Raw genomic sequence first — 92,874 nt, forward strand, 5'->3', positions numbered from 1 at the left:
ACCCAGTGGGGCATCTACGGCCGCAACTACCGGGTCAAGAACATCGACAGCAGTGGCTCGGCCGCGCGCCTGACCCACATCAACTATGCGTTCGGCAACGTGCGCAACAACCGCTGCGAAGTGGGCATCACCCAGCCGTCGGATCCGAACAGCGGTGCCGGTGGCGATGCCTTCGCCGATTACACCAAGGCATTCAGTGCCGCCGAGAGTGTCAGCGGCAGCGCCGATACCTGGGACCAGCCGCTGCGCGGCAACTGGAACCAGCTCAAGCAGCTCAAGGCCAAGTATCCGGGCATGAAGGTGCTGATCTCGCTGGGTGGCTGGACCTGGTCGCGCGGCTTCTCCAGCGCGGCCCGCCCGGAAAACCGCCAGGCCTTCGTCGCCTCGTGCATCGATGCCTACATCAAGGGCAACCTGCCGGTGACCGACGGTGCCGGTGGTGCCGGAGCCGCGCTGGGCGTGTTCGACGGCATCGACATCGACTGGGAATACCCGGTGGCCTGTGGCATCGAATGCGGCAAGCCGGAAGACAACGCCAACTTCACCGCACTGATGGCCGAGTTCCGCCGCCAGCTCGATGCGGTGCGTCCGGGCCTGTTGCTGACGGTGGCAGTGGGTGCGGGCATCGACAAGATCCGCGTCACCGATCCAGCCGCGTACCATCCGTACCTGGACTACATCAACGTGATGACCTACGACTTCCACGGCGCGTGGGATGCGAAGACCAATCACCAGTCGGCGCTGTTCGATTCGCCGAATGATCCGTCCACCGGCGACCAGAAGCTGTACAACAGCAACGATGCCATCGAGGCCTTCATCAGCCGCGGCGTGCCCGCTGCAAAGCTCAACCTGGGCATCGGCTACTACGGGCGTGGCTGGACCGGCGTGGCCAACGCCAACAACGGCTTGTACCAGACCGCAACCGGCGCCGCACCGGGGACCTACGAGGCCGGCATCGAAGACTGGAAGGTGCTGAAGAACCTGGCGTGGCCGGGCTACACCGACAACACCGCCGGTGCCACCTGGATCTATAACGGCAGCACGTTGTGGAGCTTCGACACCCCGGCCAACATCACCCGCAAGATGGGTTACGTGAAGACCCAGGGCCTGGGCGGCGCGTTCGTCTGGGAGTTCAGTGGTGACGATGCACAGGGCACGCTGACCAAGGCGGTCAGTGATGGCCTGAAGTAAGGAAAAAGCCGGGGGCGCATTGTGCGCCCCCGGCCCCTGATCTGTAGCGCCGAGCCATGCTCGGCTGTCACATGTGGAACCGCAGTCGAGCATGGCTCGACGCTGCAGTTCCGCGTCAGCGCTTGGCCGACAGCTTTTCCAGCGCTGCGCGCAGCTGTGCCGGCGGCAGGTAGCCACCCAGCTGGGTGCCATCGGGCGCGAAGATCGCCGGCGTGCCGTTCACGCCCAGCTGCTGGCCCAGCGCGTACTGCATGGCCACCGGGTTGGTGCAGTTCTTGGCAGGCACGCTGCCACCGCGCTTGGCATTGGTCAGCGCCTGGCGACGATCGGCCGCACACCAGACCGAGATCATGTCGGTGTAATCCTTGCTGCCCAGGCCCATGCGCGGGAACGCCAGGTACTCGACGCTGATGCCGTTGCGGTTCAGTTCGGCAATGTCCTGGTGCAGCTTGCGGCAGTAACCGCATTCGATATCGGTGAACACGCTGATGGTGTACTTCGCGTTCGGCGCGGCAAACACGATGCGGTCACCATGGTTGGCCTTGGCCAGCAGGTCGCGGCGGTAGCCGAGCAGGCCTTCGCTGTTGGCCGGGCCCTTGGCACGGGTGTCGTAGGGCTGCGACTGGAACAGGTAACGGCCATCGTCGGAGACGTACAGCAGCTGGCCGGAAACGACGACCTCGCGGAAGCCCGGGAACGGCGCAGCACCGATGTAGTCCACCTGGAAGCCCGGATTGAGCGCGGTCAGCGCCGCACGCACGGCCTGGTCGGCCGACGCATTGGCGACCGGACCGGCCTTGGCCGCCGCGGCGGCAGCAGGTGCCTTGGCGGCCGGCGGGGCCGGCTGGGCGCAGGCGGTCAGGCTGAGCGCACCGAGCACGGCGGCGATGGCAAATCGAAGCATGGAGCGGTCCGCGACAGAAGAAGACCCCGGATTCTGACACAGCCGCCCGCAGCGGGCCGCGACGCCGCGCACGGCCCGGGGCCGGGATTCAGCCGCCGGCTCAGCCGCGCGGGTGATGGCGGGCGTGCAGCTTCTGCAGGTGTTCGCGGGCCACCAGGGTGTATATCTGGGTGGTCGACAGCGAACTGTGGCCCAGCAGCATCTGCAGCGCGCGCAGGTCGGCGCCGCGATTGAGCAGATGGGTGGCGAAGCTGTGGCGCAGGCCATGCGGACTGATCCGCGCCGGATCGATCCCCGCGACCTGGGCGTGGCGCTTGACCAGATGCCAGAACGCCTGCCGGGTCAGTGCGTGCAGCGTCGGCTCGATGAACAACGGCGTCTGCCCATCGGCCAGGGCGTGCACCCTGCCCTTGCCGACCAGCTGCGGCCGCGACTGCTGCAGGTAGCGCTCCAGCCAGTGCTGCGATTCCTCGCCCAGTGGCACCAGGCGTTCCTTGCTGCCCTTGCCGGTGACCCGCAGCACGCCCTGGCGCAGGTTGACCGCGGTGGCCGGCAGCAGCACCAGTTCGCTCACGCGCAGCCCTGCGGCATACATCAGTTCGAGCATGGCCCGGTCGCGCAGGCCCAGTGCGCTGTCGATGTCCGGCGCCGCCAGCAGTGCATCGATCTGGCTTTCGGCCAGCGCCTTGGGCAGCAGACGTGGCAGTTTCGGTGGGTCCAGCAACGCGCTGGGGTCTTCACCGCGTTCGCCACGGCGTACGCCATCGGCGAAGAACGCACGCAGCGCCGACAGCAGGCGCGCATTGCTGCGCGGCGACCAGCCATGGTGGGTGCGCCAGGCCAGGTAGTCGAACAGCCCGGGACGCTCGATGCCGGCCAGGCCACCGTCGCGCCCATCCATCCAGCGCGCCAGCCCTTCCAGATCGCGCCGATAGCTGTCGAGGGTGGCGCGGGCCAGGCCGTTCTCGGCCCAGATGGCATCGAGGAAGCGCTGGATGCGCGCGCTGTCGTCACCGCGCAGCTCGGGCAGCTGCTGGACCAGCTGGCGGCGTTCGGCAGGAGTGGAAACAAGGGCCATGGGTGAAGGATACGAGGGTGCCAGCGGATGCGGCCAGCATTGCGTATGCTCGGCGCATGTCCCGCCCCGCCACCGACACGGCCCCTGCGGCCGCTACTGGAATGCCGCGCCCGCGCGCCCTGCTGGTCTGGCGCGGGCTGGCCATGGTCTACGACGCACTGCCGGTGCTGGCACTGTGGATGCTGGCAGGCACGCTGTTCACCCTGGCCTACACCCTCAGCGGCCACGCGCAGCGCGAGAACATCGCCCCGTTCAGTGCCTGGCAGTGGCTGCTGTGGGCGGTGTGCTGGGCTGTGACGGGCGGGTATGCAACGGCCAGCTGGCGCCGCGGTGGCCAGACGCTGGGCATGCGGCCATGGCGGTTGAAGCTTGAATCGAGCGATGGCACGCCGCTGCGGCGTGCGCAGCTGTGGCTGCGCTTCGCGGTGGGCACGCTGTCACTGCTGCTGGCTGGGCTGGGCTTCTGGTGGGCATGGGTCGACCCCCAGCGGCTGACCTGGCACGACCGCGCCAGTGGCACCCGGCTGGTGCGGATGCCCAAGCGCTGACCCGCGTTCTGTTGCGTCGAGCCATGCTCGACTCACGCCACGCGCGGGCCGCGGAAAACCGCGAGGCCGCGCCCGGCGCTGCAGCACTCAGCCGGATTTGCGCCGGAACAGCAAACCGGACACCGCCAGCATCACGATCGGCGGCAGCGCATAGGCGATGCGGTAATCGAACTTCAACGCGCCGGCCATGCGGCCGAAGAACAGCTGCAGCAGCCAGAAGCCCAGTGCGAACAGGATGCCCAGGAACAGGCGTTTGCCCATGCCGCCGCTGCGCAGCGAACCGAACGCGAACGGCACCGCGGCCAGGCACAGCGCCAGCACGTTCAACGGGTAGAACCAGCGGCTCCAGTAGATATCCTCGAAATCACGGGCATCCAGGCCGTTGCGCTCGCGGTACTCGATGCTGGCCCGCAACTCGGCGATCCTCAGGTTGCGCGGCTTGGCGATGCCCGCGGCCAGCGCGCCGGCATCCAGGCGGGAATTCCACGGCTCCCGTGCCACTTCCTGGCGCGTGGCCGAGCGCTCGCCAAACGTATCGCGGCGGACGCCGGTCAGCACCCAGCCGTCGCGGTCATGTTCGGCAGTGGCGGCATGGGTGATCGAGGCGATCCGTCCGTCTTCGGCGATGCGATACAGGCGCACGTCACGCAGGATCAGCCGTGTTCCCTTGTCGCCGACCAGCTGTTCCTCGCCACCGGCAGCGCTGAGGAAGGTATCGCCCTCGCGCGCCCACAGGCCCGAATAACGGGTGGTGGCAATGTCCCGGCCCCACTTCGCGCTCGCCTTCAGCGCATCGGCGCGGTCCTGGCCCCACGGTCCCAGCGTCTCGGCGCTGAATACCATCACGGCAGTCAGCAATGACAGCGCGATCGCCACCGACACGCTCAATCGCCTGCGCGACAGGCCCAGCGCGCGCAGCGCGGTCAGTTCCGAGGTCGCGGCCAGCTGGCCCAATCCCATCAGCGCGCCGATCACCGCAGCCGTGGGGAACATCGTGTAGGCCCGGCGCGGCACGGTGTACAGCACCCAGGCCGCCGCGTGCCCCAGCGTGTAGCCATTCTTGCCGATGTCCTTGAACTCGCCGGAGAAGGCCATCACCACATCCAGGCCCACCAGCACCGCCCAGGTCAGCAGCACCGTGGTGAACACCGTCCGGCCCAGGTACAGGTCGAAACGCATCGGGCGCAGCCTCATGCGCGGGCTCCCTTCGGTCGGCCCAGGCGGCCATCACGTGCATACATCCAGATCGACAGCGCCAGCAGCGGCAGGGTCAACCACCACAGGCCGATCGCGGCCGGTATCTTGCCGGTGGCGATCCAGCCACTGCCGATGAACATCAGGTTGGTCCCCACCATGTAGGCCATCAGGGCCAGCATCATCCTTCCGTAGCGCTGCTGGCGCGGCGAGCTGCGGCCCAGCGGTACGGTCAGCAGGGCAAAAGCCAGTGCGATCAGCGGTGGCGCCAGGCGGCGGTGCAGCTGGGCCTGCGCCTGCGGGCGCCCATCGCCGATCAGCTGCAGGGTCGGCATCAGTTCCGGATCATCCTCGGTCCGGGTCTGCGCGCCATCAGGCAGGGCAACGTCGTTGCGGGCGAAGGTCGCCAGGCGGTAATCCAGCCCGCCTGCGGCCGGCCCTTCCACCTGGTGCCCATCGTCCAGCTCGAGGAAGCGCTGGCGGGCGCCTTCAAAGAACATCCGGCCACCTGCGGCGGACACCACCTCGATGCGGTCATCCTTCTGCCGCTGCATGAACACCTTGCCCAGCTGGGTGCCGTCGGGCGAGATCGACGACAGGTAGACCACGCCGCCATTGGGCAGCGGGGTGAACCGGCCCGGCTCCAGGCCGGCCATCAGCACGCTGCGGTTGGCCTCAATGATCATCTGCTCGGCCACCCGGCCGGCCCACGGGCCCAGCCACAGCGAGCAGGCACCGACCACCAGCACCACCGGCACCACCAGCATCAGCAGCGGCCGCAGCAGGCGCTTGGGGCCGACGCCGATGGCGGTGATCACCGCCATTTCCGAGTCGCGGTACAGGCGGGCGATGGCCAGCAGCAGGCCCAGCATCAGTGCCAGCGGCAGGATCAGCGGCAGGTAGGCGATGAACTGCAGGCCCAGCTGGGAGAACAGCAGCTTGGCCGGCAGGCGTCCGTCGGCAATGTTGCCGAGGATGTCCACCAGGACGCCGCCCACGCTGACCACGAGCAGGACGATCAGGGTAGCGAGGAAACTCTGGACGAAATCGCCCAGCAGGTATCGGTCGAGCTTCAACATGGGGCGGTGGTTTAAACTCTGGGGTTCGTTCGCGGTGCCGCCCAGTCTACTGTCTGGGCGTAAACGGTCCGCGATTGTACGGACTTGCCAATGGAATCTGCTCAATGGCCCTCGAATTCACCCTGAACCACGTTGCTCCGGCCGCCGCCACCGTTGATTGCCTGGTGGTCGGCGCGTATGCCGACCATACCCTGACTCCGGCCGCAAAGGCACTGGACGCCGCCAGCGGCGGTCGCCTGGCCGCCCTGGCCCAGCGCGGCGACCTGTCCGGCAAGACCGGCGCCACCACCCTGCTGCACGACCTGCCGGGGGTGTCGGCCCCGCGCGTGCTGGTGGTCGGCCTCGGTGAGGCCGCCCGTTTCGGCGTGCCCCAGTACCTGAAGGCCGTCGGCGACGCCGTGCGCGCGCTGAAGGCCGGTGCCACCCGCAGTGCACTGTTCACCCTCTCCGAGGTGGCGGTGAAGGACCGCGACGCCGCCTGGGCGATCCGCCAGGCCGTGATCGCCTCCGATCACGCTGCTTACCGCTACACCGCCACCCTGGGCAAGAAGAAGGCCGACGATGCCGGCCTGGCGCAGCTGGCCATTGCCGGTGACGACGCCCAGGCCCTGGCCCAGGGCCAGGCCATCGCCGCCGGTGTCGAGTTCGCCCGCGAACTGGGCAACCTGCCGCCGAACTACTGCACCCCGGCCTACCTGGCCGAAGTGGGCGTGAAGTTTGCCGGCGAGCACGACGGCGCCGAGGCCGAGATCCTGGATGAGACCCAGATGGAAGCGCTGGGCATGGGCTCGCTGCTGGCCGTGGCCCGTGGTTCGGCCAACCGCCCGCGCCTGGTCGTGCTGAAGTGGACCGGTGCCGGCGACGCCAAGCCCTACGTGCTGGTCGGCAAGGGCATCACCTTCGATACCGGTGGCGTCAACCTGAAGACCCAGGGCGGCATCGAGGAGATGAAGTACGACATGTGCGGTGGCGCCAACGTCATCGGCACCTTCGTCGCCGCGGTCAAGGCCAAGCTGCCGCTGAACCTGGTGGTGGTGGTCCCGGCGGTGGAAAACGCCATCGACGGCAACGCCTACCGTCCGTCCGACGTGATCACCTCGATGTCGGGCAAGACCATCGAAGTCGGCAACACCGACGCCGAAGGCCGCCTGATCCTGTGCGACGCGCTGACCTATGCGCAGCGATTCGAGCCGGCCGCGCTGGTCGACGTCGCCACCCTGACCGGTGCCTGCATGGTCGCCCTGGGCCACCAGACCGCTGGCCTGATGAGCAAGCACGACGACCTGGCCAACGAGCTGCTGGCCGCCGGCGAACACGTGTTCGACCGCGCCTGGCGCCTGCCGCTGTGGGACGAGTACCAGCCGATGCTGGATTCGACCTTCGCCGACGTCTACAACATCGGCGGCCGCTGGGCCGGTGCGATCACCGCCGGCTGCTTCCTGTCGCGCTTCGCCGAAGGCCAGCGCTGGGCACACCTGGACATCGCCGGCGTGGCCAGCGATGAAGGCAAGCGTGGCATGGCCACCGGCCGCCCGGTCGGCCTGCTGAGCCAGTGGCTGCTGGACCAGGTCGCCCGCGCCTGATGCCGTACCCGACCCTGGCCGGCCACCGCCGGCCAGGGCCTCGCCCGGCAACGCCGGGCCCCTGCCTGACCCGGACCCTGCCATGCCCCGCGCCGACTTCTACCTGATCGCCAAGCCCCGCTTCCTGACCGAGCCGCTGCGCCTGGTCTGCGAGCTGGCGCGCAAGGCCAACGACGCCGGGTTGTTCACCCTGGTGCTGGCCCGTGACCAGGCCCAGGCCGAGGAACTGGACGAACTGCTGTGGGCGTTCGATGACGACGCCTACATCCCGCACCAGATCGCCGGCGAGGACATGGACGAGGAAGAAGCCCTGGTGCTGATCGCGGTGCCCGGCACCGAGGCCCCGGCCCGCCCGCTGGTGATCAACCTGCGCGACGATCCCTGGCTGGGCCAGTGCGAGCGCGTGCTGGAGGTGGTCCCGGCCGACCCGGAAGCGCGCGAACCGCTGCGCGAACGCTGGCGCCAGTACAAGGCCGCCGGTTACGACCTGAACAAGCACGACATGTAAGCACGCGCCGGCCCCCTTGATGGGCCGCCGCCGTGCCCTGATCCTTCAACGATTGCCTCCTGGTTCCCCCGCATGACCCAACTCGCCTCCAGCTACGACCCGAAGTCCTTCGAGACCGACCTCTACGAGGCCTGGGAGAAGGCCGGCCACTTCAAGCCGTCCGGCACGGGCGAGCCGTACACCATCCTGCTGCCGCCGCCGAACGTGACCGGCACCCTGCACATGGGCCATGCCTTCCAGCAGACCCTGATGGACGCGCTGGTGCGCTACCACCGCATGCGCGGCTACGACACGCTGTGGCAGGTCGGTACCGACCATGCCGGCATCGCCACCGAAATGGTGGTCAGCCGCAACCTGACGCTGGAAGGCAAGGGCGAGACCCGCGATTCGCTGGGCCGCGAAGGCTTCATCGGCAAGGTCTGGGAGTGGAAGCAGCAGTCCGGCGACACCATCGAGCGCCAGATGCGCCGCCTCGGCACCTCCGCCGACTGGTCGCGCAGCACCTTCACCATGGACCCGCAGCCGTCGGCCGCGGTCAACGAAGCCTTCGTGCGCTGGTACGAGCAGGGCCTGATCTACCGTGGCCAGCGCCTGGTCAACTGGGACCCGGTGCTGAAGACCGCGATTTCCGACCTGGAAGTGGAGAGCGCCGAGGAAGACGGCTTCCTGTGGTCGATCGCCTACACGCTGGATGAAGGCCTGAGCTACGAGCACGTCGAGCGCGATGCCGACGGCGTGGAAACCCTGCGCGAGACCCGCGACTACCTGGTGGTCGCCACCACCCGCCCGGAAACCCTGCTGGGTGATACCGCGGTGATGGTGCACCCGGAAGACGAGCGCTATGCGCACCTGATCGGCAAGAGCGTGGTGCTGCCGCTGACCGGCCGCCGCGTGCCGGTGATCGCCGACGACTACGTCGACCGTGCGTTCGGCACCGGCGTGGTCAAGGTCACCCCGGCGCACGACTTCAACGATTACGACGTCGGCGTGCGCCACAGCCTGCCGATGATCAACCTGTTCACCCCGGTGGCGGCGCTGAATGAGAATGCGCCGGAACGCTTCCAGGGCCTGGACCGCTACGAAGCGCGCAAGGCCGTGCTGGCCGAACTGGAAGACCTTGGCATCCTGGTCGAGACCAGGGCGCACAAGCTGCAGGTGCCGCGCGGCGACCGTACCGGCCAGGTGATCGAGCCGTACCTGACTGACCAGTGGTTCGTGAAGATGGACGACCTGGCCAAGCGTGGCCTGGAACTGGTCGAGGACGGCAGCATTTCCTTCGTGCCGCCGAACTGGATCAACACCTACCGCCACTGGATGAACAACATCCAGGACTGGTGCATCAGCCGCCAGCTGTGGTGGGGCCACCGCATTCCGGCCTGGTTCGATGCCGCCACCGGCAGCTGCTACGTCGGCCGCAGCGAAGAAGAAGTGCGCGCGAAGCACAACCTCGGCAGCGATGTGGTGCTGAACCAGGAAAGCGACGTGCTGGAGACCTGGTTCTCCTCGCAGCTGTGGCCGTTCTCCACCCTGGGCTGGCCGAACGAGCAGGCCATGGCCGAGCGTGGCTTCGACCGCTACCTGCCGTCGTCGGTGCTGATCACCGGTTTCGACATCATCTTCTTCTGGGTGGCGCGCATGATCATGGCCACCGACAACCTGGTCGGGAAGATCCCGTTCAAGGACGTCTACTTCACCGGCCTGATCCGCGACGGCCAGGGCCAGAAGATGTCCAAGAGCAAGGGCAACGTGCTCGATCCGCTGGACATCATCGACGGCATCACCATCGACGACCTGGTCGCCAAGCGTACCGGCGGCCTGATGCAGCCGAAGATGGTGGAGAAGATCGAGAAGGCCACCCGCAAGGAATTCCCGGACGGCATCGCCGCCCACGGTGCCGACGCGCTGCGCTTCACCATCGCCGCGCTGGCCACCCACGGCCGCGACATCAAGTTCGACATGAACCGCGCCGAGGGCTACAAGAACTTCTGCAACAAGCTGTGGAACGCCAGCCGCTTCGCCCTGATGAACACCGAGGGCGCGGCGTTCAGCGGTGTGCCCAGGCCGCGCACCGATGCCGAGCGCTGGATCCTGGCGCGCCTGGCCGCCACCACCGCCGAAGCGCAGGGCCATTTCGCCGCCTACCGCTTCGACCTGCTGGCACAGTGCCTGTACGAGTTCGCCTGGAACGCGTTCTGCGACTGGTTCCTGGAACTGAGCAAGCCGGCAATGAACGGTGGTGACGCCGCCGACGCCGAGAGCACCCGCCACACCCTGCTGTACGTGCTGGAAGCGCTGCTGCGCCTGCTGCACCCGCTGACCCCGTTCATCACCGAACAGCTGTGGCAGCAGCTGGCCCCGCGCCTGGGCCTGGCCGAGACCACGCTGTCGCTGCGCCCGTACCCGACCGCGGCCGAGTTCGAAGGCGATTTCGCCCAGGCCGAGGCCGACGTGGAATGGCTGAAGGCGGTGATCAGTGCGGTGCGTCGCGTGCGCAGTGAACTGAATGTCGCGCCGTCCAAGCTGGTGCCGCTGCGCCTGCAGGCCGGGCTGGAGCAGGACCGCGTGCGCATCGAACGCTTCAGTGCCTCGCTGTCGTTCCTGCTGAAGCTGGACAGCATCCAGTGGCTGGCCGAAGGCGAAGGCGCACCGGCTGCCGCCGCCGCGATCGTCGGCGAGCTGAAGCTGCTGGTGCCGCTGGAAGGCCTGGTTGATCTGGATGCCGAGCGCACGCGCCTGGACAAGGAGATCAAGCGCGTGGAAAGCGAGAAGGAAAAGAGCGAGGCCAAGCTGGCCAAGTTCACCGACAAGGTGCCGCCGGCCGTGGTCGAGCAGGAGCGCGTGCGCCTGGTCGACTGGAACACCCAGCTGGCCGGCCTGCAGGAACAGCGCGCGAAGCTGTAACCGCTGCGCTCTGGTGCGTGCCAACCAAGGTTGGCACCTACCACGGCGGGAAAGGTTGGCACCCACCGAAGTGGAATCGGAAACGCCGGGCGATGCCCGGCGTTTCCATTTGCCCCGCATGGCATCATCGGCGGATGCCGCTTTCCATCTTCCTGCTGGTCCTCGCTGCCGCAGCACTGCATGCCAGCTGGAATGCGATCGTCAAGCGCGGGCCGGACAAGTTCCTCGGCACCGTGCTGGTCACCGGCAGCGCCGCGCTGCTGTCGGCCACCGCGTTGCCGTTCCTGCCCTTCCCTGCCGCGCACAGCTGGCCGTGGCTGGGTGCCTCGGTGTTGCTGCAGGTGACTTACTACGGCCTGGTCGCACGCTGTTATCAGCAGGTCGACATGAGCCTGGCCTATCCGCTGATGCGTGGCAGTGCGCCGATCCTGGTCGCACTGGCCGGCACCCTGCTGGGTGAACGGCTGCCACCTGCGGGCTGGCTCGGCGTGGTGCTGGTCAGCACCGGCATCCTGTGCATGGCACTGGGTGCACGAGGCGGCCAGCTTCGGCTGCCACTGCTGACTGCCGCAATGATCGCCACTTACACGCTGGTCGATGCGCAGGGTGCGCGCCAATCCGGCAGCGCGCTCAGTTACACCCTGTGGTTGTTCCTGCTGTCGGGCATTCCATTGCCGCTGTGGGCGCTGTACACCCGGCGGGGTGCGGTGCTGGCCTATGCGCGCCAGCACTGGCCGCTGGGCATGGCCGGCGGCGTCGGCACCACCGCCTCGTATGCGATGGCGCTGTGGGCGATGACCCAGGCGCCGGTGGCGATGATTTCGGCGCTGCGCGAATCCTCGATCCTGTTCGCGCTGCTGATCTCGGTATTCGTACTGCGCGAACGCGTGCCGCGGGTGCGCTGGCTGGCCGCGTCGCTCATCGTGGGCGGCGTGCTTGCACTGCGGATGGCGTGAGGAAAGCGTGCCAACCAAGGTTGGCACCTACCACGGCAGGCGATGTGTCGATCACAGCGGAGACCCATCGGTAGTGCCGGCCGCTGGCCGGCAACCCTTCTCCGCTACAGCGGTGGCATCGCCTGCAGGTCGCCGTCGACCAGTTCGATCGCCATCACCAGCGCGTCTTCGCGGCCCTGCGCGGCGGGGTAGTAGCGCGGGCGACGGCCGATCTCGTTGAAGCCTTCGCTGTGGTACAGCGCCAGCGCGGGCGCATTGGACGGCCGCACTTCCAGGAACACGCGCTGCGCGCCGCGGTCTCCGGCCAGCTGCACCAGCGCACGCAGCAACTGGCGGCCGAGCCCCCGCGACTGCGTCGACGGATCGATGCAGACGTTCAGGACATGCGCCTCATCGGCGGCGATGCTGAGCACGCCGTAGCCGATCAGCAGGCCATCGCGCTCCATCGCCAGGCCCGGGTAACCCGCGCGCAGGCAGTCAACGAAGATGCCGCGGGTCCATGGAAACGGATAGCCGCGCACTTCAATCGCCATCACCGCATTGAGATCGCTCTCGCGCAACGCGCGCAGGCTGACCGGGCCGGGCTGGCTGACCGCACTCATGGCGCGCCCCGCTTGCGCAGCGCACGCAGCTGCGGCCACAGCGCGCGCTTGGCGGCCGGGTCGTGGCGCAGCTGGTCCAGGGGCCAACTGTCCATCAGCGCCTGCGTCGCCGGATCATTGGGATTGCAGCCGGACGCACGCAGCAGCGCGATCTGCAGGCGATCCGGCAGGCGCACCACGGGCTGCCGGGCATTGCCGGCCGGCAGCGGACGCGCCGATGCCGGCGCGGTATCGGGTGCGTTGACCGGGGTTTCGCGGCGGGGCGGCGCCGGGCGTTGCAGACCGGGCGACGGCAGAGCCTCGGCGCGGCGTTCGCCCGACGAAGATGCCGCGCTTGCCCGTGCCGGCTGCGTCGGCGGCACGGCGGCCGCCTCGGCTTCGGCCACGTTCAGCTGCAGCGCGGCATCCAGCTCGGCGGCCAGCTGGCCGTCGTGGTAGACGGTGTAGCCCATGGCCTGCAGCCAGGCCTGCTGGGCCGGAGACCACAGCACGGGCAGGTCCTGGCTCACGCCGCCTCGGGCTTCTTGCGCAGGCGCTGCACGGCCCACATCACCGGGCCGGACAAGGCGTACAGGATGCCTACCGCGAACAGCACGCGCGGCAGATCGATGACCGCGATCGCAATGGCCACCGGCACCAGCGCCAGCACCAGGAACGGGACGCGATCGGAGCGGGTGCCCTTGGCGGCACCGCCCTTGAAGCTCCAGAAACGGATGCGGCTGACCATCAGCAGCGCCGCGATGATCGTCACGGCCAGCGCCACATAGCGCAGCTGGTTGCCGTCCCAGCCCAGGTTGCCATCGGCGAAGGCCCAGACGAAGGACATCATCAGGCCGGCCGCAGCCGGGCTGGCCAGGCCGACGAACCAGCGCTTGTCGACCACCGCCACCTGGGTGTTGAAGCGGGCCAGGCGCAGCGCCGCGCAGGCGGCATACAGGAAGGCCACGGCCCAGCCGACGCGGCCGAGCAGCGGGTCATCGAACTTCAGCCACGACAGCGACCAGTGGTACATCACCAGCGCCGGGGCCATGCCGAAGCTGACCAGGTCGGCCAGTGAGTCGTACTGCACGCCGAACTCGCTGCTGGTGCCGGTCAGGCGCGCCACGCGCCCGTCCAGGCCATCCATCACCGCCGCCACGAACACGGCAATGCTGGCGTTGACGAAATCCCCGTTGGCCGCGGCGATGATCGCGTAGAAGCCAGCGAACAGCCCGGCGGTGGTGAACAGGTTGGGCAGCAGGTAAATCGTGCGCGAACGCGGCGGCGGTGTGATCGGGTCCATGGAATCCAGTTTAATCGACTTGCCAGTGCTCGGTGCCAATGCTGCAATCGGCGTTCTACGCCCATTCTGCGGAGTCTGCCATGCGTGCCCTGTCCTGCCTTGGATGCCTGCTGCTGTTGGCCAGTGCCCACGCCGTGGCCGGTCCGGTCTACAAGTGGAAGGACGCCAATGGCGTGACCCAGTACTCGGAGACCCCGCCCGCGGGCAAGAAATTCGAGACCCGCGAGCAGGCCCGCAGCCCACAGGCCACGGCCGGTACCGAGACCCCGGCCGCGCCGGTGCCGGAGCAGTGCAGCACCGCCCGCGCCAACCTGGCCCTGCTGGAGGGGTCCGGCCAGGTGATGCAGGACACCAATGGCGACGGCAAGCCCGATACCGCGCTGACCCCGGAGCAGCGCACGGCGCAGAAGGGGCTGGCCGACGCGGCCATCAAGGCCTACTGCCCAACACAGTGAGGGTATCGGCAGGGCTGCGCCCTGCACCTGCCGAAGCAAGGTCAACGTCAAATGCGGCATTCCGTGGGATGGCGGGGCACTGTGGGTTTGCGGGGACGCCGTAAACCCGTCCATGGGGGCTTGGTCGCCGCATCCATGCGGCTCACACCCCGCAAACCCACAGTGCCCCGCCTTCGACAGTTGGCCGGTCGCCAGTAGATCCACGCCATGCGTGGATGAATCTCCATGGAAATCGAATATTTCGAGAATTGATCGAACAGCAGCCGAGCATGGCTCGGCTCTACAAAAGGGGGGCAGATCGCGGGAAACTGTCGAAGGCGGGGTGGGTCCGGTTGCGGGAGTGTCCGCGGCATGGATGCCGCGACCAAGCCCCCATGGACGGGTTTACGGCGTCCCCTGCCACCGGACCCACCCCGCCATCCCACAGGAAGCCCGCTGTTGCTGTTGACGTTGTTTCAGGCGGGTGCAGGGCGCAGCCCTGCCAGTACCCCCCACCCCGGCCGGGCTGGCAGAATAGGCGTCTCTGCCGTTATCCGAAGCCGACGATGCGCCTCTCCCAGTTCCACCTGCACACCACCAAGGAAACCCCCAGCGACGCCGAGCTGACCAGCCACCGGCTGATGCTGCGTGCGGGCATGATCCGCAAGCTGGCATCGGGCCTGTACACCTGGTCGCCGCTGGGCCTGCGCGTGCTGCGCAAGGTTGAACGCATCGTCCGCGAGGAAATGGACCGCGCCGGCGCCGTGGAATTCCAGATCCCGACCATCCAGCCGAAGGAACTGTGGGAGCAGACCGGGCGCTGGCAGAAGTTCGGCCCGCAGCTGCTGAAGATCAAGGATCGCAAGGACCAGGTGTTCTGCTACAGCCCGACCGCCGAAGAAGCCGCCTGCGACTTCGCGCGCAGCGAGCTGTCCAGCTACAAGCAGCTGCCGGTCAACTTCTACCAGGTGCAGACCAAGTTCCGCGACGAGATCCGTCCGCGCTTCGGCGTGATGCGTTCGCGCGAGTTCCTGATGAAGGATGCCTATTCGTTCCACCTGCATGACGAATGCCTGGTGCGCGAGTACGAGAACATGAAGTCGGCCTACAGCCGCATCTTCACCCGCCTCGGCCTGGATTTCCGCATGGTGCAGGCCGACTCCGGCGCCATCGGCGGTGATGCCTCGCAGGAATTCCACGTGATCGCCGATTCCGGCGAGGACGCGCTGGTGTTCTCCACCGGTTCGGACTACGCAGCAAACATGGAAGCGGCGATCGCTGCCGATCCGGCGCCGCGTGCGGCCGCCGGCGAAGCCCTGCGCAAGGTCGATACGCCCACCCAGAAGACCTGCGAGGACGTTGCAGCCCTGCTTGGCATCGACCTGCAGCGCACCGTGAAGTCGGTGGCGCTGATCGCCGGCGAAGGCGAAGCGCAGCAGTTCGTGCTGGCGCTGGTGCGCGGCGATCATGAGGTCAACGAGATCAAGCTGGCCAAGGTTGCCGGCCTGGCTGAGCAGCGTTTCGCCAGCGAGGCGGAAATCGCCGAGCACCTCGGCAGCGTGCCGGGCTTCCTTGGCCCGGTCGCGCCGGCCAAGGCCATCCGCGTGGTCGCCGATCGCGAAGTTGCGGCAATGTCCGACTTCGTCGTCGGTGCCAACGAAGCCGGCTTCCACCTGGCCGGCGTCAACTGGGGCCGTGACCTGGCGGAGCCGGAAGTGGCCGACATCCGCAACGTGCGTGCCGGTGACCGTGCGCTGGACGGCGGCGAACTGAAGATCGCCCGCGGCATCGAAGTCGGCCACGTGTTCCAGCTCGGCCGCACGTATGCCAAGGCGCTGGACGCCACCGTGCTTGACGAGAACGGCAAGGCGGCGGTGATGGCGATGGGCTGCTATGGCATCGGCATCTCGCGCGTGGTCGCTGCCGCGATCGAACAGAACCATGACGAGGCCGGCATCATCTGGCCGGATGCGATGGCGCCGTGGCAGGTGGTGGTGTGCGTGATCAACCCGAAGGGCGACGCCGCCGTCGCCGACGCCGCTGCCAGCCTGCTGCAGGAGCTGCGCGATGCAGGCCTGGATGCGGCGCTCGACGACCGCGGCCTGCGACCGGGCGCGATGTTCGCCGACATGGAACTGATTGGTATCCCGCACCGCGTGGTGGTGAGCGAACGCGGCCTGGCCGCTGGTACCTACGAGTACCGCTCGCGTCGCGCCAGCGAAGCGGAAAGCCTCGACAAGGCCACCCTGCTGCAGCGCCTGCAGGGTTGATCAGGAGAAGACCGGGGCATGCCCCGGTCTTTTCTTGCCGCCCGAACCACCGCCTGATACTGCAACATACATAATCCGGTCAAAATCGACGCCATGCAGCCTGCATGCCGCCAAGCCCTGACCCGCCTGCATTTGTGCTTGGATTAATTCATCTTTATTCTGTCCCGCGACGCCATGGACTGGCTCGTCCCGTCCACACATTAGTTTCCGGAGTAACCGTAAATGAGCATTGACCTGACCGGCCTGTCGGCACGAGAGCTGGGCGCCCTGATCCGCACCGCGAAGAAGCAGCAGACCATCGTCGCCAAGCGCCGGCCGATCACCAAGGTCCGGGCCCAGCTGAGCAAGCTGGCCAAGACCGAGGGTTACACCATCGAGGAACTGTTCGGCGGCGCCCCCGCTCCGCGCGCCCGCAAGGTCGCCACGGCGACCAAGGCGCCGTCCAAGACGGCTGGCCGCAAGCTGGGCAAGGTTGCCCCGAAGTACCGCAACCCGGCCAACCCGAAGGAAACCTGGACCGGCCGTGGCAAGCAGCCGCGCTGGATGGCCGAGCTGACCGCCAAGGGCAGCAAGAAGCCGGAAGATTTCCTGATCAAGAAGGCCTGAGGCCAGATCGGGAAGCAATGAAAAACGCCGGCGAACGCCGGCGTTTTTCATTTCCCGGGGAGGCGTGCGGAGCAACGGCCCACATCCACAGCAAGCAGCCTAGAGAGCGATTACAGGGTTTTGCGCGCGGGCATCAGCAGGTTGCCGAACAGCAGGCCGGCGACCAGCGCCATCACCACGTTGAGCACGGTGAGGAACACGCTCTGGCCGGCACCCACGTCCTGCTGCTGGACCAGGGTCAGCACGCCACGCAGGCTGGTGCTGCCGGGCACCATCATGATGATGCCCGGCAGGCGGATGATCGCGCCGGGGCGACCGACCAGGCGGCCGAACAGATTGCCGCCCGCGGTCAACAGCATCGCCGACAGGAAGATGCCCGCCGGTGCCCCCCAGGCATGGCCACCGAACTTGGAAATCGCATAACCGGCCACCGACGCCGCGATCACCCACGGGTAATCGCGGCGGTTGGCCTTGAACAGCATCGCGAACGCGAACGCGGCGGTCAGCAGCGAGCCCCACTCCACCCACGGCCCCTGGGGCCGCGCCGCGCGGATCACCGGGTCCAGCCCAAGCACATCGGCCAGGGTCACCGCGATCATCGCGCCGACGCTGAGCTTCATGATGGTGGTCAGTGCACCGGCGAAACGCGCGGTGCCCGATACCCAGTGCTGGCTGGCCAGTTCATTGACTGCATTGGTCAGCGACATGCCCGGCAGCAGCACCACCAGCGAGGCGATGATCACCGTGTTGAGGTTGAGCGCGCCGACGAACGACGCGACCAGGGTGGCGACCAGGCCCGCCAGCAGTGCGGCCAGTGCTTCGGCCGCCTCGCGGGTGGCCGGGCGACGGTCGGTGACCATGCCGAGCAGGCCGATCATCAGGCCGATGACACCGGCGGTGGCGATGTCCAGCCACGGCAGCTTCCACATGCCGGCCACGCCGGCCGCGCCGAGGCTGAACGACAGGATGGTGCGCAGCTTGCCGCGACGGCCCGGATCCTTGTCCAGCTGGCGCAGTGCAGTGTGGCCCTGGGCGATGCTCATCCGCCCGTTGGACACTTCCTCGGCGATATGGTCGGCGACGCTGAGCTTGTGAAGGTCGTTCTCGCCGGGCGCCAGCCGGATCACACGGGTGATGTCACTGGAGCCGATCGCCTGCGCCGGGTCGCTGAAGCTGAGGATGATGCCGGTGGGATTCGACCACGGTTCACAATCCAGATCGAGCTGGCGGGCCAGTGCCACGACTGCCGTTTCCAGGCGCTGGGCCGTGGTGCCGTAGCTGTGCAGGCGTCCGGCGATCTCGGAAACGAAGGCCACGCGCTGCGCGTAGGTGGCCTGGGGCGTGGGGATCGTGTGAGCGTCTGCGGACATGCGACGTAGTATTACCTAGGCCGGGCCTTACCGGAGAAATTCATCCGAGTTCGACGCGATGCCCAATACAGACCGGTTATGCTGCGACCCGAATGGCCCAAGTGACCCCGAACCTCGCCCCCCAGCTCGAACAGGACGCCCATGACCCGGGCCTGATCCGCCTGTCCGGCACCTGGACCCTGAAAACCGCGCTGGCCGCGGCCGAAGTCCTGCGTGGCGTTCCCGAAAAGCTGACCGGCATCGATGCCACCGGCATCGAGCAGATGGATTCGGCCGGCGTGCTGCAGGTACTGCGCGTGGCCCACCGCGCCGACCTCGGCGAAGACGCGCTGCAGTTCCGTCAGGACCATCAGGCGCTGGTCTGCACCATCGAAGAGGTCGCCGACGACCGGCCCAAGCCCAAGCGCGACTTCGGCGTGCTGGCGGCACTGGAGCGACTGGGTGTCAGCGTCCATGCCACCGGCCACAACATCAAGGCGCTGTGCAGTTTCCTCGGCGAGAACCTGGTCAAGGCCGCCCGCCTGGTCAAGGAACCCCGACGCTTCCGCCTGACCGCCACCGTGCACCAGATGGAACAGGTGGGGCTGGATGCGGTACCGCTGGTGGCGCTGCTGTCCTATCTGGTCGGCGCGGTGATCGCCTTCCTCGGCTCGACCATCCTTCGCGATTTCGGCGCCGAGATCTACGTCGTCGAGCTGGTCAACATCGCCTTCCTGCGCGAGTTCGCCGTGCTGCTGACCGCCATCGTGCTGGCCGGCCGCACCGCCAGTGCCTTCACCGCGCAGATTGGCGCGATGAAGGCCCGCGAGGAGATCGATGCGATGCGCACGCTGGGGCTGGACCCGGTCGACCTGCTGGTGCTGCCCCGCTTGCTGGCGCTGCTGGTGACCCTGCCGCTGCTGACCTTCATTGCCATGGTTGCCGGCCTCGCCGGCGGCATCACCGTCGGCGCATTCGACCTGGACATCCCGCCACAGATGTACATCGCGCGCATGCACGAGACGATGGAAGTGCGGCACATGCTGGTCGGCCTGTCGAAGGCGCCGGTGTTCGCGCTGGTGATCGGCCTGATCGGCTGCCTGGAAGGACTGAAGGTGGAAGGCACCGCGCAGTCGGTCGGCGAACGCACCACCTCCAGCGTGGTGCAGACGATCTCGCTGGTGATCATCATCGACGCCTTCGCGGCGTTGTGGTTCATGCACATGGACTGGTGACATGAGCACATCCGCCCGCCCCGAAATCCTCGACATGCGTGACGACCAGGGCCATGAACTGGCGATCCGCGTGCGCGGCCTGGTCAACCGCTTCGGCAGCCAGACCGTGCATGAGGACCTGGACCTGGACGTGCGCCGCGGCGAGATCCTGGGCGTGGTCGGCGGCTCCGGTACCGGCAAGTCGGTGCTGATGCGCTCGATCCTCGGCCTGCGCACGCCCGACGAAGGCCAGATCGAAGTGCTGGGCCGCGACGCACGTGCCGACGATCCCGAAAGCCGCCTGCACATCGAGCGCAACACCGGCGTGCTGTTCCAGGACGGCGCCCTGTTCTCCTCGCTGACCGTGGGCGAGAACGTGCAGGTACCGCTGAAGGAGCACCATCGTGAGCTGCCCGAGCGCTGGCACTACGAACTGGCACTGCTGAAGGTGAAGCTGGCCGGCCTGCCCGCCGACGCGATCAACAAGCTGCCTTCGCAGCTGTCCGGCGGCATGCGCAAGCGCGCCGGCCTGGCCCGCGCGCTGGCGCTGGATCCACCGCTGCTGTTCCTGGACGAACCCACCGCCGGCCTCGACCCGATCGGCGCGGCCGCGTTCGACCGCCTGATCAGGACCCTGCAGGAAGCGCTGGGGCTGACCGTGTTCCTGATCACCCACGACCTGGACACGCTGTACGCCATCTGCGACCGCGTTGCCGTGCTGGCCGACCGCAAGGTGGTGGCCAATGCACCGTTGCCGGAAATCGAGAAACTGGATCATCCGTGGATCCAGGAATACTTCCACGGACCGCGTGCGCGTGCCGCGCGCGGCGAACAGATCGAGAGTGCCTGAGCCATGGAAACCAAAGCCAACTACGTGCTGATCGGCGCGTTCACCCTGATCACCGGCCTGGCCCTGCTGGCCTTCGGCCTGTGGGCCGCCAAGTACTCCTCCGACCGTACCTGGCAGGAATACCGCGTGGTGTTCCGCGAGGCGGTGACCGGCCTGTCGGTGGGCAGCCCGGTGCAGTACAACGGCATCGCGGTCGGTTCGATCACCGAACTGAACCTGGTGCCGGACGATCCGCGCCAGGTGGTCGCACGCATCCGCCTGAACTCGACCACGCCGGTCAAGACCGATACCCGCGCCAAGCTGGCGATCACCAGCCTCACCGGCCCGTCGATCATCCAGCTCAGCGGCGGTACGCCGCAGTCGCCGGCGTTGACCACGGTCAACAAGGACCCGGCACCGATCATCCCGACCACGCCTTCGGCGCTGCAGAACATCACCGACGTGGCCAACCGCATCGTCGAACGCATGGACCAGATCCTCAGCGACCGCAACGTCGCTTCGATCAACGCGACGCTGGCCAATCTTGAAACGATCAGTGGTGGCCTGGCCGACCGTGACCAGGGCACCCAGGCACTGCTGCTCAGCGCGCGCGATGCCGCACGCAGCCTGGACACCACGCTGAAGACCACCAACGGCACCATCGAGCGCCTGGACAAGAACCTGGTGCAGCAGCTGCCGGGCATCATCGACAAGCTCGACGCCACGCTGGGCAAGCTCGATTCGGCCGCCGGCAATGCCGATTCGATCCTGGGCGAGAACCGTGCGGCGATCAACAGCTTCGCCAACGACGGCCTCGGCCAGCTCGGCCCGACGCTGACCGAGCTGCGTGGCCTGATCCGCGACCTGCGCCGGGTCAGCGACCGCCTCGAGAACAACCCCGCGCGCTACCTGCTGGGCCGCGACGCACCGAAGGAGTTCGAACCCAAATGAGCACGACCACCCTTCCGCGCCTGCTGCTGGCCGCCTCGTTGGTCACCCTGCTGGGCGGCTGCTCCATCCTTGGCAGCAGCGAGAAAACCGCAGTGACCCTGTACTCGCCTGCCGTGCAGGTGAAGGCGGATCCGGCATGGCCGCAGGCCAGCTGGCAGCTGGTACTGGCCAAGCCCAGCGCCGCGCGCATGGTCGACAGCCCGCGCATCAACGTGCGCCCGACGCCGTCGCAGATGGAGATCTACAAGGGCGCCAGCTGGGCACAGCCGGCCACCGACATGATCGAGGACACCCTGCTGCGTGGTTTCGAGGACTCCGGCCGCATCCGCGGCGTGGCGCGCAGCAGCGCGGGCATCCGGGCCGACTACAAGCTGTCCACCGACGTGCGCCGCTTCGAATCGGATTACCAGGGCCAGGCCACGCCGACCGTGATCATCGAGGTCAACGCCAAGCTGATCCACGTCGCTGACCAGCGCGTGGTCGCCGACCGCACCTTCCGCCAGGCGCAGCCGGTCGGCAGCACCGACGTTCCGGCGGTCACTGCCGCGTTCGAACGCGGCCTGCAGCAGCTGGCCCAGGACGTGGTCGGCTGGACGCTGGTGAGCGGACAGGCCGACCAGCCGGGCGGCTTGCGCTGACCCCAAGCCCCGGTAGCGCCGGGCCATGCCCGGCGGCCGCCCATCAGCGCGGCGCAATCCAGCGGAACGTCAGGTTGATGCGCTCTGTCTGCACCCGTGCCATCTTCGGTAGTGCGTGCTGGTAGAACCGCTGGGTCTGTCCGGCCATCAGCAACAGATCGCCATGGCCAAGCAGGAACTCGGCCTTGCGCGTCGTGTCATCTCGCCGCCGCAGCAGGAAACGCCGGGCGGCCCCCAGGCTCAGCGACGCGATCACCGGCGCCGGGCCCAGTTCGGGCTCATCATCGCTGTGCCAGCCCATATGGTCAGTGCCGCCGCGATAGCGGTTCAGCAACACGCTGTTGAAGCGACCGACGCCCGCGGCCTGCAGGCGCTCACGCAGGGCCTGCAACACAGGTGGCCAGGGGTGCGGCACGAACTCGGCACCGGAGTAACGGTAGCGGGCCTGTGGGTCGCCGATCCAGCAGCTCAGCCGCGGTGAATCCACCCAGTTGCCGAACATGCGGATGCGATGGACGTCCCATGGCACATCAGCCTCCAGCGTAGATATGAGCCGGTCCGCGTCGGCCGCAGCCAGCCAGCCCGGCAGGTGCTGGACATCGGCGTCAGGAAGGTCGAGAGGAAGCAGCATGGTGGCACAGTAGCACCGGACCGATTTGCCGTTGAAGCAACGTTTACCGGAAAATGGACTCAGCCCCACCGCTGGTCCCCCATGATGCGCAGCTCCCTTCCTGCCAGGTTCCACCCATGAGTCACGCTGCGTCCGGCATCCGCCAGCTCAGCTTCTCGGTGCTGCGCGCGCTGTTCCGCGCTCTTCCGATGCCCGCATCGCTGCGTGATCGCCTTCGCAACAGGGGCTTGGACCGCATCGGCAGCTGGAGCCCTCCTCCGCCGCGCGGCCGTGTCGGCGCAGCAGCCGATGGGGCGCGTGCACTGCTGCGTGCCGATGAGCGGGCAATCGGCTACGCCGCCGCAGAAGACGCGCCATTGCCGGCCACACTGCCGGCCACGCTGGTGGCCTTCTACCTGCCGCAGTTCCATCCGTTCGAAGAGAACGATGCCTGGTGGGGCAAGGGCTTCACCGAATGGCGCAACGTCAGCCGTGCCCTGCCGCAGTTCGAGGGACATGTGCAGCCGCGCCTGCCCGGCGACCTGGGCTTTTATGACCTTCGTGTTGGCGAGACACTGCGCGCGCAGGCGCGGCTGGCAACCGACCATGGCATCGGCGCGTTCTGCTTCTATTTCTACTGGTTCAGTGGCCACACGCTGATGGAGCAGCCCCTGCGCCAATGGCTGGCCGACAGCACGATTGAACTGCCGTTCTGCCTGTGCTGGGCCAACGAGAACTGGACCCGGCGCTGGGATGGGCGCAACCAGGACGTACTGATCGGCCAACAGCACAGTGCCGAGGATGACCTGGCGTTCATCGCCCACGTTGCCGATTACCTGCGCGACCCGCGTGCGTTGAAGGTCGAGGGACGACCGGTGCTGTTGCTGTACCGGCCGCAGTTGCTGCCCGATCCCAAGGCTACGGCGGCGCGCTGGCGTGGCTGGTGCCGTGACAATGACATCGGCGAGATCCACCTGGCCTACGTGCAGAGTTTCGAGCGACCGGATCCGCGCGAAATCGGCTTCGATGCCGCTGTGGAGTTCCCGCCGAACATCGCCGCGCCACGGCAGCTGAACACCAGCCAGTTCCTGCTCAACCCCGACTACGAAGGCGACGTGCGCGACTGGCGCGAGCTGGCTGCGCAGATGCGCACGGCACCGCTGCCGGACTATCCGCTCTATCCAGGCGTCAACCCGGGCTGGGACAACGAGGCCCGCCGACCCGGCCGCGGCCGTGTTCTACTGCATGCGTCTCCGCGTGGCTACAGCGACTGGTTGCACGACACGGTGCACCAGCGCCTGCGTGATGTAGCGCCCGCTCGGCGCCTGGTGTTCATCAATGCCTGGAACGAATGGGCGGAAAGCGCCGTTCTTGAACCGGATGCCCGTCTCGGGCATGCCTGGCTGCATGCCACCCGGCGCGCGCTGTTCCCCCCGCAGGCCGCTCCGTCGCGTCCCTGCATCGTCATCCACGCGTGGTATCTGGATGCGCTGCCGGAGCTGTTGCAGGCGGTGAAGGACAGTGGGCTGCAGGCACGCCTGGTCATCACCACCACAGGGGAGCGTCAGGCACAGGTGCAGTCGATCGTCGATGCGCAGGGCCTGGCCGCTGAAATCTGGGTCTACGACAACCACGGCCGTGACGTCCTGCCGTTCCTGCACGCAGCCGACCGGCTGTTGCGGCAGGATGAATCACTGGTGCTGAAGCTGCATACCAAGCGCTCCAGCCATCGTGACAATGGCGACCAGTGGCGGCGCGAGATGGTCGACGCGCTGCTGGGCCCTGCCCAGGCTGCTGCGAACCTGGCCCATCTGCAGGCCGATCCCCGCATCGGCCTGATGGCTCCGGCAGGCCACCTGCTGAAGGTGGCCGACTACATCGGCGGCAATGCACTGCGCATGGAGCGGCTCTGGGCATTGCTGGGCCTGGACAGTGCACCCGGCGATGGACAGTTCGCGTCCGGCAGCATGTTCTGGGTACGCCTGCCGGCGCTGCGCCCCCTGCTCGATGCCCATCTGCTGCCGAGCATGTTCGACGCCGAAGCCGGGCAGATCGATGGCACGCTGGCGCATGCCATCGAACGTGCGACCGGAGCCGTGGTGTCCGCTGCCGGGTTCACTGTAGCCGACACCTCCGAGGTGGAAGGCGCTCCCCCGCGCGCTTCCTCCTCGGAATATGCTTACGCCCGAGGACGCTGAGGCCCAGGCGTCAGCTGCGCGCAAACGCCACGCCGGTCTTCTCCTTCAGCTCCTCGTCGCCCACACCTGGCGCCGCTTCCACCAGCACCAGACCGGCATCGGTGACGTCGAACACGGCCAGGTCGGTGATGATGCGATCGACCACACCGACGCCGGTCAACGGCAGCGTGCATTCGGACAGGATCTTGTGCTCGCCGTTCCTGGCGGTGTGCTCCATCAGCACCACCACGCGCTGCACGCCGGCCACCAGATCCATCGCACCGCCCATGCCCTTGACCATCTTGCCGGGCACCATCCAGTTGGCCAGATCGCCCTTGGCCGTCACCTGCATGGCACCGAGGATGGCCAGGTTGACGTGGCCACCACGGATCATCGCGAAGCTGTCATGGCTGCCGAAATAGCTGGCACCAGCCCGCGCGGTCACGGTCTGCTTGCCGGCATTGATCAGGTCGGCGTCGACTTCAGCGTCGGTGGGGAACGGGCCAATGCCAAGCAGGCCGTTTTCCGACTGCAGCCACACGTCCACGCCTTCGGGGATGTGATTGGCCACCAGCGTCGGCAGGCCGATGCCAAGGTTCACGTAGGCGCCATCGGTCAACTCCTGGGCAGCGCGGGCCGCCATCTCGTCACGGGTCCACGCCATGTCAGTTGCCCTCCGCGCGGATGGTGCGCTGTTCGATGCGTTTTTCAGGATGTGCGTTGTGCACGATGCGGTGCACGTAGATGCCCGGCAGGTGCACCTGGTCCGGATCGATGCTGCCAACTGGCACGACCTCTTCGACTTCCACGATGCAGACCTTGCCGGCCATCGCGCAGGCCGGGTTGAAGTTGCGCGCGGTCTTGCGGAACACCAGGTTGCCAGCTTCGTCGGCCTTCCAGGCCGTGACCAGCGCGACGTCGGCGCGCAGCGCGGTCTCCATCACGTAGTGCTTGCCGTCGAACTCGCGGGTTTCCTTGCCTTCGGCCACCACCGTGCCATAGCCGGTGGCAGTGAAGAATGCCGGGATGCCCGCACCGCCAGCACGCAGGCGCTCGGCCAGGGTGCCCTGCGGGTTGAACTCCAGCTCCAGCTCGCCGGCCAGGAACTGCCGCTCGAATTCCTTGTTTTCGCCCACGTAGGACGAAATCATCTTCTTGATCTGCCGTGTTTCCAGCAGCTGGCCGAGGCCGAAACCATCGACGCCGGCATTGTTGGAAATCACGGTCAGGCCCTTGGCACCGCTGTCGCGCAGGGCGGCGATCAGTGCCTCTGGAATACCGCACAGGCCAAATCCGCCCACGGCCAGGGTCTGGCCATCGGCGACCACCCCCTGCAGGGCGTCCGCCGCGCTGGCGAAGCGCTTGCTGCCGGAATTTGCATGTCCCATCTCTACAGCCCTGCAGGAAAGAATCAGCGCATTCTAGCCGGACCTTATCGGGATGCTGGGGTGCACCGCAGCAATTGCGCGGACACTCAGCTGTGCGCGATCTCCGCCATCACGCGCTTCAGCCCGGCCTGCCACGCCGGCAACGCGATGCTGAAATCCCGTTGCAGCTTGCCATTGTCCAGTACCGACCAGGCGGGACGTGGGGTCGAAGCCGGGTACTCGGAACTGGGAATCGCCTCCACCACGGGTACCCTGTCCAGCAGCCCCATGGCGGCAGCTTCTGCAAAGATCGCCTCGGCAAATCCGTGCCAGCTTGTCTGCCCGGTGGCGGTCAGGTGCCAGGTACCTGACAACTGGCCCGGGTGCTGCAATGCCAGCGCAGTGACATCGGCGATCAATGCTGCAGGGGTCGGCGTGCCGACCTGATCGGCCACCACCCGTAGCGTGTCGCGCTCGGTGCCGACCCGCAGCATGGTGCGCAGGAAGTTCGCGCCGTGCGAGGCATACACCCACGCCGTGCGGAAGATCAGGTGGCGTCCGCCCGCTGCACGCACGGCGAGTTCGCCATCACGCTTGCTGGCGCCGTACACGCCCAGCGGTGCGGTGGGTTCGTCCTCGCGGTATGGCTGCGTGCCGTGTCCATCGAATACATAGTCCGTGGAGTAGTGCACGAACGGCACGCCCTGCAGCGCGCACCAACGCGCGATTACGCCCGGTGCCAGCGCATTGGCCGAAAAAGCCGCGTCTGCGTCCTGTTCGGCGCGGTCCACTGCCGTATAGGCGGCCGCATTGACCACGATTGACGGCTGCAGCCGGTCAAGCAGTGCCGGGAGGCTGTCAGGGTGGCCAAAATCGGCAGTTTCGCAGGCACTACCATCAGGCAGGATACCGCTACGGGTGGTCGCGACGACCTTGCCCAATGGCGCCAGTGCGCGCAGCAGTTCCTGCCCCACCTGACCATTCCCGCCCAACACCAAAAGTTTCATGGCCTGTAGACCGGCAGACGATCCCCAGCAATGTCCTTCAGGAACGGCGCACTCTCATCCTTGGCCGAAAGCATCGGCGCACCTATCGGCCAGTCCACGGCGATGTCTGCATCATTCCAGCGGATGCCAGCATCGGCCTCCTTTACGTAGACATCGGTGCAGAGATAGTTGAACAACGCCGTTTCAGACAGCACAGCGAAGCCGTGCGCGAACCCTTCCGGAATCCAGAACTGTCGCTTGTTTTCGGCGCTCAGGACCACCGCCTCCCAGCGCCCGAAGGTCGGCGAGCCGCGGCGGATGTCCACTGCGACGTCATAGACCTCACCCTGCAGCACCGAAATCAGCTTGCCCTGTGGGCGCGGCCATTGATAGTGAAGGCCACGCAGCACGCCTCTGCTTGACGACGAAACATTGCTTTGTACGAAGCCGCGTTCCAGGCCCGCCTCCGCAAACCGGTCGGCATTCCACGTTTCAAAGAAAAATCCACGGGCATCGCCGAACACGTTCGGCTCGATCACTTTGCAGCCAGCCAGACTCGTCTCGATGACTCTCACGGCACGACACCACGCTGCAACAGCTTGATCAGGTACTGGCCATAGCCGTTCTTGCTCAACGGTGCAGCGAGTTCTTCCAGCTTGGCCGCATCAATCCAGCCCTGCCCGTAGGCGATCTCTTCAGGGCAACACACCTGCAGGCCCTGCCGGGTCTGGATGGTCTCGATGAAGTTCGAGGCTTCCAGCAACGACTGATGGGTACCCGTATCCAGCCAGGCGTAGCCGCGGCCCAATGCTTCAAGGTGCAGATTGCCTTCGGCCAGGTAGCGGTTGTTGAGATCAGTGATTTCCAGCTCGCCACGCGGCGAAGGCTTCAACTCGGCTGCATACTCGCTGGCGTTTCCATCATAGAAGTACAGACCGGTCACAGCATAGTTCGAACGCGGACTCTCCGGCTTCTCGACCAGATCGATCACTCTGCCGTCCTTGTCGAACTCGGCCACGCCATAGCGCTCCGGATCATTCACCCAGTAACCGAACACCGTGGCACCTGCGTCGCGCTGGTCGGCGCGCTTGAGCACCTCGCGCAGGCCGGTCCCGTGGAAGATGTTGTCTCCCAGCACCAGGCAGCTCGGTTTGCCAGCCACGAAGTCGCGGCCGATCAGATAGGCCTGCGCCAGGCCATCGGGGCTGGGCTGCACCGCGTACTGGATGTCCATGCCCCACTGCGAGCCGTCGCCCAGCAACTGCTGGAACAGCGCCTGCTCGTGCGGGGTGTTGATGATCAGTACCTCACGGATGCCCGCGAGCATCAGCACGCTGAGCGGGTAGTAGATCATCGGCTTGTCGTACACCGGCAGCAGCTGCTTGCTGACACCCTTGGTGATCGGATACAGCCGGGTGCCGGAGCCACCGGCGAGAATGATGCCCTTGCGTTGGGTCATGAGATCTCCAGGGTTCAAGCGGCGGTGCCGATGCGCTGCAGGCGGTAGCTGCCATCCAGCACGCCGTTGACCCACTCCTGGTTGCCCAGGTACCAGTCAACGGTAAAGGCGATGCCCTGCTCGAAGGTGTAGGCCGGTTCCCAGCCGAGGTCGTTCTTCAGCTTGGAGGCGTCGATCGCATAGCGGCGGTCGTGCCCCGGACGGTCGGCCACGTAAGTAATCTGGCTGCTGCGCGGCTGGCCATCCTCTCGCGGGCGGCGTGCATCAAGCAGCGCGCAGATCGCCTGCACGACCTCGATGTTCTGCTTCTCCGAATTGCCACCAACATTGTAGGTCTCACCCACTTGGCCCTTGGCCAGCACGGTGCGGATGGCTTCGCAGTGGTCGGACACGAACAGCCAGTCGCGCACCTGCTTGCCATCGCCATACACCGGCAGCGGCTCACCGGCCAGCGCCTTGGCGATCACCAGCGGAATCAGCTTCTCCGGGAAGTGATACGGGCCGTAGTTGTTGGAGCAGTTGGTGGTCAGCACCGGAAGTCCATACGTATGGTGGAAGGCGCGGACCAGATGGTCAGACGCAGCCTTCGACGCCGAGTACGGCGAGTTCGGGGCATACGGCGTGGTCTCGCTGAACTTGCCGGTTTCTCCCAGGGTGCCGTAGACCTCGTCGGTGGACACGTGCAGGAAGCGGAAGGCCGCACGCTGCTCGGCCGGCAAGGCCTTCCAGTAGTCGCGCACCGCTTCCAGCAGGCCCAGGGTGCCGACCACGTTGGTCTGGATGAAGGCGCCCGGACCATCGATCGAACGGTCCACATGGCTTTCTGCAGCGAAATTCAGCACCGCCTCCGGCCGATGCTCGGCCAGCAGGCCGGCGACCAGAGCCTGGTCACCGATATCGCCCTGCACGAACACGTGGTCGGGATTGCCATCCAGGCCACCCAGGGTCTTCAGATTGCCTGCGTACGTCAGTGCGTCGAGATTGATGACCTTGATGCCACGGGCGACCGCTTCGAGAACAAAGTTACCGCCAATGAATCCGGCACCGCCGGTGACAAGCCATGTGGGCACTACATGTTCTCCTGTTGATGATCCATGTGGGCCGCACCCGGCAACCCGACTCAGCGCGACAGGATACATCGGAGGCACCTTCACGACTGCCTTCACACCGTGAACAAGACGCATGGCCTCGCGGATTTTGCGGCATCGCAACAAAACCATACGCATTCGCATGGCGCCACGCCACCCGCTAGAATCGGGATCCCACCCCCGAACCGGTTGCTGTTGCAGGACCGGATGTTCCCCCAGCAAATGTGAGCCGGCCAGCGGCCGGCACTACAAGGACCCCGTACCAGATGAAAATCCTCGTCGCGTACAAGCGCGTGGTGGACTACAACGTCCGCATTCAGGTCAAGCCGGACGGTTCCGGCGTGGTCACCGACGGCGTCAAGCTGTCCCCCAATCCCTTCGATGAAATTGCCCTGGAAGAAGCCCTGCGCCTGCGCGACAAGGGCATCGCCAGCGAAGTCGTGGTTGCGACCATCGCACCGGCCGACGCCCAGGCGCACCTGCGCAACGGCCTGGCCATGGGCGCGAACCGTGCCATTCACGTCGTCACCGATCAGGCCATTCAGCCGCTGACCGCCGCCCGCACCCTGCTCAAGCTGATCGAGAAGGAACAGCCGGACCTGGTGATCCTGGGCAAGCAGGCGATCGACGATGACGCCAACCAGACCGGCCAGATGCTGGCCACGCTCTGGGGCCGTCCGCAGGCGACCTTCGCCAGCAAGCTTGAGATCGCTGACGGCAAGGCCACGGTCACCCGCGAGGTCGATGCCGGCCTGGAAACGCTCGAAGTGGACCTGCCGGCGGTGGTCACCACCGACCTGCGCCTGAACGAGCCGCGCTTCATCAAGCTGCCAGACATCATGAAGGCCAAGGCCAAGCCGCTGGAGACCCTGCAGCTGGCCGACCTCGGCGTTGAAGCCGCCGACACCTTCAAGACCACCCACTACGCTGCGCCGTCAAAGCGCAGCAAGGGTGTGATGGTCAAGGACGCAGCCGAACTGGTTGCCGCACTCAAGCAGAAGGGGCTGCTGTAATGAGCAAGATTCTCGTCATCGCCGAGCACCACGACGGCAAGCTCAATGCCGCCACCGCCAAGACCGTCAGCGCCGCCGCCGCCATCAGCGGCGCCAGCATCGACGTGCTGGTGCTGGCCGCCGACCCGGCCGCTGTCGCCGCTAACGCCGCAAAGATCGCCGGCGTCGCCAAGGTCCTGACCGTGGCCAACGCCGCCAATGCACAGGCCATCGCCCAGGTGCTGGCGCCGCAGATCGCACAGCTGGCCAAGGGCTACACCCACGTGTTCGGCCCGTCGACCACCTTCGGCAAGGACCTGATGCCGTGCGTGGCGGCCCTGCTCGGCGTCAACCAGGTCTCCGACCTGATGAGCGTCGAAGGCAGCCACACCTTCAAGCGCCCGATCTACGCCGGCAACGCGATCATCACCGTCGAAGCCCCGGCCGACCAGGTCGTGGTTGCCACCGTGCGTGCCGCGTCCTGGCCGGAAGCCGCCCAGGGTGGCAGTGCCGCCGTCGAAGCGGCCAGCGTCGACGCCCCGCTGCCGACCCACACCCGCTTCGTCGGCCTGGCCGCCGGTGCCAGCGACCGCCCGGACCTGCAGAGCGCCAAGCGCGTGGTCTCCGGTGGCCGTGGCGTCGGCTCGGAGGAGAACTTCAAGGTCATCTTCCAGCTGGCCGACAGGCTCGGCGCTGCCGTCGGCGCTTCGCGCGCCGCGGTCGATGCCGGCTATGTGCCCAGCGACCTGCAGGTCGGCCAGACCGGCAAGATCATCGCGCCGGAGCTGTACGTGGCCGTCGGCATCAGCGGCGCGATCCAGCACCTGACCGGCATCAAGGACGCCGGCACCATCGTGGCGATCAACAAGGACGGCGACGCGCCGATCTTCGAGATCGCAGATATCGGCCTGGTCGGTGACCTGTTCACGATCCTGCCGGAGCTGGAAGCGGCGCTCGGCTGATCCCAGCAAAGGAATCGCATAATCAATGAGTTATGCGATTCCTGGTTTTTTCCCGACCGGCAAGGATGCTGGACAGGATTACCCGCCTTGGCGGAGCCTGTCGCTATAATCGGCGGTCACCCCAGTTAGGACCGCATTGATGACGCTCCCGTGTTTCAAGGCCTATGACATCCGTGGTCGGGTTCCGGATGAACTCGACGCCAACCTGGCCAAGCGCATCGGCGCAGGCACGGCGGCATTGCTGGGGCCGGGACCGGTCATCGTCGGCCATGACATCCGCCTGAGCAGCCCGGAGCTGCTGCAGGCCGCGATCGAAGGGCTCACCGCAAGTGGCCGCGATGTCATCGACATCGGCCTGTGCGGCACCGAGGAAGTGTACTTCCAGACGTTCCACCGCCAGGCTGCCGGCGGCATCATGGTTACTGCCAGCCACAATCCGATGGATTACAACGGCATGAAGCTGGTGCGCGAACAGTCCAAGCCGATCAGCGGCGATACCGGCCTGTTCGACATCCGCGACTTCGCGGCCTCCGACGCGCCGTTGGGCAACGGTCACGGCACGGTCAGCCAGGATGCCGACAAATCGGCCTACATCCAGCACCTGCTCGGCTACATCGATGTCGCCAGCCTGAAGCCGCTGAAGATCGTCACCAACGCTGGCAACGGTGGTGCCGGCCTGGTGATCGACGCACTGGCCCCGCACCTGCCCTTCGAATTCATCCGCATCCAGCATGAGGCCGACGGCAGCTTCCCCAACGGCATTCCCAACCCGCTGCTGCCGGAAAACCGCGCGGCCACCCGCGACGCGGTACGCGAACACGGTGCCGACTTCGGCATCGCCTGGGATGGCGACTTCGACCGCTGCTTCTTCTTCGACGCCGATGGCAACTTCATCGAGGGCTACTACCTGGTCGGCCTGCTGGCCACCGCGCTGCTCGCGCGCCAGCCGGGCGGCAAGATCATCCATGACCCGCGCCTGACCTGGAACACCATCGAGCAGGTGCAGCAGGCTGGTGGCGTGCCGATCATGAGCAAGACCGGCCATGCCTTCATCAAGGAACGCATGCGCGCCGAAGATGCGATCTACGGCGGCGAGATGAGTGCGCACCACTATTTCCGCGATTTCGCCTACTGCGACTCCGGCATGATTCCCTGGTTGCTGATCGCCGCACTGGTCTCGCAGACCGGTACCCCGCTGGGCGAACTGGTCGCGGACCGGGTGAAGGCTTTCCCCTGCAGTGGCGAGATCAACTTCCGCGTGGAAGACGCCAAGGCGACGGTGGCCCACGTCCTTGCCCACTACCAGGCCGACGCACCGTTGCTGGATCATACCGACGGCGTCAGCGCCGAGTTCGCCGACTGGCGCTTCAACCTGCGCAGCTCGAACACCGAACCACTGCTGCGCCTGAACATCGAAACCCGAGGCGACGCCGTGCTGCTGGCGCGACGCACCCAGGAACTTACCGCCCTGATCGGCGGCAGCCCGGCTCATCATTAAGTTAAGTAAGGAAGGACTCCATGCTCCCCATCGTTCCCGTCATCCTCTCCGGCGGCTCCGGCACGCGCCTCTGGCCGCTGTCGCGTGAAGCCTATCCCAAGCAGTTCCTGCCGCTGGTCGGCGAGGACACGATGCTGCAGGCCACCTGGAAGCGCGTGGCGGACATCGCCGGCAAGGCGCCGATCGTGGTGGCCAACCAGGAGCACCGCTTCATGGCCGCCGAGCAGCTGCGCGAGTGCAATGTGCGCCCGCAGGCGTTGATCCTGGAGCCGATCGGACGCAACACGGCTCCGGCCATCGCGATCGCCGCGTTGCAGGTCCTGGCGGAGAACGACGACGCTCTGCTGCTGGTGCTTCCCTCGGACCACGTCGTGCGCAACGAGAATGCCTTCCACGCTGCGGTTGCCCAAGCTGCCAGCGCCGCCGATGCCGGCAAGCTGGTCACTTTCGGCATCGTGCCGACCGCGCCGGAAACAGGCTATGGCTACATCAAGGCGGGCCCCGGCGAAGGTGCACGCGCCGTCGAGCGGTTCGTGGAGAAGCCCGATCTGGCGACGGCCGAAGGCTATGTGTCTTCCGGGGAGTACTTCTGGAACAGCGGCATGTTCCTGTTCAAGGCATCGCGCTACCTGCAGGAACTGGAGCGGTTGCAACCGGCCATTCTCGTCGCTTGCCGCAGTGCGCTCGAGAAGGCCGCGCGTGATACTGATTTCGTGCGGCTGGACGCCGACGCATTCGCCGCCAGCCCGAGCGATTCGATCGACTATGCCGTTATGGAAAAGACCAGCGATGCCGCGGTCGTGGCAATGGATGCAGGCTGGAACGATGTTGGCTCGTGGTCCGCGCTGTGGGATGTGTCCGACAAGGATGCCGATGGAAATGCCTGCCACGGTGACGTGATCGCGCTGGACTGCCGTAACAGCTACGCCTACGGCAACCGCCTGATCGCGATGGTGGGACTGGAGGACGTAGTCGTTGTTGAAACCGATGACGCTGTTCTCGTCGGTCACAAGGATCGCGTGCAGGACGTCAAGTCGATCGTCGCCCAGATCAAACGTGATGGGCGCAGCGAAGCTGCGGCGCATCGCAAGGTTTATCGCCCCTGGGGCGCCTACGACTCCATCGATAATGGCGCACGCTTCCAGGTCAAGCGCATCACCGTCAAGCCGGGTGCAACCCTGAGCCTGCAGATGCATCACCACCGTGCCGAACACTGGATCGTGGTGAGCGGTACCGCGGAAGTCACCCGTGGCGATGACGTGATCCTGCTGAGCGAGAACCAGAGTACCTACATTCCACTGGGTGTGACCCACCGCCTGAAGAATCCGGGCAAGTTGCCGCTGGAACTCATCGAAGTGCAGTCCGGAAGCTACCTGGGGGAGGATGATATCGTCCGTTTCGAGGATCAATACGGACGAGCCGGGAACAAGTGAGGATGCAGATTACATCGGAAGCAGGAATTTCGGCGTCGGCAAGGAGCTGGGCATGATCGTGGGTAACGGGCTGCTTGCCTCCGCATTCAGCCCTGAATGGGTAAGCACCCATAACGCTGTGTTGTTTGCTTCCGGCGTATCGAATTCCCATGAGTCGCAGCCGGAAGCATTCCAGCGTGAGGCGGATCTACTATCAAGCCATCTGGAACGTTGCTCTGGCGCCTTTATCTATTTCAGCACCTGCAGCATTTCCGACCCGGACAGAGCAGCAAGCTTCTATGCAAAGCACAAGCTCGCCATGGAACGACGTGTCGCCCAGCACCCGGAGCACTTGATTCTTAGACTCCCTCAAGTAGTTGGACGAACATCCAATCCCAACACACTGACAAATTTTCTGGTTGACAAACTGAAATCAGGCCAGGTGATTCCGATATGGACGCATGCCCTGCGTTGCCTCGTTGATGTCGAGCATGTAGCCGCCGTGACAAAATCATTGATCGTCAGCGGATCAGAGCATCGCACGTACGAAATCGCGCCACCTGAGACGATCACCATGAGCCTCCTTGTTGATCTCCTGGAGGAGCTCCTTGGCGTACAAGCCCTCCGCTCCAACGTTGAAAAAGGCGGTGGCGCCATTCCGGATCCATCACTGATGCAGGAACTGGCTCCCAAACTGGGGATTGATATCAATCCCGGCTACATCATTCGACTACTGCAGAAGTACTATGGCCCCCGATCCGACTCTTGAACTCTCGGTCGTCATCCCCGTTTACCGTAGCGAGACGATCCTGCCTGCATTGGCGGCGAAGCTGGGCCAAACGTTACCTCTCAGTTTCGGCGACTCGTTTGAGGTGATACTCGTCAATGACTGCAGCCCTGATCGTTCATGGGATGTCATCGTCGAACTGGCACGCGAACGCCCTTGGCTCAAGGCTGTAAACCTCAGAAAGAATGCTGGTCAGCACAATGCCATCATGGCAGGGCTGAGGCTGGCGCATGGCAAGAAAATCGTTACGATGGACGATGATCTTCAGCACTCGCCTGACGATCTGCCCGCCCTGCTTGCCGCGCTCGGAGAGGACCAAGACGTCTGCTATGCGGGATTCCACAACAAGCGCCATGCGTTGTGGAAACGGGCCGGCAGTTCATTCAATGACATCATGGCAACCCTGCTGCTGGGCAAGCCGAAAGGACTTTACCTGTCGCCGTTCAAGGCAATGGTCTCCGGCGTTCGCGACGAGGTAGTCAAGTTCACAGGTCCACACGTCTATCTGGATGGCCTGATCCTGTCCACGACAAGTCGCATCACCAGCATCACGATCGACCACCACGCTCGCGCCGACGGCCAGTCGGGATACAGTCTGCGCAAGTCGATTTCACTCTGGCTGAAGATGGCAACCAGCTTTTCCATCCTTCCGCTGCGGGTGGCATCCATGCTGGGACTTGCATTCTCGGCGCTGGGATTCCTGCTCGCCATTGCCTTCGTCATCCAAAAGTTCACTGTTGACACGATGCCAATTGGTTGGTCGTCTCTTATCGTCTCAGCATTGATCATTGGTGGCGTGCAACTGCTCGCCGTCGGCATGATAGGAGAATACGTGGGACGCGTGCTTCTACATGTAAATGGTCGCCCGCAGACTGTCATCGAGTCGACTCGAAACATCAGCCTGTCATCGGGAGAGGATCGATGATTTCCATCCGCGCACTGGCCTCCGACCCGCGCCTGAAGCAATTCATCATCTACTCCATCTGTGGCGGCACCGGTGTCACACTGGATCTGACGACCTACACAACGCTGATCTATTTCGGCTGGAATTATCAACTCGCCAATGCAATCGGCTACGCCGCAGGAACGCTGGTGAGCTTCCTGCTGAACCGCCACTTCACATTCAAGACCTATGACCAGACGCTCCGACGCTTGGCATTGTTCTTCGGCACCGCCCTGCTTGGCTACCTGATATCCAGCGCATTGCTTTACTTGCTGGTTGCAGTGCTCCAATTGTCGCCACTTGTTTCCAAGCTGGTGACGCTGGCCGTCGTTCTCATTCTGCAGTTCTCGCTTAACCGCGCGGTCACCTTCCGCGCCTCAACGGACCCTTCCAAACCATGAGCAGCAACTATCACACCGCAATCGTTGGCGGCGGTTTCGCCGGCCTGACGGCAGCATACGAACTGGCGAAGGCTGGGAAGCGCGTCATTGTCCTGGAGCGTGATAACGAGCTCGGCGGGCTTGCAGGCGGCTTCAAGGTAGGGAATGAAGTCCTTGAGAAGTTCTATCATCACTGGTTCAACAACGACGTCGAAATTTTCAAGCTGATTGAAGAGCTGGGAGAGAACGACAACATTCTGCTGCGCCCCACGCGCACCGGCATGTACTTTTCCAACCAGTTCTTCCGGCTCAGTACACCTATGGACCTGCTCCGCTTCAAGGCGCTGCCGTTCATCGACCGGATCCGTCTTGGCGTCGCGGTGCTCCGTGCTAAATCGATCAAGGATTGGCGCCAGCTCGAGGGTCTCAGCGCGAAGGAGTGGTTGATCGACCTGTGTGGCCAGAAAGCCTATGACGTTGTATGGGACCCACTCCTGGTCGGAAAGTTCGGCGATGTTGCCGAAGACGTTTCGGCCGTATGGTTCTGGAAGAAGCTTGTGCTCCGAGGAGGCAGTCGCAGCAGCTCCGGGGATGAGGTCCTGGCCTACTACAAGGGCGGCTTCGCCGAATTGGCCAATCGACTGGGCGAAGCAATCATCAAGCTCGGAGGCGAGATCCGCCTCAACAGCGGCGCAACTGCAGTAACGTCTGACGAGGGGCACGCTACCGGCGTCCAGGTCGGAAGCGAGTTCATATCTGCGGACAACGTGCTTCTCTCCACAGCACTGCCGATCTCCGCAGGCCTTCTGGAGGGCGTCGCCGATGACGACTATCTACAGAAGCTCCGACGCATCCGTTACCTGGCCAATGTCTGCATGGTTCTGAGCCTCGATCGTAGCCTGTCCGATACTTACTGGCTCAACGTCAACGACCCCGGGTTCCCTTACGTGGGGGTCATCGAACACACCAACTTCGAGCCACCGAGCTCCTATGGCGGTCGTCACATCGTTTACCTCTCCAAGTACCTGCCGCCGCATCACCCGATGTACACCATGAGTGATGCCGAGCTGGTGGAGTTCTCCATCCCGCACCTGCAGAAGATGTTCCCGGAATTTGATCGCAGCTGGATTCAGGATCTGCATGTATGGCGCGCGGATTACGCACAGCCCATTGCAGAGAAGCACTACTCAAAGTTGATCCCTGGCCGCTGCACCCCGATCAGCAATGTATTCGTGACGAGCATGGCGCAGGTTTATCCAGAAGATCGCGGAACCAATTACGCAGTCCGTGAAGGGCGCGAGGTCTGCGCTCAGATCCTCAAGACGGGCAGGAACTGAACCAATGCTCGCAGTATCGGCCCGCAACGGGAGCGCGCATTGGCGCTCCCTCTTCGTGACGTTGGGGGGATGGCTTGCCATCTCGATCGTGACACTGTGGCTGCTGCTGCAGGTGCCAGCCGTGCGGACGGGAGATGGCTCTGAGTACTACGCGATGGAGGTGGCGCTTAGTGCCAGCAAGCATCCGTATCTGACCGAAGCCGACTGGAACGCGTACGACACGCTCTATCTCAGCGGCACCATCGAGTCCATGGTGCCCACCGACACGCTGAAGCAGTCGTTCCCTGCCTTGGTCAAGGACGGGCAATGGGATTTCAATCATTTCTGGATGTATCCCCTGCTCGCATCGATCGTTGCCGAGCCGGTGAGACTCATGGGATATGCGGTTTCGCACAACGCATCATTCCTGATGCTGCACGCGATGATGTTCAGCTCCCTGCTGCTGTTGGCATTCAGAACATATGGTGCCCGCGGCGTAGCTGCCGTAATGATCCTGACGCTTGCGTCTCCCATCTTCTGGTTTGTCAACAAAGTCCACACCGAGTTCTTTACCTTCTGTCTAGGTTGCGGAGCAGTACTGCTTACCGGGCGCCGTCAACCCGGCTGGGCCGCTGTGTGCCTAGCACTGGCATCCACGCAGAACATCAGCCTGGCAGCCCCAGCGGGTGTACTGGTTCTCGCCGATTTCCTGATGAAATGGCGTGCATCCTCCATCCCCCAGGCACTACGGGGGATGATGCCGCCTGCCGTACTGAGCTGCTGCCTGGTCTTGCTCCACCCGATCTACTACTTCATCCGACACGGTGCAATCACACCGCAATTGATTGCCGGTGGAGCATCAACAGATTCGGCAGGAATCATCAGGGGAACGGTATTTCTGTTTGATCCGGATGTGGGCCTGTTCCCCAATTGGCCCCTCGGTGCACTGCTCGTGCTCGCGTTCCTGCTCGTTCGTCGCGCACGCACCGATTACCGTGCCCCATTGATGATGACGCTTGTCATCAGCTATCTGGCCTTCAACCTGTATGCGCAGTCAGCTACAGAGAACGTCAATGCCGGAGCTACAGTCGATGTCGCGCGCTATGGCCTTTGGTATCTGTGCCTGTTCATTCCAGGGATCATTGCCCTGATAGATGCATTGATGGCAAGCCGACACCCTCGATCATTGGTCGCCATGGCAACCATCGGCCTCGCCTTGTACATTCCCTACAACATTTACACATACAATCCTTGGCGTTACGAGGACACAGGCACTCCGACGCGTGCCTCGCGGTTTGTTCAAGGCACGCTGCCTTGGGCATACGATCCGTTGCCGGAGATTTTCTTCGAGCGCTACTCCACTCGCGGCGAGACTGACACGCCGTTCTCGAGCGTTGTGGTCGGGGCCAACTGCAGAAAGCTGCTGGTGACCCGCAAGGACGATGAAGACCTTCAGGTACTGGGACGCGAACGTTGCGCGATGAGTGACGCCGTAATTCGGGCACTGGCTGAACCTGTCCTTCCAACAGGAAGCAGAGGGGTACGCTACATGGAGTTGACCCCAACCCAGATTAAAGAAGCTGCCCAGCCTATCCAACGTGGCGTACATAGTGTTGCCGAGGTTGAGGGCGTCTTTCTTTCTGGCTGGGCTGCACCCGAGGCCTGGGGGCGCTGGAGTTCAGCGCCCTCCGCCAGCCTGAGAATGAAGCTCCCCGACAACGCGAAGCTCCTTGTACTTCGGACGGAGGCCTTCGTCAACGAACGCCATCCTTCGCTGAAGGTTACTGCGGTCGTGAACGGTGTGGCTGTAGAGACGTACAGTTTTGAGGCAACGCGACCAACACGAACGATGACGCTTTCCATACCATCGAACAGCTCAACGCTCGATGTTCAGTTCTTGATCGACTCACCGATCTCGCCGAAGACGTTGGGCATGTCCGAGGATGTGCGCGATCTCGGCATCTCGGTCAGTGCAATCGAGGTTCGATAGCACCCAGGCTCGCTGAAAGGCTTGGAGGACGGCGCCGGATGTCGGCGCCCCATGCACAGAATTCCAACGGCTTCTGCGGCATAGTGGCGGCATCACAAGCAAGCGCTCTGTCTTGTATGCCTGCGATGGCAGGCATACACCCTGTTCTTCCCTGAAGGAGAGGCCCCTAGCATGTCCAACCCTAGTGCGAGCATTGATCCGGCAGCATTTCCCAGACAGCTGAACATTGGATGCGGCTTCGACAAGCGCGCCGATTTTCTGAACGTGGACCTGAATGATTTCCACGCCCCGGACCTGGTCAGTGACGCCTCGCGTCTTCCAATGCTGCCATCCCAGTACTACGTGCACATCCTGGCCAATGACGTCCTTGAGCACATTCCTAGAGCCAAGTGCCTCAGTACATTGAAGGAATGGAATCGACTGTTGGGAGTTGGAGGCACATTGCATATCCAGATCCCCAACATCGTCGGCGCATGCGCCTTGATCTCTTCCAACGACGCGCGTGATCCTGCCTACCACGACAGCATCGTCGCCTGTTTGTTCGGCACTCAGGGCTATACCGGGGACTACCATTTCAACAGCTTCACGCCAGAGTCCGCGCGCTGGTGGCTCAGCCGTGCCGGATTCGACGTAGTTGCGCTTAGCGAGCGCGACACATGGCTGCTTGAGATCGACGCCATCAAGACATTCCACGTCGAACCCGAGTACTGGATCGAGGATGGAGATGACAACGCCTTTGTGACGGCCATGTACGAAAAACTGCTCGCTCGGGCTCCAGACCCAGCTGGGCTGGAGTACTTCCTAGGCCGACTAAGTAACGGATGCGAGCGGGAGACCGCCATTGCCATCATGAGGCAATCGAATGAAGCTGAAGCTTTGCATGCCCAGATCAATGGTGACCGCCTGTAGGTCTTCGGTAGCGGCGCCAACACTGAAAGGATGACTTGGAGTAAACGATTCCGTTTACTCCAAGCAGTTGCAGGATGCCGCTCAGATGTACTTGATCACACGACTTGCAACAACATCCCACGAGAACTCCCGCTCCACCAAGGAACGCCCATGGCGCACCCTGGTTTCGACATCCTCGCCACTTGCATTGAGCAGACTGCGTACAACCTGCGACAGGTCTTCCCCGTCATAGATCCACGCCTCAGCACTGCTGACGCCAGTGCCTCTCGCACCAAATGCACTGGTTACCACCGGTGCGCCCGAGGCCATATAGTCGAGTAATTTCAGGTTGCTACCGCCACCCGATACCATTGGGTTGACCGCGAACGTTGCCGCACCGAGCAGCGCATCTTTCTCGTCGTCCGTGACCATACCAAGGAAATGAACATTCTCCGGAAGCACTCGATCCTTGAATGCGCCGGATGCACTACCAATGATGCAGAAATCCACATGCTTGAGTTCCTCAGCATGCCGGATCAGAACGTCCACGGCTTCGAGATTCGGACCGTGCCAACTGGCAAGCATCATCGCTACTGGACGATGCAATCCAAAGCGCGCAGCAAGCAGCTTTCGCGCCTCCTGATCACGGAAAGCAACTGAATCCAGATCAACACCGTTGACAGCAATGATGAAACGATCAGCGGCCACTTCGTGCCGCTCACCCAAGGCTCGCGCATCAGCGTCAGATACAGCAACGATCTTTGACGCCGTTTTGCACAACCAACCTTCGAGCTCATCAATCGCGGCGACCACAGAGTTCGCGCCTGGCGTATCCCCGTACATCCCCCGCTTCATCGGCGCCTCGTGATTATGTGCCTCGTACCATACAGTCGGGAGTTCTACGTCGCGGACCACTGCTGCCGCATATGGGTGCGAGGCAACCAGCAGGGCAGCATCTGGCAGCAGTGAAAGCAGGATTCTTCGATACTCGGGAGTCAGGTCTGGTCGCATCGCGAACGCAACGTCGGATGCAGGCTGCCATCCAAGGCTTTGCGAAACCACACGCTCGTGATCCTGCTGTTCCTGCGTTACTGGCACAACGATCTCACGCAGGCCGGGTGCGATCTCCCGATCAAGCATGGCGTCGGATGCACTGGTCAGCGCGAGGATAATGACATCGTGATGTCTCGCGATTCTTCTCCAAAGGTGGAATATACGCGCCTGACCACCACCGCGTGGCGGAAACACCGGGAAGGAGCTGAGGACGACAATTCGCTTTCTCACGCGAGCCGATCTGCTCCCGGCGACAAAGCTATTGGCTTGAGTCGACGTAACTGGGCCGAGCAGGACAGATGCAACGTTTGGCCAGTTTGCGACCCCAGCGATACGATCCCGCGCAACCCGTCCCATCTCGGCGGTGCGATTCTTGTCGAGCGCCGCCTTGTTGAACGCAGCGGAAAGCGATGATGGCGTCGGCTCACAGATCCAACCTGTTACGCCATCCTCGACGAACTCAGTCGGACCGCCCGAGTCACGGGTCGTGATCACTGGCTTGCCCGACGACATTGCCTCAAGGGTGATCAGACCGAGATCTTCATCCTGCGGCACAAATGCCACACAGAGCGCATTCCTGTAGTAGTCCGCGAGGTGTTCATCGCCTACATAGCCGACGAACTCAATTCGCGCATCTTCACCCGCGAGCTGCTTCAGAACCGAAAGCTGCGGACCAGTACCTGCAATGAGCAACCTTGTCTCGCCCTTGGTCTGCCGCATGGCCTGCACCAGTAGATCGATTCGCTTTGGTGCATCCAGCCGACTGACCGTAAAGATGTAGTCCTGCGCGTCAGGTGACTTGGGAACCAGGCCGCTGGGAGGCACGGCGACATGAACTTGAGCTTCTGCGGGGAAGTACGACTTACGTTTCGCCACAGTTGCAGAGATAGCGCTGAACACCGAGACGTCACGCATGGCAATGGCATCAAGCCGGTGGACTACGCTACGTACAAGAGGACTGGGCAAGGCTGTCCACGCCGAATTCCCGCCCTCCCGCAGAACCTTCTGCGCAGCATCGAAAATCGCAGGAAGATCGTACCTGTCGAAATGCTTTCTATTGACGATACTCCACAGCTTCTCAACCTCAGCCGGCGCACCTGCTGGAAGTGAAAGCCCCATCTGCTGCTCCGGATACGTGTCATACAATCCGCGCAGACAATGTGCCATGTAGATACGATGATCCGGGTGTCGGACCATCCAAGCCGGATACTTGACGCTGATGATTGAATCGAAATGCGTCAGATCCAGGAGCGAGAACCTCTCATAACTGGTCATCAGCGATTCGAAGTCGTACTCGGGGCTGGGGACCTTGATCAGTTCAACATGGACATCTCCAGCTCCATTGAGGTAACCGGCAAGAGACCAAGTCAGGTTCTCGATTCCACCGTTAACGAACGGAACAGGACTGGGGGAGACTATCGCTATCGTCTTCTTCATGATTCGCCAGGTTATTCAATCAAGCAGTGTCGAAATTACGTTGTCCCAACTCACGTTCATCGCAGCATAGCGGTCAAAACCGGAAGCTCCGTGCTCAACCGCAAGTGTTTTACTGGCATACGCCTCAATGGCTTCGGCAACTGCTTCGGCGGTGGGATCCAACACCCGTCCATTCAAGCCGTCCTCCACAAACTCGAGAACGCCTCCTGAGTCCTTGCAGGTAATTACCGGCTTGGCAGACAGCATTGCTTCAAGCGTGATGTAACCGTAGTCCTCGCGATAGGGCGCGAAAAACACCGCGCGTGCGTTGGCATAGTAGGCACGCATTTCCTCATCCGTGACCGCACCAACCAATGCGACCCTATCCTGCAGCCCGAGTTCGGCGATCCGCCTGCGAAGATCACCCTCTGCCCCTCCTGTCCCTGCGATGATCGCCCGAAGCGGCGACCTCACCTTGGCCATGGCATTCACAAGCAGCATTTGCCGCTTGAGCGGCTCCAGACGGGATGGTGCGAATATGTAAGGCAGCGAAGGACCGGTGTGCAGCAACTCCGCATTCTTCGGTGGGTGATAGATGGGGCTGGAGCTGACACCGTTGAATCGCTCCAAACGCTCACTTACCGTCTCGGCAATTGTGTAGCGTCTGGAGATGGCACCGAGATGCCGGGTGTCAAACTCATGAACCAGGCCCTTTACTCTCAGCTCATCAGGAGATGCATTTGCGCCAGGACCGTACTCGGTATCCCAGAGCTCATAGCAAGCGCGATGCTGATGCAGCAACCAGAGTCGTGCGTCTGGATGCGCAGCGCCATAGCACGGAAACTTCAGGTGGATGACCTTGTCCACCTGACCTGCGCAGAAACTGGACAAATCCTGTGCAGCCCACCAGTTCATCGATGCTTCCACACTTGAAGGAGGCGAAAACCTGAACGGATTGGTCAACAGATCGACTCTGTATCCGCGCAATGCGATTTGATCCCTCAGATTTTCCGCGAGGATTTCGCCGCCTCCGCGAATGAACGGAACCTGCACCGATGTAATGAGCACACCCATTTTATCGAGTTCCGCCGTCCCTGACGCGCCGCAGATCGGCGTCGACCATCATGCAGATCAGTTCCTGCAATGAGGTCTTCGGCGACCAGCCCAGCTTCTCTTTGGCCTTGTCCGGATTTCCCAACAGCACATCGACTTCCGCAGGGCGGAAGAACTTCTCGTCAATTACGAGGTGATCCTCGGCCTGCAGACCCACATGTTCGAAAGCAATCCGGCACATCTCGCGCACCGTGGTGGTCATGCCGGTTGCGACGACATAATCGTCTCCCTTTGGCTGCTGCGTCATCAGCCACATTGCTTCGACGTAGTCGCCGGCAAAGCCCCAGTCACGCTTGGCATCAATGTTGCCCAAACGCAGCTCCTTCTGTTTGCCAAGCTTGATCCTGGCAACAGCGTCGGTGACCTTGCGGGTTACGAACTCGATGCCGCGCAGCGGTGATTCATGGTTGAAAAGGATACCGCTGGAAGCATGCAGGCCGAAGCTCTCGCGATAGTTCACCGTTGCCCAATGCGCCATGAGCTTGGCGACACCGTAAGGACTACGCGGATAGAACGGCGTCGTCTCGCTCTGCTTCTCGGCCTGAATCAGGCCAAACATCTCACTGGTTGATGCTTGGTAGAAGTGAGCTTCCGGATTGACGATGCGCACAGCCTCCAGAACATTCAGCGCGCCGACACCATCGACCTGGGCAGTCAGGATAGGCTGCTGCCAGGACGAACCGACAAAGCTCTGGGCAGCCAGGTTGTAGACCTCGGCTGCGCCTGAACTCTGCATCGCACGGATCATCGACGAAAGATCGGTGAGGTCGCCGTCGTGAAGCACGACGTCGGAGGCGATACCGAGTTCACGCAAGCGCCAAAGCGTATCGGTACTGCGGCGCGCCAGCACGCCGTGCACGTTGTATCCCTTGGAAAGGAGCAACTGCGACAGGTAGGCGCCATCCTGGCCGGTGATCCCGGTGATAAGAGCATTCTTATGGGTCATTATTTCGTCCTTACGTCCATTAGTATCTGTTCAAGTGTCGTCTCTACCGGAATCCTGGGCATCCAGCCGGTATGTATCCTTAGCAACTCCGGAGACGACCACATCCGTCGCTGCTCCGAGGGCCGCATCCTCTTTGGGTCCTGCCGCACTTCGGCAACTACACCTGCCTGTGCCAGCAGCATCTCCAGCAATGATCTGACCGTGCGCTCCCGCCCCGACCCGACCACATACGTTGCCCCAGAACGCCCCGCGGACAACATTGCCGCATAGGCCGCCACCACGTCCCGGACATCGGTGAAGTCGCGGGTGACATCAATATCCCCGGCCTCGATCACGGCGCTTCGCTCTCCGTCTCTGATCTCCACGACCTGACGTGCGAGCGAAGGGACAACGAAGCTCGCAGATTGTCCGGGGCCGATGTGATTGAAGGGACGCGCAATCATAACGTCCAGCCCCTCGGTACGGTGCCATTGCAGACACAATTGCTCAGCGGAAATCTTGCTGACGCCGTAGGGGCTTCGCGGGTGCGGGATTGTCCTTTCGTCTACCGGCAAATCCACCTCGGCAACCTGCCCATAGACATCGCCAGAACTGACGTAGACCATCCGGCCATTGAATGCTGCGGCCCTCAGCGCAAGCAACAGATTGAGGGTGCCTAGCAGGTTGATCTCTATGGTTTCTGCAGGATCATCGAACGATCGCGGAACGAAGCTCTGCCCGGCAAGATGCAGCACGAGATCCGGCTTGAGCTCCAGCACTGCGGCTGCAACCGAAGCGGCATCTCGAAGATCGACCGAGCGCGGCAAGGCCTGAACGACGACGTCGCCAAAGACTCCCTGCGCAGCGGCAGTGATCACGTGCCCCCCGACAAACCCAGAGCTTCCTGTCACCAGAAGTCGTTTGATGGATGAGGTCATATCGCAGCCTTCCGACCGACAATCGCGTAGTCGGCAGGAAACGATACTTGCTTGAGCAGGAAATTGACGACATTGCTGGTGGCATCGTCGCCTTCAAGGGGAGTGGGCACGTCCATCTCACGTCCGTACGTGAGACGCTCGATTCTGGCCTCTTGGAATCCTCGCTGCTTGACAAGCCAGGCGAGGCTCGCCGGAGGAATCGGATTCCGGTGCGTAGGATCAAGATAGAACCAATGCGCGCCTACCATCAGGTTCTCCGGATTGGGCGTCTCCAGGATCAGACTACCCCCCGGCCTCAGTACCCGCAGGGATTCATCAATCAAGGCGATTGCAACTTCATAGGGCAGATGCTCGACCAAGTGCATGGACGTGACAGCCCCAATTGAACCGTCGGGAATCTCACGAAGGAGCGCAATGGCGTCGCCCTGTGCTACGTCGAGACCAAGCGATCTGCAATGGTCAACGAAGCTCTTGTTGAGATCGATGCCGCGACCTACCCACTGGTTCTCACGGACCAGCTCAAGCCATTCGCCTCGCCCACAACCAATATCGAGGATGGGGCCATCACTGGAACCTGCGCCACACTCCTTCATCCAGGCGTTGTAGGGCTCGACCTTGCGAAGAAGGCTCTCACGGCTTCCGCGGAACGCGTCTTCGAACGCAGCATATACTTGATCTGATATCCCTGCGGAAAGCTGTTCCGGGCTGGTCGACAGCTCCTGGCTGGCTCGGGCTTCGCTCTGCTGACCGATCACCTGCAGCGCTCGGGCCATCTCACCTAGACGCGCGGCCACCGAGTCATACAACTGCTCCACCTCGCCGGTGCGCTTTTCCAGAAGACCATGGGAATGCTCCGCGTCGGCATGCTGTCCTTTGATGAGCTGCTGCCCCTGCTCCAGTTCCACAAGCCGACCGGATGCCAGCTCATGCAATGCATTCGCCTCGGCAACGTGCCCATTGATCAGGTCAAGCGAGAGCTCCGCCTCGACGAGGCGCCCGATCACCAGCTCATGTTCCTGATGTGCCTCAGCAAGACGAACACTCATCAGGCCCTGCGAACGTTCCAGCTCGGAAACCCGCCCAAGCACCAGATCATGCAACCGATGTGCCTCAACAAGACGCACATTCAACAGATCCTGAGAGCGCTCCATCTCGGCAACGCGCCCGCTCAGCAGATCATACGCACGCTTCAATCCTGCATGGGTAGCCTCGAGACGAATGTACTCGTCTCTTGAAACGTGGTCATTCTCAAGGCTGTCTGTCCTGCTTGAAAGCGTACTGGTCTGTCCGGAAGCATCGTCAAGCGTGCGCAGGCGCGCGCTGATATCAGCGAGCTCCCGCTGCATCTGTATGGATTCGAGAGCGCGTGCATTGTCGTGCATGCGGAGCTGGAATTTGATCCGGGAGATTCCCAACAACGCGTGCGACCAACGGACCACTGGGCCGACGATGCGCCGCCGGCTGACCCGGCCAATCTGATACGGCAGCCACAAGCCACGGATCGGCACATTGTGGCTTCGTCCCTCCGCTGACCAGCGAAGTACGCCAAGAATATCAACCTTGGACAGCGTCCCGGCTCGCAGCAACCCGAGGTAGTACTTCTCTCCACCTGGATCAGGCGCACGCCCAAGCGCTGCCATGTAGGCTGCATGAATAAACTCTACATCATAGAACGAGTAGATCTCGGCTGCAGAGTAGCTTTCCTTGCGAGGAAGGGTGCGGATTCGCTGCTCTGCAGCAACCTTGGCAACCGCATGGCGGCGCCGATCAAAACTGAGCTTACGAGCCGGCGAAGGCGCGGCCGTCGAGATGCGAGCGATAATCTCCTCGATCGTCATGCTCTCAGGCACATCTTCTTCGGTGACAGCTCGCCCGGGCACAGCGACTTCCATGCGTATCGCATTCATGAGCCGGACGGGATCAAGGGGCTGGTTCTCAGTGTCAGTCATGTAAAAAGCTTCTCCACCATCAACGCAGTAGCGTCAACTGTTTGGTGATCGTAATTGCAGGCGGGATCCAAGCACTTCCAACGAAGGTCGGTCGATCGGCATTGGCCACGGTGAACACCATTGCCAGATCACGCCACTGGTAGTTCTTGACCAGGTGCGTTTCGGTACTCGACAGCGCTACAGATATCGAGTAGGAGCCAGTTCCCAGCCCTGCATTGAAGGCAACATCAAAAGCCACGCGCTCCCCCTTTCGAAGGTTCGCGAGGGGTTGTTCAGTGTAATGAGTATTCGTTCCAAAAATCGCCTGTCCCAAGCGATCCCGGATCATGTATCCGAAAACGAGCTGATCAATGTCTTCATTGATGACAACCTCGGCACGAAGTACCACCTCCTGCCCTACCAGCACATACTCAATCGCTCTACCGGTTTCGTCCAGCAGTTTCAATTCCTCGATCACGGCCTCACCTGTCCCGGACTCTGTCACAACGCGCCCCTCCGCATTGGACTCAGAGCGGACGGTGCTGTTCTCCTTTTCGGCGATCAAGGCGTTGTAGTAATCGAAAACCTGCTGAGGCTCACCGTCGAGCACAAGCTTTCCTTGATCGAGCAGCACAGCACGATCGCAAAGTGACTGGACAGCAGTGGGATCATGGGAAACGAACAGCAGCGTCGTTCCAGCCTCACGGAACTCCCGGATCCGCTGGAAGCACTTATGAATGAAGTACGCATCGCCGACAGAAAGCGCTTCGTCAACGATAAGCATATCCGGACGAAAGGCCGTGGCTACACTGAATGCCACGCGCATCTGCATACCACTGGAGTAGGTTCGTACCGGTTCATCAAAGTAGGATCCGATCTCGGCGAATTCCTCGATCGCCGGGAGGGCCCTTTCGATCTCATCAATCGGATACCCCATGAGCCCAGCCGCATGCCTGGCATTCTGGCGACCAGTCAATTCGACATTGAACCCCATGCCAAGCTCAAGAATCGCGGCCACTCTACCCTGAAGATGAATCGCCCCCTCGGTAGGACGAGTCGTACCGGTAATCATTTTCAGAAGGGTGCTCTTACCCGCGCCGTTCTGACCGATGATCCCAACCGCCTCTCCTGGGCCTACCGAGAAACCGATATCCCGTAGAACCCAATGCTCGGATCTGGCCAGGGTAGGAAAACCGAACCACGAAAGCACGCGGGCCCATTCTGAACCCCACTCGCGATATGCCTTGCCTACCTTTTCAACCTTCAGCTGCCCACTCATAGCGAATCCACCATTTCAGCACTGGCACGACGGAAAACAGCGAGTGCGACGCAGGCGACGGCTACCGTTGCAAGAACGAGTCCAGCCAGGTCCCCCCAAAGCGGCGGCCTATTGAATACAAGAACGTTCTGGTAACTGGTAACCAACGGGTATAGCGGGTTGAACTTGAAAAGATCCCGATAGCGATCTGGCAGGATCGCAACACTATAGACAATCGGCGTGAGCCAGAAGAACGCCTGCAGAAAAACGGGGACAATCTGCCCTATATCACGCATGAAGACATTCATCACGCCCAACAGCATGCCCACTGCCATGGAAAGACTCACTGTAATGAGAATCAGCACTGGCAACCACCAGGCTTGCGAACCAGGCATGTGACCCAGGCACAGGAAGACTCCGAATATTGCCGCCATCAACAATAGATTGTTGACCAGCATTGACCCGCCAGCAATTATGGGCAGGCAGATTCTTGGAAACGCCATTTTGCGCAGAAGATTTCCATTATCCACAAACAAGCTGGTGAACTTCCCAAGTGTTTCCGAGAAGAGCGTCCAGCACAGTATTCCTGAAAGCAGATACAGCGCATATGCAAACTTGTTGTCCACGCCAGGAAGCTTGGCCGCCAGCACTTCGCTAAGTATCAAGGCAAAGATGAGCACTTGGACCAAAGGATGAATGATCATCCAAAGCCCTCCCAGCTTACTGCGAACAAAGCGCAGCCGGAGTTCGTTCTTTATCGACGACGCGATGAAGTAGCGATACGCCCAAATAGCCGCAAATGTTTCACGCATTGCCACAACCTCCGTCAGGCTTCTCTTTTCCAGACATTACTTCCGCGATCCTCGCGTTGATCAGGGACGCACACCGCTGCGGCGATAGAACGTGATGAACCTTGGCAGATCCCGCCTTCGCGAGTTCATGACGAAGGTCTGGATCATCCATCAATCGGCGCATATGACGCGCCGCGTCCCGTACATCAGCAGTTGCCCACCGATCGCCAGCCTCATGTGGATATTCTCCCTCGCCCACCATCTCCAACCTGTAGTCGACAAGCGCTGCAGATCCAGCGTCCATGAACTCCATGTTGCCCGACCATCCAGTTGCCATGACAGGCTTGCCAAGCCACATCGACTCAGCCATGCCAAGTCCGAATCCTTCTGCCCGGTGCAAGGAGACATAGACGTCGCAACAGCGTTGCAGTGCGCCAACATGCGCGCCATCAATCAGATCGTCGCGGACCAGGATGCGAGGATCGGACCGGGCCTGATCCAGGAATCGCTGGAAGGCCTCCACATGCCGATGCCCATTGATGGTCTTAAGAAGAAGTCGTACTGATGGATCATCAGGGAAGGCCAGTTTGAAAGCATCGATAGCTGCCTGCGGGTTCTTGCGTGCAATCCAGGAGTTGAAATCGAAGGTGCAAAGGAAGATGAACGAATCTTCTTCGAGGCCGAAGTCCGCGCGAGTGAGCTCACTTGTTCTTGGACCGCCAACCGGTAACGGCACGCAAAGCACCGGCTTGGACGTTACACGTCTGAACGCGCCCGCAACGAACTCCGATGCAACAAGAATCTCGTCGACCCGCTCGATCACAGGCAGCCAACTGGAGGGAATGGTCTCAAGCTCCCAGAACCAGCAAGCGATGAGGTGCTTGTGCTTGAGTCGCTCCGGACCAATCTTCTGGAGGGCCTCCTCGAAGTAGTCCGGGTTCACGAAAATAAGGCTCACGGGATAGGGCGCCACCTCTCCAAGCTGCTGCTGGAGGCTGTCGTCTTGCCATCCATGAGGCAGATCGAGCTCGAGATCGACCAGAGCCACAGGCGTTCCCGCCTCCATCAGTGCCCGAGCATAGTATCGAGCACTTTCCGCCAGACCGAACTGCCCACGAAGATAGCCGAACACATTGATGCCCGCGCGCTCTCCATGCCGGCTTTCGCCGGGCAAATTCTGCAATCCAACTGGCGGCAACTCCACTTTCCAGTTTGGCGTCCGGACAAACCGCGTGTTCTCGCTGGCCTTCAGCGCAGCTCGATGCATGGCGTTCAAGCGGACAGATCTGGGCAGCAATAGGCGTGCCAGCCCTCGCACCATCGGCCGTTGGTAGATCCACATCAGCACCTTGAGCATTGTCATGGACTCAGGTGCCTCTCGAATCTGTAATGGACAGGTCCGCACATAACTGGGGCGCGGCCACTCAACCCAACGCCCGTTCCAGATCCACCTGCAGATCCCCCAGCTCTTCAACACCCACGCTCAACCGCACCAGCGCATCACTGATGCCCAGCTGTTCGCGGCGCGCGACCGGGATCGAGGCGTGGGTCATCACCGCCGGGTGGTTGACCAGGCTCTCCACGCCGCCCAGCGACTCGGCCAGGGTGAACAGCTCGGTCTTCTCGCAGAAACGCTTGGCCGCCTCGAAACCGCCCTTGAGCACGATCGAAACGATACCGCCGTAGCCGGCCATCTGCTTGCCGGCGAGTTCGTGCTGCGGATGCGACGGCAGGCCCGGGTAGATCACCTTCTCCACCGCCGGGTGCTTTTCCAGCCACTGCGCCAGCGCCAGCGCGTTGGCACAGTGCGCCTTCATGCGCAGCGGCAGGGTCTTCAAGCCACGCAGGGCCAGGAAGCTGTCGAACGGACCCTGCACGCCCCCCACCGAGTTCTGCAGGAAGGCCATCTGCTCGGCCAGTTCGGCGTTGTCGCCAACCACCACCATGCCACCGACCATGTCCGAGTGGCCGTTGAGGTACTTGGTGGCCGAATGCAGGACCAGGTCGGCACCCAGGTCCAGCGGGCGCTGCAGCATCGGCGAAGCAAAGGTGTTGTCCACCACCACGATCAGGCCATGGCGCTTGGCGATGGCGGCGACCGCGGCGATGTCGACGATCTTCAGCATCGGGTTGGTCGGGGTCTCGATCCAGACCATCTTCGTCTTCGACGTGATCGATGCCTCGAACGCAGCCAGGTCGGTCAGGTCGACGAAGCTGAAATCCAGCCCGGCGGTGCGCCGACGCACGCGCTCGAACAGGCGGAAGCTGCCCCCGTAGATGTCATCCATCGCCACCACGTGGCTGCCGGCATCCAGCAGTTCGATCACGGTGGAGCTGGCCGCCATGCCCGAGGCGAAGGCGAAGCCGCGGGTGCCGCCTTCCAGCGACGCCACGCAACGCTCGTAGGCGAAGCGGGTCGGGTTGTGGGTACGCGAGTACTCGAAACCCTGGTGCTCGCCCGGGCTGGACTGGGCGTAGGTCGAGGTGGCATAGATCGGCGGCATCACTGCGCCGGTGCTCGGGTCCGGCGACTGGCCGCCGTGGATGGCCAGGGTGGCCAGGGCCAGCGCACGGTCGGTCGAAGAGGAGTTGGACATGTCGTTTCCTGAATGGCGCCGACCTGCGGCGCCGTCAAAGGATCGGGAGTCTACCAGCGGGGCCTTAATGACCTTTGACGCAGATAAACCTGAATTCAGTGGCGATCTGTGACGATCTGCAGGGATCTTCGCCCTACTGCACGCGACGGCGCAGATAGTTCAGCAGGTCGATGCGGGTGATCAGGCCCAGGAAGCTGTTGCCATCCATCACGATCGCCACCTGGCCACGGTCGAACACCGGCAGCAGGGCCTCGATCGGCGATTTCACGTCCAGCCGGTCCAGCTTGCTGACCATCGCAGTGGCGACGGTGTCGCGGAAGCGCGCTTCATCACCATAGACATGCAGTAGCACGTCGCTTTCATCGACGATGCCGACCAGCTGGTCGCCGTCCATCACCGGCAGCTGCGAAACGTCGTACAGCTTCATGCGCTGGTAGGCGGTGGTCAGCAGGTCGTTCGGGCCGATCACCACGGTGTCACGCTGGCCGTACGGGCGCAGGATCAGGTCGCGCAGGTCGCCGTGCTGCGGGCGCTGCAGGAAGCCGTTGTCCAGCATCCAGTAGTCGTTGTACATCTTCGACAGGTACTTGTTGCCGGTATCCGGCACCAGCACCAGCACCTTCTTCGGCGTGGTCTGCTCGCGGCAGTACTTCAAGCCGGCGGCCAGCAGGGTGCCGGTGGACGAGCCACCGAGAATGCCTTCTTTGCCCAGCAGTTCGCGCGCGGTGTGGAAGCTCTCGGCGTCGCTGATGGCATAGGCCTTGGTGACACGGCTGAAATCGGAGATCGACGGCAGGAAGTCCTCGCCGATGCCTTCCACCAGCCAGCTGCCCGACTTGTCGTTGAGGTTGCCCTCATTGATGTACTCGGCCAGGATCGAGCCGACCGGATCGGCCAGCACCAGTTCGGTCTTCGGCGACAGCTTGGCGAACGCGCGCGACAGGCCGGTCATGGTGCCGGAGCTGCCGCAGCCGAACACGATGGCGTCCAGATCGCCGCCCATCTGCTCGAGGATCTCCGGGCCGGTGCCGAATTCGTGCGCGGCCGGGTTGTCCGGGTTGCCGAACTGGTTGATGAAGTAGGCGCCCGGGGTCTGCTCGGCGATGGTCTTGGCCAGGTCCTGGTAGTACTCGGGGTGTCCCTTGGCCACGTCCGAGCGGGTCAGGCGCACTTCGGCGCCCATCGCCTTCAGGTTGAAGATCTTCTCGCGGCTCATCTTGTCGGGAACGACCAGGATCAGCTTATAGCCCTTCTGCTGGGCGACCAGCGCCAGGCCCAGGCCGGTGTTGCCGGCCGTGCCCTCGACCAGGGTCGCGCCCGGCTTCAGATCCCCACGCTGTTCCGCCGCTTCGATCATCGACAGGCCGATGCGATCCTTGATCGATCCGCCCGGGTTGGCGCTCTCGAGCTTCAGATAGAGCTCGCAGACGCCGGTGTCCAGGCGCTGGGCCTTGACGATCGGGGTCTGGCCGATGAGTTCGAGGACGGAAGAATGGATGGGCATTCGGGGGCTGTCGGTTCGCGCCGCACGGGGCAGGACCGATGATTATCCGCTGGATGACGTTGAAATGTCAGGTCGGAATCGGCCTACCCGGCCGCCCACCCCGAAAGAGATGCGGGCGGCCCCGGATCGACGAGGAGACCGGTACCACCCGCATCGGTGAGTTGTGCCTGCAGGCCAAGGCACCACCGCCTGTGGTGCCTTGGCGCGGCCGCCTCATCGGCGGTGCCGCGATGCCGGGGCAGGAGCGCCCGGCGGGGCCATCACTGGCCGGGGTCACGCCGTTCCGGGCGCGACGGGGTGCGTCAAAGCGTGGGGGACGTCATCGGGAGCGGTGTTTCGTACATTCGCAGAAGTCGTTGCTTGGCCAGCAGCTTCTCGCGCTTCATGCGACCCAGGGTGACATCATCGATCGGGAGTACGCCCAACTCCGCGTCCATGCACTTCTTGTTCAACTTGCGGTGCTGGTCATGGAGTGCCCTGAACTCCGGATCACGCGCGCGACGTGCGTCGATCTCGCTCTGGGGCTGATCTTCAAACATGATGGACCTCCTTCGACAGATACACGAACGCCCCGGCCGCAAGGCACGGGGCGTTGTTCATGGAGGAGTGCCGGTCGATGGCCACCTGGACGCCTGCAACGACCTGCGGCACTGGCCTGCGCACGTCGATCTGCTGCGGTTCGCACCCTGCTTGCATCGGCCCGGCCCTCCCATCGTCCGGTCCGCGGCATTGCGTCCCGGACGATTGACCCTACGCCTGCTCCGGGCGGGGTTCAAGCCCCTGCGTCAAAAAGACCGAACCCCGCCGGGGCGGGGTTCAGGCTGAATGCTCATCGCAACGAAAAACAAACAATATCAATCAATTACGGGGCGATGATGACCTCGGCCGAGCGCGCCCGGGTGGAGGCCGCCTTCTTGCCGCTGACCTGGATCCGGTTGCTGGCGACCCCGGCTGCGACCAGGGCGTCGCGCAGCGCTTCGGCACGCTTCTGGCCCACGCCATTGGCATTGTCGTAGGCCTCGATGCGCAGGCGGCCCTTCTTGCCGATGTTCAGGTACTCGGCCAGCGCCTTGGCCTGGTTGCGGGCCCCACCGGACAGGCTGGAGGCGCCGGCGGCGAACGCGTCGCCATTGAAGGTGAAGACTTCGCCACGGCCATCGAACTTCGAGCCCGGCAGCTTCTGCCCGGACACCAGCTCGGCTTCCTCGCGGGCCAGCTTGGCGGCGTTCTGCTGGGCGGCGCTGAGGCGCTGCTGCTGCTTGCCGGCCACGCTGGTCAACGCATTCTCGGCATCCTGGCGGGCCAGGGTCTCGGCCTCGGCGGCCTGGCGCAGGCGCTCGGCCTCCTCGGCCTGCATCTGCGCCTGCATGCGCAGCTGCTCGGCTTCCTGGCGGGCGCGGGCCGCATCGCGGCGGCTGGCCTCGATCAGCAGATCGCTGCGGGTACGTTCCAGGCGGTCGACCTCACGCGCGGCCATCGCGGTACGCACGGCGGTCTCGGCGATCTCCACCCGGCGCTCGGCCAGATAGGTGGCCAGTTCCTGGTCGCGGCGCTTGGCCTTGTCCAGGGTGGCGATCGCCTGCTGGGCCTGCATGCGCTCGAACGCGCCCAGCTCAGCGGTGTCGGGGTTGGCCTGGATGGCCATCAGGCGCTGGCTCAGCTGCGCCACCATCGGGTTGTCGGCGGCCACGGCCAGGGTCGGCAGCGCCAGCAGCGCGGCCAGGGTTGCGGCAGTCATCGGCTTCACCGGCGGTCCTCCCCGGTCGACAGCTGGCGTTGCAGCTGGTTGACCTCGTTGCGGCGCAGCTGCAGCTGTGCGGTGACGGTGGCTTCCTCGCTGCGGACGCGGGCCAGGTCGGCGTCGGCGGCGGCACGCAGGGCCATCGCCGGGGCGTTCTTGCGCTCGCGGCGGTCGCCGGCGGCGCGCTGGGCCTGCTCCAGCCCCTGGCGGGCCAGCCCGATCAGGTCCGGGGCGTACTGGTCGGCATCGGCCTGGGTGGCCTTGTCCACCGCCTGCCGGGCCTGCGCCAGTTCCAGCGCGGCGTCCTGCGCCCAGGCGGGGGCAGACAGTGCGAATGCAAACGCCATCACATACAGGCCATGGCGCATTCGTGCGAAGCTAAGTCGTTTCATTGGGGAGGCCGTACCGGTTGTCGGTTCACGGCCATTGTCGTCAAGCCGACACCGTGCTGGCAACGGGCGTCGGCCGTTTCGTTGGGGAAAATTCGCAATGGATATCGGCTACTTCCTGAAGCTGATGACCGAAAAGAACGCTTCGGACATGTTTCTGACCACCGGGGCACCGGTCTACATCAAGATCGAGGGGAAGCTCTATCCGCTGGGCAATACCGGCCTGCCGCCGGGCATGGTCAAGAAGATCGCCTACTCGCTGATGGATGAAGGCCAGGTGCCGCAGTTCGAGCGCGAGCTGGAGCTCAACATGGCCATCGCCCTGCCCGATGCCGGGCGCTTCCGCGTCAACGTGTTCAAGCAGCGGGGCGAGGTCGGCATGGTCATCCGCGCCATCCGCAGCCGCATCCCGAGCATCGAGGAGCTGAACCTGCCGCAGGTGCTGAAGGACGTCATCATGACCCCGCGCGGGCTGGTGCTGGTGGTGGGGTCCACCGGCTCGGGCAAGTCCACCTCGCTGGCGTCGATGATCGACCACCGCAACAGCACCACCACCGGGCACATCCTCACCATCGAGGACCCGATCGAGTACCTGCACAAGCACAAGATGTCGATCGTCAACCAGCGCGAGGTCGGGCTGGACACCCATGCCTTCCACAACGCGTTGAAGAACGCCATGCGTGAAGCGCCGGACGTGATCCTGATCGGCGAGATCCTGGATGCGGAGACGATGGAGGCGGCGATCGCCTTCGCCGAAACCGGCCACCTGTGCCTGGCCACCCTGCACTCCAACAACGCCGACCAGACCATCGAGCGCATCCTCAACTTCTTCCCGGAAAGCGCGCACAAGAACGTGCTGATGAACCTGGCGCTGAACCTGCGTGCGGTGATCAGCCAGCGCCTGGTGAAGAACAAGGAGGGTCGCCGCCTGCCGGCCACCGAGGTGCTGATCAACACGCCGATGATCCGCGACCTGCTGCGTCGCGGCCAGGTGCACGAGATCAAGGCGGCGATGGAAGGCTCGCTGGAAGAAGGTATGGAGAGCTTCGACCAGTGCCTGTTCCGGCTGGCCAAGGCCGGCGTCATCGATCAGGAGGAGGCGCTGCGCGCGGCCGACTCACGCGATGGCCTTGCGCTGAAGTTCCGCCTGTCCGAAGGCAGCAGCGGCGAACACGACCCGTACGCGGATTTCTCGGCCGGCGCACCCAGCATCACCCACGGCTTCTAGAAAAAGGGGACGGAGGGAATCAAGTCGTAAATGCACTTACGACTTGATTCCCTCCGTCCCCTTTTTCTGAAGGGTTCAGGAGGTGTCTCATCCGATGAGACCTCCCGTCCGTAGGTTTCCTCAATGGAAACCATCCGCAAGCTGGCCATCCTCGCCGATGCCGCCAAATACGATGCGTCCTGCGCCTCCAGCGGCTCGGGGAAGCGTGATTCGCGTGCCAGCGGCGGCATCGGCAGCACCGAAGGCATGGGCATCTGCCACAGCTATACGCCGGATGGCCGCTGCGTATCGCTGCTGAAGATCCTGCTGACCAACTTCTGCGTCTACGACTGTGCCTATTGCGTGAACCGCGTTTCCAGCAACGTGGCCCGCGCGCGTTTCAGCGTGGACGAGGTGGTCACGCTCACCCTGGATTTCTACAAGCGCAACTACATCGAAGGGCTGTTCCTCTCCAGCGGCATCATCCGCAATGCCGATTACACGATGGAACAGATGGTGGAGGTCGCCCGGCGGCTGCGCGAGGAACATCGATTCGCCGGCTACATCCACCTCAAGACCATTCCCGAAGCCTCGCCCGAGCTGCTGGCCAGTGCCGGGCGCCACGCCGACCGCCTGTCCATCAACGTGGAGCTGCCCACCGAGGCCGGCCTGAGTGCACTGGCGCCGGAGAAGACCGTGCACTCGATCCGTGGCGCGATGGGCGAGCTGCGCTGGCGGATCGAGGAAGCCAGGGAGGCGCGCAAGGCACCGGCCGTGCTGGCACCGGCAGTCACCCGCAGCGCGCGGCCGAAGCCGCCGCGTTTCGCACCGGCAGGCCAGAGCACACAGATGATCGTGGGTGCCGATGGCGCCAGTGACCAGCAGATCCTGACCAGCGCCGACAGCCTGTACGGCAACTACCGCATGCGCCGGGTCTACTACTCCGCGTTCAGCCCGATTCCCGATGCCAGCCGGCAACTGCCCCTGCAACCCCCGCCGCTGCAGCGCGAGCACCGGCTGTACCAGGCCGACTGGCTGTTGCGCTTCTATGGCTATGGCGTGGACGAGATCACCGACACCACGCAAGGCGGGATGCTCGATCTGGATATCGATCCGAAGATGGCCTGGGCGATCCGCCATCCCGAACGCTTTCCGGTCGATCTGAACCGTGCCCCGAAGGAAATGCTGCTGCGGGTGCCCGGCCTGGGCGTGCGCAATGCAAAGCGCGTGCTGATGGCGCGCCGTCATGGGCGCCTGCGCGTAGCCGACATCGCCCGCCTGAAGGCACCGATGAGCAAGCTGCTGCCGTTCGTGCTGCTGGCCGACCATCACCCGCGCAAGGCGCTGGATGATCCGGCCGCGCTGCGTGCGCAGCTGGCCCCGCCTCCGCGCCAGGGATCGCTGTTCGATGCACCGCCGGCAGCCTGACGCGCAGCGCTGGTCGCAGCGGGTGGACCCGGCCTGGTCACTGCAGGCCTGGCGCGACGGCGCGCGTGATGCGTTGCTGCGCGGCGTGTCGCCCGAGCAGCTGGACTGGCTCGAAGGCAGCGAAGCGTCGCTGCTGGATGCGCCGCTGGTGCAGCAGGCAGCGGCGCCGGCAGGTGCAACCGCTCCCAACGTCCCGCGCGAATTCCTCGACCTGGCCGCCACCTGCCTGTGCCATAGCGAGCCGCAGCGCCTGTCACTTCTGTATCGGCTGCTGTGGCGGATCACCCATGGCGAACGTGCGGTGCTGACCAACCCCGCCGATGCCGATGTGCTGAGTGCGATGGCACTGGCCCAGGCCGTCCGCCGTGACACGCACAAGATCAAGGCATTCGTGCGCTTTCGCGAGGTTCCGGGCCAGCCCGAGGCGTTCATCGCGTGGTTCGAACCCCAGCACCACATCGTCGATCGGGTGGCACCGTTCTTCGCGCGTCGCTTCACCGGCATGCGCTGGGCCATCCTGACACCCTCGCGCAGCGTCGCGTGGGATGGGCAGGCGCTTGCCTTTGGCCCAGGGGCACGGCGTGAGGACGCTCCGGCCGAGGATGCGCGGGAGGCCCTGTGGCAGACCTACTACGCCAGCATCTTCAATCCGGCCCGGCTCAATACGCGGATGATGATGCAGGAGATGCCGGCCAGGTACTGGCGGCATCTGCCGGAGGCGCAGTTGCTGCCGCGCCTGGTGCGCGATGCAGGCGATCGCGTGCAGGAAATGCATGATCGCCCCGCGCAGCCTCCGCAGCGCAGGATTCCCATGCGTGAAGACGCGGCGATATCGGCCACCGATACCCGCAGCCTGCAGAATCTGCGGCAACAGGCCAGCGCCTGCCGCCAGTGCCCACTGTGGGAGAGCACCACGCAGACCGTGTTCGGCCAGGGGCCGGCCGATGCCGGCGTGATGCTGGTGGGGGAACAGCCTGGCGATACCGAGGATCTGCGTGGCCAGCCCTTCGCCGGCCCGGCCGGGCAGCTGCTGGACCGCGCCCTGGCCGAGCTGGGTATCGATCGCGCCACGTTGTACCTCACCAACGCGGTGAAGCACTTCCACCATGAGCGCCGCGGCAGGACCCGGCTGCACAAGCGTCCGGAAAGCCGCCACATCCAGGCCTGCCGGCCGTGGCTGATGGGCGAGATCGCGCGGGTGCGGCCGCAGGTCATCGTCTGCCTGGGCGCAACCGCGGCAGCCTCGGTATTTGGCCGTGACTTCAATCTGTCGCGCGACCGTGGACGCTGGCACACACTGGAGGATGGCACCCGCGGCTACGCCACCGTGCACCCGGCGTGGGTGCTGCGGCAAGGCGATGACGTACGCCGCGAGAAGGCCTATCGCCTGTTCCGCGATGACCTGGCCCGGCTGCTGCAGAAAGGGGACGGAGGGGACTAAGTCGTTTGTGCCACAGACGACTTAGTCCACCTGTCCCCTCTACTTTCAGGCGGCGTCGGGCTGGTTTTCCGGGCGGGCGCGGTCGAAGGCGTCCAGCGCCTGGCAGGCCGCTTCGATGCGGCGCAGGGTCGGGTACGGCGTCAGGTCCAGGCCGAAGCGGTGGGCGTTGTACAGCTGCGGCAGCAGGCAGAGGTCGGCCAGGCCCGGGCGGTCGCCGTGGCAGAAGGTGCCGGTGTCGCGACTGCTGGCCAGCATCGCTTCCATGGCAGCCAGACCTTCGGCGATCCAGTGCAGGGTCCACTGCGTGCGGGCATCGGCTGGCAGCTGCAGGCTGCGCTCCAGGTACTGCATCACCCGCAGGTTGTTGATCGGATGGATATCGCAGGCCACCAGCTGGGCCAGCGCACGCACCCGCGCGCGGCCGGCGGCGTCGGCCGGCAGCAGCGGCACCTGCGGGAAGCGCTCGTCCAGATACTCGACGATCGCCAACGACTGGGTCAGCGTGTGCCCGTCATGCAGCAGGGTGGGCACCAGCTGCTGCGGATTCAGCGCGCGATAGGCGTCGAGGTGCTGCTCGCCGCCCTCGCGCACCAGGTGCACCGGCCGTGCATCCCAGGCCAGGCCCTTCAGCTCGAGCGCGATGCGCACGCGGTAGGCGGCGCTGGATCGCCAGTAGGTGTACAGCACGATGCCGTCGTCGACCGGGATCTCCATTGCCGCCTCCATGCTCAGGGCTTGGCCGCCTGCTCGATGCGCTGCTCGATCGCACCGAAGATGCTGTTGCCGGCAGCATCGAGCATCTCGATGCGGACCACGTCGCCGAAGGACATGAACGGCGTGCTCGGCTTGCCGTCGCGCAGGGTCTCGACCACGCGCTGCTCGGCGAAGCACGAGGCGCCCTTGCTGGTGTCCTCGTTGGCGATCGTGCCCGAGCCAACGATGGTGCCGGCGCCGAGTGGGCGGGTCTTGGCCGCATGCGCGACCAGCTGGGCGAAGTTGAACTGCATGTCCACGCCTGCTTCCGGCGCGCCGAACCACGTCCCGTTGATATGGGTCAGCAGCGGCAGGTGCACCTTGCTGTCCTGCCAGGCGGCGCCCAGCTCATCGGGGGTGACAAACACCGGCGAGAGCGCCGAGCGCGGCTTGGACTGCAGGAAGCCAAAGCCCTTGGCCAGTTCGCCCGGAATCAGGTTGCGCAGCGAGACGTCGTTGACCAGACCGACCAGCTGGATATGGCCCGCCGCCTGTTCCGGCGTTGCCGCCATCGGCACGTCGTCGGTGATGACCACGATCTCCGCTTCCAGGTCGATGCCGTAGTCCTCGCTGACCACCTTGACCGCGTCACGCGGGCCGTAGAAGCCTGCGCTGGTGGCCTGGTACATCAGCGGATCGGTGTAGAAGCTCTCCGGCACTTCGGCGCCACGGGCACGGCGCACGCGCTCGACATGCGGAAGATAGGCGCTGCCATCGACGAATTCATAGGCGCGCGGCATCGGCGCGGCCAGCGCCTGCGGGTCGAGGTCGAACACGCCGTCGGCGTCGCCGGCGTTGAGCGATTCGTACAGGGCGTTCAGGCGCGGCGCGATGCGGCTCCAGTCCTCCAGGGCCTGCTGCAGGGTGGCGGCAATGCCGGTGGCGCGCACGCCGTGGCGCAGGTCACGCGAGACGACGATCAGGGTGCCGTCGCGGCCGCCTTCCTTCAAAGAACCAAGCTTCATGGGTGGGTGTCCGGAGTCATGGGCAAACAAGTTTCAAGTGTAATCAAATATGCGACGGCGCCAAGCTGCAGCGCGGCATCGGCCCACCCTACCGCAGTGGGGGGTTCGGCAGGGCTTGCAGCCCTGCACCTGCTCAATGCAACGACAACGGCAACGTCAAAAGCAGCTCTGGCTTTCTGCTGGTTGGGCGGGGCGGTGTGGGTGGGCAGGACACGCCGTAAACCCCGCTCTGCGGTCCGGCCCAGCCGCTGGCGGCTGTGCGTTCGGGCGCTTACGAAGCAGTGCTTCGCAAGCAAAGCGCCCTCACCCCTGGGGGCTCGATGGCGCCATCCATGGCGCCAACGGTCCTGCCCACCCACACCGCCCCACCCCCGACAGTTTCCCGATGACGGATCGAACATCCACGTCATTCATCGTCGAAATCCACCAGATATCGAGATAAATCGAATGAGATCTGACAGATCGCGGAAAACTGTCGAAGGCGGGGTGGGTCCGGTTGCGGGAGTGTCCGCGGCATGGATGCCGCGGCCAAGCCCCCATGGACGGGTTTACGGCGTCTCCCGCAACCGGACCCACCCCGCCACCCCACAGGAACCCGGCTTTTGATCTTGCTCCGGCCTTGGCTCTGGCCTCTGCGGGTGCAGGGCTGCAAGCCCTGCAGGCAGAACCCCTACCTGAACAGGCCTTTTTGCGTGAAGTCTCAAACATCGTTTAGACTTGCGGGGTCTGCAGCGGCCGTCCGTTTCCCTCCGGGATCGCCGGCGACCTGGGTCCGCCCTCTTCGCCCGCCCCCACTCCGACGCCGTTCGTCACGCATTCCAGCCTGCGCTTCGTGCCGGCTGCACCCAATTCTCGCAGCGCGGTTCACGGGAACGCTCCGAGTCAGCCGATCAGTTTGATCTGCCCCCGTCTGTCCAGTCGGACAGGCGTTTCTTGTACTTGGAGCAAACTCAATGTCTTTTGAATCGCTGGGCCTGGCGCCCTTCCTGCTGCGTGCGCTCGCCGAGCAGGGCTACGAAAACCCGACCCCGATCCAGCAGCAGGCGATCCCGCTGGCGCTGGCCGGTCGCGACCTGCTGGCCGGCGCTCAGACCGGCACCGGCAAGACCGCCGCCTTCGGCCTGCCGCTGCTGCAGCACCTGGGCACCGCCTCGCAGGAAGTGCGCAGCGGCCCGCGCAAGCCGCGCGCGCTGATCCTGGCCCCGACCCGCGAACTGGCCACCCAGGTGCATGACAGCCTGCGCGGCTACAGCAAGTACCTGCGCATCCCCAGCGCCTGCATCTACGGCGGCGTCGGCATGGGCAACCAGCTGGACATCCTGCGCCGCGGCGTGGACCTGCTGGTGGCCTGCCCGGGTCGCCTGATCGACCACCTGGAGCGTCGCAGCATCGACCTGTCCGGCATTGAACTGCTGGTGCTGGACGAAGCCGACCGCATGCTCGACATGGGCTTCCTGCCGTCGATCAAGCGCATCCTGGCCAAGCTGCCGAAGCAGAACCGCCAGACCCTGCTGTTCTCGGCCACCTTCGAGGACAACATCCGCCAGCTGGCGCTGGAGTTCATGCGCAACCCGGAACAGATCCAGGTGACGCCGAAGAACACCGTGGCCGAAACCATCACCCACCGCGTGCACCCGGTCGATGCCGGCCGCAAGCGCGACCTGCTGCTGCACCTGCTGGCGCAGGACAGCCGCGAGCAGACCCTGGTGTTCGCACGCACCAAGCATGGCAGCGACAAGCTGGCCACGTTCCTGGAAAAGTCGGGCATCAAGACCGCGGCGATCCACGGCAACAAGAGCCAGGGCCAGCGCCTGCGTGCGCTGGGCGACTTCAAGGCGGGCCGCGTGACCGTGCTGGTGGCCACCGACATCGCCGCGCGTGGCATCGACATCAACGAGCTGCCGAAGGTCATCAACTTCGACCTGCCGATGGTGGCCGAGGACTACGTGCACCGCATCGGCCGTACCGGCCGCAACGGTGCCACCGGCCAGGCGATTTCGCTGGTGGCGCAGGATGAAGTGAAGCTGCTGCGCGCGATCGTGCGCCTGCTGGGCCGCGACATGGACATCCGCGATGTGCCGGGCTTCGAGCTGCAGACGCCGATCCGCTGGGGCAACAGTGCACCGGGCAAGGCCGAGCACGATACCGGCGAGCGCGCACCGCGCAAGAACCACGCGCGCCGTCCGCACGGTGATGCACCGCGCCATGCGCATGCGGGCCCGAAGAAGTCCGGCGGCGGCCGTCGCGAGGGCGGTGGCAATGGCCAGCAGCGTGCGGGTGCAGGCGCGGGCCAGCGTCGTGGTGGTGGCGGCAATGGTGGCGGCCGTGGCCGCGGCCAGGGTGGCAACGGCGGCGGTCGCGCCGGCTGATCGCAGCTGAGGGTTTGTTGTGCTTCCCGCTGCGCGGGGGGCTATCGAGGGACGGCGCTGAGGCGCCGTCCTTTTTTGTTGCTGGCTACCGTGAGTAGAAGCAGGCGGTGCGTTGTGCTGAGGGCGGATGGGCGTGGGGCCAGCGCAAAACACGCCGTAAACCCATCCATGGGGGCTCGGTCGGCGCATCCATGCGCCTCACGGTTTTGCGCTGGCCCCACGCCCATCCGCTTCAAGCATTGCCTGCGCCTGCTTGTCCCGCCGGGTAGCCGGGAGAAGAAAGATCAAATTCAAAGGCAAAAGCCGAAGCCGACGGCTTTTTGCTTTTGCTTTTGCTCCCGCCTTGGGTTTGATGCATCCGCGCCCGCAGGAAACCGTCGAGGGGAGGCCGGGTGGGCTGCGCAGGACCGTTGGCGCCATGGATGGCGCCATCGAGCCCCCAAGGACGGGTTTACGGCGTGTCCTGCGCAGCCCACCCGGCCTCCCCCACACGCATCAGTCAAGGCGCGTAAAGCCTCAACCCCGCGCTTTCGCCGGATTCACCAGATTCCCGAAGAAGATCGCGTTGATCAGCAGTCGATCCGTCCCGTGCCAGTACTTGCGATGCGCCGGATCATCGGCAAACAGCACCACGTTGCCCTGCCCCTGCGCCGACACCAGCAGCCACGCGCTGCCCGCCACCCGCGTGCGGTTGCGCTCTGACAGGTAACCATTCACCCGCGGCGGCGTGTCGACGCGCACCACGGTCGAGAACGGATTCGCGCTCGGCTGCAGCGTCACCGTGTTTTCCTTGTTGATCGACAGCTGCCGGCGCGGCACGCCGAACGCCAACGGATGGCTGGTGTCCACGTCGGCACTGAGGATGTTGCCGCTGACCCGCTCGATCGCTGCGATGTCACGCTGGTCGCCGAACGCACGGCGGCTCTCACCAGCAGCCTCTTCTTCCTTGCCAAGCGTCTCGCCCTCGGCCAGCTTCTGTTCGATCGCCCACTTCGAAGCACTGCCGTAGGTCACCAGTGAGCCTCCGGCCTGTACCCAGCGCTTCAGTGCAGCCACCGCGGTGGCATCGACGCCGGTATAGGTGCCGCCGGACAGCACGATCGTGGTGTAGCGATCCAGCGGCACTTTGCCCAGCTGCTGCGGATCCAGCTTGCTGGCCGGAAGCTGCAGTTGCTGGTCAAGCAGGAACCAGGCCGAGCCAATCTCGGTGGCGGCCACGCCCTCGCCCATCACCAGTGCCACGGCTGGCTTGCGCAGCGCCTTGACGCCATCGCTGCCCAGGTCAACGCCCTCGCGGCTGCGCCCACTGGACAGCGCATGCACCTGCACGCGGGCAGCGCGTGCGGCGGCGCGCACCGCGTCCAGCAGCGCCGCGCCCTGCAGCGGCTGCCCGGCCACCGGAATGACGATGCTGCCGGCGGCGAAGTCCGCCTCGCCCTGTGCGGTGGCGGCAGTGAACGGCTGGAAGGTTGCGCGTGTACTCAGGCCCTTGCCCTGCAGCACCGCCAGCGCCCGGCCCGCGTTGTAGTCGCGCCAGTCGATGACATAAGCAAACCCGGCCTGGCCGCCAAGCACCTCGCCCTGTATCGGCGGAAGCTCCGCGATGCGGGCGCCACCGTCGATGCGGCTGCGACTGCCCCCGAACGCCACGCCGTAGGCCGGTGCGATCGCGTAGCTGGTGCTGCCGTAGAACACGTCGCCCTTGATCGGCGGCGTCTCGGCGAAGATCGAATGCACCAGCCGGAACTGCGCCTGCTGCACCGGCACCACGTAGGCGTTGCCCGGCGCGAAGTGCTGCCCATCCACGGTGACCGCACGATCCAGCGCGCGCACCTCGATGCGATGCAGCAGCAACAATTCCAGCAGGCGGCGGGTCAGTGCCGGATCATGCGCATCGCCAAACACGAAGCTCTTCACCGGCTGCTGCGCGGCCTGCTTCAGTGCGCTCTGGAAGAACTGCTTCTGCAGGTCGAACAGGCCGCTGCGCTCGGTCACTGCACCACGCACCGTGCCCAGCCCGGTAGCAACCTGGTTGCGGATGGTGAACGGGAACGCCAGCAGGCCATTCACCGATTCCTGCACACGGCCACGCGAACTGGCCTGCTCGACGGTCACGCCGACCGCGCCGTGGAAATCCGGATAGGTGGAGCCGTACACCGGCGAGAAGTTGTCGAAGTTCTCGCCGGTGTAGTACAGCGAGCCCAGCGCATCCAGTGCCTGCGCATGGTACTTGGCCAGGGTCTTGTTGAATTCGTACGACACCGCAGGGATCAACGGACTGTGCATGCTCTTCGGCGACGGCTCGAAGTAGTAGGTGCTGTCCTTGCCCATCTCGTGGAAGTCGATCTGCACGTTCGGGTACCACTGGTGGAACACCTCCACCTTCGGCCGCGAATCCTGCTGGGTCAGCGCAAGCCAATCGCGGTTGAGGTCGGTGAAGTAGTGGTTGGTGCGGCCCTGCGGGAACGGCTCGACGTGTTCCTTGTCGGCCGGGTCGGCCGAGGCCGGGTCCGAGGCCCAGGCGTTGTGCCAGTTGGCCGCGCGATCACGGCCGTCCGGATTCTGCGCCGGGTCGAACAGCACCACGGCCTGCTGCAGCCATTGCCGGGTGTCGGCATTCTGATTGGCCACCAGGTAGTACGCGGTCAGCATCGCGGCTTCGGCACTGGAGGTCTCGTTGCCGTGCACGCTGTAGCCCAGCCACACCACCACCGGGCTGTCGCCGGCGGCGCTGCGCGGCTGCGCCGGATCGACCAGGGTCGCGTGCTGCTGGCGGATCTGTTCCAGTCGCGCCTGGTTGCCCGCGGCGGTGACGGTGGCGATCAGCAGCGGGCGTCCCTCGTAGCTGCGGCCGATCTCGCGCACGCTGATCTTTTCCGAGCGTTTCGCCAGTTCCTGGAAGTAGGCCACCAGCTGGTCATGCCGTGTGTAACGGCTGCCGATCGGATAGCCGAGGAACTGTTCCGGCGTGGGAATGGACGTATCGAATGCGGCCGCTTCGGTGGCCTGCGGGAAGAAGTACGCGCTCTGTGCCTGCGCCGGCTGCGGCGAGGACAGTGCAGTGACTGCGGCGATCAGCAACGGAAGAACGGCACGGCGATGCAAGGACACGGTGGCTCCCCTGGAACACAACGGCAGGTAGTCGCGCGGCCGGCTCCCTTGGGTAGCCGGCCGCGGTGGGTGGATCAGAAGCGGTAGTCAAAGCCCAGCGTGAAGTAGCGGCCGCGCAGGTCGTACTGGCTGAAGTCGTACGGCGCACGGATGCCCGGGAACGAGGCGTCGTACGGCGGCGTCTTGTCTGCCAGGTTCTGCACCTTGGCGTACACGGTGAGCTTGTCGACGCCGGTGTAGGCCAGGTACAGGTCGTACTGGCTGTAGCTGCCGACGCGCTGCTGCACGGCCTTGGCCGCGGTGCTGGCTTCCTGGCGGTAGCTGCTGGTGTAGTACCAGGTCACCGCCGCGTTGAAGTCGCCGTACTTCCAGTCCAGCGTGGTGGTGGCCTTGTCCTTGGGCAGGGTCGCGCCGAGGTTGCTGCCGGCGTAGTCGACCAGCGGGCCGCCGACCACGGTCGGGCGACGGTAGTCACGCACGTGGGTGTAGGCCGAAGACACGGTGAAGTCACCCAGCGCTGCGGTCGGGATGCGCTGGCGCAGCTCGACATCGATGCCCGAGGTCTTCAGCTCGCTCAGGTTCTGGTAGCGGTTGTAGACCGCCTGCAGCTTGCCGCGCTCGTCGCGCTGCACGGCACCGGCCACGTTGTCGTTGACCAGGGTCTGGGTGTTGTTGGTGCCGACCAGATTGTCCAGCTGGATGCGGTAGTAGTCCACGCTCAGGTTGGTGTTGGCCCACGGCGACAGCACCACGCCGAAGTTCACGCTCTTGGTACGCTCCGGCTTCAGTGCATTGTTGCCGACGGTGAAGAAGGTCGGGTTCTGGCGCGAACCGGGCACGTCCGGGTCACGCGGATCCACCACGCTGCCGTAGGCGATGCTGGTGCTGTTGGAGTTCTCCGACAGCGACGGCGCGCGGAAGCCCTTCGACGCCGAGGCACGCACCAGCAGGACGTCCAGCGGCTGCCAGCGCAGGCCGAGCTTCGGCGAGAACGCATTGCCGAAGTCATCGTAGTGGTCGGCACGTGCGGCCGCGGACAATTCCAGCGTCGAGGCCAGCGGCACGTTCACTTCGGCGTAGGCGGCGCTGACCTGGCGCTGGCCATGCACTTCGGCAATGGCCGGGCGCACCTGCAGGCCGGCATCGATCTGCCATGGATTGTTGGAGTCCAGCTTCTCGCGCCGCCACTCGGCACCGGCGGCGAAGCCGATCTCACCGGCCCAGGTGTGGCCCAGGCTGCCGGAAATCTTCGCGTCGATGCCCTGCAGCTTGGACTCGGCCGGACGCAGGGTGGCGATGTTGATCGCATCACGCACCGACTGCGGCGTGGCTGCCGGGTTGAGCAGGTTGTAGCTGCCGGTGGCCAGTGCATCGGCCAGCGCCCAGCGGTTGGCGAAGCCACCGGACACGCTCTCGCGCTCGCTGCTGCGCGCCCCGAACGCGGCCACTTCCCAGTCCCACTTCGCGGTGGTGCCACGCAGGCCGAACACGCCGCGATAGGCGGTGGAACGGTTGGTCTTGAGGGTGCCGCCAAGGTCGAAGAAGGTGTACTCGATCGGGATCGCGCGGCCGTACGGGTTGTACGGATTGTTGGCCGGCAGCAGCGACGACACCGGCTCGGCCAGGCCACTGTCCGCGTTCAGTGCGAAGCGCCCGCTTTCCAGAGTGAAGAACGGGCTGCTGCCGAACCACGCGGTGCTCTTGATCTGGCTGTACAGCACTTCGCCGAAGGCTTCGACGTTGTCGTTCAGGCGGAAGGTACCGTTGGCGTAGGCCTGGTAGCGCTTGGTCGACGGAATCAGGGTGGTGAATGGCGCCTGGTTGAAACCGCAGGTATCGCCGGCCAGGCCGTCGATCGGCGCGCTGGCAACGCGGGTGGTGCCGGTCGGGCAGTTGCCGTTGGCATCGAGCATCGGCACCGACACTCCGTTCACCAGGTAGCGCGCGCCCTTGGCCGACCAGCCGTTCCAGCGGCCACCCGGCTTGTCGGTGTAGATGCCGCTCCTGGTCAGGTTGCGTTCGTCCTGGTCCAGGCGCTCGCGGTTGTAGCCCTGCAGGCTGAACAGGATGTTGTAGCCATCGGTGTCGAGATCACCGAGGCCGCCGACGAACTTCAGGTTCTGCTCGTGCAGGCCGCCCTGGTCGGCGCCGCCGAAGCTGCCACCGATCTCGGCGCCTTCGAAGTTCTGCCGGGTGATGATGTTGACCACGCCAGCCACCGCATCGGAGCCGTAGACGGCCGAGGCGCCGTCCTTGAGCACTTCGATGCGCTCCACTGCGACCAGCGGCAGCGCGTTGAGGTCGACGAAGGTGTCGGACAGGCCACCGGCCGGGAAGCCGTAGTTGGCCAGGCGGCGGCCGTTGAGCAGCACCAGCGTGTTCTTCTGCGACAGGCCACGCAGGCCGATGCCAGCCGAGCCGGAGGCCCAGCCGTTGTTGGTGGTTTCGTTGCTGGCGTTGCCGGTATTGGCCGAGATCGAGCGCAGCACATCGGCCACGGTGGCCTTGCCGGTCTGTTCCAGCTGCTGGCGGGCGATCACCTGCACCGGGTTGGAGGCTTCGGTATCGGTGCGCTTGATGTTGGAACCGGTGACGCGCACGGCGGCCAGGGTGCTGGCTTCGCCACTGGCATCGGCGGAGGATTCGGCGGCGGCGGACAAAGGCGCGGCCAGAGCGACGGCCAGGGCCGCCACGAGCAGGGTGTGCTTGGGCATGACGATGTGGGGGAGGTGGTAAGGACGACGAAGTTCCGCAGTAGTCCATGCCTGGCCGGCGTCCGGCCAATAACATCTCTTCATACGGATATAAGAGAAACTATCATCTCTTCATCCGGATGAAAAGAGTTTCTTCACGAGCAACCAACATCCACCCGGCCAGAGGCGACAGCCGCGGCGTACAATCGCCGCCATGGAAATCTTCAAAGTCTTCATGCTCGAGGCGGCGCACCGCCTCCCCAACGTGCCGCCGGGGCACAAGTGCGCGCGCCTGCACGGCCACTCGTTCCGGGTGGAACTGAAGGTCGAGGGCGAGCCCGGCGCGCAGACGGGCTGGATCATGGATTTCGGTGACGTGAAAGCGGCTTTCCAGCCGATCTACGAGCGCCTGGACCATCACTACCTCAACGACATCCCCGGCCTGGAGAACCCGACCAGCGAGAACCTGGCGGTGTGGATCTGGAACGAGCTCAAGCCCAGCCTGCCGGCGCTGAGCGAGATCACCGTGCACGAGACCTGTACCTCCGGCTGCCGCTACCGCGGCCCGGCCATCTGATCAAATCATTGATCTGAAAGGCTTTCTGAAGGCGCCATGGGCGCCTTCGTTATTTTTGTTGCAATGCGGCATCAACGGCGTATGCTGCATTGCATCAAGTCACACTCTGATGCCCATGGCCGCCGCCTTCAGCGATCGCTTCAGTGATGCCACCCGCCAGCTTGCTGCCGCGGCAACGCGTGCGAACCGGTTGGCGTTGGAGAACGCCGAAAGCATGTTCGGCGTGCAGCTGAAGGCGCTGGAGCGCAACCTGACCGCGACCGGTGGCTGGCTGGGTGAACTGGCCCGCAGCGACGATGCGGCCGGGGTGCTCAACAAGGGCGCGCAGCTGTGGCAGGACAACCTGCAGCGGCTGGGCCAGGCCCAGCAGGACGTGGTCGGCCTCGGCCTGCAGGCCGGCAAGGCCTGGTCCGAACTGGTGCAGGGTTACAACGAATCAAGCGCGGACGCGAACAGCCACTGACGCGACGCAACGCTCATTGCGTGGGTCCCTCCCCCCACGCAATCCGGACCCGGCAGATCCCTCCCTCTGCCGGGTCTTTTTTTGCCTGTTGTCTGGATGGAAGAGCGCTTCTTCGTCTGGACGCTCTGCGAACTGAAGGGCCCCGCCGGGGCAGGCAGGGGCCTGGGCAAATGTCCCCCGGCGCCGGCCGTTGGCCGTCACCTCCTCCCTTACTTTGCCCAAACCCCTGCCTACCCCGACGAGGCTCGGCGTGCGGTGAGTGGAGCGCAGTGCTCGCAGCAGCCTTTCAACGAGGCGCCGACGAACTCCGAACGCAGGGCGGAGGCCCTTGCGTACGAAGTAAAGGAGGAGGTGACGGCCAACGGCCGGCGCCGGAGGACATTCGTACGCAAGGGCCTCCGCCCTGCGCCGCGCAGAACAATCCGCCACACGCGCGTCTCCGTCCGCAATTGCCGCGAACGGATGGGCTCCGACGAGGCTCGGCCTGCGGGAGGTAAAGCGCAGTGCTCGCGGCAGCCTTTCAAGGAGGCGCCGACGAACTCCGAACGCAGGGCGGAGGCCCTTGCGTACGAAGTAAAGGAGGAGGTGACGGCCAACGGCCGGCGCCGGAGGACATTCGTACGCAAGGGCCTCCGCCCTGCGCCGCGCAGAACAATCCGCCGCACGCGCGTCTTCGTCCACAATTGCCGCGAACGGATGGGCCCCGACGAGGCTCGGCTTGCGGCAGGTAAAGCGCAGTGCTCGCAGCAGCCTTTCAAGGAGGCGCCGACGAACTCCGAACGCAGGGCGGAGGCCCTTGCGTACGAAGTAAAGGGGGAGGTGACGGCCAACGGCCGGCGCCGGAGGACATTCGTACGCAAGGGCCTCCGCCCTGCGCCGCGCAGAACAATCCGCGAAGGAACCTCAGCGCCCGCGACCACCGTGCCAGTGCTGGTGCCACGCCTGGAACATCAGCACGTTCCACAAGTGCGTGTGCCACTTGCGCTCGCCGCGCAGGAACGCCTCCCAGATGCCGCGTACGCGCACCGCATCGAAGCAGCCCTGGTTGCGCAGCAGCTGCGGATCCAGCAGCGCCTCCGCCCAGTCGCGCAGCGGACCCGCCAGCCAGCGCGCCATCGGCGGGCCGAAGCCGCGCTTGGGCCGGTACACCAGTGGCTCGGGCAGGTAGCGCGCCAACAGGTGCTTCAGAATCAGCTTGTGCTCGCCATCGTGGTACTTCAGATGCTGCGGCAGGCGCCAGGCCAGGCGCACCACCTCCATGTCCAGCAGCGGCGCACGGGTTTCAACGCCTGCCGCCATGCCCGCGCGATCGACCTTGGCGAGAATGCCTTCGGCCAGATCCATGCGGAAATCGAGCAGCTGGATGCGCGCCTCCGCCGGCAGCGCCGTGTCCTGCTGCTGGAAGATCGTCACCGGTTCGCGCGCGCCCAGCACCACCTGCGCCGGCTGCCGCCAGCGGGTCACGCGCTGCAGGTAATGACCTTCCACATCGTTGGCGGCGACCTCGGCCACCAGTGCGCGCCAGCCACCGAGGCGGCCACGCTCGACGTTCATGCGGTTGCCGCTGCGCCGCGCCAGGTCACGTACCCAGTCCGGCAGGCCACCACACAGGCGCGCATTGCGCAGCGCGCGGCCATAACTGGGATGTCCGAAGAACAGTTCGTCGCCACCGTCACCGGTCAATGCCACCGGCTTGCGCGCACCCAGCAGTTCACTGGCCAGCAGTGTCGGCAGCTGCGAGGCGTCGGCGAACGGCTCGCACCAGACCTGCGGCAGCCGCTGCAGCAGGTCCAGGCCCTGGCGCGCGTCCATCCGGTGCAGGTGGTGCTGCACGCCCAGGTGGCGCGCCACCTGCGAAGCCCAATCGCTCTCGTCGTGGCCCGGATCGTCGAAGCCGACCGTCCACGCTTCGATCGGCAGGGTCGACTGCGCCTGCATCATCGCCGTCACCAGCGAGGAGTCGGTGCCGCCGGACAGGAACGCGCCGCAGGCCAGTGGCGAGTGCATGCGTGCAGCGATGGCCTTCTGCAGTACCGCCTCCAGCTGGTCGGTGGCCTGCTCCAGGCTCGGCGCCGGCTGCAAGGGTTCCTGCAGCGCGCTGTGCATCGCATCGCGTGCACACCAGTAACGCGAACCGTCCTGCGCGGCCATGCTGGAGTGCCCCGCAGCATGGTCATTCATGTCGATGCGCAACATCGCGCCGGCCACCAGCTTGTGGATGCCACGGTAGATGGTGTGCGGCGCCGGCACGTAGTCATGGCGCAGCAGCAGGCTCAGGGCATCCTGGTCGATGCTTGGCGAGAAACCCTCAAAGGCCTGCAGCGCCTTCAGTTCCGACGCGAACAGGAACCTGCCCTGGTGCCAGCCGTAGTACAGCGGCCGCTCGCCCACCGGATCACGGGCCAGCCACAGCGCGCGCGACTCGCGGTCCCACACGCTGAAACCAAAGGCGCCCTCGATGCGCGACAGCGCCCGCTCCACGCCCCACTCGACGATCGCCTGCAACAGCAGGCGCGCATCGCTGCAGTTGCGCGGCAGATCGCGCAGCTGCACCTGCAGGTCGGCGCGGTTGTACAGGCGTCCGTCCAGGCACAGCACGTAGCGGCCGCAGTCCGAGCTCAGCGGCTGCAGCGGCGTATCGGTCGGTGCCCGGCAATGGCCCAGCGCCAGGCCGGCCTCGGCATCGGTCCAATAGCCGATGCGACCCCGGCCGCGCTGTTGCAACGCGCGCAGCATCGGCGCCAGTTGCTGCAGCAGGTGCTCGTCTTCGGCGGGCGGCAGCCAGGCCCCGACCACGCCGCTCATCGGGCACCTCCGCAGTGGCGGCGGGACAGGCACGGCAGGCAGAGGTTGGCGGGCGACATGGGAACGGCACGCGGAACGGAGGAGACTCCATGCTCGGCCCGCGCCCGCCCCGCGTCAGTCGCATTGCTGTCAGCGATCGTCACCAGACGTGTGATGAAGGTAACGTTTTGTAACGGCAACCGGCTATGCTTGGCGCCAAGTGGTTGCCGGGGCTGAGACCAGGCCCGTGCGCCAGCAACCCCGGCTGAATGGCGCCCGCCCCCTGGACCCGGGCGGCCCGATGGCTGGGATAGCATCGCCGCGCTCGTGCCGTGGCGGTACGTTTGCGTCCACGGAGGCCTTGAAAATGCTGGATATCGTACTGGTCGAAGACGATGCCCGCCTGGGTACGATGGTCAGTGACTATCTGCAGCGGCATGGCTACCAGGTCGCCCACGAGCGCAGCGGCGAGCGCGCCGTGACCCGGATCCTGGCCGAAAAACCGGCCCTGGTCCTGCTCGATGTCGGCCTGCCCGACCAGGATGGTTTCGAAGTGTGTCGGCAGATCCGGCCCCACTATGACGGCATCATCTGCGTGCTGACCGCCCGTACCGACAACATCGACCAGGTCCTGGGGCTGGAACTGGGCGCCGACGACTACATCGGCAAGCCGATCGAACCGCGGGTGCTGCTGGCCCGCCTGCGCGCCCACCTGCGCCGCCACCGCCGGGTCGAGCCGCGCGACGGCAGCCTGCGCTTCGGCGAGCTGAGCATCGACCCGTCCACGCGCAATGTGCACCTGCAGGGTGCCCTGCTGGAACTGACCACCGCCGAGTTCGACCTGCTGTTCCTGCTGGCCAGCAACGCCGGCCAGATCCTCGACCGCGACGCGCTGCTGCGCGGCCTGCGCGGGATCGCCTTCGATGGGCTGGACCGCTCGATTGATGCCCGCATCTCGCGCCTGCGACGCAAGCTGGGCGACAACCCGGAACAACCGGAACGGATCAAGACCGTCCGCGGACGCGGCTACCTGTTCAGCCGCTCGGCATGGGGATGAAGCGCACGCCCTCGGCGATGCGCGGCCACGCCTTCCACTTCCTGCGCTATGGCATCGGCTTCCTGGTCGCCCACCTGCTGCTGATCGTGCTTGGCCTGTGGGCGTGGGACGCGCTGCTGGAAGACCGCACCGAAGCCGGCCTGCAGGCCGAGATGCGCGGCACCCATGCGTTGCTGCAGCACCGCTTCGCCGAAACCCCGCGCGAACAGTGGCCGGTGCTGGCGCGCGAACTCGACGCCGATTTCGCCTACGCGCTGCGCATGGTGCCGCTGGCCGAGGCGGTGAAGGAACTGCCTGCCAGCCAGCGCCCGCCGTTCAACAACGGCCGTGTGCAGATCGACCTGGAGCACATGCGCAGCCTGCAGCGGATCGGCGACAGCGACTACGCGGTAATGCTGGGGCCGCTGGACGAAGCACTGCCTGAGGAGGGATGGCAGGACAGCGAAGTGTCCGGCGTGGCGATCCTGCTGCTGATCCTGATGGTGGCCGTGGCCCTGCCGATGTACGTGATGGTCTACCGCCTGTGGCGCGACGTCTCGCAGTTGGCCCAGGCGGCGCGTCAGATGCGCGATGGCCAGCTGGACACGCGCGCGCCGCGTGCCGGTACCGCGCTGGTACGGCCACTGGCCAATGCCTTCAACCACATGGCCGAACAGCTGCAGCAGCTGCTGGAAAGCCAGCGCGTGCTGGCGCAGGCCGTGGCGCACGAGGTACGTACCCCGCTGGCGCGGATGCGTTTCGGCCTGGCCGACCTCGAGGACACCGCGCTGGATGAGCTCCAGCGCGATGCATTGGGCGGCCTGCGCACCGATGTCGACCGGCTGCAGCACCTCACCGACGCCGGCGTCGAGTACGCTGCCCTCGGCCGCTGCCACCAGCTGACCCGCCAGCGGCTGCAGCTGGCGGCGCTGGTGCGCGGCGTGATCGCCCAGTTCGCCCCCCTGCCGATGCCAGTGCAGCAGGTGCTGTCGCCGGTGGGCCTGGTCAACGTCAACCGGCACATGCTGGAACTGGCGCTGCGCAACCTGCTCGGCAATGCGCTGCGCTATGCGCGCCGGCAGATCCGCATCGCCAGCACGGTGGACGACGGCTGGCTGTGCCTGCAGGTGGAGGATGACGGCCCCGGCATCGCGCCGGAACTGCGCGGCCAGGTGCTGCAGCCTTACGTGCGGCTGGACCCGGGCAGCCCCGGCTTCGGGCTTGGCCTGGCGCTGGTGCAGGTAGTGGCCGACAAGCATGGCGGCCACGTCGAGGTAACCGATTCAGACCTGGGCGGGGCCTGCATCCGCCTGCACCTGCCGCTGGAAACCGGCGGCGTAGTAGAAGGCGATACGGCCTGCTAGCCCGCCGGTTCCGCGCGCGGCAGGGCAAACACGAACAGTGCGCCACGTTCGCTGTCACGCAGTTCGATGCGACGACCGTGCAGCTGCACGATGCGCTGCACGATCAGCAACCCGAGACCACCGTTCTCGCCGCGGCGCGCGCCCAGCGCGGCCGGTGCCTGGAACAGCTGCGTGCGCAGCGCTGGCGCCACCCCGGGGCCATCGTCGGCGACGCTGACCTCGACGCTGTCGGGTGTCGCGCGCAGGCGTACTTCGATCCGGCCTCCCTCCGACGCATGCCGCAACGCATTGTCGAGCAGATTGGTCAGCACACGCTCGACCAGGCCCAGGTCTGCGCGCACCAGCGGCAGGCCCGGCGGGAAGTCGGCATGCAGGCGCTGGTTGCGCGCCTGCGCGGCCAGCTCGAACTTCTGCAGCACGTCCTGCAGCAGCTCCGGCAACGCGAAGACCTCCCACTCCAGGCGTACCTCGCCATGCTCCAGCCGCGCCAGCTCGAACAGCGCGCGCGCCAGCCGACCGACCTTGGCGCTCTGCGCCAGGGCGATGCCGAGGTAGCGACGGCGTTCGTCCGGTGACAGCGTGGCGTCCTTCAACGCCAGCGTTTCCAGATAGCCATGCAGCGACGACAACGGCGTACGCAGGTCATGCGAGATGTTGGCCACCAGCTCGCGCCGCTGCAGGTCCTGCTGGCGCAGCTGCTGCCATTGTTCGCCCAGCCGCTGCGCCATCTGCGCGTGCGCGTGCTCAAGGATCACCAGCTCGTCGCGCTCGCCGGGGCGCAGCGGCTCCGGTGGCGGCAGTGGCGTCGGTGCGTCGATGTCGAAGGCCTGGATGCGCCGGGTCAGCCGCCGCAGCGGGCGGGTCACCCAGTAGAACGCCACCAGCCCGGCCAGCAGGCCGAGGCTGCCAACCAGCATCACCGACCACCAGGTGGTGTTCCACTGGCTACCGGCGGCGAGGTCGTCGGCCAGCATCTGCCGGTGCTCGCCGACCAGCACCACGTACACGTAACCCGCCTGACGGCCCTGCACGATCAACGGCGCGGCACTGAATACCTTGCGGCCATCCGCGCTGCGCGGATCGTCGCCGAGGATCGGCAGCGGCGCGCCGGCCAGCAGCCGGCGCAACGGCGCCACGTCCACCCGGTTGCGTACCAGATGGCCGCTGGGCGCATCGTGGCCGAGGATGCGGCCCTGGTCGTCCAGCAGGTAGACCTCGACGCTGGGGTTGACTGCCATCAACTGGCCGAACAAGGCGCGCACTGCGGCGTCGCGCATGCCGCTGGTGTCCATCAGCTCGCTGCGCTGGGCGATGTGCTCGGCCAGGCCCAGCGACAGCCGCTGCACCACTTCCTGTTCGTGGCGGGTGTTGGCACGCATCTGCAGCGCCAGCAGCGCCATGCAGCACATCAGCATCAGTGCGGCGATCACCGCCGCCAGCTTCTGCCACAGGTTCGGCCTGATCATGCCGCCGCCCCGGCCGGATCGACCAGCTTGTAGCCGCGTCCCCACACCGTCAGCAGCCGCCGCGGATTGGCCGGGTCGGTTTCAATCTTGCTGCGCAGCCGGTTGATATGGGTGTTGACCGTGTGCTCGTAGCCATCGTGCTGATAGCCCCAGACCTGGTTGAGCAGTTCCATGCGCGCGAACACCTGGTCCGGATGACGGGCGAAGAACAGCAGCAGGTCGAATTCGCGCGGGGTCAGTTCCAGCGCAGTGCCCTCCACCGACGCGGTGCGTGCAACCGGGTCCAGCTGCAGCCCGCCCAGTTCGATCGCGCCGGCATCGATGCGGGCGCTCTGCGCCATCGCCTCGGCGCGGCGCAGCAGCGCGCGCACCCGTGCCACCAGTTCCGGCATCGAGAAGGGTTTGGCCAGGTAGTCGTCCGCACCCAGTTCCAGGCCGACGATGCGCTGGGTTTCACTGCCACGTGCACTGATGATGATGATCGGCACATAACGCGCCATCGCGCGTGCGCGCTGGCACACCTGCAGGCCGTCCACGCCGGGCAGCATCACGTCCAGCACCAGCGCATCCCACGGGCCGTCCTGTTCAAGCAGGCGCAGTCCCGCATCGCCGCTGGCGGCGTGGGCCACGTCATAGCCTTCATCGCCCAGATGCATGCGCAGCAGGTCGGCGATGTGGGCATCGTCTTCAACGATCAGCACGCGTTTGGCGGACATCGGCAGCTCGGGGCCAGTGGGGGGCTGCCCGCATTGTGGCGCGGGATGGTCGCCGATACCTCACGAAAAATTGAATCCTGCGTGAGGATTCGTTGACCCGGGCGGGCGCAGCATGGCCCCGTCGCCCCTTCCCGGAGTCCGCCATGACCCTCACCCGCCGCCATCTGCTGGGCCTGGGCGGTGTCGCCACCGCTGCCGGCCTGTTCGGCCTCGGCGCGTGCAGCCGCGCCGCGCCGGCCGCTGCCGAAGCGCGTCCGGCGCGACAGTTCGAGGTCATGCACAGCGACGCCGACTGGCGCCAGCGCCTGACCCCGGCCCAGTACGCGGTGCTGCGCCAGCAGGCCACCGAGCGGCCATGGAGCAGCCCGCTCAACAAGGAGCACCGGCAGGGCACGTTCGCCTGTGCCGGCTGTGCGCTGCCACTGTTCTCCTCGTCCACCAAGTTCGAGAGCGGCACCGGCTGGCCGAGCTTCTGGGCGCCGCTGCACAACGCCATCGGCGAGGACCGCGACGTCACCTTCGGCATGCTGCGGGTGGAGGTGCACTGCCGCCGCTGCGGCGGCCATCTCGGCCACGTGTTCAATGACGGCCCGCGCCCGACCGGGCTGCGCTACTGCATGAACGGTGCAGCGCTGATGTTCGTTCCCGGTGCGGCCGACGGCGGCACCGCCGACGGCTGGCGGGTGCCGGTCGGTTCTTCCCCCACGTCCGGAGCCTGACCATGCTGCTGTTGCTGCTTGCCTACCTCGGGGGTGCGTTGTCCCTGCTCAGCCCCTGCATCCTGCCGGTGCTGCCGTTCGTGTTCGCGCGCGCCGACCGTCCCTTCGTGCGCAGCACGCTGCCGCTGCTGCTGGGCATGGCGCTCACCTTCACCGTGGTGGCCAGCCTGGCGGCGGTGGGCAGCCAATGGGTGGCGCAGGCCAACCAGGTCGGCCGCTGGATCGCGCTGGTGCTGATGGCGCTGTTCGCGCTGGCACTGTTGTGGCCGCGACTGGCCGACCATCTGCTGGCCCCGTTCCAGCGCGTGGGTGCACGCTTGAGCGCACGCGCCGATGCCGCTGACGCCGCAGGACGCGGTGGCGCAGGGACCTCGCTGCTGATCGGCATCGCCACCGGCCTGCTGTGGGCCCCATGCGCCGGGCCGATTCTGGGCCTGGTGCTGACCGGCGCCGCCCTGCACGGCGCCGGCGTCGGCACCACTGCGCTGCTGCTGGCCTATGCACTGGGCGCGATCACCGCGCTGGCGCTGGCGGTGTGGATCGGCGGCCGGGTGTTCCGCGCGATGCAAGCGCGGCTCGGCCTCGGCGATGTCCTGCGCAAGGTGCTGGGCGTGGCCGCGCTGCTGGCCGTCGTGGCGATCGGCCTCGGCTGGGACACCGGCCTGCTGACCCGCCTGTCCACGGTCAGCACCGCGCGCATCGAGCAGAGCCTGCTGGACGCGGTACCCGGCGCACAACCGGCGGCACCGCCGATGATGATGGCCGGTGCCAACACCGGTGCCGATGCACCGCTGCCGGTGGAGGGCACCCTGCCCGCGCTGGACGGCGCCACCGGCTGGCTCAACAGCCCGCCGCTGACCGCCCAGCAGCTGCGTGGCAAGGTGGTGCTGGTCGACTTCTGGACATACTCCTGCATCAACTGCCTGCGCGCGATGCCGTTCGTGCACGAATGGGAGCGCCGTTACCGCGACCACGGCCTGGTGGTGATCGGCGTGCACACGCCGGAGTTCGCCTTCGAACGCGACGCGCGCAACGTGATGAAGGCGGTGCAGCAGCTGAAGGTCGAGTACCCGGTGGCGCTGGACAACCAGTACACGATCTGGCGTGCGTTCAACAACCGCTACTGGCCGGCGCAGTACTTCGTCGATGCGCAGGGCAACATCCGCGGCCACCAGTTCGGCGAAGGCAACTACGCGCGCTCGGAACAGGTGATCCGCCGGCTGCTGACCGAAGCCGGCCAGACCCACCTTCCGCCGCCAGCCGATCCCGCCGCGGCCGACCTGCAGGGCGTTGCCGCGCAGGCCGACATGGGCAACCTGCGCTCGCCGGAAACCTACCTGGGCCACGCCCGTGCCGAACAGTTCGCCTCGCCCGGCGGGCAACGCAGCGACACCGCATTCGACTACACGCTGCCCACCGTCCTGGCGCTGAACCAGTGGGGCCTGTCCGGGCAGTGGACGATCACCGACGAAGCCGCGCAACTGCAGCGCGCCGGCGGCCGCATCGCCTTCCAGTTCCATGCGCGCGACCTGCACCTGGTGCTGGCACCGGGCCAGGACGGCAAGCCGGTGCGCTTCCGCGTGTGGCTGGACGGCAAGCCACTGCCCGCCACCGATGCCGGCAGTGACGTCGGCGCCGATGGCAGTGGCGTGGTCAACGAACACCGCCTGTTCCAGCTGGTGCGCCAGCGCGGCACGGTCGGCCCGCACCGCTTCGAGATCGAATTCCTCGATGCGGGCGTGCAGGCCTACGCCTTCACCTTTGGTTGAACCGGGAGGACACGATGAAACTCTCCTTTGAACAGGGTATTGCTGCAGGTGTTGCCGGTCTTGTAGCCACCGCATTGATCGCCGGCGTGCTGCTGATCGACCACGGCGCGATCGCCGCACCGGTCGAAGCCAGCGCGCAGGCCAAGGCGCTGCCGGTACCCACCGGCGATGCGGCGTTCCGCGATGACGCCACTCACGCCAGCGTGGTGTTTGCCGGCGGCTGCTTCTGGGGCGTGCAGGGCGTGTTCCAGCACGTCAAGGGCGTGAGCAATGCGGTGTCCGGCTACATCGGTGGCAGCGCCGCCAACGCACACTATGAGCGGGTCAGCAGCGGCCAGACCGGTCACGCCGAAGCGGTGAAGATCGACTACGATCCGCGCCAGGTCAGCTACGGGCAGCTGATGCAGGTGTTCTTCTCGGTGGTGCACGACCCGACCCAGCTCAACCGCCAGGGGCCGGACCACGGCAGCCAGTACCGGTCGGCGATCTTCAGCGACGACGCGCGCCAGCAAGCCGCCAGCCGCGCCTACATCGCCCAGCTCGGCCAGGCCGGCAGCTACCGCGCACCGATCGTCACCCAGCTGGGCAGCGGCCAGCGCTTCTACCCGGCCGAGAGCTATCACCAGAACTACATGACGAACTACCCGCAGGCGGCCTACATCCGCTACTACGACGCACCGAAGCTGGCGGCGCTGGGCAAGCAGTTCCCGGCACTGTACCGGCGCGATGCGGTGCTGGTGCCGATGCGGTAATCGCCGGCAATACCCACGCAGAAAAAGACGCACGGCGATCCCGCCGTGCGCTTGGGAAGTATCGGCCGCGCCCCGATCAGGCCCGTCCGACAACGACATGCTAGGCTCGCCAACGTCAGGGGTACAGCTCCAGTTGGCGGGAACTTCGATGGATACAGATGACCAGAGCGCGATGATCCCTCCCCGCTACCAGCGGCTGTCCGATGAACTGGCCGAGGCCATCCACGGCGGTCGCCTTCCCGTTGGCAGCCGCCTGCCCTCGCTGCGGCAGATGGCGCTGCAGCGCAGGCTCAGCCTGAACACCGTGATCGCGGCCTATCGCCAGCTGGAAGATGCCGGCCTGGTGATTCCACGGCCCAAGGCCGGCTTCGAGGTCGCACCGCGCCTGTCGGTGCCCGAACGTTCGCTGCGCGATACGCCGTCGGCGCCCACCGCGCCGCTGCAGCAGGCGCTGATGGCCCGTGTGCTGGAGGCACAACGCCGACCCGGCGTGATCGACCTGGCCTTCGCCGGCCCCCGTGGTCGCCAGTTCTATCCCGGGGCGCAGCTGGCCCGGCACACCGCACAGGTGCTGCGCCACGGCCAGCAGACCGTGGAAACCTATGCGCGCCCGAATGGCTCGCCGCGGCTGCTGGCACAGATCGTGCGCCGCGGCCCGCGCATGGGCCTGCACACCCACAGCGACCGCCTGCTGCTGACCCATGGCGCGATGGAAGCGCTGCAGCTGGCGCTGCGTGCCGTCACCCGGTCCGGCGATGCGGTCGGCATCGAGGCGCCCTCCTACTTCAACCTGTATCCCCTGCTGGCCACCCTCGGCCTGCAGGCCATCGAATTGCCCACCCACCCGCAGCAGGGGCTGGATGTCGATGCCCTGGAGGCCCTGCTCGAACACACGGCGCTGGCCGCGCTGGTGGTGATGCCGACCGTGCACAACCCGCTGGGCTGCACCATGCCCACATCCGCCAAGCAGCGACTGGCCGAACTGGTCAATGCACGCCAGCTGCCGCTGATCGAAGATGCGGTGTATGCCGAGCTGCAGTTCTGCGAACCGCCCGCGCCCCTGCTCAAGGCCTTTGATCGCGACGGATGGGTGATGGTGGTCGGTGGTTTCTCCAAGACCCTGGCGCCGGACTATCGCATCGGCTGGCTGGAGGGTGGCCGCTTCGCCGAACGCATCGCGCTGCTGAAGTTCCAGTCCACCGGCGGCGAACCGCAACTCCTCGGCGATGCGGTGGCAGCCTACCTGGAGGCGGGCAGCTACGAGCACCACCTGCACCGCATGCGTCGCCTGTATCGCGAGCAGGTGGGGCGGCTGCGCCAGCTGGTGGCCGAGCACTTCCCGGCGGGCACCCGCGCCACCGAGCCGCAGGGCGGTTTCCTGCTGTGGCTGGAACTGCCGGGCGTGGACACGCGCGAACTGTTCGAGCGTGCGCTGCAGGAGGACATCGTGTTCATGCCCGGCCAGGTCTATTCACGCGGCGCCCGCTACCGGCATTGCCTGCGGCTGTCGTGCTGCCAGACCCTGGATGCGCGCTTCATCGGTGCGGTGGAGCGACTGGGTGCGATCGCGCGCGAGCTGGCGGCTGCAGCACGGTAGTGCCGGCCGCTGGCCGGCAACTGCATCCACCCAACGATCCCGGGATTGCCGGCCAGCGGCCGGCACTACAGGTGCGCGGCCAGCGCTTCGCCATTTGCCCCCGGCAGGTGCGGCAGCCGCCCCCAGCACGGCATCGGCAGGCGCTGCCGCAGCGTGGCGATGTTCTCGTCCTGGCGCTGCATCGCCGGGTCGATGTGATTGCCGACCCAGCCCAGGCACTCGACGCCGCTGGCCTGCAGCGACTGCGCGGTCAGCCGCGCATGATTGACGCAGCCCAGCCGCATGCCCACCACCAGCAGCACCGGCAACTGCAGCGCGCGCACCAGGTCCAGCTGGTCCAGCGTGGCCGAGACCGGCGCCAACCAGCCGCCAACGCCCTCCACCACCACGACATCGGCCTGCGCACGCAGGCGCGCGAACGCGGCCACGATCGGCGCCAGTTCCACCTGCACGCCATCTTCGGCAGCGGCCAGCTCCGGTGCCAGCGGCTGCCGCAGCGCATACGGGTTCAGGTCGGCATAGTCCGGTACCGGCCAACTGGCCGCCTGCAGGGCCAGCGCGTCTTCGTTGCGCAGGCCCTGCCCCAGATCCTCGCTGCCGCTGGCCACCGGCTTCATGCCGACCGCGCGCAGGCCACGGCGGCGCAGTGCGTGCAGCAGCGCGGTGCTGACCGCGGTCTTGCCGATCTCGGTGTCGGTACCGGTGACGAACAGGGCAGGTGGCAGCGTGGCGGGCAACGGCATCGATGGGCTCCAGCAGGGCAACAGAGCGTGCATTATCGCCGGCCGCGCACGCTTGCTAGACTGCGGGCATGTTCGCCAATGCCTCGCTCACCGGCAGCAAGCCGGAACAATACGCCCAGCTGCTGGAACAGGCCCGTGGCCTGGTCTACGCCGAGTCCGACCGCATCGCCAACGCGGCCAACCTCTCCGCACTGGTCTATCACGCCCTGCCCGACCTGAACTGGGTCGGCTTCTATCTCTACGACGGCAAGGAACTGGTGGTCGGCCCGTTCCAGGGCCTGCCCGCCTGCGTGCGCATCCCGCTGGACAAGGGCGTGTGCGGCGCGGCCGCCAGCCAGCGCGTGACCCAGCGCGTGGACGACGTCGATGCCTTCCCCGGCCACATCGCCTGCGACTCGGCCTCGCGCTCGGAGCTGGTGGTGCCACTGCTGCGCGGTGATGAGCTGATCGGCGTGTTCGACATCGACAGCCCGAAGGTTGGCCGCTTCGATGCCGAGGACCAGGCCGGGCTGGAAGCCATCGCCCGCGTGTTCGTCGAGGCCCTGGGATGAGCGCACCGAAGCTGCGCAACATCGGCCCCAAGAGTGCGGCGTGGCTGCGCCAGGTCGGCCTGCGCAGCCGCGAGGAGCTGGTCGCGATCGGTGCGGTCGGCGCCTTCGTCAAGGTCAAGCGGGCGGGCTTCAAGCCCAGCCTGAACCTGCTGTACTCGCTGGAAGGCGCATTGCTGGACTGCCACTGGCAGGAACTGAGCGAGGCGCAGCGCGAAGCGCTGGTGCAGGACTACGAAGCACGCATCGCCGCGCATCCATTGAAGGCAGCCGGCCCGGCTTCGGGCCCGGTGCATGAGCAACGCTTCGATGCCGACGATGACGCTGAAGACAGCGTCTCCGAGAGCGCCGACGAGGATTGAGCCCTCCGCGTTCCTCGGATGCCGGCCAGCGGCCGGCACTACCACTGTGATGCGGGATCGGTAGCGCCGGCCGCTGGCCGGCACAACCCTCGGCTCAGGGCTGCTGCAGTTCCAGCAGTTCGCCCACCAGGCCTGCTTCACCGCGCTCCAGCCTCACCCGCAGGCGCGTGCCATGGTCAATGCGCAATGCCCAGCACAGCGACATCGGCAGGCCGCACACCTGCGACAGCACCATGCGCAGCGGGCCACCGTGGCTGACCACCAGTGTCGGCAGCGGGTCATCGTCATCGAGCAGGCGATCCAGCGCGCGCGCAATGCGCCGCTCGAAATGGCCCCAGCTCTCGCCGTTCGGTGGCGGGAACGCGTGCGGGTCGGCATGGAACGCCGCCAGCGCGTCTTCCGGCAGATCGAACAGGGACTGCCCGTCCCAATCACCGAAATCCAGTTCTTCCCACTCTTCGTCCGCCTCCACGTCCAGGCCGCGTGCAGTGGCCAGCGCCATCGCCGTATGCAGCGAGCGCAGCCGCGGCGAACTGATCACCCGCTCCCACGGCTGTGCGGCGTAGGCGTCGACCAGTTCCTGTGGCAGCGGCGCCAGCTGCGGTGGATCGGTGCGGCCATCGAGGAACTCATCGCGACCGTTGCCGGCATGGCGGACCAGGTCGAGGATCATGCGTGCGCCCCGTACAGGCAACGCGGGAACAGCGGAAAACGGGCGGACATCGGCAACGGCACCACGGGATCGAGGGACCATTCTAAGGGCACAGCAAAGGCAGTCGAGCAAGCTCGACCCTACGGCTGCCGGGGATGGCGTAGACTGCGCGCACTTCCAGGTGACCTGCGGCCTTGGCCGGCAGGTTGAAACGGGAAGCCGGTGACGCGTGATTCAACGCCAGGCCGGCGCTGCCCCCGCAACGGTAAGCACGTCAGTTCCAGGCAACAACGCCACTGTGCCACGCGCATGGGAAGGCGCCTGGACGGTGGCCTCGCGCCACTCGGCGGCAAGCCCGGAGACCGGCCCGGAAGCCTCAGGTCGCGATGCGGTGGGCATGGCGCTGGATGAGCACGGCGTCGGCCGTGGCATCGGCGCGTGCCTGGCTTCGCGACTCCTCCCCTTCGCTGCGCGGGCGTGCGTGGCACCTGGAGTACCCCATGAAGCTGCAGACCCGAATGCTCACCTTGGCCGTACTGGCCACGCTGCCCACGCTGGCGCAGGCCGCCGATGACACCACCGCGCTCGACCAGGTGCTGGTCACCGCCACCCGCACGCCGATCGCCCTGCAGGACAGCATCGCGCCGGCCCAGGTCATCGACCGCGCGCAGATCGAATCCAGCCAGGCCACCTCGCTGCAGGAACTGCTGCGCGGCCGCGCCGGCATCAACCTGACCAACGCCGGCGGACTTGGCAAGCAGAGCTCGCTGTTCCTGCGCGGCACCAACTCCGGCCACACCGTGGTGCTGGTCGACGGCGTGCGCATCAACAGCGCCGACCTCGGCCTGGCCATGTACCAGGACCTGCCGCTGGCGCAGATCGAGCGCGTGGAGATCGTGCGCGGACCGCAGTCCAGCCTGTATGGCGCCGATGCCATCGGTGGCGTGATCCAGATCTTCACCCGCCGCAATGCCGGTGACTTTGCCCCGCACTTCCAGCTCGGCGGTGGCAGCAACGGCCTGCGCGAAGCCAGCGGTGGCATCGGTGGCGGCACCGAACGCGGCTGGTTTGGCGCCGACATCGCCTACCAGCATTCCGATGGCATCGATGCCTGCCGCGGCTCTTCCTCGGTGTTCACTGCCGGTTGCTTTGCCGACGAACACGACCGCGACGGCTACCGCAACCTGTCCAAGAGCCTGCGTGGCGGCTACACCTTCAACGACCAGTGGAACGTGGAAGGCAGCGCGCTGCGCGCCGACGGCAGGAACCATTACGACGGCTACTACAACTACTCCGAAACCCGCCAGCAGGTGCTGGCCGGCAAGCTGCGCTACACCCCCTCCGAACGCGTGGCGTTCACTGCCAACGTCGGCCGCAGCGACAACGAATCGGACAACTATGGCGCACCGGGCGTATTCGGCAGTGCGCAGACCCACCGCGACAGCGCCTCGCTGCAGGGCGATATCGGCCTGGCCGAAGGCCAGCTGCTGAGCGCCGGCGTGGACTGGAGCGAAGACAACCTGGATGGCAGCAGCGCGGGCTACCTCGTCGACAGCCGTCGCAACACCGGCGTGTTCGTGCAGTACCAGGGCCGCTTCGGCCGCCACCAGCTGCAGGCCAGCGCACGCAACGACGACAACCAGCAGTTCGGCAACCACGCCACCGGCAGCGTTGGCTGGGCGATGCAACTGGAGCACGGCCTGCGCGTCAACGCCAGCTACGGCACCGCGTTCAAAGCGCCGACCTTCAGCGACCTGTACGACCCGTGGAGCGGCGTGCCGACGTTGAAGCCGGAGAAGTCCAAGAGCGCCAACCTTGGCGTTTCACAGCAGGGCCAGGGCTGGCACTGGGGCCTGGACGTGTACGAAACCCGCATCGATGACCTGATCACCTACGATGCGCTCACGATGAAGATGCAGCAGGTGGAGAAGGCGCGCATCCGTGGCGCCGAACTGACCGGTGGCGTGCTGCTGGCCGGCTTCGATATCAACGCGCAGTTGAGCTACACCGACCCACGCAACCGCACCCGCGGCAGCACCCAGTTCGACAACTGGCTGCCGCGCCGCGCGCAGCAGACCGCGCGCCTGGACATCGACCGTCGCTTCGGCGATTTCCGCGCCGGCCTGACCGTGCAGGGCGCGGGCAAGCGCTATGACAACGCCGGCAACTCGGTGAAGGTCGGCGGCTACGGCACGCTGGACCTGCGTGCCGAGTACGCGCTGACGCCGTCGTGGTCGCTGCTGGCGCGTGCGGCCAACGTGTTCGACCGCAAGTATGAAACCGTGGCGTGGTTCAACCAGCCCGGCCGCGAGTACCAGCTGAGCGTGCGTTACCAGCCGAAATGACCGCAACGGTCATGATGCTGCCGGCTGCTGGCCGGCAGCATCATGGCCTTCGGCAGCGCGTTCCAGGTTGCCGGCCAGCGGCCGGCACTACCCATTGCGTCGGCCCGGGTTACCGGCCGGCGACCAGGGATGTCCGCTGCATCAGCGCTGCAACCCCGGCAACTCACGCAGGTCGTCGATCACCGCCACCGCATGTGCGGTGGCCAGATCCAGGCCACGCGGATAGCCGTAGCGCACCAGCGCGATCGGCATGCCGGCCTCTTCGGCGGCGCGATAGTCGGTGAGCGAGTCACCGACCATCAGGCAGGCGTCTACCGGCACCCCGAAGTGCGCAGCAATGTGGCGCAGCGGTTCACCACTGGGCTTGCGCTGCGGCAGCGAGTCGCCGCCCAGCACCAGCGCGAACGCATCACCGATGCCCAGGTGCTGCAGCAGCGGCGGCACCAGCGCTTCGGGCTTGTTGGTGCAGATCGCCAGCGGCACGTTGCGCGCACGCAGCTGTGCCAACGCCTCGGCTACGCCATCGAACAGGCGTGGGCTGCGCAGCAGGCATTCCCGGTAGTGCACCATGAACACCGGCATCACCGCGGCCAGATCGACCTCGCGGCCGGCGGCATGCACGGCCTGCTCCACCAGGCGACGCACACCATCGCCGATCCAGCCCAGCACCGTGGTTTCCGGCACGCGCGCCACACCGATGTCTTCCAGCGTGCGGTTCAGTGCTTCGGCGATATCGGCCGCGCTGTCCACCAGCGTGCCATCGAGGTCGAACACGACCAGCGGATAGGGATACGACAAGGGATGGCACCTGTGCGACGTGGGGCCGTCCATTGTACGTCGGCCTGCTTTTCTGCAGGCCCGCCTCAGCCGATCCTGCGCGCGCGGGTGGCCAGGAACGTGGGCAGATAACGGTCGATCAGAAAGCGCGGCTGCGGCTGCCAGTCTTCCATGAAACGATCGATGACGAAGCCGGCGTCGAGCTGACCGCCGATGAGTTCGGTCAGGCTGTGGCCGAAGGTGAGCGCATCGCCGCGCGCCAGCTTGGCCTCGCGCTCGGCCGGTGCCAGGTCTTCCAGGTCCGAATAGGGAATGGCGTACCGCGGCCGGATCAAGCCCTGCGCATCTAGCTGAGGATCACGTGCGCCGACGAACAGCACCGGGTTGTAGAAGCTGGCCATCAGCATGCCGTCGCGCGCGAGCACGCGATGGCACTCGCTCCACACCGGGCGCACGTCGGGCACGTACAGGTTCGAGATCGGCTGGAACACCACATCGAAACTGCCGTTGGCGAAGGCGTGCAGATCGCGCATGTCGCCCTGCACCGTGCGCAGCTGCAGGCCATCGCGCGCGGCGACCTGACGGTCCTGCTCCAGCTGCCCGTCGGACAGGTCGAACACGGTGACATCAGCGCCGGCCGCGGCCAGTACCGGCGCCTGCTGTCCACCGCCCGACGCCAGGCACAGGATGCGGCGGCCGCGTACATCGCCCAGCCAGTCCAACGGCAGTGCGCGCGGCGTCAGATGCACCTGCCAGCGCCCTTCGCGTGCAGCGGCAATCGTCGAGCTTTCAACCGGGCGCGACCATTCGCGCACCTCGCTGGCCTGGCGGTCCCAGGCAGCACGGTTGTGGTCGATCAAGGCCTGTCCATGGTTCACGTGTTCTCCTTGCCCGGCGGGCGCCAATCCAGGTCCTGGAAGGCCGGGCTGGCGAAACACTCGCCCAGGAAGTCCAGGAATCGCCGCATGATAGCGGGCTGCTGGCGCCGTGATGCGTACACGGCATGAATGCCGAGTTCGTCCAGGCTGAATTCCGGCAGCAGTTCGATCAGCTCGCCACTGCGTAGCAGCGGCGCCACCTGGTAGGTCGGCAGCATCGCGATACCGGCACCGGCCCGTACCGCCTCCAGCAGCAGCGAGGCCTCGTTGGCGCTGATGTTGCCGCCCACCGCCACCGACAACGAACGTCCGTCGCGGTGCAGCTGCCACAGGCTCTTGCCGACGTAGTGGTGGGTCAGGCAGTTGTGCGCGGCCAGGTGCTCGGGGGCGGTCGGCGTGCCGTGCGCCTGCAGGTAGGAGGGCGTCGCGCACAGCACCGAGCGGCAGGTGGCCAGCCGCCGCGCGATCAGGCTGGGGTCGATCTGGCGCGCGATACGCACCGCCAGGTCCACCCGCTCTTCCACCAGGTTTACCGTGCGGTCGACCAGCAGCAGCTCGATGCGCGCCGCCGGGTGGCGCGCGACGAAACCGGCCACTGCACGCGCCAGATGGCTCTGCCCGAACGACACGCTGGCGGTCACCCGCAGCGTGCCGTGCGGCTCGGGATCATCGCTGGCGAGCTCGCCCTGCAGCGCCTCACCGATCTCCAGCATCTGCCGGAAGCGCGCCAACGCCGCCTCGCCCGGACCGGTCAGGCTGACCCGGCGGGTGGTCCGGTGCAGCAGGCGCGCCCCCAGCCAGCCTTCGACCTCGGCCAGGTAGCGGCTGACCATCGCCCGGGACATGTCCAGCACCTCGGCGGCCGCGGTCAGGCTTCCGCGCTCGGCCACCTCGACGAACACGGTCATGGCGGTCAATCGGTCCATATGCTCGATCCATGCAACAAACAAGCGCGTTATACGCTGTTTTTCGAGCGACTGCAGCGGCCTAGAGTGGCCCCATTCCCACCCCACGCCGCCCCACGGAGTCCTGCCATGAAGATCGCCCTCGTTGGTTCCACCGGCAACATCGGCCGCCAGATCGCCCGCCACGCGCTGGCCCACGGCCACGAACTCACCGTCATCGTGCGCAGCGCGCAGGATCTTCCGGCCGAGCTGGCCGGCGCCCATCCGGTGATCGCTTCGCTGGATGACCCGGATGCGCTGGTTGCCGCCATCGCCGGCCACGACGTGCTGGCCAGCGCCTACGGCCCGCGCCCGGGCGATGACATCGGCCGCGTCGGCGAGGTGGCCGCACAGCTGGCTGCCGCCGCGCGCAAGGCCGGTGTGCCGCGCCTGGTGGTGGTCGGCGGCGCCGGCAGCCTGGAAGTCGCCCCCGGCGTGCAGCTGGTGGATACCCCGAACTTCCCGGAGGCCTACAAGCCGTACGCGCTGGCCCACCGCGAAGCCTTCAAGCGCCTGCAGGCGGTGGAGGACCTGGACTGGACCTTCTTCTCGCCGGCCGCCGAAATCGGCCCGGGCGAAGAGCGTGGCCAGTACCGCGTGCAGCCCAGGGCGTTCCTCGCCGATGCCAGCGGCCACAGCCGCATCAGCTACGCCGACTATGGCGCTGCGTTCGTCGCCGAGCTGGAAGCACATCAGTACCCCAAGCAGATCATCACTGCGGCGTATTGATCATGGCGTGCGCGGGCCTGCCCGTTCGCCGGGCATGGCCTGGCGCCACCCACCTGTAGCGCCGAGCCGATGCTCGGCCCGATATCCCCACAAGGACATCCCCATGCGTACCGCTGCCCTGCTGCTCCCCCTCGCCCTGGCCGCCAGTTTCACCAGTGCCCCGCTGCTGGCCGCACCGGCCGCCGCGTCGCCGTCCATGGCGACGAAAACCCAGCTGCACCTGCAGACCTTCCATCCCGGCCCGCAGGCGATGTTCTCGGTGTCCTCGGTGCTGATCGAAGGCCGCCATGACGCGATCCTGGTCGATGCGCAGTTCGGCGCCAGCGACGCGCGCAGGCTGGTCGAGCTGATCCGCGCCAGCGGCAAGCAGCTGACCACGATCTACATCAGCCACGGCGACCCGGACTATTACTTCGGCCTGGCCACGCTGCAGGATGCGTTCCCGCAGGCGCGCATCGTCGCCACCGCGCAGACTGTCGCCCACATCCAGCAGACCCAGGCCGGCAAGCTGGCCTACTGGGGGCCGAAGATGGGGGCCGATGTCCCCGCGCGCATCGTGGTGCCACAGGTGCTGGAGGAAGACGCGCTGCAGCTGGAAGGCCAGCGCCTGCCGCTGATCGGCCTGGATGGCCCGACCCCGGACCGCAGCGTGCTGTGGGTGCCGTCGCTGCGCGCGATCGTCGGCGGCATTCCGGTAGTGGCGGGCGAGCATGTGTGGATGGCCGATACGCAGACGCCGCAATCACACGCCGACTGGCTGCAGACCCTGCAGCGCCTGCAGGCACTGAAGCCGAAAGTGGTGGTGCCGGGGCACTACGCCCCCGGTGCGGCGCTGGATGCCAGTGCACTGCGCTTCACCGCAGATTACATCCGCGCCTTCGATGCCGAGACGGCAAAGGCCAGAGACAGTGCGGCGCTGGTGAAGGCGATGCAGGCGCGCTATCCGAAGCTGGCCGGGGTGGAGTCGCTGGAGCTGAGTGCGAAGGTGGCCAAGGGCGAGATGCAGTGGCCATGAGGTAGGGGGTTTTCTTTTGCAGGGCTGCGCCCTGCACCCGCGGTAG

At 65.4% G+C, this 92,874-nt stretch carries 81 protein-coding genes and 1 riboswitch (1 of these 82 cut by a window edge); of the genes, 41 read left to right on the top strand and 40 right to left on the bottom strand.

The genetic code is table 11. From position 1 onward, the window contains the following. Positions 1-1,191 carry the 3' portion of a glycosyl hydrolase family 18 protein gene (locus N5C18_RS10180; RefSeq protein ID WP_274511957.1) on the top strand. 909 nt of this gene lie to the left of the window's left edge, so only the last 1,191 of its 2,100 coding nucleotides appear in the window; its start codon lies beyond the left edge, outside the window; its stop codon occupies positions 1,189-1,191. A 115-nt stretch (positions 1,192-1,306) separates the two neighbouring features. On the opposite strand, the gene N5C18_RS10185 is transcribed toward N5C18_RS10180, so the two are convergent. After that, positions 1,307-2,095 carry a thioredoxin fold domain-containing protein gene (locus N5C18_RS10185; RefSeq protein WP_053448748.1) on the bottom strand — a complete coding sequence of 263 codons (789 nt, stop codon included), beginning with the start codon at positions 2,093-2,095 and terminating at the stop codon, positions 1,307-1,309. Between the two features lie 100 nt (positions 2,096-2,195). Next, positions 2,196-3,173: a site-specific tyrosine recombinase XerD gene (gene xerD / locus N5C18_RS10190; RefSeq protein ID WP_279944456.1), complete on the bottom strand. Its 978-nt coding sequence runs from the start codon at positions 3,171-3,173 to the stop codon at positions 2,196-2,198. A 56-nt stretch (positions 3,174-3,229) separates the two neighbouring features. Here xerD and N5C18_RS10195 point away from each other — a divergent pair, with 56 nt between their 5' ends. Further along, on the top strand, positions 3,230-3,721 hold the full coding sequence (locus tag N5C18_RS10195) for an RDD family protein (protein WP_279944457.1): 492 nt from the start codon (positions 3,230-3,232) through the stop codon (positions 3,719-3,721). Positions 3,722-3,808: 87 nt separating this feature from the next. On the opposite strand, the gene lptG is transcribed toward N5C18_RS10195, so the two are convergent. Beyond that, the gene (lptG, locus tag N5C18_RS10200) at positions 3,809-4,915 is read right to left on the bottom strand and encodes an LPS export ABC transporter permease LptG (RefSeq protein WP_279944458.1); all 1,107 of its coding nucleotides are present in this window, start codon (positions 4,913-4,915) and stop codon (positions 3,809-3,811) included. Continuing rightward, a complete protein-coding gene (gene lptF / locus N5C18_RS10205; RefSeq protein ID WP_053508764.1) occupies positions 4,912-5,994 on the bottom strand; it encodes an LPS export ABC transporter permease LptF in 1,083 nt (360 codons plus the stop codon). Before lptF ends, lptG begins: the two co-directional genes overlap by 4 nt. A gap of 104 nt (positions 5,995-6,098) precedes the next feature. Between lptF and N5C18_RS10210 the strand changes: the two genes are divergently transcribed. From N5C18_RS10210 to N5C18_RS10225, 4 genes are all read left to right on the top strand, one after another. Beyond that, the gene (locus N5C18_RS10210) at positions 6,099-7,577 is read left to right on the top strand and encodes a leucyl aminopeptidase (RefSeq protein WP_053508766.1); all 1,479 of its coding nucleotides are present in this window, start codon (positions 6,099-6,101) and stop codon (positions 7,575-7,577) included. A gap of 82 nt (positions 7,578-7,659) precedes the next feature. Continuing rightward, entirely contained in the window at positions 7,660-8,085 is a 426-nt protein-coding gene (locus tag N5C18_RS10215; protein ID WP_004154132.1) for a DNA polymerase III subunit chi, read from the top strand. A 72-nt stretch (positions 8,086-8,157) separates the two neighbouring features. After that, positions 8,158-10,986 carry a valine--tRNA ligase gene (locus N5C18_RS10220; protein WP_279944459.1) on the top strand — a complete coding sequence of 943 codons (2,829 nt, stop codon included), beginning with the start codon at positions 8,158-8,160 and terminating at the stop codon, positions 10,984-10,986. A gap of 134 nt (positions 10,987-11,120) precedes the next feature. Then, positions 11,121-11,942, top strand: coding sequence for an EamA family transporter (locus N5C18_RS10225; RefSeq protein ID WP_279944460.1), 822 nt, complete (start codon positions 11,121-11,123; stop codon positions 11,940-11,942). Between the two features lie 104 nt (positions 11,943-12,046). Here the strand turns inward: N5C18_RS10225 and rimI are convergent, their stop codons facing one another. The 3 genes from rimI to pssA are packed head-to-tail and all read right to left on the bottom strand — an operon-like array spanning position 12,047 to position 13,826. Continuing rightward, entirely contained in the window at positions 12,047-12,544 is a 498-nt protein-coding gene (gene rimI / locus N5C18_RS10230) for a ribosomal protein S18-alanine N-acetyltransferase (protein ID WP_053448741.1), read from the bottom strand. Then, a complete protein-coding gene (locus N5C18_RS10235) occupies positions 12,541-13,053 on the bottom strand; it encodes a hypothetical protein (protein ID WP_279944461.1) in 513 nt (170 codons plus the stop codon). Before N5C18_RS10235 ends, rimI begins: the two co-directional genes overlap by 4 nt. Then, the gene (pssA, locus tag N5C18_RS10240) at positions 13,050-13,826 is read right to left on the bottom strand and encodes a CDP-diacylglycerol--serine O-phosphatidyltransferase (RefSeq protein ID WP_005415206.1); all 777 of its coding nucleotides are present in this window, start codon (positions 13,824-13,826) and stop codon (positions 13,050-13,052) included. Before pssA ends, N5C18_RS10235 begins: the two co-directional genes overlap by 4 nt. 80 nt (positions 13,827-13,906) lie before the next feature. Between pssA and N5C18_RS10245 the strand changes: the two genes are divergently transcribed. From N5C18_RS10245 to N5C18_RS10255, 3 genes are all read left to right on the top strand, one after another. Beyond that, complete coding sequence (locus N5C18_RS10245) at positions 13,907-14,281, top strand: DUF4124 domain-containing protein (protein ID WP_279944462.1); 375 nt, start codon at positions 13,907-13,909, stop codon at positions 14,279-14,281. A 545-nt stretch (positions 14,282-14,826) separates the two neighbouring features. Next, entirely contained in the window at positions 14,827-16,530 is a 1,704-nt protein-coding gene (locus N5C18_RS10250) for a proline--tRNA ligase (RefSeq protein ID WP_049458183.1), read from the top strand. Positions 16,531-16,752: 222 nt separating this feature from the next. Next, the gene (locus N5C18_RS10255) at positions 16,753-17,136 is read left to right on the top strand and encodes an H-NS histone family protein (RefSeq protein WP_004154120.1); all 384 of its coding nucleotides are present in this window, start codon (positions 16,753-16,755) and stop codon (positions 17,134-17,136) included. A gap of 110 nt (positions 17,137-17,246) precedes the next feature. Here the strand turns inward: N5C18_RS10255 and N5C18_RS10260 are convergent, their stop codons facing one another. Further along, positions 17,247-18,506, bottom strand: coding sequence for a threonine/serine exporter family protein (locus N5C18_RS10260; RefSeq protein WP_279944463.1), 1,260 nt, complete (start codon positions 18,504-18,506; stop codon positions 17,247-17,249). 92 nt (positions 18,507-18,598) lie between these two features. Here N5C18_RS10260 and N5C18_RS10265 point away from each other — a divergent pair, with 92 nt between their 5' ends. The 4 genes from N5C18_RS10265 to N5C18_RS10280 are packed head-to-tail and all read left to right on the top strand — an operon-like array spanning position 18,599 to position 22,117. After that, on the top strand, positions 18,599-19,720 hold the full coding sequence (locus N5C18_RS10265; RefSeq protein ID WP_004154116.1) for an ABC transporter permease: 1,122 nt from the start codon (positions 18,599-18,601) through the stop codon (positions 19,718-19,720). Between the two features lies 1 nt (position 19,721). Next, positions 19,722-20,549, top strand: a complete 828-nt coding sequence (locus tag N5C18_RS10270) for an ABC transporter ATP-binding protein (RefSeq protein ID WP_279944464.1) — start codon at positions 19,722-19,724, stop codon at positions 20,547-20,549. 3 nt (positions 20,550-20,552) lie between these two features. Beyond that, positions 20,553-21,479: an MlaD family protein gene (locus N5C18_RS10275; protein WP_004154114.1), complete on the top strand. Its 927-nt coding sequence runs from the start codon at positions 20,553-20,555 to the stop codon at positions 21,477-21,479. Further along, positions 21,476-22,117, top strand: coding sequence for an ABC-type transport auxiliary lipoprotein family protein (locus N5C18_RS10280; protein ID WP_049459250.1), 642 nt, complete (start codon positions 21,476-21,478; stop codon positions 22,115-22,117). Before N5C18_RS10275 ends, N5C18_RS10280 begins: the two co-directional genes overlap by 4 nt. A 43-nt stretch (positions 22,118-22,160) precedes the next feature. On the opposite strand, the gene N5C18_RS10285 is transcribed toward N5C18_RS10280, so the two are convergent. Further along, entirely contained in the window at positions 22,161-22,748 is a 588-nt protein-coding gene (locus N5C18_RS10285) for an alpha-ketoglutarate-dependent dioxygenase AlkB (protein ID WP_049459251.1), read from the bottom strand. A 116-nt stretch (positions 22,749-22,864) separates the two neighbouring features. On the opposite strand from N5C18_RS10285, the gene N5C18_RS10290 reads away from it, so the two are divergent. Then, positions 22,865-24,925 (top strand): glycoside hydrolase family 99-like domain-containing protein, encoded by a 2,061-nt coding sequence (locus N5C18_RS10290; RefSeq protein ID WP_279944465.1) that lies wholly within the window; start codon positions 22,865-22,867, stop codon positions 24,923-24,925. Between the two features lie 10 nt (positions 24,926-24,935). On the opposite strand, the gene N5C18_RS10295 is transcribed toward N5C18_RS10290, so the two are convergent. The 6 genes from N5C18_RS10295 to rfbB all read right to left on the bottom strand — a co-directional run bounded on the left by N5C18_RS10295 (position 24,936) and on the right by rfbB (position 29,786). Continuing rightward, the gene (locus tag N5C18_RS10295; RefSeq protein WP_049446193.1) at positions 24,936-25,568 is read right to left on the bottom strand and encodes a CoA transferase subunit B; all 633 of its coding nucleotides are present in this window, start codon (positions 25,566-25,568) and stop codon (positions 24,936-24,938) included. A gap of 1 nt (position 25,569) precedes the next feature. Further along, entirely contained in the window at positions 25,570-26,292 is a 723-nt protein-coding gene (locus N5C18_RS10300) for a CoA transferase subunit A (RefSeq protein WP_279944466.1), read from the bottom strand. A gap of 86 nt (positions 26,293-26,378) precedes the next feature. Beyond that, positions 26,379-27,278, bottom strand: a complete 900-nt coding sequence (gene rfbD, locus N5C18_RS10305; RefSeq protein WP_049459254.1) for a dTDP-4-dehydrorhamnose reductase — start codon at positions 27,276-27,278, stop codon at positions 26,379-26,381. Then, complete coding sequence (gene rfbC / locus N5C18_RS10310; protein WP_049446198.1) at positions 27,275-27,832, bottom strand: dTDP-4-dehydrorhamnose 3,5-epimerase; 558 nt, start codon at positions 27,830-27,832, stop codon at positions 27,275-27,277. Before rfbC ends, rfbD begins: the two co-directional genes overlap by 4 nt. Then, on the bottom strand, positions 27,829-28,716 hold the full coding sequence (gene rfbA / locus N5C18_RS10315; protein WP_279944467.1) for a glucose-1-phosphate thymidylyltransferase RfbA: 888 nt from the start codon (positions 28,714-28,716) through the stop codon (positions 27,829-27,831). Before rfbA ends, rfbC begins: the two co-directional genes overlap by 4 nt. Before the next feature lie 14 nt (positions 28,717-28,730). Next, the gene (gene rfbB, locus N5C18_RS10320; protein WP_049459256.1) at positions 28,731-29,786 is read right to left on the bottom strand and encodes a dTDP-glucose 4,6-dehydratase; all 1,056 of its coding nucleotides are present in this window, start codon (positions 29,784-29,786) and stop codon (positions 28,731-28,733) included. A gap of 284 nt (positions 29,787-30,070) precedes the next feature. On the opposite strand from rfbB, the gene N5C18_RS10325 reads away from it, so the two are divergent. The 10 genes from N5C18_RS10325 to N5C18_RS10370 all read left to right on the top strand — a co-directional run bounded on the left by N5C18_RS10325 (position 30,071) and on the right by N5C18_RS10370 (position 40,993). After that, a complete protein-coding gene (locus N5C18_RS10325; protein ID WP_008267872.1) occupies positions 30,071-30,817 on the top strand; it encodes an electron transfer flavoprotein subunit beta/FixA family protein in 747 nt (248 codons plus the stop codon). Continuing rightward, the gene (locus N5C18_RS10330) at positions 30,817-31,758 is read left to right on the top strand and encodes an electron transfer flavoprotein subunit alpha/FixB family protein (RefSeq protein ID WP_279944468.1); all 942 of its coding nucleotides are present in this window, start codon (positions 30,817-30,819) and stop codon (positions 31,756-31,758) included. The genes N5C18_RS10325 and N5C18_RS10330 overlap by 1 nt, the downstream gene beginning before the upstream one ends. A gap of 139 nt (positions 31,759-31,897) precedes the next feature. Next, complete coding sequence (locus N5C18_RS10335; RefSeq protein ID WP_049446207.1) at positions 31,898-33,256, top strand: phosphomannomutase/phosphoglucomutase; 1,359 nt, start codon at positions 31,898-31,900, stop codon at positions 33,254-33,256. A gap of 20 nt (positions 33,257-33,276) precedes the next feature. Continuing rightward, positions 33,277-34,689, top strand: coding sequence for a mannose-1-phosphate guanylyltransferase/mannose-6-phosphate isomerase (locus N5C18_RS10340; protein ID WP_279944469.1), 1,413 nt, complete (start codon positions 33,277-33,279; stop codon positions 34,687-34,689). A 52-nt stretch (positions 34,690-34,741) separates the two neighbouring features. Further along, positions 34,742-35,437 (top strand): hypothetical protein, encoded by a 696-nt coding sequence (locus N5C18_RS10345; protein ID WP_049446210.1) that lies wholly within the window; start codon positions 34,742-34,744, stop codon positions 35,435-35,437. Continuing rightward, the gene (locus N5C18_RS10350; RefSeq protein WP_049446212.1) at positions 35,415-36,380 is read left to right on the top strand and encodes a glycosyltransferase family 2 protein; all 966 of its coding nucleotides are present in this window, start codon (positions 35,415-35,417) and stop codon (positions 36,378-36,380) included. Before N5C18_RS10345 ends, N5C18_RS10350 begins: the two co-directional genes overlap by 23 nt. After that, positions 36,377-36,799, top strand: a complete 423-nt coding sequence (locus N5C18_RS10355) for a GtrA family protein (protein ID WP_049446213.1) — start codon at positions 36,377-36,379, stop codon at positions 36,797-36,799. The genes N5C18_RS10350 and N5C18_RS10355 overlap by 4 nt, the downstream gene beginning before the upstream one ends. Further along, a complete protein-coding gene (locus N5C18_RS10360) occupies positions 36,796-38,115 on the top strand; it encodes an NAD(P)/FAD-dependent oxidoreductase (protein WP_049446215.1) in 1,320 nt (439 codons plus the stop codon). The genes N5C18_RS10355 and N5C18_RS10360 overlap by 4 nt, the downstream gene beginning before the upstream one ends. A gap of 4 nt (positions 38,116-38,119) precedes the next feature. After that, the gene (locus N5C18_RS10365; RefSeq protein WP_279944470.1) at positions 38,120-40,084 is read left to right on the top strand and encodes a hypothetical protein; all 1,965 of its coding nucleotides are present in this window, start codon (positions 38,120-38,122) and stop codon (positions 40,082-40,084) included. Positions 40,085-40,255: 171 nt separating this feature from the next. Continuing rightward, on the top strand, positions 40,256-40,993 hold the full coding sequence (locus N5C18_RS10370) for a DUF4214 domain-containing protein (RefSeq protein WP_279944471.1): 738 nt from the start codon (positions 40,256-40,258) through the stop codon (positions 40,991-40,993). A gap of 81 nt (positions 40,994-41,074) precedes the next feature. Here the strand turns inward: N5C18_RS10370 and N5C18_RS10375 are convergent, their stop codons facing one another. From N5C18_RS10375 to N5C18_RS10435, 13 genes are all read right to left on the bottom strand, one after another. Then, positions 41,075-43,462 carry a glycosyltransferase family 4 protein gene (locus N5C18_RS10375; protein WP_049446220.1) on the bottom strand — a complete coding sequence of 796 codons (2,388 nt, stop codon included), beginning with the start codon at positions 43,460-43,462 and terminating at the stop codon, positions 41,075-41,077. A 15-nt stretch (positions 43,463-43,477) separates the two neighbouring features. Then, positions 43,478-44,515 (bottom strand): glycosyltransferase family 4 protein, encoded by a 1,038-nt coding sequence (locus N5C18_RS10380; RefSeq protein ID WP_053508787.1) that lies wholly within the window; start codon positions 44,513-44,515, stop codon positions 43,478-43,480. Between the two features lies 1 nt (position 44,516). Next, a complete protein-coding gene (gmd, locus tag N5C18_RS10385) occupies positions 44,517-45,500 on the bottom strand; it encodes a GDP-mannose 4,6-dehydratase (protein ID WP_049446224.1) in 984 nt (327 codons plus the stop codon). After that, positions 45,500-46,417: a GDP-mannose 4,6-dehydratase gene (locus N5C18_RS10390; RefSeq protein ID WP_049459264.1), complete on the bottom strand. Its 918-nt coding sequence runs from the start codon at positions 46,415-46,417 to the stop codon at positions 45,500-45,502. The genes gmd and N5C18_RS10390 overlap by 1 nt, the downstream gene beginning before the upstream one ends. Beyond that, positions 46,414-48,366, bottom strand: a complete 1,953-nt coding sequence (locus tag N5C18_RS10395) for a methyltransferase domain-containing protein (protein ID WP_053508789.1) — start codon at positions 48,364-48,366, stop codon at positions 46,414-46,416. The genes N5C18_RS10390 and N5C18_RS10395 overlap by 4 nt, the downstream gene beginning before the upstream one ends. A gap of 19 nt (positions 48,367-48,385) precedes the next feature. After that, positions 48,386-49,624 (bottom strand): ABC transporter ATP-binding protein, encoded by a 1,239-nt coding sequence (locus tag N5C18_RS10400; RefSeq protein ID WP_279944472.1) that lies wholly within the window; start codon positions 49,622-49,624, stop codon positions 48,386-48,388. Then, entirely contained in the window at positions 49,621-50,415 is a 795-nt protein-coding gene (locus tag N5C18_RS10405) for an ABC transporter permease (RefSeq protein WP_049446229.1), read from the bottom strand. Before N5C18_RS10405 ends, N5C18_RS10400 begins: the two co-directional genes overlap by 4 nt. After that, entirely contained in the window at positions 50,408-51,751 is a 1,344-nt protein-coding gene (locus N5C18_RS10410; protein ID WP_049459270.1) for a glycosyltransferase family 4 protein, read from the bottom strand. Before N5C18_RS10410 ends, N5C18_RS10405 begins: the two co-directional genes overlap by 8 nt. 67 nt (positions 51,752-51,818) lie before the next feature. Continuing rightward, complete coding sequence (locus tag N5C18_RS10415; RefSeq protein ID WP_049459266.1) at positions 51,819-52,991, bottom strand: cystathionine gamma-synthase; 1,173 nt, start codon at positions 52,989-52,991, stop codon at positions 51,819-51,821. A gap of 133 nt (positions 52,992-53,124) precedes the next feature. Continuing rightward, positions 53,125-54,495: a pyridoxal-phosphate dependent enzyme gene (locus N5C18_RS10420; protein ID WP_004154078.1), complete on the bottom strand. Its 1,371-nt coding sequence runs from the start codon at positions 54,493-54,495 to the stop codon at positions 53,125-53,127. Between the two features lie 302 nt (positions 54,496-54,797). Continuing rightward, complete coding sequence (locus N5C18_RS10425; protein ID WP_004154075.1) at positions 54,798-55,034, bottom strand: YdcH family protein; 237 nt, start codon at positions 55,032-55,034, stop codon at positions 54,798-54,800. A gap of 323 nt (positions 55,035-55,357) precedes the next feature. Continuing rightward, the gene (locus tag N5C18_RS10430; RefSeq protein WP_080281838.1) at positions 55,358-56,242 is read right to left on the bottom strand and encodes an OmpA family protein; all 885 of its coding nucleotides are present in this window, start codon (positions 56,240-56,242) and stop codon (positions 55,358-55,360) included. After that, positions 56,239-56,604 (bottom strand): DUF4398 domain-containing protein, encoded by a 366-nt coding sequence (locus N5C18_RS10435; RefSeq protein ID WP_005415160.1) that lies wholly within the window; start codon positions 56,602-56,604, stop codon positions 56,239-56,241. Before N5C18_RS10435 ends, N5C18_RS10430 begins: the two co-directional genes overlap by 4 nt. A 121-nt stretch (positions 56,605-56,725) precedes the next feature. On the opposite strand from N5C18_RS10435, the gene N5C18_RS10440 reads away from it, so the two are divergent. The 3 genes from N5C18_RS10440 (at position 56,726) to N5C18_RS10450 (ending at position 60,701) form a co-directional block, all read left to right on the top strand. Next, entirely contained in the window at positions 56,726-57,853 is a 1,128-nt protein-coding gene (locus N5C18_RS10440; protein ID WP_004154068.1) for a PilT/PilU family type 4a pilus ATPase, read from the top strand. Between the two features lie 123 nt (positions 57,854-57,976). After that, the gene (locus tag N5C18_RS10445; RefSeq protein ID WP_279944473.1) at positions 57,977-59,260 is read left to right on the top strand and encodes a putative DNA modification/repair radical SAM protein; all 1,284 of its coding nucleotides are present in this window, start codon (positions 57,977-57,979) and stop codon (positions 59,258-59,260) included. Further along, positions 59,241-60,701, top strand: a complete 1,461-nt coding sequence (locus N5C18_RS10450; RefSeq protein WP_279944474.1) for a UdgX family uracil-DNA binding protein — start codon at positions 59,241-59,243, stop codon at positions 60,699-60,701. Before N5C18_RS10445 ends, N5C18_RS10450 begins: the two co-directional genes overlap by 20 nt. Positions 60,702-60,746: 45 nt before the next feature. On the opposite strand, the gene maiA is transcribed toward N5C18_RS10450, so the two are convergent. Continuing rightward, positions 60,747-61,415 carry a maleylacetoacetate isomerase gene (maiA, locus tag N5C18_RS10455; protein WP_040009015.1) on the bottom strand — a complete coding sequence of 223 codons (669 nt, stop codon included), beginning with the start codon at positions 61,413-61,415 and terminating at the stop codon, positions 60,747-60,749. Between the two features lie 14 nt (positions 61,416-61,429). Further along, positions 61,430-62,419 (bottom strand): fumarylacetoacetate hydrolase family protein, encoded by a 990-nt coding sequence (locus N5C18_RS10460; RefSeq protein ID WP_004154063.1) that lies wholly within the window; start codon positions 62,417-62,419, stop codon positions 61,430-61,432. Between the two features lie 953 nt (positions 62,420-63,372). On the opposite strand from N5C18_RS10460, the gene N5C18_RS10465 reads away from it, so the two are divergent. Further along, the gene (locus N5C18_RS10465; protein WP_053448695.1) at positions 63,373-64,788 is read left to right on the top strand and encodes a DEAD/DEAH box helicase; all 1,416 of its coding nucleotides are present in this window, start codon (positions 63,373-63,375) and stop codon (positions 64,786-64,788) included. Positions 64,789-65,304: 516 nt separating this feature from the next. Here the strand turns inward: N5C18_RS10465 and N5C18_RS10470 are convergent. Both N5C18_RS10470 and N5C18_RS10475 read right to left on the bottom strand, forming a co-directional pair. Further along, positions 65,305-67,899: a M14 family metallopeptidase gene (locus N5C18_RS10470; RefSeq protein WP_279944476.1), complete on the bottom strand. Its 2,595-nt coding sequence runs from the start codon at positions 67,897-67,899 to the stop codon at positions 65,305-65,307. A gap of 74 nt (positions 67,900-67,973) precedes the next feature. Further along, complete coding sequence (locus N5C18_RS10475; protein ID WP_279944477.1) at positions 67,974-70,613, bottom strand: TonB-dependent receptor; 2,640 nt, start codon at positions 70,611-70,613, stop codon at positions 67,974-67,976. A gap of 193 nt (positions 70,614-70,806) precedes the next feature. On the opposite strand from N5C18_RS10475, the gene queD reads away from it, so the two are divergent. Both queD and N5C18_RS10485 read left to right on the top strand, forming a co-directional pair. Further along, complete coding sequence (gene queD, locus N5C18_RS10480; protein WP_053448692.1) at positions 70,807-71,169, top strand: 6-carboxytetrahydropterin synthase QueD; 363 nt, start codon at positions 70,807-70,809, stop codon at positions 71,167-71,169. Positions 71,170-71,284: 115 nt separating this feature from the next. Continuing rightward, positions 71,285-71,632 (top strand): phasin family protein, encoded by a 348-nt coding sequence (locus N5C18_RS10485; protein ID WP_279944524.1) that lies wholly within the window; start codon positions 71,285-71,287, stop codon positions 71,630-71,632. Between the two features lie 903 nt (positions 71,633-72,535). On the opposite strand, the gene asnB is transcribed toward N5C18_RS10485, so the two are convergent. After that, complete coding sequence (gene asnB, locus N5C18_RS10490; RefSeq protein WP_279944478.1) at positions 72,536-74,437, bottom strand: asparagine synthase (glutamine-hydrolyzing); 1,902 nt, start codon at positions 74,435-74,437, stop codon at positions 72,536-72,538. Positions 74,438-74,783: 346 nt separating this feature from the next. Here asnB and N5C18_RS10495 point away from each other — a divergent pair, with 346 nt between their 5' ends. Beyond that, entirely contained in the window at positions 74,784-75,473 is a 690-nt protein-coding gene (locus N5C18_RS10495) for a winged helix-turn-helix domain-containing protein (protein ID WP_164242476.1), read from the top strand. After that, entirely contained in the window at positions 75,470-76,816 is a 1,347-nt protein-coding gene (locus tag N5C18_RS10500; RefSeq protein WP_164242475.1) for an ATP-binding protein, read from the top strand. The genes N5C18_RS10495 and N5C18_RS10500 overlap by 4 nt, the downstream gene beginning before the upstream one ends. On the opposite strand, the gene N5C18_RS10505 is transcribed toward N5C18_RS10500, so the two are convergent. Beyond that, positions 76,813-78,282 (bottom strand): HAMP domain-containing sensor histidine kinase, encoded by a 1,470-nt coding sequence (locus tag N5C18_RS10505; RefSeq protein WP_279944479.1) that lies wholly within the window; start codon positions 78,280-78,282, stop codon positions 76,813-76,815. The two genes, N5C18_RS10500 and N5C18_RS10505, sit on opposite strands and share 4 nt — an antisense overlap. Then, positions 78,279-78,998 carry a response regulator transcription factor gene (locus N5C18_RS10510; RefSeq protein ID WP_053448687.1) on the bottom strand — a complete coding sequence of 240 codons (720 nt, stop codon included), beginning with the start codon at positions 78,996-78,998 and terminating at the stop codon, positions 78,279-78,281. The genes N5C18_RS10505 and N5C18_RS10510 overlap by 4 nt, the downstream gene beginning before the upstream one ends. 143 nt (positions 78,999-79,141) lie before the next feature. Here N5C18_RS10510 and msrB point away from each other — a divergent pair, with 143 nt between their 5' ends. The 4 genes from msrB to N5C18_RS10530 all read left to right on the top strand — a co-directional run bounded on the left by msrB (position 79,142) and on the right by N5C18_RS10530 (position 83,835). Beyond that, positions 79,142-79,717 carry a peptide-methionine (R)-S-oxide reductase MsrB gene (gene msrB, locus N5C18_RS10515; protein ID WP_279944480.1) on the top strand — a complete coding sequence of 192 codons (576 nt, stop codon included), beginning with the start codon at positions 79,142-79,144 and terminating at the stop codon, positions 79,715-79,717. A gap of 2 nt (positions 79,718-79,719) precedes the next feature. Next, positions 79,720-81,486: a cytochrome c biogenesis protein CcdA gene (locus N5C18_RS10520; protein WP_279944481.1), complete on the top strand. Its 1,767-nt coding sequence runs from the start codon at positions 79,720-79,722 to the stop codon at positions 81,484-81,486. 14 nt (positions 81,487-81,500) lie between these two features. Then, complete coding sequence (gene msrA, locus N5C18_RS10525) at positions 81,501-82,238, top strand: peptide-methionine (S)-S-oxide reductase MsrA (RefSeq protein WP_279944482.1); 738 nt, start codon at positions 81,501-81,503, stop codon at positions 82,236-82,238. Between the two features lie 148 nt (positions 82,239-82,386). Continuing rightward, positions 82,387-83,835, top strand: a complete 1,449-nt coding sequence (locus tag N5C18_RS10530; RefSeq protein WP_053509727.1) for a PLP-dependent aminotransferase family protein — start codon at positions 82,387-82,389, stop codon at positions 83,833-83,835. A gap of 65 nt (positions 83,836-83,900) precedes the next feature. Here the strand turns inward: N5C18_RS10530 and bioD are convergent, their stop codons facing one another. Beyond that, positions 83,901-84,578, bottom strand: a complete 678-nt coding sequence (bioD, locus tag N5C18_RS10535) for a dethiobiotin synthase (protein ID WP_053509729.1) — start codon at positions 84,576-84,578, stop codon at positions 83,901-83,903. 68 nt (positions 84,579-84,646) lie between these two features. Here bioD and N5C18_RS10540 point away from each other — a divergent pair, with 68 nt between their 5' ends. Beyond that, complete coding sequence (locus N5C18_RS10540) at positions 84,647-85,129, top strand: GAF domain-containing protein (RefSeq protein ID WP_004154035.1); 483 nt, start codon at positions 84,647-84,649, stop codon at positions 85,127-85,129. After that, positions 85,126-85,488: a TfoX/Sxy family protein gene (locus tag N5C18_RS10545; RefSeq protein WP_053509731.1), complete on the top strand. Its 363-nt coding sequence runs from the start codon at positions 85,126-85,128 to the stop codon at positions 85,486-85,488. Before N5C18_RS10540 ends, N5C18_RS10545 begins: the two co-directional genes overlap by 4 nt. Positions 85,489-85,582: 94 nt before the next feature. Here the strand turns inward: N5C18_RS10545 and N5C18_RS10550 are convergent, their stop codons facing one another. Next, the gene (locus tag N5C18_RS10550) at positions 85,583-86,161 is read right to left on the bottom strand and encodes a histidine phosphatase family protein (RefSeq protein WP_180881068.1); all 579 of its coding nucleotides are present in this window, start codon (positions 86,159-86,161) and stop codon (positions 85,583-85,585) included. A gap of 141 nt (positions 86,162-86,302) precedes the next feature. After that, positions 86,303-86,526, top strand: a riboswitch (cobalamin riboswitch). A gap of 114 nt (positions 86,527-86,640) precedes the next feature. Between N5C18_RS10550 and btuB the strand changes: the two genes are divergently transcribed. After that, complete coding sequence (btuB, locus tag N5C18_RS10555; RefSeq protein WP_279944483.1) at positions 86,641-88,485, top strand: TonB-dependent vitamin B12 receptor; 1,845 nt, start codon at positions 86,641-86,643, stop codon at positions 88,483-88,485. A 141-nt stretch (positions 88,486-88,626) separates the two neighbouring features. Here btuB and gph read toward each other — a convergent pair whose 3' ends face one another. The 3 genes from gph to N5C18_RS10570 form a co-directional block, all read right to left on the bottom strand. Beyond that, positions 88,627-89,283, bottom strand: a complete 657-nt coding sequence (gene gph, locus N5C18_RS10560) for a phosphoglycolate phosphatase (protein WP_279944484.1) — start codon at positions 89,281-89,283, stop codon at positions 88,627-88,629. A gap of 65 nt (positions 89,284-89,348) precedes the next feature. Then, positions 89,349-90,140, bottom strand: coding sequence for a class I SAM-dependent methyltransferase (locus N5C18_RS10565; RefSeq protein ID WP_279944485.1), 792 nt, complete (start codon positions 90,138-90,140; stop codon positions 89,349-89,351). Further along, positions 90,137-91,066: a LysR family transcriptional regulator gene (locus N5C18_RS10570; protein ID WP_279944486.1), complete on the bottom strand. Its 930-nt coding sequence runs from the start codon at positions 91,064-91,066 to the stop codon at positions 90,137-90,139. The genes N5C18_RS10565 and N5C18_RS10570 overlap by 4 nt, the downstream gene beginning before the upstream one ends. Positions 91,067-91,174: 108 nt before the next feature. Between N5C18_RS10570 and N5C18_RS10575 the strand changes: the two genes are divergently transcribed. Both N5C18_RS10575 and N5C18_RS10580 read left to right on the top strand, forming a co-directional pair. Continuing rightward, the gene (locus N5C18_RS10575) at positions 91,175-91,813 is read left to right on the top strand and encodes an NAD(P)H-binding protein (RefSeq protein WP_279944487.1); all 639 of its coding nucleotides are present in this window, start codon (positions 91,175-91,177) and stop codon (positions 91,811-91,813) included. Positions 91,814-91,916: 103 nt separating this feature from the next. Continuing rightward, the gene (locus N5C18_RS10580; protein ID WP_279944488.1) at positions 91,917-92,828 is read left to right on the top strand and encodes an MBL fold metallo-hydrolase; all 912 of its coding nucleotides are present in this window, start codon (positions 91,917-91,919) and stop codon (positions 92,826-92,828) included. The last annotated feature ends 46 nt before the right edge of the window (positions 92,829-92,874 follow it).

The organism is Stenotrophomonas sp. GD03930, assembly GCF_029839665.1.
Classification (GTDB): Bacteria; Pseudomonadota; Gammaproteobacteria; order Xanthomonadales; family Xanthomonadaceae; genus Stenotrophomonas; species Stenotrophomonas forensis.

What these genes read in the sequence shown, in the direction of transcription:
- msrA (WP_279944482.1), top strand. Translation starts at nt 81,501, where the DNA reads ATGAAACTCTCCTTTGAACAGGGTATTGCTGCAGGTGTTGCCGGTCTT.
- N5C18_RS10260 (WP_279944463.1), bottom strand. Translation starts at nt 18,506, where the DNA reads ATGTCCGCAGACGCTCACACGATCCCCACGCCCCAGGCCACCTACGCG.
- N5C18_RS10325 (WP_008267872.1), top strand. Translation starts at nt 30,071, where the DNA reads ATGAAAATCCTCGTCGCGTACAAGCGCGTGGTGGACTACAACGTCCGC.
- N5C18_RS10350 (WP_049446212.1), top strand. Translation starts at nt 35,415, where the DNA reads ATGGCCCCCGATCCGACTCTTGAACTCTCGGTCGTCATCCCCGTTTAC.
- N5C18_RS10380 (WP_053508787.1), bottom strand. Translation starts at nt 44,515, where the DNA reads ATGGGTGTGCTCATTACATCGGTGCAGGTTCCGTTCATTCGCGGAGGC.
- N5C18_RS10375 (WP_049446220.1), bottom strand. Translation starts at nt 43,462, where the DNA reads ATGAAGAAGACGATAGCGATAGTCTCCCCCAGTCCTGTTCCGTTCGTT.
- msrB (WP_279944480.1), top strand. Translation starts at nt 79,142, where the DNA reads ATGACCCTCACCCGCCGCCATCTGCTGGGCCTGGGCGGTGTCGCCACC.
- N5C18_RS10285 (WP_049459251.1), bottom strand. Translation starts at nt 22,748, where the DNA reads ATGCTGCTTCCTCTCGACCTTCCTGACGCCGATGTCCAGCACCTGCCG.
- N5C18_RS10485 (WP_279944524.1), top strand. Translation starts at nt 71,285, where the DNA reads ATGGCCGCCGCCTTCAGCGATCGCTTCAGTGATGCCACCCGCCAGCTT.
- bioD (WP_053509729.1), bottom strand. Translation starts at nt 84,578, where the DNA reads ATGCCGTTGCCCGCCACGCTGCCACCTGCCCTGTTCGTCACCGGTACC.
- N5C18_RS10435 (WP_005415160.1), bottom strand. Translation starts at nt 56,604, where the DNA reads ATGCGCCATGGCCTGTATGTGATGGCGTTTGCATTCGCACTGTCTGCC.
- N5C18_RS10510 (WP_053448687.1), bottom strand. Translation starts at nt 78,998, where the DNA reads ATGTCCGCCAAACGCGTGCTGATCGTTGAAGACGATGCCCACATCGCC.
- queD (WP_053448692.1), top strand. Translation starts at nt 70,807, where the DNA reads ATGGAAATCTTCAAAGTCTTCATGCTCGAGGCGGCGCACCGCCTCCCC.
- gmd (WP_049446224.1), bottom strand. Translation starts at nt 45,500, where the DNA reads ATGACCCATAAGAATGCTCTTATCACCGGGATCACCGGCCAGGATGGC.
- N5C18_RS10330 (WP_279944468.1), top strand. Translation starts at nt 30,817, where the DNA reads ATGAGCAAGATTCTCGTCATCGCCGAGCACCACGACGGCAAGCTCAAT.
- N5C18_RS10355 (WP_049446213.1), top strand. Translation starts at nt 36,377, where the DNA reads ATGATTTCCATCCGCGCACTGGCCTCCGACCCGCGCCTGAAGCAATTC.
- N5C18_RS10405 (WP_049446229.1), bottom strand. Translation starts at nt 50,415, where the DNA reads ATGCGTGAAACATTTGCGGCTATTTGGGCGTATCGCTACTTCATCGCG.
- N5C18_RS10425 (WP_004154075.1), bottom strand. Translation starts at nt 55,034, where the DNA reads ATGTTTGAAGATCAGCCCCAGAGCGAGATCGACGCACGTCGCGCGCGT.
- N5C18_RS10300 (WP_279944466.1), bottom strand. Translation starts at nt 26,292, where the DNA reads ATGGGACATGCAAATTCCGGCAGCAAGCGCTTCGCCAGCGCGGCGGAC.
- lptF (WP_053508764.1), bottom strand. Translation starts at nt 5,994, where the DNA reads ATGTTGAAGCTCGACCGATACCTGCTGGGCGATTTCGTCCAGAGTTTC.
- btuB (WP_279944483.1), top strand. Translation starts at nt 86,641, where the DNA reads ATGAAGCTGCAGACCCGAATGCTCACCTTGGCCGTACTGGCCACGCTG.
- N5C18_RS10275 (WP_004154114.1), top strand. Translation starts at nt 20,553, where the DNA reads ATGGAAACCAAAGCCAACTACGTGCTGATCGGCGCGTTCACCCTGATC.
- N5C18_RS10250 (WP_049458183.1), top strand. Translation starts at nt 14,827, where the DNA reads ATGCGCCTCTCCCAGTTCCACCTGCACACCACCAAGGAAACCCCCAGC.
- N5C18_RS10465 (WP_053448695.1), top strand. Translation starts at nt 63,373, where the DNA reads ATGTCTTTTGAATCGCTGGGCCTGGCGCCCTTCCTGCTGCGTGCGCTC.
- xerD (WP_279944456.1), bottom strand. Translation starts at nt 3,173, where the DNA reads ATGGCCCTTGTTTCCACTCCTGCCGAACGCCGCCAGCTGGTCCAGCAG.
- N5C18_RS10570 (WP_279944486.1), bottom strand. Translation starts at nt 91,066, where the DNA reads ATGGACCGATTGACCGCCATGACCGTGTTCGTCGAGGTGGCCGAGCGC.
- N5C18_RS10265 (WP_004154116.1), top strand. Translation starts at nt 18,599, where the DNA reads ATGGCCCAAGTGACCCCGAACCTCGCCCCCCAGCTCGAACAGGACGCC.
- N5C18_RS10505 (WP_279944479.1), bottom strand. Translation starts at nt 78,282, where the DNA reads ATGATCAGGCCGAACCTGTGGCAGAAGCTGGCGGCGGTGATCGCCGCA.
- N5C18_RS10540 (WP_004154035.1), top strand. Translation starts at nt 84,647, where the DNA reads ATGTTCGCCAATGCCTCGCTCACCGGCAGCAAGCCGGAACAATACGCC.
- N5C18_RS10215 (WP_004154132.1), top strand. Translation starts at nt 7,660, where the DNA reads ATGCCCCGCGCCGACTTCTACCTGATCGCCAAGCCCCGCTTCCTGACC.
- rfbD (WP_049459254.1), bottom strand. Translation starts at nt 27,278, where the DNA reads ATGAAACTTTTGGTGTTGGGCGGGAATGGTCAGGTGGGGCAGGAACTG.
- N5C18_RS10415 (WP_049459266.1), bottom strand. Translation starts at nt 52,991, where the DNA reads ATGTCCAACTCCTCTTCGACCGACCGTGCGCTGGCCCTGGCCACCCTG.
- N5C18_RS10575 (WP_279944487.1), top strand. Translation starts at nt 91,175, where the DNA reads ATGAAGATCGCCCTCGTTGGTTCCACCGGCAACATCGGCCGCCAGATC.
- N5C18_RS10335 (WP_049446207.1), top strand. Translation starts at nt 31,898, where the DNA reads ATGACGCTCCCGTGTTTCAAGGCCTATGACATCCGTGGTCGGGTTCCG.
- N5C18_RS10360 (WP_049446215.1), top strand. Translation starts at nt 36,796, where the DNA reads ATGAGCAGCAACTATCACACCGCAATCGTTGGCGGCGGTTTCGCCGGC.
- N5C18_RS10545 (WP_053509731.1), top strand. Translation starts at nt 85,126, where the DNA reads ATGAGCGCACCGAAGCTGCGCAACATCGGCCCCAAGAGTGCGGCGTGG.
- N5C18_RS10280 (WP_049459250.1), top strand. Translation starts at nt 21,476, where the DNA reads ATGAGCACGACCACCCTTCCGCGCCTGCTGCTGGCCGCCTCGTTGGTC.
- maiA (WP_040009015.1), bottom strand. Translation starts at nt 61,415, where the DNA reads ATGGAGATCCCGGTCGACGACGGCATCGTGCTGTACACCTACTGGCGA.
- N5C18_RS10460 (WP_004154063.1), bottom strand. Translation starts at nt 62,419, where the DNA reads ATGAAGCTTGGTTCTTTGAAGGAAGGCGGCCGCGACGGCACCCTGATC.
- N5C18_RS10255 (WP_004154120.1), top strand. Translation starts at nt 16,753, where the DNA reads ATGAGCATTGACCTGACCGGCCTGTCGGCACGAGAGCTGGGCGCCCTG.
- N5C18_RS10185 (WP_053448748.1), bottom strand. Translation starts at nt 2,095, where the DNA reads ATGCTTCGATTTGCCATCGCCGCCGTGCTCGGTGCGCTCAGCCTGACC.
- N5C18_RS10410 (WP_049459270.1), bottom strand. Translation starts at nt 51,751, where the DNA reads ATGCTCAAGGTGCTGATGTGGATCTACCAACGGCCGATGGTGCGAGGG.
- N5C18_RS10520 (WP_279944481.1), top strand. Translation starts at nt 79,720, where the DNA reads ATGCTGCTGTTGCTGCTTGCCTACCTCGGGGGTGCGTTGTCCCTGCTC.
- N5C18_RS10445 (WP_279944473.1), top strand. Translation starts at nt 57,977, where the DNA reads ATGGAAACCATCCGCAAGCTGGCCATCCTCGCCGATGCCGCCAAATAC.
- N5C18_RS10340 (WP_279944469.1), top strand. Translation starts at nt 33,277, where the DNA reads ATGCTCCCCATCGTTCCCGTCATCCTCTCCGGCGGCTCCGGCACGCGC.
- N5C18_RS10345 (WP_049446210.1), top strand. Translation starts at nt 34,742, where the DNA reads ATGATCGTGGGTAACGGGCTGCTTGCCTCCGCATTCAGCCCTGAATGG.
- N5C18_RS10495 (WP_164242476.1), top strand. Translation starts at nt 74,784, where the DNA reads ATGCTGGATATCGTACTGGTCGAAGACGATGCCCGCCTGGGTACGATG.
- N5C18_RS10220 (WP_279944459.1), top strand. Translation starts at nt 8,158, where the DNA reads ATGACCCAACTCGCCTCCAGCTACGACCCGAAGTCCTTCGAGACCGAC.
- N5C18_RS10580 (WP_279944488.1), top strand. Translation starts at nt 91,917, where the DNA reads ATGCGTACCGCTGCCCTGCTGCTCCCCCTCGCCCTGGCCGCCAGTTTC.
- N5C18_RS10420 (WP_004154078.1), bottom strand. Translation starts at nt 54,495, where the DNA reads ATGCCCATCCATTCTTCCGTCCTCGAACTCATCGGCCAGACCCCGATC.
- N5C18_RS10530 (WP_053509727.1), top strand. Translation starts at nt 82,387, where the DNA reads ATGGATACAGATGACCAGAGCGCGATGATCCCTCCCCGCTACCAGCGG.
- N5C18_RS10370 (WP_279944471.1), top strand. Translation starts at nt 40,256, where the DNA reads ATGTCCAACCCTAGTGCGAGCATTGATCCGGCAGCATTTCCCAGACAG.
- N5C18_RS10395 (WP_053508789.1), bottom strand. Translation starts at nt 48,366, where the DNA reads ATGACTGACACTGAGAACCAGCCCCTTGATCCCGTCCGGCTCATGAAT.
- N5C18_RS10475 (WP_279944477.1), bottom strand. Translation starts at nt 70,613, where the DNA reads ATGCCCAAGCACACCCTGCTCGTGGCGGCCCTGGCCGTCGCTCTGGCC.
- N5C18_RS10195 (WP_279944457.1), top strand. Translation starts at nt 3,230, where the DNA reads ATGTCCCGCCCCGCCACCGACACGGCCCCTGCGGCCGCTACTGGAATG.
- asnB (WP_279944478.1), bottom strand. Translation starts at nt 74,437, where the DNA reads ATGAGCGGCGTGGTCGGGGCCTGGCTGCCGCCCGCCGAAGACGAGCAC.
- N5C18_RS10390 (WP_049459264.1), bottom strand. Translation starts at nt 46,417, where the DNA reads ATGACCTCATCCATCAAACGACTTCTGGTGACAGGAAGCTCTGGGTTT.
- N5C18_RS10295 (WP_049446193.1), bottom strand. Translation starts at nt 25,568, where the DNA reads ATGGCGTGGACCCGTGACGAGATGGCGGCCCGCGCTGCCCAGGAGTTG.
- N5C18_RS10270 (WP_279944464.1), top strand. Translation starts at nt 19,722, where the DNA reads ATGAGCACATCCGCCCGCCCCGAAATCCTCGACATGCGTGACGACCAG.
- N5C18_RS10245 (WP_279944462.1), top strand. Translation starts at nt 13,907, where the DNA reads ATGCGTGCCCTGTCCTGCCTTGGATGCCTGCTGCTGTTGGCCAGTGCC.
- pssA (WP_005415206.1), bottom strand. Translation starts at nt 13,826, where the DNA reads ATGGACCCGATCACACCGCCGCCGCGTTCGCGCACGATTTACCTGCTG.
- lptG (WP_279944458.1), bottom strand. Translation starts at nt 4,915, where the DNA reads ATGAGGCTGCGCCCGATGCGTTTCGACCTGTACCTGGGCCGGACGGTG.
- N5C18_RS10550 (WP_180881068.1), bottom strand. Translation starts at nt 86,161, where the DNA reads ATGATCCTCGACCTGGTCCGCCATGCCGGCAACGGTCGCGATGAGTTC.
- rimI (WP_053448741.1), bottom strand. Translation starts at nt 12,544, where the DNA reads ATGAGTGCGGTCAGCCAGCCCGGCCCGGTCAGCCTGCGCGCGTTGCGC.
- N5C18_RS10365 (WP_279944470.1), top strand. Translation starts at nt 38,120, where the DNA reads ATGCTCGCAGTATCGGCCCGCAACGGGAGCGCGCATTGGCGCTCCCTC.
- N5C18_RS10210 (WP_053508766.1), top strand. Translation starts at nt 6,099, where the DNA reads ATGGCCCTCGAATTCACCCTGAACCACGTTGCTCCGGCCGCCGCCACC.
- N5C18_RS10225 (WP_279944460.1), top strand. Translation starts at nt 11,121, where the DNA reads ATGCCGCTTTCCATCTTCCTGCTGGTCCTCGCTGCCGCAGCACTGCAT.
- N5C18_RS10500 (WP_164242475.1), top strand. Translation starts at nt 75,470, where the DNA reads ATGAAGCGCACGCCCTCGGCGATGCGCGGCCACGCCTTCCACTTCCTG.
- N5C18_RS10440 (WP_004154068.1), top strand. Translation starts at nt 56,726, where the DNA reads ATGGATATCGGCTACTTCCTGAAGCTGATGACCGAAAAGAACGCTTCG.
- N5C18_RS10400 (WP_279944472.1), bottom strand. Translation starts at nt 49,624, where the DNA reads ATGAGTGGGCAGCTGAAGGTTGAAAAGGTAGGCAAGGCATATCGCGAG.
- N5C18_RS10450 (WP_279944474.1), top strand. Translation starts at nt 59,241, where the DNA reads ATGCACCGCCGGCAGCCTGACGCGCAGCGCTGGTCGCAGCGGGTGGAC.
- N5C18_RS10290 (WP_279944465.1), top strand. Translation starts at nt 22,865, where the DNA reads ATGAGTCACGCTGCGTCCGGCATCCGCCAGCTCAGCTTCTCGGTGCTG.
- rfbA (WP_279944467.1), bottom strand. Translation starts at nt 28,716, where the DNA reads ATGACCCAACGCAAGGGCATCATTCTCGCCGGTGGCTCCGGCACCCGG.